This is a genomic window from Marinomonas sp. 63XJN7_7_ISO-PGPR-S23-202 (genome assembly GCF_056173505.1).
Genome location: NZ_CM149677.1, coordinates 807,402 through 922,744, shown reverse-complemented (window position 1 = coordinate 922,744; position 115,343 = coordinate 807,402). Strand labels below are relative to the sequence as shown.

At 43.4% G+C, this 115,343-nt stretch carries 98 protein-coding genes and 9 tRNA genes (2 of these 107 cut by a window edge); 28 read left to right on the top strand and 79 right to left on the bottom strand.

The genetic code is table 11. The annotated features are described in order from the left end of the window. Window positions 1-710 carry the 5' portion of a PDDEXK-like family protein gene (locus tag AC0VYG_RS04220; RefSeq protein ID WP_475431104.1) on the bottom strand. It extends 394 nt beyond the left edge of the window, so only the first 710 of its 1,104 coding nucleotides appear in the window; the start codon lies at window positions 708-710; its stop codon lies off the left edge, out of view. A gap of 243 nt (window positions 711-953) precedes the next feature. Here AC0VYG_RS04220 and AC0VYG_RS04215 point away from each other — a divergent pair, with 243 nt between their 5' ends. Then, entirely contained in the window at window positions 954-2,726 is a 1,773-nt protein-coding gene (locus AC0VYG_RS04215) for a hypothetical protein (protein WP_475431103.1), read from the top strand. Between the two features lie 209 nt (window positions 2,727-2,935). Here AC0VYG_RS04215 and AC0VYG_RS04210 read toward each other — a convergent pair whose 3' ends face one another. Beyond that, window positions 2,936-3,313, bottom strand: coding sequence for a helix-turn-helix domain-containing protein (locus AC0VYG_RS04210; RefSeq protein WP_475431102.1), 378 nt, complete (start codon window positions 3,311-3,313; stop codon window positions 2,936-2,938). Between the two features lie 100 nt (window positions 3,314-3,413). Between AC0VYG_RS04210 and AC0VYG_RS04205 the strand changes: the two genes are divergently transcribed. The 7 genes from AC0VYG_RS04205 (at window position 3,414) to AC0VYG_RS04175 (ending at window position 8,385) form a co-directional block, all read left to right on the top strand. Beyond that, window positions 3,414-3,941 (top strand): hypothetical protein, encoded by a 528-nt coding sequence (locus tag AC0VYG_RS04205; RefSeq protein WP_475431101.1) that lies wholly within the window; start codon window positions 3,414-3,416, stop codon window positions 3,939-3,941. Then, a complete protein-coding gene (locus tag AC0VYG_RS04200) occupies window positions 3,941-5,305 on the top strand; it encodes a DEAD/DEAH box helicase (protein WP_475431100.1) in 1,365 nt (454 codons plus the stop codon). Before AC0VYG_RS04205 ends, AC0VYG_RS04200 begins: the two co-directional genes overlap by 1 nt. Before the next feature lie 134 nt (window positions 5,306-5,439). Next, a complete protein-coding gene (gene umuD, locus AC0VYG_RS04195) occupies window positions 5,440-5,886 on the top strand; it encodes a translesion error-prone DNA polymerase V autoproteolytic subunit (RefSeq protein WP_475431099.1) in 447 nt (148 codons plus the stop codon). After that, window positions 5,887-7,158 carry a translesion error-prone DNA polymerase V subunit UmuC gene (gene umuC, locus AC0VYG_RS04190; protein WP_475431098.1) on the top strand — a complete coding sequence of 424 codons (1,272 nt, stop codon included), beginning with the start codon at window positions 5,887-5,889 and terminating at the stop codon, window positions 7,156-7,158. A gap of 69 nt (window positions 7,159-7,227) precedes the next feature. Next, the gene (locus tag AC0VYG_RS04185; protein ID WP_475431097.1) at window positions 7,228-7,650 is read left to right on the top strand and encodes a hypothetical protein; all 423 of its coding nucleotides are present in this window, start codon (window positions 7,228-7,230) and stop codon (window positions 7,648-7,650) included. A gap of 72 nt (window positions 7,651-7,722) precedes the next feature. Continuing rightward, complete coding sequence (locus AC0VYG_RS04180) at window positions 7,723-8,106, top strand: antitoxin Xre/MbcA/ParS toxin-binding domain-containing protein (protein ID WP_475431096.1); 384 nt, start codon at window positions 7,723-7,725, stop codon at window positions 8,104-8,106. Window positions 8,107-8,247: 141 nt separating this feature from the next. Continuing rightward, window positions 8,248-8,385, top strand: coding sequence for a hypothetical protein (locus AC0VYG_RS04175; protein ID WP_024025206.1), 138 nt, complete (start codon window positions 8,248-8,250; stop codon window positions 8,383-8,385). A gap of 105 nt (window positions 8,386-8,490) precedes the next feature. Here AC0VYG_RS04175 and AC0VYG_RS04170 read toward each other — a convergent pair whose 3' ends face one another. From AC0VYG_RS04170 to folA, 9 genes are all read right to left on the bottom strand, one after another. Continuing rightward, entirely contained in the window at window positions 8,491-9,612 is a 1,122-nt protein-coding gene (locus AC0VYG_RS04170; RefSeq protein WP_475431095.1) for a hypothetical protein, read from the bottom strand. A 114-nt stretch (window positions 9,613-9,726) separates the two neighbouring features. Next, complete coding sequence (locus AC0VYG_RS04165) at window positions 9,727-10,710, bottom strand: hypothetical protein (RefSeq protein ID WP_475431093.1); 984 nt, start codon at window positions 10,708-10,710, stop codon at window positions 9,727-9,729. A 1-nt stretch (window position 10,711) separates the two neighbouring features. Further along, a complete protein-coding gene (locus AC0VYG_RS04160) occupies window positions 10,712-13,027 on the bottom strand; it encodes a hypothetical protein (RefSeq protein ID WP_475431092.1) in 2,316 nt (771 codons plus the stop codon). Between the two features lie 228 nt (window positions 13,028-13,255). Continuing rightward, on the bottom strand, window positions 13,256-13,651 hold the full coding sequence (locus AC0VYG_RS04155) for a hypothetical protein (RefSeq protein WP_475431091.1): 396 nt from the start codon (window positions 13,649-13,651) through the stop codon (window positions 13,256-13,258). Further along, window positions 13,635-15,629 carry a hypothetical protein gene (locus AC0VYG_RS04150; RefSeq protein WP_475431090.1) on the bottom strand — a complete coding sequence of 665 codons (1,995 nt, stop codon included), beginning with the start codon at window positions 15,627-15,629 and terminating at the stop codon, window positions 13,635-13,637. Before AC0VYG_RS04150 ends, AC0VYG_RS04155 begins: the two co-directional genes overlap by 17 nt. Before the next feature lies 1 nt (window position 15,630). Continuing rightward, entirely contained in the window at window positions 15,631-17,370 is a 1,740-nt protein-coding gene (locus AC0VYG_RS04145) for a hypothetical protein (RefSeq protein ID WP_475431089.1), read from the bottom strand. Next, window positions 17,357-18,652 carry a tyrosine-type recombinase/integrase gene (locus AC0VYG_RS04140; RefSeq protein ID WP_475431088.1) on the bottom strand — a complete coding sequence of 432 codons (1,296 nt, stop codon included), beginning with the start codon at window positions 18,650-18,652 and terminating at the stop codon, window positions 17,357-17,359. Before AC0VYG_RS04140 ends, AC0VYG_RS04145 begins: the two co-directional genes overlap by 14 nt. 99 nt (window positions 18,653-18,751) lie before the next feature. Beyond that, entirely contained in the window at window positions 18,752-19,117 is a 366-nt protein-coding gene (locus AC0VYG_RS04135; RefSeq protein WP_475431087.1) for a secondary thiamine-phosphate synthase enzyme YjbQ, read from the bottom strand. Window positions 19,118-19,179: 62 nt separating this feature from the next. After that, window positions 19,180-19,689, bottom strand: a complete 510-nt coding sequence (folA, locus tag AC0VYG_RS04130) for a type 3 dihydrofolate reductase (protein ID WP_475431086.1) — start codon at window positions 19,687-19,689, stop codon at window positions 19,180-19,182. Between the two features lie 154 nt (window positions 19,690-19,843). On the opposite strand from folA, the gene AC0VYG_RS04125 reads away from it, so the two are divergent. Beyond that, window positions 19,844-20,695, top strand: a complete 852-nt coding sequence (locus AC0VYG_RS04125; protein WP_475431085.1) for a thymidylate synthase — start codon at window positions 19,844-19,846, stop codon at window positions 20,693-20,695. An 80-nt stretch (window positions 20,696-20,775) separates the two neighbouring features. Here the strand turns inward: AC0VYG_RS04125 and AC0VYG_RS04120 are convergent, their stop codons facing one another. From AC0VYG_RS04120 to AC0VYG_RS04100, 5 genes are all read right to left on the bottom strand, one after another. Beyond that, a complete protein-coding gene (locus AC0VYG_RS04120) occupies window positions 20,776-21,684 on the bottom strand; it encodes a hypothetical protein (protein WP_475431083.1) in 909 nt (302 codons plus the stop codon). A gap of 37 nt (window positions 21,685-21,721) precedes the next feature. Beyond that, window positions 21,722-22,162, bottom strand: a complete 441-nt coding sequence (locus tag AC0VYG_RS04115; RefSeq protein WP_067343111.1) for a GNAT family N-acetyltransferase — start codon at window positions 22,160-22,162, stop codon at window positions 21,722-21,724. Window positions 22,163-22,239: 77 nt separating this feature from the next. Further along, window positions 22,240-23,037, bottom strand: a complete 798-nt coding sequence (lgt, locus tag AC0VYG_RS04110; RefSeq protein WP_475431082.1) for a prolipoprotein diacylglyceryl transferase — start codon at window positions 23,035-23,037, stop codon at window positions 22,240-22,242. Window positions 23,038-23,071: 34 nt separating this feature from the next. After that, window positions 23,072-25,357 (bottom strand): phosphoenolpyruvate--protein phosphotransferase, encoded by a 2,286-nt coding sequence (gene ptsP / locus AC0VYG_RS04105; protein WP_475449897.1) that lies wholly within the window; start codon window positions 25,355-25,357, stop codon window positions 23,072-23,074. Window positions 25,358-25,371: 14 nt separating this feature from the next. Continuing rightward, entirely contained in the window at window positions 25,372-25,872 is a 501-nt protein-coding gene (locus AC0VYG_RS04100) for an RNA pyrophosphohydrolase (protein ID WP_475431080.1), read from the bottom strand. A gap of 134 nt (window positions 25,873-26,006) precedes the next feature. Here AC0VYG_RS04100 and AC0VYG_RS04095 point away from each other — a divergent pair, with 134 nt between their 5' ends. Further along, entirely contained in the window at window positions 26,007-26,663 is a 657-nt protein-coding gene (locus AC0VYG_RS04095) for a histidinol-phosphatase (protein ID WP_475431079.1), read from the top strand. An 83-nt stretch (window positions 26,664-26,746) separates the two neighbouring features. Here the strand turns inward: AC0VYG_RS04095 and AC0VYG_RS04090 are convergent, their stop codons facing one another. Beyond that, entirely contained in the window at window positions 26,747-27,943 is a 1,197-nt protein-coding gene (locus AC0VYG_RS04090; RefSeq protein ID WP_475431077.1) for a class I SAM-dependent rRNA methyltransferase, read from the bottom strand. A 107-nt stretch (window positions 27,944-28,050) separates the two neighbouring features. Here AC0VYG_RS04090 and AC0VYG_RS04085 point away from each other — a divergent pair, with 107 nt between their 5' ends. Next, window positions 28,051-28,917: an HDOD domain-containing protein gene (locus AC0VYG_RS04085; protein WP_475431076.1), complete on the top strand. Its 867-nt coding sequence runs from the start codon at window positions 28,051-28,053 to the stop codon at window positions 28,915-28,917. 184 nt (window positions 28,918-29,101) lie between these two features. On the opposite strand, the gene AC0VYG_RS04080 is transcribed toward AC0VYG_RS04085, so the two are convergent. From AC0VYG_RS04080 to recJ, 6 genes are all read right to left on the bottom strand, one after another. Further along, window positions 29,102-29,932, bottom strand: a complete 831-nt coding sequence (locus tag AC0VYG_RS04080; RefSeq protein ID WP_475431075.1) for an HDOD domain-containing protein — start codon at window positions 29,930-29,932, stop codon at window positions 29,102-29,104. 125 nt (window positions 29,933-30,057) lie between these two features. Further along, the gene (locus AC0VYG_RS04075) at window positions 30,058-31,263 is read right to left on the bottom strand and encodes a UbiH/UbiF/VisC/COQ6 family ubiquinone biosynthesis hydroxylase (RefSeq protein ID WP_475431074.1); all 1,206 of its coding nucleotides are present in this window, start codon (window positions 31,261-31,263) and stop codon (window positions 30,058-30,060) included. Between the two features lie 94 nt (window positions 31,264-31,357). Further along, window positions 31,358-32,680 carry an aminopeptidase P N-terminal domain-containing protein gene (locus AC0VYG_RS04070; RefSeq protein ID WP_475431073.1) on the bottom strand — a complete coding sequence of 441 codons (1,323 nt, stop codon included), beginning with the start codon at window positions 32,678-32,680 and terminating at the stop codon, window positions 31,358-31,360. A 59-nt stretch (window positions 32,681-32,739) separates the two neighbouring features. After that, a complete protein-coding gene (locus AC0VYG_RS04065) occupies window positions 32,740-33,330 on the bottom strand; it encodes a UPF0149 family protein (RefSeq protein ID WP_475431072.1) in 591 nt (196 codons plus the stop codon). Window positions 33,331-33,661: 331 nt separating this feature from the next. After that, window positions 33,662-34,504: a bifunctional methylenetetrahydrofolate dehydrogenase/methenyltetrahydrofolate cyclohydrolase FolD gene (folD, locus tag AC0VYG_RS04060; RefSeq protein ID WP_475431071.1), complete on the bottom strand. Its 843-nt coding sequence runs from the start codon at window positions 34,502-34,504 to the stop codon at window positions 33,662-33,664. Window positions 34,505-34,621: 117 nt separating this feature from the next. After that, window positions 34,622-36,346 carry a single-stranded-DNA-specific exonuclease RecJ gene (gene recJ, locus AC0VYG_RS04055; RefSeq protein ID WP_475431070.1) on the bottom strand — a complete coding sequence of 575 codons (1,725 nt, stop codon included), beginning with the start codon at window positions 36,344-36,346 and terminating at the stop codon, window positions 34,622-34,624. A 389-nt stretch (window positions 36,347-36,735) separates the two neighbouring features. Here recJ and AC0VYG_RS04050 point away from each other — a divergent pair, with 389 nt between their 5' ends. Then, window positions 36,736-37,968 carry a sugar MFS transporter gene (locus AC0VYG_RS04050; protein ID WP_475431069.1) on the top strand — a complete coding sequence of 411 codons (1,233 nt, stop codon included), beginning with the start codon at window positions 36,736-36,738 and terminating at the stop codon, window positions 37,966-37,968. Between the two features lie 125 nt (window positions 37,969-38,093). Here the strand turns inward: AC0VYG_RS04050 and AC0VYG_RS04045 are convergent, their stop codons facing one another. The 9 genes from AC0VYG_RS04045 to ffh all read right to left on the bottom strand — a co-directional run bounded on the left by AC0VYG_RS04045 (window position 38,094) and on the right by ffh (window position 46,195). Further along, entirely contained in the window at window positions 38,094-38,846 is a 753-nt protein-coding gene (locus tag AC0VYG_RS04045; RefSeq protein WP_475431068.1) for a 16S rRNA (uracil(1498)-N(3))-methyltransferase, read from the bottom strand. A gap of 67 nt (window positions 38,847-38,913) precedes the next feature. Then, window positions 38,914-40,299: a threonine synthase gene (thrC, locus tag AC0VYG_RS04040; RefSeq protein ID WP_475431067.1), complete on the bottom strand. Its 1,386-nt coding sequence runs from the start codon at window positions 40,297-40,299 to the stop codon at window positions 38,914-38,916. Window positions 40,300-40,312: 13 nt separating this feature from the next. Further along, window positions 40,313-41,614 (bottom strand): homoserine dehydrogenase, encoded by a 1,302-nt coding sequence (locus AC0VYG_RS04035; protein ID WP_475431066.1) that lies wholly within the window; start codon window positions 41,612-41,614, stop codon window positions 40,313-40,315. 145 nt (window positions 41,615-41,759) lie between these two features. Continuing rightward, window positions 41,760-42,494: a thioredoxin fold domain-containing protein gene (locus AC0VYG_RS04030; protein ID WP_475431064.1), complete on the bottom strand. Its 735-nt coding sequence runs from the start codon at window positions 42,492-42,494 to the stop codon at window positions 41,760-41,762. Between the two features lie 104 nt (window positions 42,495-42,598). After that, window positions 42,599-42,961: a 50S ribosomal protein L19 gene (gene rplS / locus AC0VYG_RS04025; protein WP_475431063.1), complete on the bottom strand. Its 363-nt coding sequence runs from the start codon at window positions 42,959-42,961 to the stop codon at window positions 42,599-42,601. Between the two features lie 70 nt (window positions 42,962-43,031). Beyond that, complete coding sequence (gene trmD / locus AC0VYG_RS04020; protein ID WP_067019405.1) at window positions 43,032-43,784, bottom strand: tRNA (guanosine(37)-N1)-methyltransferase TrmD; 753 nt, start codon at window positions 43,782-43,784, stop codon at window positions 43,032-43,034. A gap of 21 nt (window positions 43,785-43,805) precedes the next feature. Beyond that, window positions 43,806-44,351, bottom strand: a complete 546-nt coding sequence (rimM, locus tag AC0VYG_RS04015) for a ribosome maturation factor RimM (protein ID WP_067019402.1) — start codon at window positions 44,349-44,351, stop codon at window positions 43,806-43,808. Between the two features lie 15 nt (window positions 44,352-44,366). Next, entirely contained in the window at window positions 44,367-44,615 is a 249-nt protein-coding gene (gene rpsP / locus AC0VYG_RS04010) for a 30S ribosomal protein S16 (protein ID WP_475431062.1), read from the bottom strand. A gap of 197 nt (window positions 44,616-44,812) precedes the next feature. Further along, window positions 44,813-46,195 (bottom strand): signal recognition particle protein, encoded by a 1,383-nt coding sequence (gene ffh / locus AC0VYG_RS04005; RefSeq protein WP_475431061.1) that lies wholly within the window; start codon window positions 46,193-46,195, stop codon window positions 44,813-44,815. A 128-nt stretch (window positions 46,196-46,323) separates the two neighbouring features. On the opposite strand from ffh, the gene AC0VYG_RS04000 reads away from it, so the two are divergent. The 3 genes from AC0VYG_RS04000 to AC0VYG_RS03990 all read left to right on the top strand — a co-directional run bounded on the left by AC0VYG_RS04000 (window position 46,324) and on the right by AC0VYG_RS03990 (window position 49,006). After that, window positions 46,324-47,091, top strand: coding sequence for a cytochrome C assembly family protein (locus AC0VYG_RS04000; RefSeq protein ID WP_475431060.1), 768 nt, complete (start codon window positions 46,324-46,326; stop codon window positions 47,089-47,091). Window positions 47,092-47,174: 83 nt separating this feature from the next. Next, window positions 47,175-48,431 (top strand): HlyC/CorC family transporter, encoded by a 1,257-nt coding sequence (locus AC0VYG_RS03995; protein WP_475431059.1) that lies wholly within the window; start codon window positions 47,175-47,177, stop codon window positions 48,429-48,431. 29 nt (window positions 48,432-48,460) lie between these two features. Continuing rightward, window positions 48,461-49,006, top strand: coding sequence for an NUDIX hydrolase (locus AC0VYG_RS03990; protein ID WP_475431058.1), 546 nt, complete (start codon window positions 48,461-48,463; stop codon window positions 49,004-49,006). Here AC0VYG_RS03990 and AC0VYG_RS03985 read toward each other — a convergent pair. The 4 genes from AC0VYG_RS03985 to AC0VYG_RS03970 all read right to left on the bottom strand — a co-directional run bounded on the left by AC0VYG_RS03985 (window position 48,987) and on the right by AC0VYG_RS03970 (window position 55,526). Beyond that, complete coding sequence (locus AC0VYG_RS03985; RefSeq protein WP_475431057.1) at window positions 48,987-49,295, bottom strand: hypothetical protein; 309 nt, start codon at window positions 49,293-49,295, stop codon at window positions 48,987-48,989. The two genes, AC0VYG_RS03990 and AC0VYG_RS03985, sit on opposite strands and share 20 nt — an antisense overlap. Window positions 49,296-49,355: 60 nt before the next feature. Further along, window positions 49,356-50,219 (bottom strand): DUF72 domain-containing protein, encoded by an 864-nt coding sequence (locus tag AC0VYG_RS03980; protein ID WP_475431056.1) that lies wholly within the window; start codon window positions 50,217-50,219, stop codon window positions 49,356-49,358. Between the two features lie 453 nt (window positions 50,220-50,672). Next, window positions 50,673-53,900, bottom strand: a complete 3,228-nt coding sequence (locus AC0VYG_RS03975) for a hypothetical protein (protein WP_475431055.1) — start codon at window positions 53,898-53,900, stop codon at window positions 50,673-50,675. Between the two features lie 270 nt (window positions 53,901-54,170). Further along, window positions 54,171-55,526, bottom strand: a complete 1,356-nt coding sequence (locus AC0VYG_RS03970; RefSeq protein ID WP_475431054.1) for a sigma-54 interaction domain-containing protein — start codon at window positions 55,524-55,526, stop codon at window positions 54,171-54,173. 376 nt (window positions 55,527-55,902) lie between these two features. On the opposite strand from AC0VYG_RS03970, the gene AC0VYG_RS03965 reads away from it, so the two are divergent. From AC0VYG_RS03965 to AC0VYG_RS03955, 3 genes are all read left to right on the top strand, one after another. Further along, window positions 55,903-57,342 carry an NAD-dependent succinate-semialdehyde dehydrogenase gene (locus AC0VYG_RS03965; protein WP_475431053.1) on the top strand — a complete coding sequence of 480 codons (1,440 nt, stop codon included), beginning with the start codon at window positions 55,903-55,905 and terminating at the stop codon, window positions 57,340-57,342. 27 nt (window positions 57,343-57,369) lie between these two features. Next, the gene (locus tag AC0VYG_RS03960) at window positions 57,370-58,536 is read left to right on the top strand and encodes an iron-containing alcohol dehydrogenase (RefSeq protein WP_475431052.1); all 1,167 of its coding nucleotides are present in this window, start codon (window positions 57,370-57,372) and stop codon (window positions 58,534-58,536) included. A gap of 358 nt (window positions 58,537-58,894) precedes the next feature. Further along, entirely contained in the window at window positions 58,895-59,704 is an 810-nt protein-coding gene (locus AC0VYG_RS03955) for an N-acyl homoserine lactonase family protein (RefSeq protein WP_475431051.1), read from the top strand. A 454-nt stretch (window positions 59,705-60,158) separates the two neighbouring features. Here AC0VYG_RS03955 and AC0VYG_RS03950 read toward each other — a convergent pair whose 3' ends face one another. The 4 genes from AC0VYG_RS03950 to AC0VYG_RS03935 all read right to left on the bottom strand — a co-directional run bounded on the left by AC0VYG_RS03950 (window position 60,159) and on the right by AC0VYG_RS03935 (window position 69,393). Then, the gene (locus tag AC0VYG_RS03950; RefSeq protein WP_475431050.1) at window positions 60,159-60,449 is read right to left on the bottom strand and encodes a hypothetical protein; all 291 of its coding nucleotides are present in this window, start codon (window positions 60,447-60,449) and stop codon (window positions 60,159-60,161) included. A gap of 326 nt (window positions 60,450-60,775) precedes the next feature. Then, entirely contained in the window at window positions 60,776-61,531 is a 756-nt protein-coding gene (locus AC0VYG_RS03945; RefSeq protein WP_475431048.1) for an invasion associated locus B family protein, read from the bottom strand. Further along, window positions 61,467-63,209: a ShlB/FhaC/HecB family hemolysin secretion/activation protein gene (locus tag AC0VYG_RS03940; RefSeq protein WP_475431047.1), complete on the bottom strand. Its 1,743-nt coding sequence runs from the start codon at window positions 63,207-63,209 to the stop codon at window positions 61,467-61,469. The genes AC0VYG_RS03945 and AC0VYG_RS03940 overlap by 65 nt, the downstream gene beginning before the upstream one ends. A 16-nt stretch (window positions 63,210-63,225) precedes the next feature. Beyond that, on the bottom strand, window positions 63,226-69,393 hold the full coding sequence (locus AC0VYG_RS03935; protein WP_475431045.1) for a GLUG motif-containing protein: 6,168 nt from the start codon (window positions 69,391-69,393) through the stop codon (window positions 63,226-63,228). Window positions 69,394-69,981: 588 nt separating this feature from the next. Here AC0VYG_RS03935 and AC0VYG_RS03930 point away from each other — a divergent pair. The 3 genes from AC0VYG_RS03930 (at window position 69,982) to AC0VYG_RS03920 (ending at window position 74,394) form a co-directional block, all read left to right on the top strand. Beyond that, window positions 69,982-71,958 carry a sensor histidine kinase gene (locus tag AC0VYG_RS03930; RefSeq protein ID WP_475431044.1) on the top strand — a complete coding sequence of 659 codons (1,977 nt, stop codon included), beginning with the start codon at window positions 69,982-69,984 and terminating at the stop codon, window positions 71,956-71,958. Window positions 71,959-71,962: 4 nt separating this feature from the next. Further along, window positions 71,963-72,655, top strand: coding sequence for a response regulator transcription factor (locus AC0VYG_RS03925; protein WP_475431043.1), 693 nt, complete (start codon window positions 71,963-71,965; stop codon window positions 72,653-72,655). Between the two features lie 230 nt (window positions 72,656-72,885). Then, a complete protein-coding gene (locus AC0VYG_RS03920; protein ID WP_475431042.1) occupies window positions 72,886-74,394 on the top strand; it encodes an FAD-dependent oxidoreductase in 1,509 nt (502 codons plus the stop codon). A 38-nt stretch (window positions 74,395-74,432) separates the two neighbouring features. Here AC0VYG_RS03920 and AC0VYG_RS03915 read toward each other — a convergent pair whose 3' ends face one another. The 29 genes from AC0VYG_RS03915 to AC0VYG_RS03775 form a co-directional block, all read right to left on the bottom strand. Further along, window positions 74,433-74,732, bottom strand: a complete 300-nt coding sequence (locus AC0VYG_RS03915) for a GreA/GreB family elongation factor (protein ID WP_475449896.1) — start codon at window positions 74,730-74,732, stop codon at window positions 74,433-74,435. A gap of 149 nt (window positions 74,733-74,881) precedes the next feature. Next, window positions 74,882-75,373 (bottom strand): transcription elongation factor GreB, encoded by a 492-nt coding sequence (gene greB / locus AC0VYG_RS03910; RefSeq protein ID WP_475431039.1) that lies wholly within the window; start codon window positions 75,371-75,373, stop codon window positions 74,882-74,884. Between the two features lie 162 nt (window positions 75,374-75,535). Further along, window positions 75,536-76,507 (bottom strand): transposase, encoded by a 972-nt coding sequence (locus AC0VYG_RS03905; protein WP_475431038.1) that lies wholly within the window; start codon window positions 76,505-76,507, stop codon window positions 75,536-75,538. Between the two features lie 987 nt (window positions 76,508-77,494). Then, window positions 77,495-79,162, bottom strand: coding sequence for a hypothetical protein (locus AC0VYG_RS03900; RefSeq protein ID WP_475431037.1), 1,668 nt, complete (start codon window positions 79,160-79,162; stop codon window positions 77,495-77,497). Between the two features lie 181 nt (window positions 79,163-79,343). Next, window positions 79,344-79,502: a tyrosine-type recombinase/integrase gene (locus AC0VYG_RS03895; protein WP_475432519.1), complete on the bottom strand. Its 159-nt coding sequence runs from the start codon at window positions 79,500-79,502 to the stop codon at window positions 79,344-79,346. 38 nt (window positions 79,503-79,540) lie between these two features. Further along, entirely contained in the window at window positions 79,541-80,632 is a 1,092-nt protein-coding gene (locus AC0VYG_RS03890; protein WP_475431035.1) for a reverse transcriptase/maturase family protein, read from the bottom strand. Further along, window positions 80,619-81,077 (bottom strand): eCIS core domain-containing protein, encoded by a 459-nt coding sequence (locus tag AC0VYG_RS03885; RefSeq protein ID WP_475431034.1) that lies wholly within the window; start codon window positions 81,075-81,077, stop codon window positions 80,619-80,621. Before AC0VYG_RS03885 ends, AC0VYG_RS03890 begins: the two co-directional genes overlap by 14 nt. Window positions 81,078-81,201: 124 nt before the next feature. Then, window positions 81,202-82,614 (bottom strand): ATP-binding protein, encoded by a 1,413-nt coding sequence (locus tag AC0VYG_RS03880; protein ID WP_475431033.1) that lies wholly within the window; start codon window positions 82,612-82,614, stop codon window positions 81,202-81,204. Between the two features lie 66 nt (window positions 82,615-82,680). Beyond that, window positions 82,681-85,971 (bottom strand): contractile injection system tape measure protein, encoded by a 3,291-nt coding sequence (locus AC0VYG_RS03875; protein WP_475431032.1) that lies wholly within the window; start codon window positions 85,969-85,971, stop codon window positions 82,681-82,683. 2 nt (window positions 85,972-85,973) lie between these two features. Continuing rightward, the gene (locus tag AC0VYG_RS03870) at window positions 85,974-88,538 is read right to left on the bottom strand and encodes a hypothetical protein (protein ID WP_475431030.1); all 2,565 of its coding nucleotides are present in this window, start codon (window positions 88,536-88,538) and stop codon (window positions 85,974-85,976) included. Beyond that, window positions 88,538-92,842 carry a hypothetical protein gene (locus AC0VYG_RS03865; RefSeq protein WP_475431029.1) on the bottom strand — a complete coding sequence of 1,435 codons (4,305 nt, stop codon included), beginning with the start codon at window positions 92,840-92,842 and terminating at the stop codon, window positions 88,538-88,540. The genes AC0VYG_RS03870 and AC0VYG_RS03865 overlap by 1 nt, the downstream gene beginning before the upstream one ends. A 21-nt stretch (window positions 92,843-92,863) precedes the next feature. After that, window positions 92,864-93,289: a GPW/gp25 family protein gene (locus AC0VYG_RS03860; RefSeq protein ID WP_475431028.1), complete on the bottom strand. Its 426-nt coding sequence runs from the start codon at window positions 93,287-93,289 to the stop codon at window positions 92,864-92,866. A 3-nt stretch (window positions 93,290-93,292) separates the two neighbouring features. After that, window positions 93,293-93,595, bottom strand: coding sequence for a PAAR domain-containing protein (locus AC0VYG_RS03855; RefSeq protein WP_475431027.1), 303 nt, complete (start codon window positions 93,593-93,595; stop codon window positions 93,293-93,295). Between the two features lie 25 nt (window positions 93,596-93,620). Beyond that, window positions 93,621-95,417: a type VI secretion system tip protein VgrG gene (gene vgrG / locus AC0VYG_RS03850; protein ID WP_475431026.1), complete on the bottom strand. Its 1,797-nt coding sequence runs from the start codon at window positions 95,415-95,417 to the stop codon at window positions 93,621-93,623. 4 nt (window positions 95,418-95,421) lie between these two features. Continuing rightward, a complete protein-coding gene (locus AC0VYG_RS03845) occupies window positions 95,422-96,117 on the bottom strand; it encodes a CIS tube protein (RefSeq protein ID WP_475431025.1) in 696 nt (231 codons plus the stop codon). Window position 96,118: 1 nt separating this feature from the next. Further along, complete coding sequence (locus AC0VYG_RS03840) at window positions 96,119-96,298, bottom strand: DUF5908 family protein (protein ID WP_475431024.1); 180 nt, start codon at window positions 96,296-96,298, stop codon at window positions 96,119-96,121. Window positions 96,299-96,396: 98 nt separating this feature from the next. Then, entirely contained in the window at window positions 96,397-96,906 is a 510-nt protein-coding gene (locus AC0VYG_RS03835; protein ID WP_475431023.1) for a phage tail protein, read from the bottom strand. Beyond that, window positions 96,906-97,358, bottom strand: coding sequence for a phage tail protein (locus AC0VYG_RS03830; protein WP_475431022.1), 453 nt, complete (start codon window positions 97,356-97,358; stop codon window positions 96,906-96,908). The genes AC0VYG_RS03835 and AC0VYG_RS03830 overlap by 1 nt, the downstream gene beginning before the upstream one ends. A gap of 124 nt (window positions 97,359-97,482) precedes the next feature. Beyond that, on the bottom strand, window positions 97,483-99,540 hold the full coding sequence (locus tag AC0VYG_RS03825; protein ID WP_475431021.1) for a phage tail sheath family protein: 2,058 nt from the start codon (window positions 99,538-99,540) through the stop codon (window positions 97,483-97,485). Between the two features lie 79 nt (window positions 99,541-99,619). Further along, a complete protein-coding gene (locus AC0VYG_RS03820) occupies window positions 99,620-101,059 on the bottom strand; it encodes a hypothetical protein (RefSeq protein ID WP_475431020.1) in 1,440 nt (479 codons plus the stop codon). A gap of 16 nt (window positions 101,060-101,075) precedes the next feature. Then, entirely contained in the window at window positions 101,076-101,672 is a 597-nt protein-coding gene (locus tag AC0VYG_RS03815) for a Pvc16 family protein (protein WP_475431019.1), read from the bottom strand. A 920-nt stretch (window positions 101,673-102,592) separates the two neighbouring features. Further along, the gene (locus tag AC0VYG_RS03810) at window positions 102,593-103,423 is read right to left on the bottom strand and encodes a mechanosensitive ion channel family protein (RefSeq protein WP_475431018.1); all 831 of its coding nucleotides are present in this window, start codon (window positions 103,421-103,423) and stop codon (window positions 102,593-102,595) included. Window positions 103,424-103,515: 92 nt separating this feature from the next. Continuing rightward, window positions 103,516-103,887: a hypothetical protein gene (locus AC0VYG_RS03805; RefSeq protein WP_475431017.1), complete on the bottom strand. Its 372-nt coding sequence runs from the start codon at window positions 103,885-103,887 to the stop codon at window positions 103,516-103,518. A gap of 92 nt (window positions 103,888-103,979) precedes the next feature. After that, window positions 103,980-104,438, bottom strand: coding sequence for a DUF2489 domain-containing protein (locus AC0VYG_RS03800; protein WP_475431016.1), 459 nt, complete (start codon window positions 104,436-104,438; stop codon window positions 103,980-103,982). A gap of 50 nt (window positions 104,439-104,488) precedes the next feature. After that, complete coding sequence (locus tag AC0VYG_RS03795) at window positions 104,489-105,304, bottom strand: inositol monophosphatase family protein (RefSeq protein ID WP_475431015.1); 816 nt, start codon at window positions 105,302-105,304, stop codon at window positions 104,489-104,491. An 82-nt stretch (window positions 105,305-105,386) separates the two neighbouring features. Continuing rightward, window positions 105,387-106,055: an alpha/beta hydrolase gene (locus tag AC0VYG_RS03790; RefSeq protein WP_475431014.1), complete on the bottom strand. Its 669-nt coding sequence runs from the start codon at window positions 106,053-106,055 to the stop codon at window positions 105,387-105,389. 105 nt (window positions 106,056-106,160) lie between these two features. Then, window positions 106,161-107,141, bottom strand: coding sequence for a hypothetical protein (locus AC0VYG_RS03785; protein ID WP_475431013.1), 981 nt, complete (start codon window positions 107,139-107,141; stop codon window positions 106,161-106,163). A gap of 315 nt (window positions 107,142-107,456) precedes the next feature. Beyond that, entirely contained in the window at window positions 107,457-108,518 is a 1,062-nt protein-coding gene (gene dinB, locus AC0VYG_RS03780) for a DNA polymerase IV (RefSeq protein WP_475431011.1), read from the bottom strand. Between the two features lie 104 nt (window positions 108,519-108,622). After that, window positions 108,623-108,745, bottom strand: coding sequence for a hypothetical protein (locus AC0VYG_RS03775; RefSeq protein ID WP_475449895.1), 123 nt, complete (start codon window positions 108,743-108,745; stop codon window positions 108,623-108,625). Between the two features lie 99 nt (window positions 108,746-108,844). Here AC0VYG_RS03775 and AC0VYG_RS03770 point away from each other — a divergent pair, with 99 nt between their 5' ends. From AC0VYG_RS03770 to AC0VYG_RS03745, 6 genes are all read left to right on the top strand, one after another. Then, window positions 108,845-109,477: an LPP20 family lipoprotein gene (locus AC0VYG_RS03770; protein WP_475431010.1), complete on the top strand. Its 633-nt coding sequence runs from the start codon at window positions 108,845-108,847 to the stop codon at window positions 109,475-109,477. 5 nt (window positions 109,478-109,482) lie between these two features. Beyond that, complete coding sequence (locus AC0VYG_RS03765; RefSeq protein ID WP_475431009.1) at window positions 109,483-110,664, top strand: flagellar assembly protein T N-terminal domain-containing protein; 1,182 nt, start codon at window positions 109,483-109,485, stop codon at window positions 110,662-110,664. 58 nt (window positions 110,665-110,722) lie between these two features. After that, on the top strand, window positions 110,723-110,953 hold the full coding sequence (locus AC0VYG_RS03760; RefSeq protein WP_475431008.1) for a cell division protein ZapB: 231 nt from the start codon (window positions 110,723-110,725) through the stop codon (window positions 110,951-110,953). After that, window positions 110,950-111,429: a hypothetical protein gene (locus AC0VYG_RS03755; RefSeq protein ID WP_475431007.1), complete on the top strand. Its 480-nt coding sequence runs from the start codon at window positions 110,950-110,952 to the stop codon at window positions 111,427-111,429. Before AC0VYG_RS03760 ends, AC0VYG_RS03755 begins: the two co-directional genes overlap by 4 nt. Window positions 111,430-111,612: 183 nt before the next feature. Then, window positions 111,613-112,581: a ProQ/FINO family protein gene (locus tag AC0VYG_RS03750; protein WP_475431006.1), complete on the top strand. Its 969-nt coding sequence runs from the start codon at window positions 111,613-111,615 to the stop codon at window positions 112,579-112,581. Between the two features lie 53 nt (window positions 112,582-112,634). Further along, window positions 112,635-112,718, top strand: a tRNA-Tyr gene (locus AC0VYG_RS03745). A gap of 295 nt (window positions 112,719-113,013) precedes the next feature. Here AC0VYG_RS03745 and AC0VYG_RS03740 read toward each other — a convergent pair. The 10 genes from AC0VYG_RS03740 to AC0VYG_RS03695 form a co-directional block, all read right to left on the bottom strand. Continuing rightward, window positions 113,014-113,157, bottom strand: coding sequence for a hypothetical protein (locus tag AC0VYG_RS03740; protein ID WP_475431005.1), 144 nt, complete (start codon window positions 113,155-113,157; stop codon window positions 113,014-113,016). A gap of 152 nt (window positions 113,158-113,309) precedes the next feature. Continuing rightward, a tRNA-Lys gene (locus tag AC0VYG_RS03735) sits at window positions 113,310-113,385 on the bottom strand. Window positions 113,386-113,416: 31 nt separating this feature from the next. Next, window positions 113,417-113,493 (bottom strand) — tRNA-Pro (locus AC0VYG_RS03730). Between the two features lie 2 nt (window positions 113,494-113,495). Next, window positions 113,496-113,571, bottom strand: a tRNA-Asn gene (locus AC0VYG_RS03725). 38 nt (window positions 113,572-113,609) lie between these two features. Beyond that, window positions 113,610-113,685: transfer RNA gene (locus AC0VYG_RS03720), tRNA-Lys, on the bottom strand. Window positions 113,686-113,699: 14 nt separating this feature from the next. Next, window positions 113,700-113,775 (bottom strand) — tRNA-His (locus tag AC0VYG_RS03715). Between the two features lie 23 nt (window positions 113,776-113,798). Further along, window positions 113,799-113,875 (bottom strand) — tRNA-Pro (locus AC0VYG_RS03710). Between the two features lie 2 nt (window positions 113,876-113,877). After that, window positions 113,878-113,953: transfer RNA gene (locus AC0VYG_RS03705), tRNA-Asn, on the bottom strand. Between the two features lie 41 nt (window positions 113,954-113,994). Then, window positions 113,995-114,085, bottom strand: a tRNA-Ser gene (locus tag AC0VYG_RS03700). A gap of 63 nt (window positions 114,086-114,148) precedes the next feature. Then, the gene (locus AC0VYG_RS03695) at window positions 114,149-115,210 is read right to left on the bottom strand and encodes a polysaccharide deacetylase family protein (protein ID WP_475431004.1); all 1,062 of its coding nucleotides are present in this window, start codon (window positions 115,208-115,210) and stop codon (window positions 114,149-114,151) included. Window positions 115,211-115,284: 74 nt separating this feature from the next. Here AC0VYG_RS03695 and AC0VYG_RS03690 point away from each other — a divergent pair, with 74 nt between their 5' ends. Continuing rightward, window positions 115,285-115,343: the 5' end (the start) of a hypothetical protein gene (locus tag AC0VYG_RS03690; protein ID WP_475431003.1), read on the top strand. The gene runs 121 nt beyond the window's last position; the window shows 59 of its 180 coding nt (coding positions 1-59); its start codon is at window positions 115,285-115,287; the stop codon falls past the right edge of the window.

Genomic DNA, 115,343 nt, shown 5'->3' with positions numbered 1-115,343 from the left:
TGGTATTCATTGATAGCTTTCTGTTTAACATCTTGAATTTCTTTAATTTCAGCTAAATTATTTAGTATAAATTCATGTGTCTGCTGATTCACAGATGACTGAGACATTAGACTCTCCAGATGAACGATGAACTCTCGCAGTATTAAAGTCCATTTATCTATGGGCTGAGACAAAAACTTTTGCGCAAGCTGTTCTTTTAATGCGCCGGTAAGTTGCGGATAACTGATAGCAAACCAGCTATCGAGCAAAACTTCACCAGAAGGGGATAACACAACAAAAATAGCTTTTTTATCTTTAAAACGAATAAGGCTTCTCTCTTCTAGGACAAACTTCTCGTAGTCATGAAAAGGGTTATTCTGCTGATGATAGACTTTATTTTCTAGGATGATGACCCAGTCAGGCCCTTCCAACAATAAATCAATGCGCTTACCTGTATCCGTTTTGACTTCTCGCTCAGGTGTTTCACTGAGTGAACAATCAAAAACTTGATAATCTTCAGGCAAACATTGCATTAATGCCTTTAAGACAATGTTTCCTAATTTATGGGGGCCGTTGGGGTCACAAAAAAACGCCAATATGTCTGTGGTAGGATTCTCGTAGTAGCCTCGGCCACCAATGCTAAAAATGGTGGTTTCGGGAGTCTCTGATGGTTGCATTGTTTTAAACTGCGCCAGCAAGATCTCCATGCGTGATATAAGCTCTGTTTCCATACCTAACCTTATTATTCTTTAATTGATCGCCCTAGGTCGAGTGGTCTGCTCTACTTTATACTGCCTTTTCTTGATCGTCATATGCAAGCACATTAATGTTTAATGCTAAAAGTGACTATTTGCTCTCATATACCATTAAAGTATGGTATCAATCTCTGTGCGTATTGCTTCCACTACCTTGAAAATACACCGGGTTGGCCACTTTATACTAGGCTTCAATGTTGCCACACAATAGGCTATAAAATGAAATTTGATTACCTTGCTGCGTTTCCTATACCTGAAGAATACCTCCCCCCAAAGCTTCGTGAACTCCTAACTCCTGTTGGGCTATCAGCAAATATAAGAGTAGAAGTTGCTGCCATGCAAGAGAACGATCAATACGGTCCAAATGCTGAGCACCTTCACCTACAAATGGCAGTTGTGAGCGGAATAACAAATCAACCACTCGAGACTATGAGAGAAGCTGGTGATGGCGTTGTGGAGTGTTCAGTTCCAGCTGATGATGCCATCGGCTGTATAAGCAATTTTATACCATCTCTATCAAGTCACGATTACATTGTTGCTGCATGGGGGGGGAGCTCTTTTTATTCGTATAGTCTGTCTGAAAAAGTTTGGATGGCTCTTGGTTTATCACCACGCTGTGTTGGTAATGATGAACAACGCCTAGTTTACGATGACTTAGGTCTTCCTGAATTTGATGTAGCAGATGGTGAAATATCTACTAGCTACCATGGTTCACTTAAGAGAAATGTATGCTGGCGAATGTCTAATGAATATTTAAGGCGATATTTGTGGTTAAGAGGAGCTCGAGGTGTTCGAGTTTTTTTCTACGAAGTACAGTTACAAGATACCGTCCACATTCGAGAGGTCATGAAAGGTAAAACTCATATCCATTTAAAACCTATCCGTGGTGTAGAGTGGTTTGAATTAGACATTCGTGAACATAAACAGGGACTCCTTTTACAGCTTTGGGCATCGGTAGAAGCGGTTTATCCTGAATTATGTCCAGAACAAGATGCAGAAACACTGGTATGGCCTGGCGAGCAAATACCAATGACTCATGCCAGAGCAAATTCCATAATCCACCACCATAACCCAGTTTATCTGGATGACAAGTTTTTAGAAAAATACGAACAAAGTGTTTTTTATGATACTACCCCTTATCAAGCCTGGGGCCAATGGAACTGTGATCCCTCTTACGGAGGGCAATGGTGCTTCACAGAATGTCAGCGGGTTGGTAGGAATTTAATAAAAGTTCCTATGAGAGAGCTCTATAAGGCTAAACCAGATCGCGAAATTATTCATGCATACGAGTATGTTATCGCCCCAGAGAATTTGGAACATATCGATTTAGCTGAAGAACATATAGTCAATAAAGTACAACGATTATTAGAAGCATTACTAAATTTAGGCGATGGTCTATCTCAGCTTGGAGATACGATAGGTTTGGCTCAAACAACAGAAGAGTTAACAGGATTCAGTCGAAAAGAAATTGAGGATAACGGATGGCTCAAATACCCCTCGTTAAGTCGTCTGGCTCAAGTGGCTCCCATCGACATGACCCAACAAATGTTTTTAGCACGCTGTAAAAATATCCACGAGTTAATACAAAAAATCCCAAATGGATACCTCAAATCCCTGCTCATTAACGCTGGCTGCCCACGAAGTAAAATAGGAAGTCTTGGGAGCCTAAAACTTATTCAAGCCTTGTTAAACAGGCTAGAATACTTAAATGGTCAACTCGAATCAGTTCATGACTTCCCATCTCAAGTCGAACCCGAAGATTGGGGTGATTCAAACGTTAATTTAGCCTCACTATTTTTAAACAATGACCTAAGAATAGCGGATGCTCATGACGCGATAGAAAAATGCATTTCAACACTGCAAAAGCTAGGCTTTGATACAGCCAATCTTAGTAGTGGGTATGGGAGAGCACTTGATTTCGTGATGGATGGTGTTATCAACTCTTTAGACTACATAGCCAATCAGTTAAAAAAGCTGCTGCTTAGAGTATGAGTAAAATATGTTGCTCTCAACTAGGATATTCCTATGAATTATGGCCTGCTCTGTTAGAGTATTTTCGATTATTCAGGGTGAGCTAGTTGGAGCCAGTGCTCAATATATGGCTTCATAGTAAGCTCCCTTACTATCCATTAAGAAATACCATTACAGTGTCGTTGTTCCAGTTGGTGCTAAAGTTAAAACGGTTTCATAGGAGATTTAACCTACAAGTCTTTGATATCTATAGCAATCTCATGTGAGCCTTTACGCTGTTCTGTAATTTTTTCCGACTCTAAGTCTTCCAACTTCTCCAGCTCAGAGATTAATGCTTTCTTGGAAGTATCGTCCAAGCGGGAAATCAAGCACGCCAGTTCAGCACTTAGGTCATCCTCACACAAAAAGTAGTTCAGCGGGACATTGAGCTCTTGAGCAATTTTTCTCAAAGTCTCGATATCAGGAACATGCCGCCCCTTTTCATAGTGGTTCATACGGCCGCTGGCAGAGCTTTCGTCCATACCGATTTTTATCCCAAGCTCTTTCTGGGATATGCCGATTTTATTGCGAGCTTGCTTAAGTCGCCGTGGTATTGGGTTATCTGACAAAATAGTTTCATCTTTAAAGTCTCATGTACTTAGATTGTCTAAGTTTTACTTATTTCTGTATACTTAGCAATCCTAAGTATCTAGTTTTTGAGACACAAACATGACATCCAAACCATTTTCTTTGAATAAACAGTTCAAAGAACTCTTACGACGCATGGAAGGAACCAGCATCAGACGAAAAGAACTCATTCAATTAGCATCAAGTACAACAGACCTAGATATAGTCCAATCCACTAGACTAGTAGCAAGGAACGTTAGCAGGCTGACATCTAAAGGCCTCCTGAGTGCCAGTGGAGAGCGAAACGCTCGAACTTACCACCTTACTCCTGAATTAATCCTAATGCTAAGCAGCGGCTCTTGTGGCTCGTCAGACGAAGAAACTATAGATACAAGTCAAAGCTCAAATGAGGTACATCTTCTAGATGAAGAAAAGAAAGCCAATGCTGAATTAAAACTATTGTTGGGAGAGATTGATGCTTATCAGGAATATTTAGGACTATTCCCACATAAGCGACCAGCTATTTTGAAATTGCTAGATGAGTCTAGAGAAAAAGCGACAAGGTTCTACGGTCGATTAAACGCCATTAAAAAGATTATACAATCGACTCAACCTGAAGGGAATATGTAATGCTTAGGACATGGCAAGAACAGTGTCTCTCTCAAGCAGTAACATCATATAAGAAGCAATCTCAATTCTTGGTATTGGCTTCCCCTGGTGCGGGTAAAACCCTGCTTGCAGCGCATATAGCAAAAGCTCTTATCAACAGTGGCGATATCGACTATGTAGTATGCTTTTCCCCTTCTCGAATCGTTTCACAGAGCATTGAAGAAACATTTGAGAAAACATTGAAGCGAAAGTTTAATGGCAGACTTGGGGCAATCGGAGCATCGCGTACTTATCACTCTCTTAGTAACGCAGCTGAGCTAATCAATGATCTTGCGGCCACTAGAGTCTTGGTCATTTTTGATGAAATACACCACTGTGCCGGTAATGGTGAGTCTCCAGCAAATGCATGGGGATTACAGCTTCTCTCCACGATACAGCATTTAGCGACTTATGCTTTGTCACTTACCGGTACACCTTGGCGCACTGACACACTTCCTATTTCATTCGCTAAATACTCAGATCCAGAAGGCAACATTATCTGTGACTACTCGTATGATCTTGTTGATGCAATAAAAGACAAGGTCTGTCGGATGCCTCAAATTACCGCAATTGATATTGAAAAAGTAACAGTAAAAGGATTAGATAAATTTGAAACCTACACTAGTTTGCAGTCATTGCTAAGCGAAGGTGAAGTAAGCTATCAAACTGTGATCAGACATCCTGAAGTCATCAAGCACTTACTTTCATTAAGCGTTCATCGGCTGAATTTCCTTAGAAAGAGCTCACCTAATGCTGGCGGCTTAATAGTCGCATCTTCATACGAACATGCTTTACAGATTCAATCCATACTATTGGACCACTTCAATAAAGAGTCTACTTTAGTATCCTGTAGACATGATGACTCACCCGAGCTTATTAACCGTTTCCGTAAAGACAACAGCGAATGGATAATCAGTATTGCCATGATCAGCGAAGGGACAGACATACCAAGGCTGCAAGTTTGTTGTAGTCTTACTGATGTCACCACTGAACTTTACTTCCGTCAGATCCTTGGGCGCATCATACGAATGACCAAATATCAGTCACATGTTGCCAATATGTACATGTTAGCAGAACCAAATTTAGTGGAGTTTGCAGAGCGACTGAACAAAGCAATTCCAGGCACTTACAACTACCAAAAAACAGAAGAATTACTCAATAGTATCGACACACCGAGTCCAACAAATGATAGTAGTCGAGGCTCTTACAAAGACGACGTGTTGACACCAGAAGCCAACCTTGATGAATTTGTCTTGAGTAACGATCATGATCTATTGAAGCTAACCGTTCTAAACGAGCTTACGATGACCTCATTCAAATCGAAAATAATTTCTTATTATTTATAGGAATTCGCCACTCTTGAAATCCTGCCTCAATTCTAGTCGAAAAATCGGAAATCCTTCCTCTTACAAAAATTCACTTGGTCATTCGCGCTGCTTAAAACTATACTGTATATTTATACAGTATTCTGGTGTTGATCATGCGTGTGACTTATCTTGGTGTGTCTAAGTCGGCGGCGTTTATCGCGGCTGATAGTGTGCGAATCCCTTTGTATGTGGATTCGGTATCGGCGGGGTTTCCTTCGCCTGCACAGGACTTTGTTGAAAAATCCTTAGACTTAAATGAGTTCTGTGTAGCTCATCCGAACGCGACGTTTTACGTGCGTGCGCAGGGTGATTCGATGATTGATGTGGGCATTTATTCGGGTGATGTGTTGGTGGTAGACCGTTCGTTAACTGCGCGTCATGGAGATATTGTGATTGCCTGCATTCATGGGGAAATGACGGTGAAGACGTTGGAGCTGAAGCCCAATGTGTTGCTGCGTCCGAAGAACAAAGCCTATAAGGCCATTCAGATCACAGAGGAATCCCAGCTAGAGATCTTCGGTGTGGTTACGGGCGTGGTTCGTAAGTACGAGCGTCATTAAATGCAAACTGTCTTTGCCTTAGTCGATTGCAACAACTTTTACGCCAGTTGCGAGAAGTTGTTTCGACCAGATTTAAAACACACACCTGTTGCTGTGTTGTCGAATAATGATGGCTGTATTGTCGCGCGTTCCAAAGAGGTAAAGGTGCTGGGCATCAAGATGGGCGTGCCGATGTTTCAGGTTCAAAATGAGATAAGAAGGCACGGCATTGTGTGCTTTTCCTCGAATTATGCGCTGTATGCGGATCTGTCAAATCGGGTGATGACGATTTTAGAGGAGGAGGCGCCACGGCTTGAGGTGTATTCCATCGATGAGGCCTTTATGGATTTAACCGGTGTTGATCATGTGACGGATTTGCTAGCGTTTGGCAAACGAGTAAAGGCCAAGGTCGATCAGTGGACAGGCATTACGGTAGGCGTGGGCATCGCGCCAACTAAGACGCTGGCGAAGTTGGCCAACCACGCGGCGAAGAAATACCCAGCCACCGGTTCGGTCGTAGATTTGATGGACCCAGACAGACAAAAGCGTTTATTGGCAATTGTTGAAGTAAGTGATGTGTGGGGCGTTGGCCGTCGCACCACGGCAAAGCTAAAGGCGAGGGGAATTAATACCGCTTTGGATCTTGCGAACGCTAACCCTAAATCGATTCGAAGCGAGTTTTCTGTGGTGTTGGAGCGAACCATTCGAGAGTTGAACGGAGTATCGTGTTTGGATTTGGAATTGGTCAGGCCAACAAAGCAGCAAATCATTTGCAGTCGGTCATTTGGTCATAAGGTGACAGACAAGCGTGAACTACGGGAAGCCATCGCTAAATACACAAACAGAGCCGCCGAGAAATTACGCGGAGAAAAACGCCTTTGTCGTGTGGTGAGTGTGTTCGTTCGTACCAGCCCTTTTATTACAAACGAACCGCAGTACTCGAAAACCCTGTCTGCAGAACTGCCCAACCCAACCGACGACACGCGAGACTTATTAGAAGTGGCCGACGTACTGTTTCGTCGCATTTATCGTGCAGGTTATCGCTACGCCAAAGGTGGTGTGATGCTGGCGGATTTTTATGAGCATGGCGCTTTTCAACAAGATTTATTCCGAGCCGATAATACCAAAATCAACTCAAAAGCCTTAATGAGCGTCGTAGACAAAATCAACCACAGCGACCTCGGTAAGGTTTTTTTCGCCTCTCAAGGCGTGTCACCACAATGGTCAATGAAGCGAGAACACTTATCTCCAGCGTACACGACCAGGTGGGATGAGTTACCCAAAGTGTATTGATTCAAAATGTAGAAAATAGAAATCAGCGATGAATTAAAAATCCAAACGATAGTGATGGAGAGGTGTTCCATGAACGATGAAGGTGCCAAAGAAAATGCCAGTAAAGTGCCAGCAGGCAAGATAATAGCAACAGTTGTATTATGGCTAGATGAACAGTGTCCACAGGAGCGTTGGGACTTATCAAATGAACAGATATGTGTTCTTCTAGGTGGTATTACGGTTTCAACTTGGAGTCAATGGAAAGAGACAGCACGGATTAATGACAGTCTTCAAGTAGACCAAGACACTATTGATACACTAGCGATGCTGGTAAGTATATACAAGATGATTCACCTAAGTTCACCACCTGGTTTTAAGTATAATTTTTTCAAAAGGCCAATAGATCATCCGACATTTACTGGCAAATCAGCTAGAGAATTTATGTTAGAGAACCCTTCACTTGACGATTTCCTCAAGGTAAGAGATTTTTTTCGGAGTAAGGTGCTCATATAAAAATCACTTATTCTTAATTAAGCTTTTCATGTTAGTCATAATGCTACTTAACAGACATGTTGGGGGAGAGATATGAGTACTAAACGAAAAATTCATGCTGAAAAATACATTGATATTCATGATATAGAGAGAAATCTTGATCTCGTTATGAATGAATCTAAAGGTGCTCCTGTTGCCATATTGAAGAACGGCGATCCGGTATTTTACTGTGTTCCCGCTGACACCTATGCCGCAATCTTAGAAGTAGTTGAAGCATCTGAAATGAGAGAGTTAAATGAAAGGGTTCATCAATTGGGTCTAGAGCTGTTTGGTGACGAAGACAAATGGAAATTATGGATTAAAGCACCTGCATTAGCGTTAGGTGGTAAGTCACCAGAGTCGATTATGGTTACTAAAGAAGGAATAAATAGAGTAAGAGATCTTTTGGGGCAGATTAGCCACGGGGTTGTGGTTTAAATTGCGATTTGCGATCTTGGTTCTTACCTAATCAATATTTTTAACGTGCGCTCTTAACCCCCCTTATTTCACAAAGAGCCTCAATAGTAGTATTTCCTTACAGCAGCAATGGTGCTGCTCAGTTAATAAAGGAAACATACCATGTCTCAATTCGAAAGTGACTACGAGCAAACTCAAGATGATATTGATAATCGCGCAGACCAATTGAACCCAAACAATGATTCGTATTGGCAGTCTCGTGGTGAAGAAGAAAGACCTGAAGACTGGGAGGATCAATAATGACGACAAACAATCCGAACTGGCCGACTAAAAACGGTAGTGGCAAACCTTCAGGCAAAGGGCGAGGAAATAACCCTCCTAAAAAATAGACTGATATACGGCCGCTTAAGCGGCCGTCTCTTTTTCTCTCATATAGTAGGTCAAGTAGTTATCTGCGGAGTAAATTTCTTTAAGCATCCTCAGCGCATCAGTTTTATACTTGACGATCTGACGGTCTATTGCTTGGCAAATCAAGCAATAAATCAATAAAAGAAGCTGGTCTTCAAAAGCAAAGTTTGAGCAAAATTTCTCCAGCGTTGCAAAGCTAGGTTTCGTCTTTCCTTTACGCCATTCTTTTAGACGTTCAACTTGAACTTCTAACACAGTCCGACCTGTTTCCGTACTTTCTTGCTGAATGGGTACACACTGAGCTAACGTCTTAAAAGAAATATCAAGCTCAGTTTTGAGAAAAGATATCAGTTTGCCAAAATAACATTTACCTTCTGATGCCAGAATTTTAACCAAAAAACTGTCATGCTGTTTCGTACCTTCTTGATTAAGATGCTTCCAGTTGATGGCAACTAGGTCTAGGGCTGCAAATAAAGACAAATTGAAGTCTTGCGTAAAAAGCCCCATAGCTTCGATTTCGTCTTGGTCTGTTTCGATACTTTCTCCCAAAGCAAGCTTATCTAATCCTCTGATAACCAAATTTTGTTGTTCTGAGTTCAAAGCAGTTTTATTGATAACTGGACGGTAAAAATCAAGGATTAGAGTACGCACCTTTGACTCATCTATTCCTCTATGGCAAGCAGCAAATGTGCGTTGAGGCTCAAATTCTATGCACCGTCTCTCAATAAAAGCGATCAAAGGTTTTAAAAAATTCGGGGCTTGTTCTATAGATTGAAATCCAGCTAAAAATTGCTTGATTTGTGCATCCCAAAGCAACTTAATATCATCTACCATTGATCCCGTGGGAATTAAATCATCAATATTTAAGTTTAATCGATCCAATTGAGTGAAAAGAGGGGCAAGCGCCTCAACTGCTTTCTTTTCAGACATCCCCTTTCCCGATAAGTTATCAAGGCTGCGATCACTAACTTTCACCTCTTGCTCATGCAAAGCTGCAATAAATTTGATCTGTTTTCTAATAGAGGTAGGAAAACCAAATAGTTCTACGACCTCATGGGGTGTTTTTATAAATGGATTTTTATAAATGATTGGTCTGATAATTATTTTTTCATTACTCATTATTTAAATCACAATATGATATTTGAAAGAGTGGAAAGTCCGATAAGTTGTGAGTGTTTGTTTAAATCGATTTATCTATAACATACAGATTATCAGATCCATACTCAGTTATAATCAACGCTTATAACAATAGTCGATAACTTCGTTAAAACTTACTTCTTCACGCTCCAGCCTCTCCTCTAGTTCGTTTAGAAACGCGGTACTAGGCAATTCAATAGAGCTCGATACATTGATAGAAAATCCAGGCTTATAAACTTTACCGACCCTCGAAAGTTCATTGCTAAGTTGATTCAGAATTTGGTCTCTCAACATTAGTTGATTTCTTCGAAATCTTATCAAGCGGTGGCAATCGAAGAAGTCTGAGCGCTTTGATGAGTCATACCTCCTACAATTCCAACCAGTATCTTTTGTGGCACGATAAAGAGCCAAATCTTGTATGTCATTCCATTCACTGAAGTTAAAATAGTTGACCGAGCTAGGACTATCATCTTGAGCCTGAGTGAGGAATTTGATTTCACTAGATTGGTGCTGATCAAGAACAGCCAAAGTTCTATTTTGTGCTGATAACATGTGTTTGATTTGTATAGGCATGTCGAAACACATCACTTTCTTTGAATCTAAAATGCGTATTTCTCTAGGAAACAACTGGTCATTATGCCTTTTCCTTCGCCGAGGAACCCACTGAATATATTTACCAAAGAAACTTATGACACCTTCGGTGCTAAACGAAACTGTGTGAATTTTATTAGTATCAACATCCTGTTGTAGAAAGTAATAAGCTTTCCCATACCAAATTAACGATTGAACTATATCTGTTACTAATTCAAGTATTGTCACATCAATTTGATGGGCTGTGCGTCGAGTGTAAATATTACCAAAAAGCGTTTTCATAAATTCATCATCATTTGACGATATGTTAAATAGATTACTACTTCGGTTATTTGAGTGATGGAATAACCTAGAAAAATCTTCATCAAACATTCTTCGGTAGAAACCAACTCTCTTCTGCTGTTGTTTATAGAAAATCCTATCAACTAACTCAATTTCCGAGTCATAAAAGTTATGTGGGGGTAGAGGATTAACCCTAAATTTTATCATGCTAAACATCACCTTCGTCTTCAAGTAAGTATCGAGCAAGATCGGTTATGTTGTGATCAATATTAAAATCAATGACCTCGATTTGCGGCACAACTTGTAATGCAAAAAAGAGATGTGATGCATCAGAATGCGATTGAAGAAACACTCTCACTATTTTGTTTTTATGCTGCTTCGCATTACCAAACCTCATTTTATCTTCGAACCCATCATTTTTTGCTCGATTTTCAAACGATTGTTGCCAGTTAATCCTAATTAGACTTCGAGGAGATGCATCCCAGTTCAGATTCCGTGAATCGGATAAAAACAACATTCGTTTTAAATATTGTTGTTTATCACTAATACTTCCAACCCAAGACTCAAATTGAGTAAGAACATGCTCTGACAACTTCTCATTATCGAAGTATGCTCCATATAAAATGGAAAATCCTAAGATTGAAGCAAGGTCGTTTATCACAGTTGAAACAAGGTGAAAGCGATATTTATCGTTTACCTGAAAATCAGGATCAACAAACTTAAGATCTGCTGCAATAACTGTAAGCTTCATTAGCATCGGAAATATTTTATCCAATTTATTAACATCATTTTGTTCAAGCGCATTTATACATTCTTCAGCTAGTTCAAAATAGATTTGTCCAAAGTGATCTGGCGACTCATCGCTTAGATGTGGATGAAATATATGGCCGACTATAGCAAAATCACTAAGGTTATATATTGCATTATCTCTTGCAGAATCGAGTTGCTGAATCATCTCCAAAACGTTTATTTCAGGTAGCTTATAATGATCGTCCACATAACATTCATACTCCTTATACATCTCTATAAGTTCATTGATATCACCTAACCAGCTAGGTAATTTCCAATGGCTGTGCAAGCTTGCTAAAACAACCTGAGTTGCGGCCTCTGTCATTTTTATTTTTGTAAGAAATGTCACAAAATCCGGAATAAAGTTCTGATAGAAATCGCATATCACAGGCAGGATTCTTGCGTAGTGCTGCAACAATATTTGGACTGTAAGTTGTTGGAGGTATTTAGGTTTAGATTGACGCGCTCCCTCAATTTTATACTCAAACTCAATTCGCTTAACAATAAAGTCAAGTTCTATTTGTAGAAAAGGAGGTAAGCGACTAAGACTTCGTTTATTCCACTCGTCTATCTCAAAAAAGTTTTTTAGTTCTCCATCAAACGTCATTATTTGAAGTAGAGTTCCTAAGCAAAGATTACTCCCTAACGCTGCCCAAGTATCCGCTATAAGTATCCTCATTTTCGATGTTTCATTTTCTGTTACGGAATTCGATGAGGAGAAAGCTAGTTCAATAATTTCTCTGATTTTTTTTAGTTCCCGTATACCGACTTCGAATTGAAACTGTGTTGTATAAACAGAAACACGATCAGAGAAACGAATTATAAGCTTTAATGCAAGATCCAAGTCACCTATTTGAAATGCAAGATCAATATGGCTTGTCAATTTACTGATAATCTCATCCTCAACCCATTGGTGGTCAATTTTATCCTTAATCAATGGTTGTTGGCTTCTCGTATTGATTGCAATAGATGTTACTGTATCACCTGCAAGAAACCACTGTTGATGAGAGTTTTTCCTTGGAAACCAATAGCTCTCTTGATCTATTCCGTGCTTCACCTCAAGGTAGTGTAGAAGTAAATACGTATAACTGTCGGTCAATGCTGGCAGGTTGTTTTTTAAACCCTCGTGATTAGATATAACGCATTCATTGATATAGGAAAACTGCTCAAGGGAGCGTTGAGCTTGCTTTGAATGATGGTTAGCTAGCGATATTGAATTTTGGCTATTCACTACTCCTGCTATATCATTTTTGATTTTTAAAATTATCTCAGAACTAATTAGCTGATTGAGATCAAAAAAATTGAAAAGTCTTTGCCCTAGTGGAAACAAAGCCAAAGCACTAAGTAAAGTCAAAATCGTAGCAGTGACATAGACAAATAATCCAGGTTCATACTTAAAGATTGGTAAAGCTGAAGCAGTCAAACAGAACATCGCAGCAAATACCAAAACTCTAGAATATACGCTCCCGACCTGCTCATTGGTGAGCATTCTGATAATATCCCGCCGAAGCTTTGTGTAACCGGTGCTTATTATGATCCCAATAGTTGCAAAATAAATCGAAAATATAGCTGTTAACAATTGAGAATAGAGCCTAAGTTGTTCTACATTAAATTTTTTCTCGTCTGCACTAAGTACTGGGAGCCACAATGAAAAGTTACTTCTAATATAATCCTCAGCAGATATGAGAACCATTAAGCAAGAAATAACCCAAAGAAGACTTTTCACCCCAGTCAATGTAAAGGATCCTAGAATGTGGGCGCTTGCCTTTGATTTAGTAAATGAAACACGACTCTTGTAAGCGCTTTTTTCGTAGGCAAAACTAATACTACCTGCGAATTTTCGTAGTTTCCAAAACCATGATTTTGAGCCTCCCCAAATTTTAAAGCGATCTATAAATATGCTCTTTCTCCATTTTCGTATTTAGAAAATATATTCGAATTAAATTATAAAACGACTATAAATTTATTTTATATAAACTACTTTTTCCGATTTTAAGCGTTCGAGATCATCAAGTAGTTCTTCTATATAAATATTTTGTGCTTCAACTATTGAGGCTAATTTATCACGCTGCTTTCTATAATCAGATATTTTTTCCTTGTCAGACCGAACTCTACTCTCATTTCTTGTTTTGACTTTAACTGACTCATCTTCAATTGAACTAACAAATGCTTGAATCTCAAGAACAAGAAGTGGATACCTATTTTTTTTCAAAGCAGAAGGATCTCTACCAGCCTCTCTTGCAATATTGTTTTGAGTGATTTTCGATCCTTTTTCGATAACTAGTGGCTTATTATTTTTTAGGCGCTCAAAGGCGTCTCGAAACATTTTTTCGGCAGTTTCACTATTGTTTAATGACATTCAAGTAGACCTCAATAGCTTTAATTTCATACTGTAATGCTTTAAAACGAAGTTCTTCTTTATCAAAATTACTTATTTCTTCTTCATATCTAGATTTGAGTTTTAGAAGTTGAGACTCATTTTTTCGATCAAATATAGCGTCCTGACATATTCCAGTATCAAGAGTACCTGCACACTTCGAGATTGATTCAATACCACCATACTCACAGGCCCCGGATTTCATACAAAACCCCAACAATGTGCGTCGGCAATTTATACTTCCTTTTTTTATGAGCTGCATTAGCTTCTTTTCATCATTTTCTTCTACAAGATTAATAATTTTATTAGAGTTCCTGTCCTCACCATAAGGCCGCACAAACTCAACACTATTCTTAACTACTTGCATTAGCTGCTGACTTACCGAGCGATAAGACTCAACTATTAGAGCTGTCTCTACCTCTGAGTTCAGTCTTAAATTAGTATGATTTTTACCATAATATAGGGTCATGACCCGACTATGATGTTTCATATTCCATTGCAGACTATCAACAGAAACCTTTTGAGAAGAAAACATATTTACTCCTGAAGTTCGCCGTAACTGATGAGCACTAAAATGCCAAGGTTTGCCAACTCCAAACTCCTCACGATTACCTAAATTAGGAGTAAGAGATAAAGCTATCTCCCAATCACTTTCAGTAACCCTAGTCTCTTCTTGCTCAAATAAATGTGGGTAATTCCTTAAGAGAGAGGTATAGCAGATATTTTTTTTTACAGCCCTTGTGCTATTTCCTGCACCTAATGCCCAAGGTTCATGTCCAATAAGAGCAAGAGGAATTGAGTCTTTCTGTTCCATTTCTTTAAAATATCTAGAACGTAATTTAGAAATAAAAGAAGCTATATCAACTGCCTTCTTAACTGTTTTTGGAACCACCCATCGTGCATCATTATCCTGATCAGTTTTGGTTGTTTCTCCTACAATTAGAAAGATATCTCCGAATCGATCGTCTTTTTCAGTCAAAAAACAATCTGAATACAAAGAAATCACTTCAGATTGTCGTTGAATTGAAAAACTTGCGATAAAAAACAGTGCGACATCACGGATAAAACTAAGATACCCCGAAAAAACGCACATTGTAATTCTTGTAGGTTTTATCCACTTTTCAATTTGAGGCATTATATTATAGTCAATTAAAAAATCATTGGCAGTTCCATTGTATTTAATACGACCTTCAGCAATAGCTTTCTGCATTTTCAAAATATCATTTTTATCAATTTTAGCTACAGGGCTAACATAACGCGAAGGCACCGATTTTATTGAGGAATTGTGCTCATAGGCATTTGAAAGCCAATTAAATGCCTTCTCAACTGAACTTTGAATTTCAAGAAAGTCATCCAGGACTTGATTAAGACGACTTACAGAATAGCTCCAAATTCTTGGTGGAATATATGCATGCTGGACAATTTCTCTTTTTGTGGCCTTTGAGGATAAAAAGGCTAGTGTCTTTTTATCGGCAATTTCAAAACCAATGAGATCCGAATACAATCTTAATTTATGTAGTTGTTTTATATCTGCAATGTAATCCGCACGTTGAAGAGCATCAGCAACAGAAGTGTGAATGCGCGGAAACCTAGACAACTCAGATATCAACACTCCATGTTGATCACAAACTTTTGCAATTTTAATAAGCATCATAAAAGTAGCTTTACAACTTATTATTTTTCCTGGAAAAAGACTGGGATGATAAATTACAATAATTAAAACAAGCTTAACGAGGTCTAGATTTTTTTTTGATAAATTATGCATACCAAAATTAAAACCATGGTATCCGAAAGATGAATAATCCCAATAATCATCGCCATACTTAGAAATTTCCCTTCCACACTCATCATATGATAAAAACCAATCATAAGGAGGAGGAAGAGAGGGTAGGTTCCAAATTGATGATTTTGGGGTCACTAAAACTGATGGAAACATAAAATGTAGGTCAGAAATTTTCATATTATTTTTCCAAAAAATCTATTATATTTTTCCAATGAGGATGGTATTCACCTTCATCAATTCTATTCTCACTTTCTAATACCCATTCAGACCGTATTTCACTAGAATCTCTAAACCAATTTATTTTTTGAGTTATTCGCTGTATTACAAGATCAGCAGGAGGTGATAATGATTCATTTTTAATAAAAAGGCTCAGCTCCTCTATTTTTAATAGCCTAAAGCTTAAGAGTGACCAAACATAATCAAAACTATCAACATCTCGATGGTGTTGACACCAAAGACAACCTGAAGGTATCACGCAATTAGGTTTAACAACCGAAGAAGGGGTATCATCAAAAGCCATTGGTACACCACCACATTTACTATTAATAATTGACCCTTTTAAAGCTCCCGATGAAATAGGATCGTGTTTATTCCAAAACTGTGTTATTTCAACCATTGCTCTCTGCTGACTAGGAACTTTATAATTATCTAATAATACTTTGAGTGTATTTTGTGCCATTTCAGCTGTTAGGTTTTCATCACCAGACCGACGAAGTATCCAGTTGACTCTACTATTACGAAGTGTGCTAGGTGGAACCCAAGGAATATCACAATCCAAAGTTATTTTACGAAGGGTATGACCTGATAATCCTTTAGCATTACCTTCATATGGACCAGCACCAAATAACGGAAACAAATTATCAGAGTTAGGAAAGAAGAGATCTATAAAGGCTAGATGTTCCTTAAAGCGACTTTTATATGATTTAAAAATGCTAAATGTCACCTCTCCTCCTCTACGAGGTTTGTAACAAGTCACACTCCAATCATCACTTTGTGATCTATACTTAAAACTACCACGCTTTAAATTTTGGGCCTGAGATAAGTTCATCCCTGTCTGGGCGATAAATATCATCAATTCAGCACAAATCCGAACATTTATACAATATCTTCTTGCCGCTGAATTTATTGCTTCACTCGGATTACTTATAGGTTCTCTAGCTTTTTTATAAGCACTTGTTCCTGTTCTTTTTTGCCATTTAAGCCATTGATCACGTGTTAAGTTTATCCATTTGGAATCTTTTAACGATCCATACAATATCAATAAACCATCCTTAACGCCTCCATCACTTACCTTTAACTTTAAAGGCAATTCGCCCAATATCTTTTCTACCGTAATAGCTGAAGTAATATCTGAAAGAAAGCGTCCAAATCTAAAGGACTCCTCAAGATTTTGTTTTTCAGAGCACTTACTCTTTGATCTCCTTCTATTACCATTTTTCTTTAGCCTAGCCCGTATAATCAACCGTTCTTCATATGGAATTTCTAAAATTTCACCAAACAATTTAGAAAGTATAGCGAGGCTTCCATATGTGGTTGAAAACTTTATTAATTTAGCTTGAGCTTTGTAAAACAAGAACTCTGAATAGCCAATATAGTTACTTACAATTTCTGACAATCTAAAAGATAAATCATTGTCCTCTAAATAATTTATAAATGGTTTTATTTCTGATAAACAAGAAAGAACAGTCCGATAACTACCGCCACCAACTATAACAGCATCTAATTCGTCTTTAATAGCAGTCAATAAATCTAAACGATCAGTGCAAATTTCTCCTATTACACCTTCATCAACTGCCTTGTTAAAGTTTTTCGCATTAACTTTTGATCCCCCTTTATATAAAAATCGGGCTAGGTTTAAAATTTTATAATTTTCAGCCTCTTTATTAATAACCTTAACTTCCAGATTATTCTGAAACATTATATATAACCTTATCGATTAAATTTTTTTGATTAAGGCTAGTAGTATTACCTACAAATAGATCATAGAATTCATCAGAAAGTGCGGTTTTTATAGGTTCAGTCTCAATAAATCTGATATATTTCCAAGTTGTTGATTCATTTTTATGGAGCATTGCATCTCTCACAAAAACAATTGCATCAGATTTACTAGGAAGAGTATTTAAGGCGATCTGCATCAGCTCTGTACCAAAAGATGCTCGTGATTGGTGAAATTTCAAATTCTTAAACTGCAACAAATCATTGATAATAAGCTCTTTTCTTAAATCACTTATTAATTTTGTGAACGATGTATCTGAGTAAGTATTTCCTCTTTCCGTTAAAAAAAGAGTAGTTCTATCATTTTTTGATGATCGACTTTGCCTAGTTAACCGCCTAACTGAATGAGCATACTGTTTAAGGTGTTCAATTAGCTGAAAAGGAATTAAAATATCCCCTCTTACATCGAATTTAGTTTTAACTTTTGTACCATTACCAACACTAATACGCCCTATTCCAGTACCTAGAGGGTCTTTTTGTACATTATCAAGTGTTGATAGTTGTAATGTACGTATAGTCTCACTTCTTGCTCCTGAAAAAAAACCAACAAGAAACATGAGATACAGTTCATGTTTTTCATGATCTAGCAAAAATTTTAAGAGGGTGTCTCGATCTCTAACACTTAAGGGTAATAACCCCCCTTCTAATGATTCTCCAGGTCGCTTACGATTAGGGATAGACAATTCGGTATGATTAACAGCTATAGTGCGTTCAAACCCCTCTTTTGTAAAAAAATTAACTAAATTAACTTTGTTTTCCCACAACTCTTTCTTTTCGATGAAACCATTCACTTTTGCCCAACGATAAAAACGTACGATAGAGCTCATTCGAGCTGTAGCTGTACTTGGGGCTATTTCCCCTTGATCTCTCTGTCTTACCAAAAAACCACGATAACGTACTAAACATCGATCTTTCTTTTTCTTAGGAAAGTAACGCCAATCCACCTTTTCTAATTCTAACCAAGATGCATAGGCTTTAAGGTGACTCATGAAAGATGAAACAGTTTTATGATTTTTTTTCAAACCACTGTTTAATTGATCTATTGCATATCTATTAGCAGCACTCCAAGGCTCACCGTCAAAAAAGAAAATTTGCGGAACTCTTTGGAGGAAGTAACCATTGGTTTCTTTCCAAATGATTTTTTTATTGTTTCTAGATAAAACAGGCTCCATAGATTGAATATTTATCAACTCTAGTCTTGCCATACAAACCACCTTCTTAAAACCCTCAAATAAAAGATAGTCTGTTATTAAATTGGCGTCCATATTTTATGAGTATTTATTACACGGAATAGTGTAAGACTCTTATGTAAGATATATACCCTGCCAAGTGCCCAAATATAATTGGCCATTCTTGATAGGTATGGTGAGAGACGAACCCAACATACTGGCCTTAATGTGGGCGGGCATATCATCCGATCCTTCATAAATATGTTCATAATAGGGCTGATTTTCCGGCACCATAACGGAAAAATGCTGCTCCATATCGCGACGAACAGAAGGATCGGCGTTTTCATTAATGGTCAAAGACGCTGACGTGTGCAACAACTGCAAATGCAACAACCCCACTGATACAGGCGATAATTCTGCCAGTGCTCGCTCAATGTAATCGGTAATAAGATGAAAGCCTCGACGGTTTGCTGATAACGTTATTTCACGTTGCTGCCACATAGTTTGCCTCTATTCTATAACATCGATTAAACCAGCTAATGACTTGGCTCAAAAGAGTCCCATTAGCTTGCGCTACTTCTTTGATAAACGGAAAAGCGATAATCGTAGGGATTGGGGCCTTCTGCTGCAAAAGATTCCTCAGCCAATAGCGTAAACGAAGGCCAATCTACCTCTGGAAAAAAGGCATCACCCTCGACCTGCGCGTCCACATGAGTCACATAAAGACGCTCGGCACGCTCTAACGCCAATTGGTAAATTTGCGAGCCACCTATCACCATCACCTCTTCTTGCCCATTCACAAGACAAATGTCTTCGCCTAAAGCAATAGCATCATCTAAGGTGTGTACCACATCGACACCATCAGCCTGGAACCCCTCATCACGAGTAATCACAATATTGCGACGCCCCGGCAATGGTTTACCGATGGACTCAAATGTCTTACGCCCCATCACAATAGGTTTGCCCATGGTGGCTTGCTTGAAATACTTTAAATCGTTTGGTAGATGCCAAGGCAAGGCATTATTGATTCCAATGGTTCGATTCGTCGACATCGCAACAATGAGTGACAACATAAAAACACCCTTTAAAAATGACGCCGTATCACGGCATTGGGTTAAGACAAAGTGAAGTTCTGATATAATTGTTGGCAATCATTATACTCATGGCAAACAAGAATGCATTTCTCATGCGTTACTATCTTTGCCCGCAACCAGACAAGGCCACCCCATGAAACAATATTTAGACCTTTGCCAGCGCATCATAAACGACGGTGAGTGGGTCAATAACAAACGCACTGGTAAACGTTGTCTGACGGTCATCAATGCGGATTTGACCTATGATGTCAGCAAAGGAGAGTTCCCTCTTGTAACAACCCGTAAAAGTTACTGGAAATCTGCCATTGCGGAAATTTTGGGGTATCTACGGGGTTACGACAATGCAGCCGACTTTCGAGCCCTTGGCACCAAAACATGGGACGCTAACGCCAATCAAAATGACGCCTGGCTAAACAACCCTTATCGTAAAGGCGAAGACGATATGGGACTGTGCTATGGTGCCATTGGACGAGCCTTCCCCAAGCCTGATGGCGGTCATATTGATCTGCTGCAACAAATCATCGATGATTTAAGCTGCGGTGTGGATAACCGTGGTGAGATTTTGACCTTTTATCACCCGGGGGCATTTCATATGGCCTGTCTGCGCCCTTGTATGTACAGCCACCATTTTTCGTTACTGGGTGACACTCTCTATCTAAACAGCACACAGCGCAGCTGTGACGTCCCTCTAGGCCTAAACTTCAACATGGTTCAGGTCTATGTATTGCTTGCCATTGTCGCACAAATAACCGGACATAAAGCAGGACAAGCCTTCCATAAGATAGTGAATGCTCACATCTATGAAGACCAGCTAGAACTAATGCGTGACGTACAACTAAAACGCGAACCCTATCCACTGCCAACGCTGAAAATCAATCCAGAGATCAAATCCCTAAAAGACATTGAAACCTGGGTGACTTTGGATGATTTTACGGTGGAAGGCTACCAGTGCCACGAACCTATTGCTTATCCCTTTTCGGTTTAACCTCTCTCAAACTAAAAAAACGGTGAATCCGAAAGGGTTCACCGTTTTTTGTTAGACGATTTCGCATGGTACCGAGACCGCTACACAACATCCTCTCGGCTTAGAAAAACATAATCCAGAATACGTTCACGCCCGCCCAGCTCTGCGGTTTTAATCGATGGAATATTATCGCTATCAATGTGTCCCATTAACACTCTGTCTTCTGTGTTATGGGTAAGCTGTTGGCATAAGAGCATTTGTGCTTTAGACGATAAATGCTGCCCTTGATAGTCAGGCAAAATGGCTTTTTCGATCATCCAATAGGCATGAATAAAACCTCTAAGACTCTCTTCATAAGCCATTAGGCCTACCCTTGTCCGGCCTTGCATAATCACAAAAACATTGCCCTCAGCAATTAACTCTTGCAGATAGTCTTTATCCGTTGGTGACAGCCTGTCTTTTAATTGAGGCATACGGCGATAAGCTTCTTGATAAGATACGTCAAGCGCACTCAGGCACCAGTGAAGGTCAGACATGAGCGCCTTCTTGAGAACCAAATTATCTGAGCAAGATTCGAAAGAGTGATCACGTGTTGCTTTAGCAGGTAATGAACAGGCGTAAAAGCCCTGATCCTGAATGCCTTTGCCTTTTTCTTTGGCAGGTCGAAGCACGCGAATATGTTGGGCTTGCAACGGCTCCCATAGGTTAAATATTTGTTCTGCGGCTTTGGATGTCAATGGACCGGAACTGGCAGCAAGCTCAATATAAGGCGCTTCTATATTCATATTCAAAAAGCGCGGGCCAGTGAGATAATCCACTCCATCGCAATGAATAATTTTTTGCAAAAAGAAGTCTTGCGGCAACCCCAGCGCTTTAAACGGAAACAAAGCTGAAAAGTCCGCACTCTCACACCAGTCTCGTTGCTCAGACAAGTAGGTTTCTAACCCAGATTTTAAGACACTTGGATCAATGGGAAGAAAACGAAATGACTTGTACAGATAATCCAACATACAACAAAGCTCCTGCTTAAAACCTACTGTTAATTAGTCACACTACCGCCCACTTATAGCGCACTTTCTGACGCGCACCGTGGACATACCCTGGGTCTGTTTTTGGCACCACAACTTGATCTAAATACTCGGCACCTAACTTTTCAATAATGTTAATAGAAGGGGCATTATCAACTTCTGCGGTAATCAGTATGCTCGAATAGAAGTCTTGTATAAAAGGCTTAATCGCCAAACAAGCATACAGCGAATAATGCTTGCCTCGAAACGCTTCATTTATGGCATAACCAAGATGCCCTGCGCAGTTCTGAACATGGCTCGTATTGCCTATGCGAAAATTAATATGGCCGACTACTTCCCCTTTTTCATTCTCGATCAGAAAATGATGGAATGGCACTAATTCACTATCCGTTTTAGGAGGCTCTACATACTTTTCATGGTTTAGCGTCACTGGCCCAAAAACTAACAAGTCGCCGTTCATTTTTTTTCCTCACGATTATTGATCGCCAAGTTCTCTAAATAAAAAACCAGCACTTGGCTGGTTTTATCATCTTACATTTACGTGGTGGGGTATTGTTTCATTTTATAACCATAGATAAGTAAAATAATACCAATGATCACCATCGGCAAAGATAAGACCTGGCCTTCGGTGACCCATCCCCAAGCGAGGTAGCCGATTTGCGGGTCTGGCTCGCGCACGAATTCGGCCAATATACGGAAAATGCCATAACACAATAAGAATAAGCCCGAGACGCAGTAGCGTGGTTTACTCTTTTTCGAGAAAAACCACAAAATACAAAACAACAGCACACCTTCCATCGCAAACTGATACAACTGAGAAGGCTGACGAGGTAGGTGTAATGGGTCCTTAGGAAAAATCATTGCCCATGGCAGTGTACTCGGCTTACCCCATAACTCCCCATTAATAAAATTACCAATACGACCTGCTCCCAAACCAATCGGCACAAAAGGCGCCGCAAAATCGGTAACATCTACCCAGTGTTTATTGTAGCGACGAGCAAAGATCATCATCGCAATAATGACGCCAATTAACCCACCATGGAATGACATGCCGCCATCCCAAATTTGAAACATGACCAAAGGGTGCTTAATAAAAACGGGGAACTGATAAAAAAGAATATAGCCAATACGCCCCCCTAAAATGACCCCCAAGGCGCCATAGAATATCATGTCGCTGACCATTTCTTTCGTCCACAAGCCATTGGATTTCTTAGCGCGGTAATTTCCTAAAAGATACGCGCTAGCAAAGCCAACTAAGTACATAATACCGTACCAATGTACGGCAAGTGGGCCGATGGAAATGGCGATAGGATTAAAATCTGGATAAGCTATCATAGCGGTAGGAACAACCTTTTAATGGACAACTAAATTAATGCGTTGTGGTTTTCGCCGGACGCACCAAACGTTCGATATTTGCTTCGCGCATTAATCGTGTCATAGTTTGGGTCACAGCGTCAGCATGAGTAAGATGAATCACTTGATCCAACATATTTTGCGCTTGATCCATGGAGATATTGCGGATAACCGCTTTCACTTTCGGCAAGCTGGTGGAACTCATCGATAGCACATCATAGCCCATGGCCATTAATATGATGGCTCCCATAGGATCGCCTGCCATTTCACCACAAACACTTAAGTTTATCCCTTCGTTTTTCACTTGTTTTACAATCGAGAGCAAAGCGCGCAAAACCGAAGGATGAAAACAGTTATATAAATCCGCTACACGAGGATTATTACGATCCACCGCTAACAGATACTGAGTTAAATCGTTACTCCCTACAGACATAAAATCTACCAACGAGGCAAGCTCTTTGACTTGATAGACAGCCGCTGGGATTTCTATCATAACGCCCACTTGGGGCATTTTAACATCGTAGCCTTCTTCTTTAATTTCCGCATAGGCTCGGCGAATTAGGGCTAAAGCTTCTTCCACTTCGGCCACATGGGAAATCATGGGCAACATAATTTTTAAATTATGTAGCCCTGCACTGGCTTTGATCATGGCACGAATTTGCGCCATAAAAATCTCCAAGTGATCCAGTGTCACACGAATACCACGCCAACCAAGGAAGGGGTTTTCCTCGCTAATGGGGAAATAAGGTAGCGATTTATCGCCACCAATATCCAAAGTACGAACGGTAACCGGTGCAGGGGCAAAGCCTTCTAATTGTTGGCGATAAATGTGCTCTTGTTCCGCCTCGGTGGGAAAACGATCACGTACCATAAAAGGCACTTCCGTTCGATAAAGACCAATACCCTCGGCGCCACGATCTAAAGATCGAGCAATGTCAGCGGTTAAACCAGTATTCACATAAAGCGACAAACGATAGCCGTCTTGAGTAACACAAGGTAAATCTTTAAGGGTTTCGTACTCTTCTTCTAACTGGCGCTCTTCATCAACAATCTGTTGATAATTCTGTGTCAGATGCTCAGAGGGGTAAGTGAAAATTTGCCCAAGATAACCATCCACAATTAAATTGACTTTATCAAGCTGAGCGTAAGGTAAGTCCAGCGCGCCCATCACCGTCGGAATCCCCATAGCCCGCGCTAAAATCGCCACGTGAGAGTTACCCGACCCCATCACAGAGACAAGGCCTTTGATCTTATCAAGGGGGACTTCACCTAACATAGAAGCCGTCAGCTCTTCCCCAATAATAATAGAAGGCTCTTCAAAGCGCTCTGCTAAGTTAGGTGCCTTAGCCTGTAAATGCGAGAGAATCCGACGCCCCAAGTCTCGAATGTCCGACGCTCGCTCGCGTAAATACGGGTCATCCATGCGATCAAAATGCGCAATGTGCGTCTGAATCACCTGTCGAAGCGCCCCTTGTGCCCAATTTCCTGCGTTGATCTTGTTCTCAACGTCTTTAGACCAAGCATTGTCATCGAGAATTTTTAAATACACATCAAACAGCGCTTTTTCATCATTAGACAAATGCTGGCTAAGGCGATTACTGGCACGACGAATATCTTGGCGAACCGCATCAAGCGCTTGATTAAACTCTTCAATTTCAGTGGCACAATCGTCTACGGTACGATCGGGAATCACATCCAAATCCGCTGGCGGATATACCACCACCCCGCGACCAATGGCCACCCCCGAACTACCGGCAACCCCTTTATAGCGGAAATCCGACCCTGTTGGTGCGGCATGAACACTTAAGCTCGTCATCGCGCCCGTGGCTTCTGCATGGGCAATCACCCCTGCAAGCTGAGCCGATAAGGTAATCAAAAAGGCTTCTTCACCTTCATCAAAGCGACGCTTATCTTCATGCTGAACCACCAGCACACCAAGCACTTGACGATGGTGAATAATAGGCACACCAAGGAACGAGCGATAACGCTCTTCGCCAGTGCCTTTTAAATAGTGAAATGAGGGGTGAATGTGTGCATCTTCTAGGTTAACAGGCTCGGCACGGCGACCCACCAAGCTAACCAAGCCTTCATCGGCTTTCAAGCTGGCACTACCAGCGACATCCGCGTTCAAGCCGCGCGTTGCCATTAGAATGTATTCATTAGTATTGGGATCAACTAAGTAGATCGAACACACTTCTGCCCGCATTGCTCGGCGTACACGTCGAACAATAATGTCCAACGCAACAGGCAATGATTGTGCTGCGGTCACCTCTTGGGTGATACGTCTGAGCAGGCTGAGCATGTTTGTGTTTTCCCTTAGTTAGTCTTTACTATTTTTTCTAATTTGCGATGAGCATTGGGGATCAACTCCTTCAACGCTCGTCGATATACATCTTTTTTAAACGAGACAACCTGGCCTAATGGATACCAATAACTCACCCATCGCCAACCATCAAATTCAGGGCATTCAGTATCATCAACACACACGCAGGTATCAGCACATCGAATGGACAGCAAAAACCACTTTTGCTTTTGTCCAATACACAAAGGCTTACTATTATGCCGAAGCATGCGTTTGGGTAACCGATAACGCAACCATCCTCGGGTTTTCCCCACGATTTCTACTTGATGAGGCTCCAATCCGATTTCTTCTTTCAACTCTCGAAATAATGCATCTTCTGGTGTTTCATCATGCTTTATACCGCCTTGGGGAAACTGCCAAGCATTTTGACCTACTCGTCTCGCCCAAAGAAGTTGGCCACGCTCGTTCATCAATATGATGCCCACATTCGGTCTATATCCGTCTGCATCAATCACGAGCTATCACCTTTTAACTTAAAAACAAATTTGATTCATTGTTCCATAATTCGCCTTGCCGCACAATTAACAGACGTGTTATTTGTAATACTCAAGGTTATACTTTCTATCATTCTCAATCCCAAGGAAACCCAGTGACGCTCGCAATATTTGATTTAGATGGCACCCTGCTCAGTGGTGACAGTGATTATGCATGGGGACAATTCTTAGTAGAAAAAAAACTGGTCGACACTCAGGTTTATAAAGAAGCCAATGATCGTTTTTTTCAACAATACCAAGCAGGTACCTTAGATATTCACGAATATTTAGCCTTTAGCCTAGCCCCACTGACTCAATTCACCCCATCAGAGTTAACTCAATTACATCAAAAATTTATGACAGAAAAAGTGGTCCCCATGATGCAAGAAAGAGCCAATGCTCTAATTCAGGATCATAAAAAACAAGGTCATTTTTTATTAATGATCACGGCCACCAATCAGTTTGTCACCGGCCCGATTGCCACTGCTCTGGGCATGGATCATATTATTGCCCCTATTCCAGAAGTTATTAACGGACAATACACAGGCAATATTGTTGGTGTGCCAAGCTTTCAGGAAGGCAAAGTGACCCGCTTAAACGACTGGCTGAAAGAAACAGGTTATTCACTGGCAGGGAGCTACTTTTATAGCGACTCACGCAACGATCTGCCGTTATTAGAATTAGTCGACCACCCAGTCGCAGTTGACGCAGACGACGTTCTAAGCAAGATCGCTAAAGAGCGCGGTTGGCCGCATATTTCCCTTCGTCACTAAATAATAAACAACCAAAACAAAAAGTGCCTTTGCTCAGCGAAGCAAAGGCACTTGTTTACCGTCAATAGATGGCCATAGGGACATTACAACCCCATATTGTTATGTATGCGATAGAACAAGGCTTTTAGGTATTCCGTTTCTTCGATTGCCGGATGAACCGGATGATCTGGTGCCTGTGTACCACGATAAATTAACTGCGAAAAACGCTCAAGTTGCCGCGAGTTGCTACGCACTATATCATGTAAACGGTTGGTCTCTAGATGCATTGAACAAGAACCAGTCACTAAAACGCCCCCTTTCGCTACCAAGCGCATCGCGAGCTGATTGGCGCGATGATAAGCCCCTTCTCCCGCTTTGATGTCTTTACGGCGGGCAATAAACGCGGGGGGATCCATGACAACTACATCAAAACGGGCTTTATCGTCGATCAAAGATTGCATGGCATCAAACGCATCACCATGCATAAGATTGGCATCCCCTTCGTATTGATTAAGCTTTAAGTTTTCGTCCACGTGACTTAACGCACTTTCTGATGCATCAATAAAGGTGACGTCAGTTGCTCCAGCGGCGGCCGCTTGCACGCCCCAACCGCCCACATAAGAAAAAACATCCAGCACTCGCTTACCATCACAAAACCCTTGCATGGTTTTACGGTTTTCTCTGTGATCATAGAACCAACCGGTTTTTTGACCATCCCATACAGGCGCTTGAAATAAAACGTCGTTTTCTTGCAAAAAAACCAACTCAGGAACGGTTCCAAAAGCTTCTTCTACGTACGTCTCTAACCCTTCGATTTGACGCATTTTGCCATCGTTTTTTAGTAAAATTGCCGTCGGCTTGATGACTTCCTGTAGGGCTTCGACAATCTCATTTTTCAGACGTTCCATGCCCGCTGTCGAAATCTGTATCACTAGAATATCGGCGAAGCGGTCCACCACCAACCCCGACAACCCATCCGAATCCCCAAATACTAGGCGATAATAAGGGCCTGAGTAGACCATTTCACGCAACGACAAGGCAATTTTAATGCGATGAACCAAAGTCGATTTGTTCAATACGGTATCAACATTTCGACTCACTAATCGACCACAAATCAAGGTATTAGGGTTCACCGTCGCAATACCAAGGGGTTTTCCTTGTGCTGTTTCGACAACCACTTGATCACCCGGTGTAAATTGCTTTAATGGCGTCTTATTGGTATCTACTTCATTACTATAGATCCATTGATGGCCTGCTCTAAGACGACGATCTGCTTGCCCTTTTAGTCGAATAACGCTCAAAACTTTCCCCAGTACATTTAAAAAAGGCTATTATAAAGCGTACAGTCTCAATTGCCATGTATTACGCTATTGATACCCTAATTGTCTTTGTTTGAAACGGTCTTTTTATGTCCTCAGAATTAAATGAAAATCAACTTAAACGAGTCCTTCAAGGCATTAGCATCCCACCACAACCTCAAGTGATGGTGGATCTTCATATGGAACAGGCCATGCCTGAGCCAGATATGACACGGATTGCTGAGATCATTTCACAGGATGTGGGCTTATCCGCTGCGGTGTTAAAATTCGTCAACTCCGCATTTTTTGGCTTACCAAGAAAAATCACCTCGATACAACAGGCCGTCATGTTACTTGGCGTGACCACCATCACCAATATTGTAAATGGCTTAGCGGTTAAGAGTGAATTATCAGACGATGCCATTCAAGCCATGCATTCCTTTTGGGACAACGCAATGGATGTGGCCGCCGTTAGCGCCAGCCTTGCCAAACAATTGGGGTTCAAATATCAAGACGAAAGTTATGCCCTTGGCCTTTTCCACAACGCTGGCATCCCGTTAATGATGAAGCGCTTTGATGGCTATAAAGACGTTCTGATAAAAGGCTATCAGGATGAAAACTTTGAGCTTACCAATGTTGAGAACCAAACGTTTAAAACCAATCACTCCGTTGTTGGCTACTACCTCGCAAAATCTTGGGGACTGCCAAAGAGCTGTTGTGCCGTCATCGCCTACCACCACCGAATTGATCGTTTATTTACCAACCGAGTACCGGGTGATACCACTAACCTCACCTTTGCAGCCATTTTGAAAATGTCAGAGCACATCGCCGGCACTTATAAACACTTGGGTTGTGCTGAAGAAGATTACGAATGGGATAACAATAAACATTTTGTGCTTGAACATTTGGACCTTACGGAATACGACTTTGAAGGGCTAGTCGAAGTATGTAGAGAACAAGGCATCGGTACTGCATAAGTCTCCCGACGGTTAACCACTCAAATAACCGTTCTAAAGAATTCAGCTTAATCAATATGCCACGGAAGGTGTGTCTATATTTGCTTACCTTAATCTCTACACAGACGACCTCATCCTTCTAGCCATCTACATCCATGTAAAGATCAACAAATGGACAATGCCTATTACTTAACATCGTCACCCGTTAATACATAATATGACTAAGCTCATTATCCAAGTTAAGTGCTTGGTCTACATCGTCTAGAGTGAGTGGTGTTATGCCCGCCGCTTTAACAACCGCTAACGGCAAACCTTCTTGAACAATCTCTACCTCACGCTCGTTTCGAATACAAGCATTAAGATAACAAGCTAAGTTTAAGATACAGGCTAAGGGCTGAGGAGACTGCTGTTCCGCAAAAGGACGTTTATGATGTTTCACTGCCTCGCCTAATTCAGTGGGGAACTTCCATAGATCTAATAAGGCTTTACCCGCCTCTTGTGTCGTAAAACCAAGCGCTTCCGTTTCTATCCTAAATCGATTCCCTTTACCCTGCTTGACTTGCTCTTGAATTGAAATGGCTAATTCAGGTTCAGCAAGGTGCAGCAATAGCCGTCCAATATTATGAACAATTCCCGCCGTAAAAGCCTCATCATCATCCACTAAGCTAGTACGTTTGCCTAACCACTGCGCCAACTCCGCGACGGCAAAGGAATCATGCCAAAAGTCTCTTAAATCAAGCCCTTGAACACTCTCAACCGAGTTAACAAAACCAGAGGCAATCACCATGGTTTTTAATTTATTCGTACCGAGGATAGCGATGGCTTCATCAATCGAATAGACTTTTCTGGACAAGCCAAAATAGGCAGAGTTAACTGCGCGTAATACCTTCAAAGAAATGGTCTGATCGTGTACTACTTTTTCCGCTATAACAGAGAAATGAACATCAGGGTCTTTCAAGGCTTCGATCAACTCTAAAACGACATCTGGTACGTTGGGAAGCTTATCCGTTTGTTTTAATAATGTTGATATTTGCATAAAGCACTGCCTCTACTTCTTATCAATAAGACAACATCAGCCTATGCAACAGTATGGACTTTGCAATCTCAAAAAAGTAGCGTTTTGCAATCTGACTCAATAATATTTATTTCGCTCCCTCAAGACTAGGAGAAAGAAGATAAACCAGCAGCCCTCGCCACCAGCTTTTGTTTCAACCTTGGCATATTATGAAATCCCGTCATTCCCATATTGCGCAGTTGCACAACAAAGGGGTTTTGCGTTGCAAACAGACGTTTGAAACTTTCCATACCAGCGGCCATCGCAATATTATCCAACATACGCGCACGCTGAAAACGTCTTAATACCCGAGATTGTCCAAGGTATTCACCACGCTTTTTCGCTTTCGTCAGTACCGCGACCAACGCTTTCACATCACCAAAACCTAAGTTCGCGCCCTGCCCTGCTAACGGATGAATGGTGTGTGCAGCATCACCAATCAAGGCAAGACCTGACTTCACATACTGCTTCGCATGACGCTGACGCAGTGGAATCGCATAGCGTTTCGTGGTGAGCCCTAACACCTTAAAGCGCTTACCAATGGCGTAATGCAACCGGGTGGCAAACGCGTTGTCATCAAGCGCCATCAAGGCCTCACTTTCTTTAGGCGGCACCGACCAAACAATTGAGACGAAGTGTCGATCATCTACATCCGGCAAAGGCAGAAACGCCAAAATCCCTTCTTCACCAAAACACTGCCATGCTGTGTTCTCATGGGAACGGTCTATTTCTAAGGTTGCAACAATCGCATGATGACCGTAATCCCACTCTACCGTATCGAACGCATTTTGCGTTCTCAGTAAAGACAAGGCACCATCTGCGGCAATCAGGGTTTGCGCCTCTAACGGGAGACCAGAAGCCAACTCCACCTTAACGCCCGCGTCACTTAACTGATGAGATACCAAGGTTTCTTCAAAGTATAAATCAATGTTCGACTCTTGTTTGGCTTGCTCTATTAAGGCATCACATAAGACATTGTTTTCGACCAAGTGCCCTAATTCCGGCATGGCGGCTTTTTGCGCATTAAAGTCAATGTAGCCTTGTCCTAAGCCATCCCAGACAACCATGTTGTTGTAGGCCGCCAGACGATGTTGATCAATACGCTGCCACGCCCCAGACGACTCAAGGAGCGTCTTAGATTGACTAGAAAGAGCACTGACTCGCGCATCATAATGTGGTGGTGTGGACAGGGGATACTGCCCATTGTTTTTATCAATAATAGCAACACGTAACGATGACTGAGCAAGCAAAATTCCAGCGAGTGCGCCAACCATACCGGCTCCGACCACTATTACATCGTATTGCTTTGCCATCTTTACTGCTCCATTTGTTGTGATTCATCAGGTTACTGCAGCCTATCCGTTGACTAGCAACGTCATAGGCTGACTAGTTTTATCATATTGATTGTTATCGGTTTTCAGCCATAAAAGCTTCTATTTCCACAATCTCTTTTGGCAGGCCATGGGTGAGTACATAGGGCCCTTCTTTGCGGATCAAAATATCGTCTTCAATACGAATACCGATACCACGCCACTTTTTATCTACGGATTCATTATCGGGTGAAACATAGAGACCAGGCTCTATGGTCAAGGTCATGCCTTCTTCCAATAAACGGGACTCGCCATTGATTTTATAGGCGCCACAATCATGCACATCCAAGCCTAACCAATGTCCCGTATTGTGCATATAGAAATCACGGTAGGCTTTGCTTTCGATCAGGGAATCCACTTCCCCTTTTAGCAATCCATGTTCGACCAAGCCCTGCGTCAACACTCTGACTGCCGCATTATGATAAGCCTCATAAGGTGTCCCCACATTAAGCTCTTTCATACCTGCATGATAAGCGTCCAACACCACTTGATATAAGATGGCTTGAGGCTCAGTGAATTTCCCACTGGCCGGGAAGGTACGGGTAATATCCCCAGCGTAGCCGCCATACTCCGCCCCCGCATCAATCAGGACCAGATCATCTTGCTTAATGGTTTGGTCATTTTGGATGTAATGCAATACACAAGCATTATTGCCAGAGGCGACAATATTGTTATACGCAGGCTGACGCGCGCCAGACTTCATAAAGACATAATTTAATTCTGCTTCTAGCTCGTACTCTTTCATACCTGGACGAACGGTTCGCATGGCTTGTTTATGCGCTTCTACGCTGATTTGAGCCGCTTTTTCCAATAAGACAATTTCTTCTTCGTCTTTGTGCAAGCGCATCTCAGCAATATAAGGAGTCAAATCAATCAAACTAGTCGGCGCGACCGCCCCCGCACGGGCGCGGGCAGCCAATTGATCGCGCCAGCCCATCAGCTGTTGACGCAGATGGTCATCACCGAATAAAAACGCAACCTGTTCTGCACCGTCTAAAAATGCCAATGCAGTCTTATCCAGTTCATCAGTGGTAGTGGCGTCATTCACACCAAATTCCTTAATCGCGCCCTCTACACCATAACGAAAGCCATCCCATTGCTCTCTTTCCGGGTCTTTAGGTAACGTCACTAGAAGCGTATCACCATTGCCCTTGATCAAGGCATAAGCACTGGGCTCAGGAAATCCAGTTAAATAAAAGAAACTACTGTGAGGGCGAAACTCGTATTCACAGTCATTATTACGAGTAGCAAGTTCACCCGTACGAATAATAGCGACCGCGTTGTTTGGCAGTGACTCAATCAAACGCTGACGACGAGCTTGGTATGTTTGCTTCTCTACTATCAGACTTTCTGTATTCATCCTACTCTCTCTTATATTGATTGGTCGTCCATCACGCTAGCCGACACGATAATATGGAATTAGTGTATTGAAGATTGTTTGGTATGATCCACATCTGGATTCACTTCATGGTGCTCAGAATAGAGCATCATGGCCGACAAACGGGCGTATTCCACCAATTCGGTCAAATCCGCTTCATTGTCATTGTTTTCCTCTAAGGTTTCCATTTGCGCTTTCATACCAGAAATATTGGCTAAATCACGCAGTATTTGCTTGGTTTCTTCGGATAAATCTTTCTTTTGCCCCGACAAACCATAGCCCGCTAGGAAACCATGTGCCCATTGGGATAATGTTGTTCCACGCTCGCTTAGAGGCGAATCATCATCACTGATACAAGGTACAAGAGCGTATTCACCATTTTGGAACAGGGTCAGTGTCGCGGTATAAAACTCCACAATCGCGGCACGGCTCGCTTCTTCTTTCCAGCCTTCGATATCACAAAACTCTACCACCATAGTGAGCCAATCTTCTAATGGTAAGGCAACACCAGAGGCCAGATAGCCACATAATTGACCATGTAATTCGGCGGGGGACGCGGCAATGGATTCGGTGACAAACACGTCAGCAATGAGGTCAAAATCTAACGCGTCTTTTAACATTTCTGTGGACATGGAATGTCTACCTATTTCTGTTCACTTTAAGAAAAACCTATATTGCTCTTGAAACATATCACTTGTGAAACGTGGCGCTTTTGAAATCAGAGCAAAGGCTGCAAAGCAAGAAGCCGTACCCGACTTAGGCACGGCTCCCTATTTTATACTATCCATTTAGATAATAGAGGCTGTTGCAAAACTACTGTGCTTGATAATTCAGTGTTAAAAATCACCTCAAAATGCTCATTTATAGGTATAAACTCTGCTTTTTCAGCGATTTTTGCCTTGCCTTATCTTCGCTCGCTACCTTTTGCGACACCCTCTAATATGGGGAAGTATTATGAGAGTTTCAAGCCAGCTGTTTAAGACCTGACTCAAGTGTTTGCAAAATCAAGGTGTTGATTGTCATCGGCCCCACGCCACCAGGAACAGGCGTGTAAGCGGCCACACGGTCTACCAATGGTGCCAGCTCAATGTCTCCTACGCCACCTGGATGGTAACCGGCATCCACAACGATAGCGCCGTCTTTGATCCATTCGGCTTTAATAAATTCCGGCTTACCTACCGCACCAACGATCACATCGGCTTGTTTAATAAAGTCGGGGAGATTTTGCGTACGAGAATGGCAAATAGTGACTGTCGCATTGGCATTCAGCATCATCATCGCCATTGGCTTACCCAAAATAGGACTACGGCCCACAACTACAACGTGCTTACCTTCCAGATTTACATCGTAAGCCGCCAACAAACGCATAATGCCTGCGGGTGTCGCGGCACCATATGCAGGCTCTTGCATAGCCATACGGCCAAAACCAAGACAAGTCACACCATCAACATCTTTATGGGCGGCGATCGCATCAAAACACAGGCGCTCATTAATTTGCGCTGGTACAGGATGCTGAAGCAAAATACCATGCACATCCGAGTTGTTATTCAGTTCTTGAATTTTAGCAAGCAGTTGCTCAGTGGTGGTGGTCTCTGGCAATTCTATCGCCATTGAATCCATACCAACACGACGGCAAGCATTGCCTTTCATTTTTACATAGGTCGCGGAAGCTGGATCCGCTCCAACAAGAATGGTTGCCAAAATAGGGGTGCCGCCAGTGCGCTCTTTCAGCTGCGCAACTTGAGCTTGCAGACGGGTTTCGGTTTCTTTGGCGCAAAGCTTGCCGTCAAGAACCTGTGCAGTCATGGATGAACTCCTGCAAAATTAATAAGTGGTGAATTGAGGGAGAGGCATTATACCTCAACTTTTTGCTGGATAGGCAGCTTGGCGGTTTTTTCTTCTCTGACTAAACCTGAAACGACATTAGGCCGGTTCAATATGATCGACCAATAGCTGTAAATTGCGCTGGCCCCGAAACTCGTTGATATCCAGTTTATAGACCAAGTGTGCTTGCTTGCACTGCTCATTGGGCCACTGTTCCAAGTCCACAAAAAAGCGAATCGCATCCAGCAGTAAGCCACTATTGGGTTCACGCACCATCAACTTCAAATGCTTTTCCCCTACAAGGCGCTGCTGTAAAATATCAAAGACCCCATCAAAACTCGGCTCAGGAAACGCTTGCCCCCAAGGCCCAGATAAACGCACTTGCTCGGCAAAACTTAAACTGAAATCTTCAGGTGCTAGCGGGCCATCGGTCCAAGCAACAGCTTCCAGCTGTTCTGGCGTCACCCATTCACTGATAATGACATCAAACGCCAAACGAAACGCTTCATAATGGGATTCTTTGATCGACATGCCTGCGGCCATTGCATGACCACCAAATTTACTCAGCAGCTGTGGATAACGCTTTGCCAATAGATCCAACGCATCACGAATATGCACTCCGGGTATCGAACGAGCGGAGCCTTTAAGCTCATCCTCTGAAACTCGCGCAAAAGCAATCACCGGACGATGGCACTTCTCTTTCATCCGTGAGGCTAAAATCCCAATCACCCCTTGGTGCCAATCTGGGTCATAAAAACACATACCATTAGGCATGGCTTGCGCATCCTCTTTCAGAGAGGCCAATGCCAATTCAGCTTGCTCTTTCATGTCCGCTTCTATGGTTTTTCGCTCTCGGTTGAATTGATCTAACTGCTGAGCCAATTGACGTGCTTGATGAGAATGCACAGCAAGCAAACACTCAATTCCCACCGACATATCGTCAAGGCGTCCAGCCGCATTGAGCCTTGGGCCAACCACAAATCCCAGGTCAGACGCCTTTAATTGTGTATGGTCACGGCGCCCAACCTCTAATAGAGCCAAAATACCAGGACGAGCTTGGCCTGCTTGGATACGTTTAATACCTTGCTGCACCAAAATGCGGTTATTACTGTCTAGGGGCACCACATCCGCGACCGTCCCTAACGCCACCAAATCCAAATATTCTGCCAAATTCGGCATGGCAATATGTTGTTCTTCGAACCAATGGCGACGCTTGAGTTCGGCACGCAACGCACTCATGACATAAAAAATCACCCCAACACCCGCCAGGTTTTTGCTTTCGAAGCCACATTGTGGGTGGTTGGGGTTGACTATCGCATCAGCTTGCGGCAGCGCCGCACCCGGTAAATGGTGATCCGTTACCACCACCTTCATACCATAGGACTTTGCAGCGAATACCCCATCGATACTGGCAATGCCGTTATCCACCGTGATCAGGACAGCAGGCTGTTTGTCTTTTGCCACTTCAACAATTTCGGGCGTGAGACCATAACCAAACTCAAAACGGTTAGGAACCAAATATTCCGGCGCAATGGCTCCCATTGCCTCTAAAGCCAGTATGCCTAAGCTGGTGCTGGTGGCCCCATCTGCATCAAAATCCCCGACAATAAGAATTTTTTGACCTGCGACAATAGCATCCGCCAGAATATTCGCGGCATCGGTTAAGCCAAAAAGAGGTTCCGGGCGCATTAAGCGCGGCAGCCGATAATCCAGCTCATCAACAGAGCTGACTTCCCGAGACATCAATACACGCTGTAAGGTCGGAGACATGGTGCTGGGAAAATGATTGTTTTTCGTTAATAAAGGGCGACGTTCAATGCGCATAAAACTCTAGACAGTCCACAGATGAAAATTCATTCAGCGCTAGATAGTAACACAAAGCGTTAATCTAAGGCTGACAGAGTCATGACCTATTCATCACAATAACACTATTAATTAGTATCGTTTCGTTCTAAATCCACGCTCATTTCATTGCAAACGCGTAAGATTCCGCAAGACTTCTTTACACTAATGAAATAAAAAAGGAAGGATATAGGTTTATCTAATAATCCAAGCCCCTTTTACACACATTGTCGATATTCCAATGCTACGATTAGCCGCTTTTTTGATTTGGGCAAGAACTTATGTTCAATCCCCCTATGCCCAAAGATAAAGTGTTTAAAAATCTAAAGATAAAAATTGAGCTTTCTCTTTAACACTTATCGGAAAAAATTATGACAACACATTCCCAAGATGCGGCAAAAGGCCAGCCAAATTACCGATTTGCGCTTACTGCCTTAACATCATTATTTTTCATGTGGGGTTTTATTACCTCGCTCAATGATATATTGATCCCCCACTTAAAAGGAGTCTTTGACCTCTCCTATACCCAAGCAATGTTGATCCAATTTTGCTTCTTTGGGGCGTACTTCATTATCTCCGTTCCAGCTGGTAACCTAGTCAAAAAAGTAGGTTTTCAACGGGGTATTGGCATTGGCTTGATGATTGCCGCCGCTGGCTGCTTATTGTTTGTTGCCGCCGCCAAAGCACAACTTTACATAGTCTTTTTAGGGGCGCTGTTCGTGCTGGCAGCAGGCATTACCATTCTTCAGGTTGCCGCGAACCCACTTGTTACCGTAATGGGCCCATCAGAAACCGCTTCTAGCCGTTTGACACTTTCTCAAGCCTTTAACTCATTAGGCACCACTGTTGCTCCATTAGTGGGTGGCGCCTTGCTATTTACCGTCGTCGGTCAATACGCCAGTAAGGCACAAGAAGCGGAAAGTGTTATCGTTCCATACATTGGCTTAGCGGTCATTCTATTAGCACTGGCCTTTATCTTTACTCGTATCCATCTTCCTAAACCTGAAGAAGAGCAAGTAGACGACACTGCGGCTCCGACTATCAGCATTTTAAAACATCGCCATTTGGTGTTGGGCGCGGTTGGCATCTTTATGTATGTCGGCGCGGAAGTGTCTATTGGTAGCTTATTGGTTAACTTCTTTGGCTTAAAAAATATTGCCAACTTACCCGAAGCCACAGCAGCCCATTACGTAGCTTACTACTGGGGCGGTGCAATGGTTGGTCGCTTTATTGGCGCCGTATTAATGCAACGTATGTCGGCTGGCAAACTGCTTGCGATCAATGCCAGTGTCGCGATTTTGCTCTTGATCAGCACCATTATGAATGACGGTCACGTGGCTATGTGGTCTGTGTTAGTGATTGGTTTATTTAACTCCATCATGTTCCCAACCATCTTCAGTTTGGCACTAAAAGACTTAGGCCCTCAAACAAGCCAAGGCTCGGGGTTACTTTGTCTTGCCATCGTGGGTGGTGCAATTTTGCCTGTGATTCAAGGTTCGCTTGCTGATCACATTGGTCTACAAGCCTCTTTCATCATGCCAGTGGTTTGTTACTTGTACATTGCCTACTATGGTTTGATTGGCTCCAAGCCAGCTAAAAGCTAATTATGGAATAAGTGGTTTCAGCAAACCGCTTTAATAAAAAATCCCCCAACACCAAAAGTGTTGGGGGATTTTTTTATGGCTGAACCCATTAAAAGCTTACCAATGGGCTAACAATTTTCATTTTCCTATGACGATAACCCTGCTGGATATAAACGTGACAGCAAGACAGGTACCACGGTTTCGACACGCAAAATCCGCTCTCCAAGATGCACTGACTCCATTCCCGCTGCTAGCCATTTAGCCACTTCAAATTCGTTCCACCCGCCTTCTGGGCCAAGGGCTAATACACTCGGCTCATGAAGATTCACAGGACAAGCTTGAGCTTGATAAGGATGCGCTAACAACCCCCTCTTTCCTTCCAGAATCTTAGGCAATTGATCTTCAACAAAAGGACGGAAACGAGGCACCAACTGACACGTAGGCATCATGGTATCCTTTGCTTGCTCCAACCCTTCTAAGAGTACCGGGCCAATCACATCAGGCTGCACAACAGGGCTTTGCCAATAACTCTTTTCCACTTTCGCCGAGTGAATTAGGTAGATTTCTTTCACGCCCATCGCACTCATGTTTTGCAATGTCCGCTTTAACATATTCGGGCGAGGCAACGCCATCACAACCACTATAGGCAAGGGCGCTGGCGGCTCCAAGGTAAGCGAGAGAGAATGTATGGTCCCTGTACCATTAACACGATCGCCCTTTGGCTCTTTATCTGGCGCTTGATATACCCCTTCACCAATCTTGCCATTCAACACCCCCACACGGAGCATATCCCCCGACGAAGCTTTGATGACGCGACTAATGTGCAGCTGTTGGCGATCGGATAGCGCATACACGCCCTCCCCCAGAGATTGCTTAGGGTCTAAAACAATGAGGTTCATAGGTTGATTTACTTATTGGAAATGAAAAGAGCCCGCGTCAACCAACGGGCTCTCTAACGGTTAGATATTAGATATTGTTAGAAACAAACGCCTGAACGTCACTCAAGCTATTGTCGAGCACCGTATAAGACTCTTCACGCTCGAACAAATCTTTCATGTGCTCAGGCAACACAGGCGTTTGACAACCCGCTTTCTCTACCGCTTCTGGAAACTTCACAGGGTGAGCCGTTGCTAAGGTAATCATTGGGACCGATGCATCTTTGCGACACTGACGGGCTGCTTCAAGGCCAATCGCCGTATGAGGGTCAAGCAGATACTGTGTATCAGCAAAGACTTTCGCGATCACGTCACAAGTCTTCTCATCATCGACTTTGTAACTATCAAAGTGCTCTTTCACATAAGACCAAGCTTGATCATTCAGCGATACATCGCCTTTATTAAAGCGCGACATTAAATCATCAATCGCAGCACCATCACGGCCATGGGCATCAAATAACAAGCGCTCAAAATTACTGGACACCATAATGTCCATACTAGGCGATAGGGTCACGTTCAGTGACTGACGACTCATATCGTTTTGCGCGATAACACGGTGAAGAATATCGTTTTGGTTTGTCGCAACCACCAATTGATCAATCGGCAAGCCCATTTTCTTCGCCAAATAGCCCGCAAAAATATCCCCGAAATTTCCGGTTGGTACAGAGAAAGACACTTTGCGATGTGGGGTTCCAACGGACAAAGCGGACGAAAAGTAGTAAACGATCTGCGCCATAATGCGCGCCCAGTTGATCGAGTTAACCGCCCCTAATTTAGCGCCATTTAAAAAAGACTGATCCGCAAAGCTGGCTTTCACCATGCCTTGGCAGTCGTCAAAATTGCCTTTTACCGCGATATTAAAAACATTATCGTCAATGACTGTGGTCATCTGGCGACGTTGCACTTCTGATACTCGTTGGTATGGGTGCAAAATAAAAATATTTAAGTGATCAGAATGACGACAACCTTCAATGGCAGCAGACCCAGTATCACCCGAGGTCGCGCCCATAATGACTAATTTTTCATTACGTTCAGATAAAACGTAATCCATCAATCGGCCAAGTAATTGCAATGCAAAATCTTTAAAGGCAAGGGTTGGGCCACGGAATAATTCAAGAACCCATTCGTTGTTATCCGTTTGCACCATAGGGGCAATAGCTTGATGATTAAAGTTTGCATAGGCATCGTGGATCATGGACTTAAACGCATCCGCTGGGATATCCCCCTCCACAAATGGCCACATAACGTTAAACGCTAATTCTTGGTAGCTCAGGTCCGCCCAAGAAGCAATCTCTTCTTTACTATAATGAGGCAAGGTTTCTGGTACATATAAACCACCATCGTTTGCCAAGCCTGCCAACAGCACGTCACTAAAAGACAGGGCAGGCGCTTTACCACGAGTCGAAATGTATTTCATATCTTGTTCTCTCTTATGCCAAATTTTCAACACGAATGCGCTGTACGGTTCCTGCGACATCCGGTAAAGCTTCAATGGAAGCAATCGCGGCATTCATATTTCGTTCTTTTACATCATGCGTCATGATCACCAGAGGCACCAGCTCACTGCCTTCACGTTCACGCTGAATAATAGATTCGATACTAATCTCATTCGATGACAAAATTTGGGTAATGGTGGCCAATACACCCGCACGATCTTTAATGGTCATATTCAGGAAGAAACCACACTCAATTTCTTCTATTGACAAAACGTCTGTATCAGACAACGCATCGGCTTGGAAAGCCAAATGCGGCACACGGTTATGAGGATCCGCCGTTAACGTACGGGCAACATCAATAACATCAGCCACAACAGAGGATCCGGTAGGCAAACCACCCGCTCCCGCGCCGTAAGTCAGCGTTGGGCCAACCGCATCCCCTTTGACCATGACGGCATTCATCACACCATTCACATTGGCCAACAAATGCTTATGAGAAATCAGTGTAGGATGAACTCGCAATTCAATTCCCGTTTTGGAGCGACGCGCCATACCAAGGTGTTTTACGGCATACCCTAAATCATCAGCAAAGGCCACATCTTCCGCTGTGATACGGCTGATGCCTTCGGTGTAGGTCTTCTCAAACTGCAGAGGTATGCCAAAAGCAATGGAGGCCAAAATCGTCAATTTATGTGCAGCATCAATACCTTCAATGTCAAAAGTCGGATCAGCTTCGGCATAACCTAACGCTTGAGCTTCCGCTAACACGTCATCAAAATCACGACCTTTTTCACTCATTTCAGTCAGAATAAAGTTACCTGTACCATTAATGATACCCGCCAACCATTCAATTCGGTTCGCCGACAAACCTTCGCGCAAAGATTTGATAATGGGAATACCACCCGCCACAGCCGCTTCAAACGCAATCATGACGCCTTTTTCGCGAGCTCTCGCAAACAGCTCATTACCATGCTCGGCAATCAAGGCCTTGTTGGCCGTCACTACGTGCTTACCGTTCTCAATCGCCGTTAACACCAGCTCTTTCGCCACGGATGTACCACCAATCAATTCCAGCACGATATCAATATCTGGGTTGTTGGCGACATCAAAAATATCACGAGTCACTTTAATGCCTGTGGTGTCACAAGCATCATTATCACGTCGGGCACCCACTTGCTCGATCACAATACTGCGGCCAACACGTCTGGTAATCTCTTCCGCATTCTTGCGAAGAATATTAAAACTGCCAGAACCTACTGTTCCTAGCCCACAAATCCCGACTTTTACCGGTTCCAAAACTACACCCCACAGAGACAGTTTGATTTTTATAAAACTTATTCAAAAATTGCCATTTAAAGTCATTATACCGCCACACTCCAACAAACCCAACGCTGAAACGACTGAAGACACATCATGTTTAGTGGAATATTTCGCGATAACACTATAACCCAAGCTCTTTTGCTAACACGTTCGCAGGCAAATAACCTGGTACCAACTTACCATTACTCAAAATCATCGTCGGCGTACCACGAACCCCAATCTCATTACCTAAATTGTAATCAGAAGCGACAGGGTTAGCACAGGTATTTTCAGGGATATCGTCTCCTTCTATTGCTTTAGTAAACCACTCCTTAGGATTATCAGAACACCACACACTGACCATTTTTTTGTAGGCAGGAGAGCCGATCCCTGCTCGAGGATAAGCAAGATAGCGAACGGTAATACCCAACTTATTTAATTCCGGCACTTCTTTATGCAGCATTCGGCAGTATGCGCAATCCACATCGGTAAAAACCGTTATATGGGCTTTCTCATGTTTTGCTTTAAACACAATCATTTTGGAAACGGGTAACGACTCGACTTTAGCCAATTTCCCTAGCTGAGTTTCGTTCTCGATTTGCGAGCCATCAATTTTATACATATCCCCGACAATAAAATACTTGCCATCAGGACTCATATGCAGCGTTGGACCATCCTTTAGCTCAACGGTATAAAGATTTGTGCCCTTATGAAGCGAAATACTGTCGATTGAGTATTGAGGTAAGGCTCGCTTAATCGCAGCTTTGACTTCAGCCACCCCCGCCTGCGCTGTATTAGAAAACAATGTAAAAGAAAAGAGAGAAGCAAGAGCAACAAAAAACGACACGCGAGATCGAAGCGAACGAGGATTCATCATGAACACCTTAAATAATCAAAATACAGAGACTATTAGGCCACAATAGAGCAGATTGGTTCCATAAAAAAAGGCGACTTTCGTCGCCTTTTTTTAATGCAGAAAAATTAACGTTTCGCCAATTTTTCTTTAATACGTGCTGATTTACCAGAACGCTCGCGTAGGTAGTAGATCTTAGCCTGACGCACGTCACCGCGACGTTTCACTTCGATGCTTTCAACCAATGGGCTGTAAACTTGGAAAGCACGCTCTACACCGATACCGCTAGAGATTTTACGAACGGTAAATGCAGAGTTAAGGCCGCGGTTACGCTTAGCAATTACAACGCCTTCATAGGCCTGTAGACGCTCGCGTGAACCTTCCTTTACTTTAACTTGGACAACAACCGTGTCACCAGGGCCGAAGGCTGGGACATCTTTTGTCATCTGTTCAGCTTCAATCTGCTGAATCAGTTTAGTTTTATTACTCATGGATGTGACTCCTAATGATATTGGTTTCTTATCAGCATGAAGGTTCTTCTGTCTGATAAGCTCGCAATTCCTACTCTGCCGAGGTTGAATCTTCAGTTTCGCGAATAAACTCTTCTAACAACTTTTGCTGTTCCTTGTCCAACTCAAGGTCTTGCAAAAGGTCTGGCCGGCGTTGCCAAGTTCTTCCGAGCTTTTGCTTTAATCGCCAGCGTCTGATCTCCTCGTGGTTGCCACTAAGTAATACAGAAGGGACAGGTTCACCATCCAAAACTTCTGGGCGAGTGTAATGCGGGCAGTCCAACAACCCATCAGCAAACGAATCTTCGTCCGCCGAGGCCTGCTTTCCTAGCACCCCAGGTACCATACGAAATACAGCATCCATAAGCACCATGGCCGGCAATTCACCACCACTTAGGACAAAGTCGCCAATCGACCATTCTTCATCAATCTCAGATTGAATCAAACGCTCATCAACGCCTTCATAACGGCCTGCTACCAGAATAAATTCTGCTTGTTTAGCAAGCTGTTGCACGCCTTCTTGCGTCAGCGTACGCCCTTGAGGGGACAGATAAATAACTTTTGCGTTGGGCACCAATAATTTGGCACTCGCAATCGCATCTTTGAGAGGCTGAACTTTCATCAGCATCCCTGGACCACCACCATAAGGCCGATCATCTACTGTTTTATGTCGGTCATGAGTAAAGTCTCGGGGATTTATAAAATCCATCTCGACTAAACCAGACTTAATGGCTCTGCCCGTCACACCATACTGGGTAATGGCTTGAAACATTTCCGGAAAAAGCGATATCACGCTAACCTTCACGTTGTGACCTCAGTTTGTCAGTTAAAATTCCGGATCCCAATCGACCACCATTTCCTGCTGTTCAAGATTAATATCTAAAACATAAGTACCTGGTGCATAAGGAATCAGGCGTTCTTCACGATCAAAACTGCCTTCACACGCACGGATAACAAGAACATCATTCGCACCGGTTTCCATCAGTTGAGAAACCTTCCCTAAGAGGACACCCTCTTTGGTTGTAACCCTAAGACCTTCCAGCTGACTCCAGTAATAATCACCTTCCTCTAATGCTGGGAGTTCTTTGGCATCAATGTAGATATCTAACCCACAGAGTTCTTTTACTTGATCTCTGTCGCTATAACCTTTTACCGATGCCACCAAGCCACGGCCTTGCAGACGTCCCTGGTTTAGTTCAACGGTTTTCCACCCACTAGGAGTTTTCAACCACCAATGCTTGTAATCGAAGATTCCTCGCATCGGATCGGTGTGTGAATACAACTTCACCCACCCTTTAACACCATAAACTGATGTAATGCGTCCAACCACAAGGGCTTGCTCAGGAGCGGCCGCTTGCTTTAATTGAGACATAGCATTACCTCAGTATTAAGCGTTTTTGCCAGCTTCTTTAATAAGCTGAGCAGCACGGTCAGAAAGTTGAGCGCCTTGGCTAACCCAATGATTTACGCGATCTAGATCGATGCGTAGACGTTCTTCTTGACCACGAGCGATAGGGTTAAAGAAACCCAAACGTTCGATATAACGACCATCACGAGCACGACGGCTATCAGCCACGTTCAAATGATAGAATGGGCGCTTTTTAGAGCCACCACGAGAAAGACGAATAGTTACCATATGATTGGTTCCTTATTGCTTAACGAAACACCCCTTGCCGAGTCGATTTTTGACTCATACTACAAGAAGGCGGCATATTCTAGTCGATTAACTAGAAAAACAAAAGGGCGAATTACTCACCCAGACATTAAAAACGGCAGTTTTTTAACTGCCGCTAATAAAAACAAGAAGATACATTAAAAATTTAGAGAACGTTTCTAAAATTTAGGGAAATTTCCACCACCAGGCATGCCACCACCCGGCATCATTCCCCCTAAGCCTCGCATCATTTTCTTCATGCCACCTTTCGCAGACATTTTTTTCATCATCTTTTGCATTTGCTTATGCTGTTTTAAGAGACGATTTAAATCTTGGATCTGCAACCCCGCACCGCTTGAGATACGTTTTTTACGGGAACCATTAATGACATCTGGATTACGACGCTCTGCGGGTGTCATGGAGTTAATCAGGGCTTCCATTTGAACAAACATTTTATCGTTCACTTTGTCTTGAATATTACCTAGCTGCCCCATACCTGGAAGCTTGTCCAGCATGGAGCCCATACCGCCCATATTTTTCATCTGCTGAAGCTGTTCTTTAAAGTCTTCTAAATCGAAGCCTTTACCTTTTTTCAGCTTACCCGCAAGCTTTTCCGCTTTTTCTTTATCGATCTTTTGCTCTGCTTCCTCTATTAAAGAAAGCATATCGCCCATCCCCAAAATACGGGACGCCAAACGATCAGGGTGGAAAGGTTCTAACGCACTCGTTTTCTCCCCTACACCTAAGAACTTAATGGGTTTACCAGTAATATGGCGAACCGACAACGCCGCACCGCCACGGGCATCACCGTCGGTCTTGGTTAAAATCACCCCTGTCAGGGGTAACACATCACCAAATGCTTTCGCCGTATTCGCCGCATCTTGACCCGTCATGGCATCGACCACAAAAAGTGTCTCGATCGGGTTAATAGCACCGTGCAACGCTTTAATCTCAGCCATCATGTCGTCATCAATGGCCAAACGACCTGCCGTATCGACGATCAATACATCTTTATGAGCTTTCTTAGCGTAATCGATGGCATTGTTCGCGATATCAATCGGTTTTTGCGTTAAATCACTGGGAATAAAATCCGCCCCGACTTCACCCGCAAGCGTTTCAAGCTGTTTGATTGCCGCTGGGCGATAAATGTCGGCACTGACCACGGAGACCGATTTTTTATGGCGTTCTTTTAGGAACTTCGCCAACTTCGCAACCGAAGTGGTTTTACCCGCCCCTTGCAACCCCGCCATCAAGATCACCGCAGGACGGGCAGCCCGTAAATTCAGCTCGTCATTGGCTTGACCCATGACATTTTCCAGCTCTTGCTTAACAATCTTAAGAAAGACCTGGCCTGGACTTAAACTTTTTGTAACTTCGGTGCCCACGGCGCGTTCTTTAATCGCCGCAATAAAATCTTTAACAACAGGCAGAGCAACATCGGCTTCGAGAAGCGCCATACGCACTTCACGCAGTACGTCTTTGATATTGTCTTCTGTTAATTTGGCACGACCTCGAATACGATCAAGCGAGGAGGTTAAGCGATTCGATAAACTGTCGAACATGTTGCCCTCAAAATTTGCTCTATTATGGAAAAAACCTTCATTCACGGTTTAACCAAGGTGAAATTCACCCTATTATAACGGATAAATGATTGTCACCCTATACCTTTACTAATGGATCTATCAGTTTCATGACTCAATTATCGCTTTGGCTTGCTTGTATTGCATGTTTTACCTCGGGTATCACGTACTATTTTTGCCCAAAAGCGCGCCCTACACAGTTTATTGGTGCACTTGCCATCGCTTTGCATGCCTATGCATTAGGTCTCACGCTGCTAGATAGAAATGGCTTTACTTTTTTAACCATTGGATTGTTAATTGCCGTGATTGGCAATGCGTTGCTGTGGTTTAGCAGCCGCGATAAAGATTTATCTCTTCTTATGGCGGTTTCGTTTCCACTGACAGCCATTATTATTGCCCTGAATGCGATTCAGCCTTGGAACCTACATGAATTGCATAGTAACTCTTGGGGCACCAGCATCCATATATTAATTGCGTGCGTTGCCTACAGTTTATTTACTGCCGCCTGTGGAGTGGGAATTTTATTATCCATCCAAGAATACCAGCTAAAAAATCATAAGTTAAAACAACTTCTTAGAGTACCACCGCTGCAAGTATTAGAACGCCTGATGTTTGAATTCATCTGGGCCGCTTTTATTTTCTTAACCGCAGCCATTGCCACAGGCTTCTACTTCATTGACGATATTTTTGCCCAGCACATGGTTCACAAAACCTTCTTCACCATTGCTTCTTGGTTTGTTTTTGCAGGATTATTGATTGGTAGACGCTATGCAGGGTGGCGCGGCCAATTGGCGGTCAAGCTCACGCTCAGTGGCTTCTTCTTGCTTATGTTAGGCTATTTTGGCAGTCAAATTGCGTTACAAATTATTATGCATTAACGTCTAATACTATAAAGTCATTTGACAGCAACTTTTTAAGCACTAATAATCCCTTTTATCTTAACAATTGAGGCAGTCCCTTCTTGAACGATGTTCCCTTAAGTATTCTCGGTGGCATACTTTTTAGTCTAATCATAATCTCCGCCTTTTTCTCTAGCTCAGAAACAGGCATGCTGACCTTGAACAAGTATCGTCTTAAGCATCTGGTGAAAAACAAAAACCGCACGGCAATGCGAGTCAGCAAATTACTCGAGCGCCCAGATCGCCTGCTTGGCCTTATTCTGATTGGCAATAACTTTGTTAATATTTTAGCGTCTGCGATTGCAACCATCATTGCTGTGCGTATTTGGGGCGACGCAGGTGTCGCCATTGCCACAGCCGCACTTACATTGATTGTCCTTATCTTCGCCGAAGTGACCCCAAAAACCATGGCAGCACTTCACCCTGAAAAAGTGGCTTTTGCAGCGTCCTGGCTGCTATCGATCCTGCTGAAAGTGTTTTACCCTATTGTCGTTTTTGTTAACGGCCTATCCAACGGCTTATTACGGATTTTTGGTGTGCATACCATCCAAAATGACCAAAACAAGTTAGACTCTGAAGAGCTTCGTACCGTCGTTAATGAAGCAAGCGGCTTGATTCCAGCCGCTCACCAAGAAATGCTCTTGTCGATTTTGGACCTTGAAAAAGTCTCCGTAGAAGACATTATGATTCCTCGCAATGAAGTGGTGGGCATTGATATTGAAGACAGCATTGAAGAAATCATTGAACAAGTCTGTAGCAGCCGCCATACCCGCATGCCAGTTTATAATGGTGAGCTCAATAAAGTCATCGGCATTCTTCATTCCCGTCGTGCGGCCACTTTCTTACAAGATCCAAATCCCTCGAAAGCGGCGTTATTAAAAGCCACGGTTGAGCCCTACTTTATCCCAGAGAGTACTTCTCTCAATACCGTATTGCTGAACTTCCAAAAAGATCACCAACAAATGGGTATCGTGGTGGACGAATATGGCGATGTTCAAGGTATCGCCGCATTAGAAGACGTGTTAGAAGAAATCGTCGGGGAATTCACCCCCCCAACACAAGACGAAGAAGAAGAGATTCAGCCCCTAGAAGACGGCTCCTTTAGAATCGAAGGATCAACACACATTCGAGACATCAATAAAACCCTAGAATGGCATTTGCCGACCGATGGTCCAAAAACCCTAAACGGCCTGATTATTGAAACGCTAGAATTTATTCCTGAACACCCTATTAGTTTATGGGTAGGTCATTACCAGATTGAAATTCAAGAAATAGAAGATAAAGTTGTTAAATTCGCCAAGCTCAGGCTCAAACGCTAAGCTTAAGTGAAAACGCTAAGGATGTACCCATGAGATTTTGTCCAAACTGCGGCCACGCCGTGAACATGACGATACCAGAAGGCGACAACAGAGAACGAGCCGTATGTCCTCAATGTGACTTTATCGACTATGACAACCCAAGACTCATCACTGGCACCCTCCCCCTCTATAAGGGCAAAGTACTCTTATGTAGACGCAACATAGAGCCCCGTTTCGGCTACTGGACCTTACCCGCAGGCTTTATGGAAAATCAGGAAACCACAAGAGAAGGCGCTCTGCGCGAAACACTTGAAGAAAGCGGCTCAAATGCAACCTGCAAACAAGCGTTTAGCATGATTAGCATTCCGCACATTAACCAAATTCATTTGTTTTACCTTGCAGAGCTTGAGCAAGACGACTTTCATGCCACAGAAGAAAGCTCGGAAGTCGCCTTATTTGAACTGGATAACATCCCATGGGATGAATTAGCCTTTAGCAGCGTCAGCAAAACGCTAAACTTCTTTATTGAGGACCACAAAAAAGGCCATTATGGTTTCCATGAAGACACCATTATATTTAACGTTGTATCGGAATAATATGATAAGCCACTTCCTCATAAGGGTGTGAGGACAACAAGGCATTAATTGCGCCCTGCTTGACATCTTCTTGCAGCAGCATTTCAACACGATACTCGCAAATGTGTGAAATCTCATTCACCTTCCCAGAATGCGGGTCTGCCCCCTCAAGAGGTCGAAACTGCCCCTCTCCTTTAATCTGCCAGCAATAATGATCATAATTCCCTAATGACCCAGCCCCCACAGAAAACAACGCCTGTTTTACTTTATCTAAATCTGTTTCAGGCACATAAAATATGAGTGAATACATAAAACTCTCCTTAGTTATTAACTAATTATTATTATAGGTAAAGCCATTTTCAACACACCACTACCATAGACTAACTTGCTCTTGACTTTGAGGCAAAGACAATTTCGCTTGATACTCAGGGCGTAAATCTCGCACCTTTTCATCCAATTGAGCTGCCAATGTGGGCGCGGCAATATTATCCGAGGAATGCACAAATACGCTCGGCGTCAGCCTTTCAGACAACCATTGCGACAGTTTCATCGCCCATTGGTCCAGCCAAGCGTCATTAAGAGGTAAATCTGGATGACCAATAAAACGCACCACAGGATGCCCTGAAGTCGCAATAGGGTGACAAGGCACACGAGGCTTTTTCTTTTGTGCATCCACCAAGCTGTCACAATAGGCATCCGTAGAAAACACCGGACGTGAATCCATAACAACCCGATTCACGCCACGCTCAGACAATGCGGACAACAAACAACGCTCTGTATTACCTTTATCAAAATACGCCAAATGACGCACTTCCACCGATAACGGTGCCGACAGCGACCACAAATCACATAAAGCTAGAATCGTTTCCAGCGCACGCTCATCGCACACAGCAGGGAACTGCAGCATTGTTGGCCCAAGCTTACTCAACAAGGGCTCCAACGACCCCATAAATTCCAGCCAATCCCGTTGCACCCCTTGCCAAGGTCGCTCAATTAAACGATGAGTGACCGTCTGCGGCGCTTTAAAACTAAATTTAAACCCATCATTGACCGACTCATACCAACGCATCAACTGAGCATTATCCACCTTAGTGTAAAAAGTACTGCCCACCTCAACAGTAGAAAACACTTGGGAATAACGGCCTATTCGCTCTCCTGTTGCCAAAGAGCCCGGATACAACCAGTTCACCCAAGCAGGGTGTTGCCACTGAGCCATGCCGTAATAAATCTTCATTGAGGACATAAGTCTTATTATTCCACTCTACTTCTTTTCATCAGTATATGGCGAAACAAATCCTTAAAAAACCAAACTGGGTAATTTAGCGGAGATACAAACATCGAATCATGCTGCCGAGCTAAAGCCACTCTAGACACGGATAGGCAAATCAGTGAGGCGTGCTGTGGAATAGAATCCAACAAGGTGAATTGAAAACAGATATTAGTAGAAATAAACCAGTAGGAATGGATGGTACTACCAGATTACTCCGATTATTGCGTAAACGTAACGCTAATACGGCTCTGAAGTGCAGTATTAACGTTACTTAGGAAGGCGATAAATAAGCCGTCAAAACCTTAGGCTTTCAGAGAAATCATCAATTAAGACACGACTTTGAAGGAATATACTTTCGAAAGATCGCAACGATAAGTGACATTTTTCTTAAAAGCCTTAACAGCCGTCCTATATTGGTTATTTCGGGTTAGGAGGGGTAACCATTTGCTCAACCCAACCGGAGCCCACTTCCGTTCCATCTTTCATATATATGCGGCTTGCGCCTTCATAGATCGGAGCCCCTAAAGATGAAGATAGCATTGTGGTCCTCGTATAAGGCGTGACGGTCTTAATCGTAAACGTAAGATCTTGATCTACCCCACATGCTTCCTCTCGACCTGCACGCTTGGCATATGCCGAAAGTACGTAACGTGCTTGGGAAAAAGCCTTAACGGTTACCTCAATTTCACAAGCCCAACATTGTGGATATGGCGAGTCGCCTACTTTTTGAAATTGCTTGGTAAATTGAATGCGATAATTATTCCCCTGATCATTAACTTGTGGGTCTATTGCCTGATACGGATTTAACAAATCCGAAATTGCATAAGCGGAATAAGTATCTATTGCATTAGGTCCTAAAATACCTGTATACAAATTCATAAAGCTAGCCGGCTTTGCATCCCCCTTATCAGTATCATAATTGCCCACACTATGCGCTTTATTCCAAAAAGCAACAAACAACAGCGTTGATCCCGCATAGGCACCTTTAGTTAATACCACAGGCAGCCAACAGCCTAAGTATAATTGCTTGCTTGCAGGAGATTTGGATGAAAGTGAAGCAATATGGGATGCCAGTTTGCCTGTCAGGCTATCCGATGGTAGCGATTTACCCTCTTGTTTCACCTCGTTTAAAATGCTTCGTCCTTGTGGTTCTAGTATGCTTTGAGCCTTAGCTAGAATCTCCACTATCTGGTTGGCTTTACAAGCTCGATATGAGGTAGGAGCATCAAACAGAGCCTGTCGATCAAGCCAAAGATGACTTACATCGCCACTATGATCACTACTATCACCATGAAAATGATAGCTTTCCTCAAAACCTTCAAATTGCTCCCATTGAGACAACGGCCACCACTCTGCGTGACGAGTAATCGTAACCTCCCAACTTATAACACTAAGTCGAGGTTGAGCATATTCCACAGAACTGTTCTTGGTATCACCTGCTTGGTGAATTGGGTCAATCCCCACGTACGAACCGAGGCCTTCTGGAACCAATCCACGCTCATCAATCACATGGACTTTCAATGAGTATTGATAAGGAGCCGTTTCAGCTTTTTCATCCTTAGAATATTTCCACAACCACGTACTGCCTTGCCCCTCTAATATGTATGCACTTCCAGGCTGCCCTATTTGACCTGTATACATAGAAGCCGATGGTCTACTGCTTTCAGCATCATAGCTTACCCGAACAGTCGTACCTGACAATAAATCCACATTAATATGGTAGTCTTCAGCTTGGCTTTTAACGCTTCCAAAACCTAAGGCATTAATCACTGATTGCAATACATTCTCAGGCTCATCCCCACCATAAGAGGAAGTAACGTGAAAGTGATTTCCTTTTGAGCTAAAACTAAAATCAAAGTCAACGGCGGTTAAGCACAAACCATCTAATAAAACATTAGAATTTGGCTCGATAAACGTTAATTCAAACGAATGGTCATCGCCTTGATCGTCCTCAAGCAAGCCAACATAAAACCACCACTGACTTTTTACACTCTCTAGCCTAGATAAAGCAGTAGGAAAGCTTAAACCGTTAATATTACCAGTGGGATAAGCATATTTAATGACAGGGTCACTAGTAGAATAAGCAGGCTTAGCCGAAAGCAACTGGTTTTCAGCTGATCCAGGATAAACATTGTTTTTCGCTTGATTATGGACTTGCACTGTCACAGGTGGATTACATTCTGTACAAGGGGTTCCATATAAAGTGCGCACACCACCAGGTTCAACCAAAATGTTAATCGCACAATTATAATAAGTCAGATCTCGCCATGTGCCGTTAATGTGATTCCACGTGTCAAAACCAACCTGACAGTTGATCGCCTCACAGCTCTGATAAGTCACATTTTTCGCACCAATAGCGTAAAGTCTTGGGTCTGGCGCCCAACCAAATCCTGTTCCCATTCCAATTATAATATTTTGATCTTGCAGGTTATTAACATACACATTGGATGCCGAACAACGAGATAAAGCGATATTTTCTCCCCATACACTAAAACCTGTGCTTACTTTATCCTGTGGATTAATCGCGCGAATGTTATCCACACGACAGTCGGTGAGAGATACATCGATACCATAAACTTCCAGCCCCGTGGCTTTTGCCCCTGTATTAAACTGTGTTACGCCATCCTTGACATGCTCAGCATAAAAGTTTTTTACCGTGACATTCATATCAAGAAATACCGACATACCGTGACAGTCATCACAACTGCCGATAATATTTTTGGCTGAGCAATTTTCAAATTCAAAATCATCACAGAACACCGGGATAAAGCCTAATACGGTATGCCCTATTGTGCGGATATTACAACCAAAATGAGATTGTATTGACTCAGCATGGCAATTTTTAGTTTTGATACCTTGCGACATCGCATAACTAAAACCATTTATACCTCCAGCATAATTATAAAGATTACTGACGCTGCAGTTTTTTACTTCACCATAAAGAGTATTTAAAAATTGAATACCTGAACAAGCATCAGCGGTCACATAAAAATATTCCATTTTGCAATCAACAACTTTAACATTTCTAGCCATTTTTATCTGAACACCCGTCGGACAAGCGTTACGAATATTTGTATTTTTATATTCCAATCCACTAATATTGACACTATCAATGGTTAGATATTCAACCATTTCTGCTTGAATACCATAAAGACACATATTAGTCAGTGATCCATTCATAATGGTTACATTTGAAGCATAATATACCGCTATTCCAATGAGATGCTTAGAACTGTCTTGCACAACAGCATTTAAATCACTTTGCTGTAAATCTAGAGTTACATTATCGCATAGTATGATAATGCCGCAGGCCGTATCTGAATTAGGAGACCAAGATATTTTTTTTGACTTTGCGAATTTGTAAACACCTGGTTGGTCGATGATTATGCCTTCAGGGGGAATTTCCGTAATCAGCTTTTCGCTCTGGATACGTGGCATTGGTATGCTAAAAAGTACTTCACTGATATCACTCACTTTTACACTGATATCATACGCTTCCAATAAATCATATAAAAGAGAACCTAACTTGGAAAAAAATTCATGCGAAAGCAATTCCTCTTTGAACGCACTCACTTCATTAGAGATATCAGAATTGATAAGCTCACCACTTTCTTTATAGGATTTAAATTTTTCCAAAGTATCCATGAGTTAGCTCCTTATTACAGATTAGAAAATTGAAGCAATCGATATAAGATCGGCATTTACTTAGCAGTATAAGTAGATTATCTTTTCTGAGAAAAAAATGATCATTTACGATTAGGGACCAGCTTAATCTGTTTCATTCATTTTTGCGATTACACTCTATTACACTAAAAAAATCCCAGAGCTTACAATCCATGTTGTACATAAAAAGAGCTAACACGCTATCGTCCCTATGTGCATAGCCTTCCAAGTCGTCACACTATTGCGCGTATTCTACTGTTTATCTTGACGCCAACGCTTTTGTTTTTTCACCAACGTTGATTGGTCAATACCAAGCAGATTCGCAGCGGATCTCGTCGTGCCACATGCTTTTATCGCCTCATCAATTAATCTCTGCTCTAACGCCTCAACCTGTGATTTTAGGGAACGTTGCTCGCCGATAAAGGATGGTTTTAGTTTAAATTCAGGCGGTAGTTGCTCAATGGTAATCAATGGCTGCTTAGCCGTAACGACCAATCTCTCGGTTAAATTTATCAACTCACGAATATTACCAGGCCAGTCGTAGCCACATAGTTGCGCAATCACATCTTGATGCCAATGGCAATCCAGCTCATACATGTTATTAAAATATTGGACATAATGCTCAAGCAGTGGAGCAATCTCCTCATTCCTGTCCCGTAACGGGGGCAGAGTAATGGGAACGACGTTCAGTCTATACAGCAGGTCTTCTCTAAATAATTTAACCTTTACCAGCTTTTTTAAGTCGTGGTGTGTAGCAGAAATTAAACGAAAGTTTACCGCCTTAAATTCTGTACCTCCAACAGGAATAAAGCGATTTTCAGCAATCACCTTAAGTAACTTTACTTGCAGACTTAACGGTAAATCACCAATCTCATCCAAGAATAACGTGCCATTATTAGCGGCTTCAAGCAACCCGATTCGTCCTTTTGCTGAAGCCCCCGTAAATGCTCCTGGCATATACCCAAAAAGTTCCGCTTCTAATAAGGATTCTGGCATAGCCGCACAATTGAGCTCAATAAATGGACCATCACAAACCTTGCTATATTGATGAATGGTATTCGCTAATAGCGTTTTCCCTGTCCCTGTTTCCCCTTCAATCAGTACTTTGGCATTTGAGGCTGCCACTTTTTTGGCCAAATCGTAACAAGCCTTGGTATTACGACTAATGATAAAGGTTTCTTGATTGCCACCAACGACAGCAGACGTCCCGTAAAGTTCTTTTAATTTGAGCAATTGGTCTAGTTGCTCTTCTTTATGCTTTGCTTTTAGTAGCTCTGTAATATCTCTTGCTGTGGTGACAATATATTCAATGCGACCTTTCTCATCAAACATGGGGGTTCCTGAAACAAATATTTTGTGATCACCGCCAATGGTTTGAATAATAGTAACAACATCTAATTTTTTAATTACTTCAAGCGAAACTGAGCGTGAAATATACCCCGCCTTTACCACTTCAGACATATGCATGCCAATCAAGCGATTCCTTGATAAGCCTGTCATTTTTTCATAGGCTTTATTTACGGTAACGGTCACACCATTCCCATCAGTTATATAGACACCATCATTCAGCGCATCAATAACTCGCTGTAGATTTTTATCAAAGACCACTCGTTTACCCTCATGTTTTGCGTAAACGTAGCGCCTACGCCTACTGAAGCCCAACACACCTGCCTTCATTCATTAAAAAGCATTTCAGCTCAACCATCTATTTTTATTTTAAATTTCTATAGTTTTTGATGAAAAAATTCATCTTAAACTTGATTTTGATGATTATTTTCATCAAAAAATACATGCGTTTTTAACCAAAGAAAAACTTTATTCTTAAAAATCATACAGTTGAGAAATTGTCTTTTACTTGGTATGTCGCTTGCAAAAAGGCAGTTCAAGAAGCATTTAACTTGAAACCAGATGATCACTTTTTCTCCCTATTCAAGTTATGTGCTTCTTATATGAATCCAAGATAACTAATATAAAGGAGATTCTAATGTTACAAGATATGTCACTTTTAAAAACTCGCTGCTTAGTCAATGGCGAGTGGATTAAGGCCAAAGCGAAAACAACACACCCTGTTACTAACCCTGATACGGGTGAAGTCATTGCCCACATCCCTCATCTCTCCCCAGAAGAAATTCCAGCCGTTATCGAAGCCTCTCGTATTGCACAAAAGAAATGGGCAGCACTGGCAGCGAAAGAGCGTTCTGTAATCTTAAGACGCTGGTTTGAACTAATAATCGAGAATACCGATGACCTCGCACTATTAATGACCACAGAACAAGGCAAGCCCTTAGCAGAAGCAAGAGGTGAAATCGGCTACGCTGCCTCATTCATTGAGTGGTTTGCCGAAGAGGCAAAACGTATATATGGCGACACCATCCCCGCCCCCCGAGCCGACCAAAGGCTGACAGTCATCCGTCAACCGATCGGTGTAACCGCCGCAATTACACCATGGAATTTTCCTGCAGCAATGATTACCCGTAAAGCCGCGCCAGCACTGGCAGCTGGGTGTTCAATGATTGTTCGCCCTGCTGACCTAACGCCATTAACGGCATTAGCAATTGGCGAACTCGCACAACGCGCTGGCATTCCTGACGGTGTTTTTCAAGTCATCACAGGTTCGGCAAGCAAACTAGGCAAGGTCCTTACCGACAGCCAAGCCGTTACTAAGTTGTCCTTCACTGGCTCCACGGAAGTCGGTCGTTTATTGATGGCGCAATGCGCGCAAACCATCAAAAAAGTCTCTTTGGAACTGGGTGGCAACGCCCCCTTTATCGTTTTTGATGATGCGGATCTTGATAAAGCCGTCGAAGGTGCAATGGCCTCCAAATACCGTAACGCAGGACAAACTTGTGTTTGCGCAAACCGCATTTTAGTTCAGCGTAAGGTTTATGACGCATTTACCGCGAAATTGACCGAAAAAGTCAAAGCCTTGAAAGTTGGCAGCGGCGTTGAGGCTGGCACAGAAATTGGCCCAATGATCGAAGAAAAAGCCATCCTCAAAGTTGAAGATCATATCCAAGATGCCATCAGTAAAGGCGCCAAGTTGGTATTTGGTGGGGAACGTTTGGGAGGACTGTACTTACAGCCAGCCATTTTAACTGGCGTTACCGCAGACATGAAAGTGGCACAAGAAGAAACATTTGGCCCAATGGCGCCGTTGTTTATGTTTGATACCGAAGAAGAAGCCATTGCCATGGCAAACAATACCATTTTTGGACTCGCTGCGTATTTCTATACTCGCGATCATGGCCGCATGGTCCGCGTATCTGAAGGGCTGGAATACGGCATGGTCGGTCACAACACGGGATTAATTTCCAACGAAGTCGCCCCTTTTGGTGGCGTCAAACAATCTGGTCTTGGTCGAGAGGGCTCTAAGTATGGCATCGAAGAATACCTTGAAATGAAATACATATGCAGCGCTTTGTAGGCCAACAACCAGCAATTGGAGATCATTATGACAGCTAACATCAAACCCTTTTCCTTTAATACGCCAGGGTCCACACACCTTGAATGGGGCGGAGCTAAGCGTCTTGGGGAATTGCTTAGTGAATGGTTCAAAGAACGTCATTTACTCATCGTAACCGATAAATTTTTGAATGAAAGCGGACTTTTGGAACAAGCCAAACACTCTCTCAAAAAACACGGCTTCACAGTAACGGTATTTGACAGAGTGGTCGCGGATCCACCAGAGCACGTATTAATGGAATGCGTTGAACAAGGCCAAAGAAGCCATGCGGATATCGTTCTAGGCTTGGGCGGTGGTTCTTCTATGGATATCGCCAAACTCGCAGCAGTGATGCTGACCTCGGAACAGTCTCTTGCGGACCTCTATGGCATTGGCAAAGTCACAGGCACCAGAGCGCCACTGGTCCAAATACCCACAACGGCAGGCACCGGCTCAGAAGTAACCAACATTACGATCCTTACAACCGGTGAGACCACCAAGATGGGGGTTGTATCACAACAGCTTTACGCAGACCGCGTTTTGTTGGATGCGGAACTCACGGTTGGTCTGCCTGTGCTACCGACTGCGGCAACGGGTATTGATGCCATGGTTCATGCCATCGAAGCATACACTTCGGTACACCTTAAAAACCCGTTGTCGGATGCATTAGCAAAAGAAGCTTTGCGTTTGTTGAGCAAAAACCTCTTAACCGCTTGCCAAAACGGTAAAAACCGCGCCGCTCGCGAAGCCATGTTATTAGGAGCAAATCTAGCAGGCCAAGCCTTCTCAAATAGCCCAGTGGCTGCTGTTCATGCCCTTGCTTATCCACTAGGTGGTCATTATCACCTACCACACGGCCTAACCAACGCTCTCATGCTTGGGCCCGTTTTACGCTACAACATGACCGTGGCGGCACCGTTGTACGCGGAGCTTGCGGATGTGGTTCTAGGCGACTCAGATGAGGCAGTGGAAATACGCTCTGCAAACTTTGTCGACTTCATGCAAAACCTAATGAACGAATCGGGCGCGCCACAAAGCCTGAAAGAAGTCGGTGTGACAAAAGAAAGTTTACCGACTTTAGCCAAAGACGCCATGTTGCAAACCCGTTTACTTGGTAATAATCCAGTACCAGTTACAGAAGAAGATGCACTCGCGTTGTACCAAGCGGCTTTTTGATTCTTAAAAACAACGGAGTAGCGATATAAACATTCCCAGTGGAAAGGCTTCTTAAAATATAGACTCAGAGACATTGAGGGTGTTTATAAAATCCCCCAAACATTTTAACCAGGAGAAGATAAATATGAGCTAAGCCTCTAACCAATTAATTAAGTAAGATAAAACACTATTTATAGAGACCTTAGCACGATGTCACGAGCGACGCCAAGACGCGGAAAAAACAGACGATAAAGCGGAGTTTATAGTTATAAATGAGCATTTTGAGTCTTTTTTTAACAAAGTATTGGCAAGCGCAGTAGTCGTGCAAAAGTCTCTTATAATCTCACCATTAAAAATATAATTATAAAAGGGTTCTAAAATGGAAGAATTAAAGTTATACGCTATGACATGTGGCTGGATTACTATGCCTTACGGTTTTTTTATGGCAGGAGAAACCGGCAGTTTGGCTATTCCTATACCATGCTATTTAATTGAACACCCCAAAGGAACGGTATTATTTGATACGGGCTTGGAGCTACCTTTACAGTCCAAAGATGAAAATGTCGTTAAAGATGCACTAGGTGGCTTTGCAGAATTAACAACGGTGGATTTTGTTCCCGGTGAAGACGTAGCAAAGCGCTTAGAAGCTTTCGGCGTGGACCCATTAAAAATTAATTATGTGATTAACTCTCATCTACACTTCGATCATTGCGGCGGCAATGCGTGTGTCCCCAATGCACGTATCGTTATACAAAAGCGAGAATGGGAAGCGGCTAAAGATGATGAAAACATTGAAAAAGGCATCTACGTACCACGACATTATGATTTAGGCCATGATCGCCTAGAAATAGATGGCGAACACGATTTATTTGGTGACGGTTCAGTGGTATTAATCCCAAGCTACGGGCACACTCCTGGGCATCAATCTCTTAAAGTCAAACTTGATGGAAAAGAAGTGGTGATTGCAGCAGACGCTTGTTACTTAAAAGCGTCGCTTGACAAAATGACCCTACCAGATGCAATGGTTGTCAATGATGCTCAAGCCATGCTAAATAATTTTGATTTATTCAAAAAGCTCAAAGCAAAAGGAGCATTTATCTTATATGGACACGACCCTAAGCAATCAAAATCATTGACTGATGGCAGCATCCGCCGGATAACAGCCGAGACGCTGACAAGTCTGTCATAACAAGTTCTTAGCTAAGGAGTACATGAGTAGTTTTAACTGTCTTAAACTCCCAATAAGAGCGCATAACCTGCTGGACTAGACACTTATAAACCACTAAACGAGGTAATTTTCCCTATTTAGTGGTTTATAGGTAAATTCAATTGAAATATTAAGAGTCTAGAGGTAACACCGAAGAAATCGCACACCAGTGCTTCCTATTAGTCCTTTTTCTCTAACGCTTTCATGGCTTGAGAAAGTTTCTGATATATAATTGCCAGACCTTCGACGATCTTGCCGTTTTGATTGATGAATCAGTCAATATTTATAATCATTTAAGGCCGCATTTAAGTCTTAAAATGAAAACATCAAATCAAGTGCGGAAAGAGAAAGGCCAGCTACAGAAGCTGGCCTAACAACAGTCAACCTATTTTAGGACGAGACAATTCGTGGGAATGCCTCAGGCCTTGACCCACCATCAAAGATGATAAAATCGCCGATAGGAGTATATTTTCCTCAGCTTCAACGCCCCAAAAACAATAATCAAACCAACGGGGAAACACCCAAAGGCCCCTACTATTATAAAGTAAATACCCAGTGTTTTTTTTTTCGTATACTGCAAAATTGCACCAATAAATGCCACCCCAAATAACAAAGCCATGATCCATGCAACGACATCAGATACCATATTATATGGTGCCAATGAAGCTAAAAAAACAAACCCTGTAATCACAAAGTTTATAAATAAACCAATCCAAATGATCCACATAATTTACTCGCCAAAACAGCTGAACGATACAAAAAATTCATTTTACAATTTTAATCAAAATAACGTATCTCATTAGATTTTTGTATGGCAGTTGACCTATCGATCAGGGTAAAAGTGTGAATACCTTATTAGCATCCCTGCCGCTTAATTTTTAATCTAAATAGATACTTTATGATAAAAATTACAGCTCAATTCTTAATACACCTACGGTGTATCAGTTAAAAACACATTTTTCCGTCTATTTTATGAGCAATAACATCAAACTTGATTGTCTAAAAGCGCTTACTCTATCAACCTCTGGGGAAAGCTTCGCCCCGAGCTTCCTATTAGTCCTTTTTCTCTAACGCTTTCATGGCTTGAGAAAAGCCCATCCAAGAGACTGGAATGCCAATCTTTTGCCCATCGGCGCTAATAAAGCGAAGCTGTCCTGTCTTCCCTGCACTCATCTTCTTACGCATGTTGTTGTCCAATGTTGTCATAGCCACACACCCCCCAGGTAGACAGCGAGTAAGAGCAAGGTCGAACCCCGCCTTTTCTTTACCATTGGCTTTACCGTCTATCGATACATGAACACGACCAGGAATAGACACATTGGTCGGCAGCACCGTCGTCACCCGGTACGCTTTTTGACCAGGCAAACGCCCAATGGCCATTTGCATTAATGGACGTGGCTGCCCTTGTACTTGCGCTGATTGCACGATTTCACAGCTATCCTCACCAGCCTTATTGTTTTTACCCTGTACAGACGAAGGCAGTCGCACACAATGCAATACCCAATTTCCATAGGTGGCGGTCGTATCCGCTGGCTCAGTTGATACTGGGGTAGGGGTGGCAGATGTTGCCGCCAACACAAGCGGTGAAGCAACCACCAAGGTCGCGGCGCACAAAGCCAGCGCCGTATGAAACACACTAAAACGAACGTTTATCATCACTCTATTTTCACTCTCTAACGGGTTAAAAAATCTCGCCCTACTGCCATCACGGCAGTGGGCGATTGCTTTGCTTTGCATAAAGGCGTCAGAACTGGGCCAGCCAGCGTAGGTTGAAGCGATTTTCCGATGGGCCATGGTTTTGATGCCCATGGGCGTATTCCATCGTTAAGGTTGTGCCATTTGAAGAGCCTATTTGAGACACCCCAAAGCGCAGGCCTATCCCAAACGCGTTGGCATAGGTGGTAGAATGCTCCACGGCCGTCGCGTGTTCCAACGAGGTCACCCCCGTCGCGCCAAAAACATAAGGGGCCACAGCCGTGCCGAACCTTGAATGAGACAGAATGCTTGGCAGGACAAGCGGTAAGGACAATTCACTGCGTACCATGGCCCCCGAATCGCCCATTAATGCCCCCCCCTCAAAAGCGGATAGCCCATCAAAGCCCCCCAAGCCAAACTCCTCAGAGGAGGCCATCACATTACCAAAAGAGGTTTGCGCCTTGCCAAACACAGACCATTGTATTTGGTTATGGGCAAAGCTTTGCGAATAGTGGCTGTTGATTTCCAGCTTAGTGAAGTCCGGTGTCGCACCACTGCGAGACATGGGCAATGTCGTTGTTCCATGGCGCGCGCCTAAACCGTCTAATCCAAAAGACGCCGTGGCGCTACCCGAGAGAAAACCACCCCAGGGAGTGTACAGGTTGGCATTTTGGGTCACACTCAGCACACGAAGTTTGTCTTTGCTCAAATTCGTGTGACGCACGTCTGTGTCGAATATCTGTGTTTCGTTTTCGATACCCAAACCAATCTCTGAGCTGGTGTTCAGATTACGACTGCGGATCCAGCTATACCCCACCTTGGTGGAAAAACGTTGATAGTGATCAAGCACGGTATAACTGAGATCGGAGGTGGGATGAGTGTGACTGTCCACCCCTTCCACGTTCAGCCACAACCCATTGATGGACAGAGGCAAGGTAAATCCCGCCACCATCTGGCGGTTACGTGGGTCGCTGGTGAACACACTGTTTTTGCTCCCGGGATAGCCCCCTAATTGCAAATACTCTACGTCACCCAGCCCCAGAGTATTGTTAAAGTTGGCTCCGATACTGGCACTGTAATGCCCCAGTCCCTCACCAAGACTGTTATCAAAGGAGGCACTGAGTGCCACGGGCTGGTAACGTCCATCCACCACGATGACCGTGGAGCCTGGCGCCTTGCCCGCTTTCAGCGTGGATTTCAGCAGCACACCTGGGACATCGCCCGCCAGCAACAAACGCCGTTCCAGTTCGCCCTTGGTAAGAGCATGATTGCCCACCAGAGGCTGCAACACCGCTTCAATACGACGACGTGTGGCCCCCTGAAAGGCGGAAGCATCAATGCTTTCCACATAGCCCAGGGTCACAATCAATTTTAGCGGCATGCCGCTTTTAAGCGTCTGCGGTGGCAAGGTGACGCGAGCCAGTAGATAGCCCGCTCGCACGTAGGCGGTTTCCAAGGCCCGGGCCGCCGCAAACAGTTCCGCTCCGCTCACTCGTTTGTCTTTGATAGTCGCCGCTATTTTGGCCGTCGCCGCTTGCAGCGCCGGTAATTGCCCCTCGACCACCAACCCTGAGGGGGTGACGTACAGCTTATCCGCCCCCGCTGGGGCCGTGAGGCCAGACGTTGCGGGCAAATTCAGGCTACCTTGTGCCGGGCTGGTCACCGGCGGGGCATAGCTTGGCTGCGTTACTTGGCTGGCCGTCTCTGCAAAAACCGTCACAGGAATAACCAAGGCCAATCCCGCCATAACCAGTGCCGAAAGCGTGGGAGTCAGTTTGTTCGATACCATCATAAATCCATCTCAACCTTTAGTTAGCGCTGCAAGAAATTGCATTATCAGTGCCCGAAAAACACACCGCACCCGACAGGTGAACGTTTTGTGTGCTCATAACAACCCCTTGTCCATTGGTATTCGCACCTGTAGAGGAAGCCCCATTAGGATAATCAGTCACCGACTGACGCCCCACGCTGGGAAGCCAATAACCAACGGGAACAGAAATTGGCTGATTGACACTTAAACTGGCATTCGGCTGGACGCTAGGTACAACACCCACGGTCAACTGACCGGGCGCATAAGTGATGGCATAATTACTCGACGTCAGACCCGACACGTCGATGGTATAATTGCCCACATTGATAGCCCCTTGCGAGCTGCCACCATAGACCAGTTTCCCACTCAGTGCCGAACGAGTTTCATTGTTCACAAAGCCTTGGTAGGTCACGCCATTGCCACCGCTATACGCCAAACCATCGTAAATTTTGCTCGCATTATTAGCCGTGACCGTGAGGTCGGCTGGGGTCACTTCAAACTTCCCAGTCACATAGTGCAAGGTGTAATTGCCATGCGCGGCACCCGTCAAAGCGCCATCACTCGCACTCGCCGTGTAATCCGTGCCGACGTTCGATGTTGCGGTCGCCGTGGTGGTATAACTCAGGTCCGTCAGGTTACTGTCACTCTGGCCGTTCTTCCAACCCGATGCTTTAAACTCATAAGTCGGACTCGAACCATAGTTCTGATGCCCTGCGGCGGTCACCGTGAGGTCGGCTGGGGTCACCGCAAATGCCCCGTTCACATAGTGAAAGGTGTAATTGCCATTCGCAGCGCCACTCAAAGCCCCGTCGCTGGCCATGGTTGTGTAACCCGTGCCCACATTCGATGTGCCAGTTGCATTGGTCGCCACCGTCACATCCGACAACAGGCTATTGCCCTGACCGTTCTTCCAACCCGAAACCTTATAGCCTAACGTCGGCACCGTGTCGCCATACACCATATTGCCATTGTTAGCCGTGACCGTGAGGTCGGCCGGCGTGACTTCAAATTTCCCAGTCACATAGTGCACGTTGTAATTGCCTTTCGCAGCGCCACTCAAAGCCCCGTCGCTGGCCGTGGTCGTATAATCCGTGCCGACGTTCGATGTGTGAGTGGCATTGGTCGCCACCGTCACACCCGACAACAGACTATTGCCCTGACCGTTCTTCCAACCCGATACCTTATAGCCTAACGTCGGCACATTGTCGCCATACACCATGCTGACATTGTTAGCCGTGACCGTGAGGTCCGCTGGGGTCACATTTGTAAAGCTGACAAACCGGGTTGCACCGCCCCCCATGAAAGTTCCGCTCACCCCACCCACATTGCCCGTATAGGTGCCAACATTGCTGGTCGCGGAAGGGCTACCGGAGATAACAGGCGTGCCACTTATTGTGTTCCATACTCCCGCACCATAAGTGGTTATGGTTGGGGATGACGCGCCATAGACCATGCTTCCTACATATCCGACCACACCGGAGACGCCATAAAGTTCGGGTCGATGACTCGCATCAGCCGGAGCCCATATGGTCCAATCAAACCCCGTAAAATTACTGGAATCCTTCATTTCCGCCGTGGTCAGACCTGTCACCGTCGTTAACGATGAGTTGGTGTTGCTGCCAATACCCATGGATTGATCTGCGGTCTCGGTATTCCAATAGGAATGGTTGACCGTGCCGCCGTGGTAGTTACCTCCCAGAAGGCCGCCAACGCTATATCCTTTGCTACCTTTCTTTCCCGTCACCCCCCCAGTTGCATAGGCGTTGCTGATAGAACCACCATTCCCTCCCACAAGGCCACCGACGTAGCTACTTCCTGTCACTGCCCCTGTCGCATAGGCATTGTTGATGGTGCCAGCATTCACCCCCGCGAGGCCACCGACGTAGTCATTACTTCCCGTCACTGCACCAGCCGCATAGGCATTGCTGATGGTGCCTTGATTCCCCCCCACGAGACCACCAACGAAGTCATTAGTTCCCGTCACTGTCGCCGTCGAATAGGCATTGCTGAGGGTGCCTACATTTCCCCCCACGAGGCCGCCGACGTAGTAGTAATTAGTTCCCGTTCCCGTTCCCGTCACAGACCCAGTCACATAGGCATTGCTGACGGTGCCAGCATTCCCCCCCACGAGGCCACCGACATACTGTTGGCCTGATATGCTGCCGTCCTCAAGACCCACATTTCGGACTGTCCCATCTAATCCCACACCACCGAACAGACCAACACCACCCGTTGAAGGTCGATTAATAGTAAGGTTAGAAATAACATGGCTCTGACCATCAAAGGTGCCCATAAACATAATGGCAGAATTGTAATCCGAAGAAGCAGGAACTTCCCCCAACGGTACAAAACCGCCACTGCCCCAAATACCGGAAGAGTCAGTGCTGCTGGTTGCACTGGCGTCGATATTACCCGTCAGGGTATAGTTGCCTGAAAGATTGGTGTTGATTAACGCCAGTTGATGTAGGTTGGAAACCGCGATAACCCCCTCTGCATTGGGGCTGGCCGCTTCCGAACGCAAAATAGGTCGCATATCCGCCGTTTGATACCAGGTATTCGTAAAGTTCCAACCGGTATAATTGCTACTATTTCGGGCTTTGTCCGTGGTTAGACCTGTGGCGCCCACCACAGACGAAACGTTGCCAACAGCATTCGTTTTGCCAGTGGTACCCATATCCCAAAAGGATGAAGTGATGGTCGCATTGCTATAGTTCCCCCCCACAAGGCCACCGACGTTGCTATTTCCCGTCACTGCCCCGGTGGCATAGGCACTGATGATGGCACCGCTATTGTACCCGGCGAGCCCACCGACGATGCTATTTCCCGACACTGCCCCGGTGGCATAGGCATTGCTGATTTTGCCGTCATTGTACCCCGCGAGGCCACCGACGGAGGTACCATTTCCCTTCACCGCCCCGGTGGCATAGGCATTGCTGATGGTGCCAAAGTTCACCCCCACGAGGCCACCGACATAATCGCTCCCCGTCACAGCTCCCGTCGCATAGGCATTGATGATGGCGCCGTCATTGTCCCCCACGAGGCCACCGACGAAACCATTAGTTCCCGTTCCCGTCACTACCCCGGTCGCATAGGCATTGCTGATGGTGCCTGCACTCCACCCCACGAGGCCACCAACACTATTCCGACCTGATATGCTGCCGCCTTCAAGGCCCACATTGCGGATTGTCCCGCCGGTTCCCACAATACCGAATAGACCAACATCACTCGTTGAAGGTCGATAAATGGTAAGGTTAGATATCACATGGCTTTGGCCATCAAAGGTGCCAGTGAATTTGGTCGAACCGTTGCCCAACGGCACGAAGCCATCACTGCCCCAGATACCGGAAGAGCTAGCGGTGCTTTGGGTTGCACTGGCGTCAATATTACCTGTCAGGATATAGTTGCCGGAAAGATTGGCGTTGGTTAATGCCAGCTGGTGTAGGTTGGAGACCGTGATAACACCCTCTGCATTAGGGCTGGCCGCTTCCGAACGCAAAATAGGTCGCATATCCGCCGCTTGATACCAGGTAGTCGTAAAGTTCCAGTTGGAATAGTTTGAGCTATGATTGGCACTATCACGCATTTGCGCTGTAGTCAGGCCAGTACCGCCCGCCGAACTGGTTTTGCCAGTGGTATCGGTATCCCAATAGGATGAGGTGATGGTAGCAGAACTGTTATAGTTGTACCCCACAAGGCCACCGACATTGTCTCCGCTTGCCTTTATAAACCCCGTCGCATAGGCATTGCTGATGTTGGCAGAATTGTACCCCGCGAGGCCACCGACGTAGCCATTAGTTCCCGTTTCCGTCACTGCCCCGGTGGCATAGGCATTGCTGATGGTGCCAAAGTTCTCCCCCACGAGGCCACCGACGGAGCTATACTTTTCCCCGCTTCCCTTCACTGCCCCGGTGGCATAGGCATTGCTGATTTTGCCGTCGTTGTCCCCCACAAGGCCACCAACCTGACTATTAACTCCCGTTCCCGTCACCACCCCCGTCGCATAGGCATTGCTAATCGTGCCATCATTCCCCCCCACAAGGCCACCAACACCATAGCTGCTCCCCGTCACCGCCCCGGTGGCATAGGCATTTTTGATGGAACTGCCATCGTCGGCGTATCCTACGAGGCTACCAACACTAGATTGTCCTGATATACTCCCCCCCTCAAGGCCCACATTGCGGATTGCCCCACCTCGACCCATATCACCGAATAGGCCAACAGAATCTGTTGAAGGTCGATGAATGGTGAGGTTAGAAATCACATGGCTTTGGCCATCAAAGGTGCCAGTGAATGCGTTAAACTGTTTACCCAACGGCGCAAAACCTGCACCGCTGTTCCAACTCGATGTCGCACTGGCATCAATGTCTTTGCTCAGGGCATAAGTGCCTGCAAGGTTGGTGTTAATGGCCTGAAGATTCGCCAATGTATTAACCAACATATACGCAGTGGCCGTGGTATCCGAGCCCATATTGCCGGAATAATCTGTGGCAGAGGTGTAGCTGCTTGGGTTGTAATAAATGGCCACTCCACCCGGTGCCGTGGCTTTAGCGTTTGAGGCAAACGTCACCGTGCCGGTGCCAGTGCCCGAATTATCCGAACGCAGCACGATTTTAGACCCAGTCCCGCCAGTAAGGGCCGCATTGACATGAATATTGTGATAGGCCGACAATTCCAGGGTCGAGCCGCTGTTCCAAGTCACATTGTTGACCACCGTGATATCGCCAGCTTGTGAACCCGCAGAACCAGCTCTGCCAGTGGTGATCAACACATTGGCACTGCCCAGGGCGGTTTGTAAGGTGGTGACATTGATCACACTGTCATCGCCAGTGGCGCTGGTGCCGTTGGAATTTGACGCCGTGCCACTAGAAATGGTGATGTTATAAGGGTCCAGTAACAGGGTACCAAACCCACCCGGGCCGCTTAAATCAGTAAAGCCATTGTAGGCCAGGGTCGCCTTGCCCGAGACTTCTGCATTCCCCCCCTTGCCTGCACCTGCGCCGCGGGCGCTGATCAAGCCATCAAAGGTGGTCAAATCATTCGACCAAACCACCACCTTGCCGCCTTTACCGCTTTGGCTGGCGTCAGCACGGATCACACTGGTTGCATCCACGGCCGTGGTCTTCGCCCGTTGGGTGTTGCCTTTGCCTTGGTAATCACCGCCAATCTTAACCGAACCGCCACCAGTAGCACCGGACGCATCGATCGTCGCGCCGTTCAAGGCAATGTGTTGACCGGTGACGCTAATTTGGCCGCCTTTTCCAGTAGCAGACGTGGCTGTCACCTGACCCGAGACAGTGACGTTGCCGCCTTGCCCGCCACCGATGAGGATGCGACCATCGTGGCCTGAGACACTATTGGCTTCGACAACACCGGATAAGTTGACCACATGACGGGCCGCATTACGGGCGCTGGCCACTGAGATCAATACCGTCCCACCATTAGCAGAGAGGGTCCCCGAGTTATCGATCAGCGCGTCTTGGCCGTTAGCATCCGTTTTGCTCGGCAGTGCTACCTGCAAAAAACCATCGCCAGACAAGTTAAGCGTGGCTTCCTCACCGGCGCCTACGCCGATCCGACCCAAAGGGGCCGCTATCAACCCGCTGTTGGTCACCCGACCGCCAATCAGGGCGGCATAGCCCCCTCGACCCACGGTGATAATGCCCGCATTACTAACCCCCGCCGACGCGCCCGTGCCTTTGAAAAGAAAGTGCCCCTTCAAAAAGTCTTTATCAGCGATATTCAGTGTGGATGCCACAAAGCCGCCACCGACTTTGACTGACCCAGTTGAGGTAATGGCAATGCCATTGGGGTTGATCAGATAAACCTGACCATTGGCATGAATTGAACCGGCGATAGTCGATGTGGTGGCCCCTGTGACTCGGTTCAAAATCGCTGATCTGCTATCCGGCTGAATAAAGTGGACGGATGCGCCTTTGCCAACCGAAAAACTTTGCCAGTTTACAATGGCTTTATCCGAACGCTGGGTGACAGTGGTGGTATTCCCCGAGGTCCCCATGGAAACCTGGCCGGCGGCAACCGACCCGCCAGTCGGTAAGGTCGCTGCCGCCAACACGGGCTGCACGGTCATAAAATAAATCAGGACACCAACGACACATCGTCTGGTTTGACCAGACAGTGTGACCACCTCGTATTTTTGAATACCCATTCAACTCTCCGCTGTATTGAATTTTGTCTCTGGAATGCAGGCTTATTGACACGGTACTGAAGCCTATTAGCGCGCTAACCCAAGCGTTCCCCACCAGACGGCGGTTATGTAACTTGTTTACCTTTAGTCATTAGCAATGGCATCTTACTAAATAAAAAAAGGTTAAAGCTGACGAAAGCTGACAAAACGAAACTTTTTCTTACATGCTATTAACATACTCCTCTCCCCCTGTTACGATGTTCTGAGTCGGAGCCTAAAGCAGAGTAAGCAAGGAACAATGCAAGAAGAATAGAAATTAAGAGAGTAAGACTCTGTTCAACAAGATGTTACCCATTCCGTTGGGTATAGGGGGTTATGCCTTGATACTCATTTTATTCTGCTGATTAAGCTCTTCTTCAAAAGTTTAAACTTTATAGAACACAGCATTCCGACTTAGTCCCTAAGTATTAAGCAACGCTAATAGAAAAAATGGACTCATTGTGTGATACTTGAATTAAACTGACGGGCAGCATGGACAATCAGTAAAGGATGACTTTTTAGCTAGCTGAAACTAAATTGCTCAATCATTCAGAAGTCTTTAGTCAATTAATGTATACGTTTTATCGATTCATTACCGTTCTTTTCACTCTCATTATTTCTTGGAATGCCAATGCTCAGAGCATTCCCATTCAAGCGGGAATCAACACCCTGCATCTAACGCAAAATATCCAATACCTTACCGATAAAACAGGGCAACTAACCCTTAAAGATATACTGAAAAAAGAAGGCGACTTTACATCGGTTACCTTTCCCTTTGCGGCAGGTTTTTCTAATAATGCATACTGGTTTCGCGTTACTTTACAGCGCGGTCAAGGTGCCGCTAAAGATTGGTTATTAATCATTAATCCGACATATTTAGACAGTGTTAAATTATATACACCTTTGGGCCATCAAAATTACTCACAGAGCGAAGTGGGCGATTTACTGCCTACTGACCGACAAAATAATTCTGCAACGCTCTCATCATCAGAATCCAGATTTATGCAGTCCGTAAAGGTACCGTTTTCCCTTCCCATTACCCTAGCAAACACCCAGCCCCATACATTTTATATCCGTCTACAAACCAACAGCTCCACTACTTTGCGGCTTACTTTACAAACACCAGCTGAGGCCATATTTACAAGTACCAGGAAACAAATAATATCTGCTACGGCGATCGGTGGGTGGCTCATGCTTTGCTTCTATGCTTTGATCATGACTCGCCTGACCCAAAAAAAAGCCTATGCGTTAAGTTGTATTCCTCTCCTTGGCTGCATTACCCTTACGCTCGTTAAGAGCAGTATCGCGGCGCAATATATTTTCCCTGACCACCCCATGTTGGTTCATTTACTTGGGCCAACCAGTGTCTGTGTAATGCTCTCTGGGATTATTTTGTTTTTTATGTCCTTTTTCCAAACAAGCCAGAAATCCAAATACATACATTGGTTTTTGCAATTTAATTTGGTATTTAACCTAGTCTCTTTTATAAGTTTATTTATAGGAAAATCATATCTTTTATTTGCACCTTTCATGTATCAAATATCTTATATAACCTTCCCTGTATTATGTTTTATTATATGGAAGGGGGTAAAAAATGGTATTGCAGGAAGTCGCTCGCTTTTTGTAGGTTATGTTGTTTTCTTCATGCTCAATATCTGCGCCATTTTCGCTGCAACCTATCATTTATCAACCCCCGCGATATTTCTTGATATGCCAGAAATAACGTCTTTTATTTTTATTTTCATGATATATCAAGGCTTATATCAAAACAAAAGAGCAGAGAACGTTGCAAAGAGAAAACTAAAAGAACAAATACATTTCGCTGAAAAAGAAGCCGAGCTAGAAAAAACTAGACGAATCAATCAGTCACATTTTATGACACTCGTTACCCATGAGTTAAAAACGCCACTGGCTGTTATTGACAGTATCATACAAACGTTACCCATCGAAAAAATTGACATTAGCCCTAAACTTGCAGAGCGTCACACTCGAATCCAAACAGCAATTTCAGAACTCAATGCATTGATCAACAATACTCTTATTTCTGAGTATATGGATTTTGATAACCGGTTGTCTAACTGTAATGAAACCAATATTAATGACATCATTAAAAATATCATCAATCATTCACCTGCTAATGCCAAACAATACATAATCAACACAACCAGCAACATCACATTAAAGGTTGATGCTTTCTTGTTTCACTTGGTATTAAACAACCTAATAATCAATGCATTAAAATACAGAGCGGCGGACTCATCGATTTCAATAAGCAGTACTAAGACTTATGAAAACGGCAGAGAAGGTGTACTAATTTCAATAACTAACGATTATCAATGTTCACATAAACCAGACCCAGACGTATGGTTTGATAAATACTACCGTCAATTAGATAAGCCAAATATACAAGGTTTTGGTTTAGGATTATACTTGGTTAAGTCCATTGTTGAAGCTCACTCAGGATACATTCAATGTCGAGTGATAGAAGAAGCACCTATTTGGAAAGTCACATTTAACGTGTGGTTTCCTTTTACTGAAAAAGATTAAAAATATGGCACGAATTTATTTTGTTGAAGATAATCCCATTTTGCTAAATAACGGTTTATTGTGGTTAAAAAATGACGGGCACGATGCTCATGGTGCTAGCTCTTATGAAGAGCTGCTGACATTAATGAGCATTCAACGCCCCGACTTAGTGTTACTCGATTGGAATCTCCCTGGAGAGGATGGCTTATTCATTGCGAATAAGCTAAGAAATGACCCTGAAACAAAGAACCTATGTATTATCTTCGTCACCGCCCGCAATTCCATTAACGACAAAGTTTCTGGCCTAGAAAAAGCTGACGCTTACATTGCTAAACCCTTTGATTATCGTGAATTACTTGCCACTATTCGAGCCTTATTACGAAGAACCACTATTCATAGCATTTCACCTGACGAAAACACATGGTTGCATTTTCCCCAGCAACGAATCCTTCGAAGGCCGGATGGGCACGAGCTGGATATAACGGAAAAAGAAAATATTATTATTCAGCTTTTTGTCCAAAACGCTGGCAAAATTGTCTCACACGAGTTGATATCTCAGGCTCTCAATGAAAACCCTGTCACATATGATAAAAATCGTACAGAGGCACTATTATCTCGTTTAAGAAATAAATTAAAAACAGACAACAAAAACCCGATTCGCAGTTTTCGCAATAAGGGCTATCAACTTATGACTAACGTTAAAATCATTAACGAATGACATGAAACGCTTCTTGGTCATTGATACATTCTAAAAAGACCATACTAGGAAACCTGGATAAAGCCACTCAAGCTACTTTTTTGACATTTTGGTTTGTGCAATGAAATCATTAGGTCCCCCTTCATAAATCAGCTACTATTTGCTCCATAGCAACCACCCCACATCAACGGAAAAATTTGATATCACAGAAGGGCTCGCCCTCCGTATCCGAATGCTCTAGGTAACAAGACGTGAATACATTGGAAAACGAAGAAAGCAGCTGGACGGTTTGCCCCAAATGTCATGGCCAAGGCAAGCGAAGCAGAAGATTACGCAAAAAAGTGCGGCTACAATATTTAAAAGAACTGAATGAGTTTGAGCAGTTAAAAGGAGAAGGTCCTGCACCGATTCGCCCTAAAGGCCATTTGGAAATGTGCCTTCATTGTGCTGGCTCCGGTTTGGTACCATCCCCCAAGGCCCCACAGGCAGATACTGAAAACTACCCTCATGTGGCCATTATTGGTGGTGGCATAGGCGGTGTAGCCCTTGCTGTCGCCTGTTTGCATCGCGGTATTCCTTTTACCCTTTATGAGCGCGATAGCCGTTTTGACGAACGGTCTCAAGGTTATGGCCTTACCTTGCAACAGGCCAGTAAAGCCATCGAAGGCTTAGGCATTGTCTCATTAAAAGAAGGTGTCATTTCAACGAGACACCTTGTCCATACCACAGAAGGCAAAGTGGTCGGAGAATGGGGCATGAGAAAGTGGCAACACTCAGGCAACAAAAACGCCCCAAAGCGTACGAATATCCATATCGCTCGACAATCATTGCGCTTAGCGTTACTACAACAACTTGTGGGAGGAAACAACGTACGATGGGGCCATCAACTAATCGCCTACAGTGAACACAAGCATGCCGACGGCGACGGGGTTGATTTAACCTTTTTAGTAAAATATCAAGTAAATGGTCAAACACAAAGCGAGACACAATACGCCAAGGCTGACCTTGTTGTGGGAGCCGATGGCATTCGTAGCGTCGTTCGGCAACAATTGATCGGAGACAATATCACGCCGTTACGCTATCTAGGCTGCATTGTCATTTTAGGAATTTGTCCGCTAGCAGATCTAAAGGAAGTAAAAAGCGATTTGCTGGATTCCGCCACGGTCTTCCAAACAGCCAACGGTCATGAACGAATCTATATCATGCCGTATGACGCAAACACAGTGATGTGGCAACTTAGCTTTCCTATGCCTGAAAACGAGGCAAAAGCCTTAAGCGAGCAAGGTGCTCATGCCCTGAAAACAGAAGCCTGTCGTCGTACTCAATGGCATACGCCTGTGCCGCAAATTGTAGCGGCCACCAAGGAGAGCTTGATATCCGGCTACCCCGTTTACGATCGAGCACTCCTACAACCAGAATTATTAGCAAAAGGCGCACACATCACCCTTATCGGTGATGCGGCTCACCCAATGAGCCCTTTTAAAGGGCAAGGGGCAAACCAGGCCTTACTGGATGCCTTGGCGCTAGCCCGAGACATTTCTAAAGGATGTCGACCGCTGTTTCAATGGCGCGAAGCGGGTATAAGAGACAGCGTCTTAAACGAATTTGAAGCCCAAATGCTAGAGCGCAGTTCTGTCAAAGTGCAGGACTCTGCCGCGGCGGCTCAGTTTCTGCACTCAGAGGTTGTCCTTCATGAAGCCAATGAGCCCAGAGGACGCTCTCTCAAGAGAGATGTAGAACAGGGAGAGACGCCCGATTAAACCAAAGGTCGGCTTACCTTATCAATAGAAAATAACCACTATAAAGAGATGGGGCGATACTCTATCGCTTCGATGTAATAGGTTTTCTCGCCGGTTGCTAGACGAATCATCACCTCATCCCCTTCCTGTTTTTTCAGTAAAGCTTTTGCTACTGGGGAATCAATACTGATGTAGGCGGGGTTGTGATCCAGCTCATCAGGCCCGACAAGGCGATGCGTTCGTTGCTCACCACTCTCATCCTCCAGCGTGACCCACGCACCGAAGAAAACCCTTGATTGATCGGCTGGCAAACGATCCACAACGGTACAAATCTCCAAGCGTTTTTCCAAATAACGCACTCGACGGTCTATCTCTCGTAATTGCTTTTTACCGTATAGATCAACTATCTTTTGATTAGAGAAGACTTGTCATGGCCTTACCAGAAAAGGCACCTGTTCAAAAAATTGTGCACTCTACAGTTCACACTGCTCCTCTTAGCAATTCAATCTCATATTTCTTTTTCATCATTTAATTGATATTTAATATCGAGAATATACCAAGTTTTCTTCCCGATCGGAGTTCGCACTACCACGTCATCATCAACTTGTCTCCCTAGACACGCCCTTGCCATTGGAGAGTCTATAGAAATATAGTCATCTCTACCGTATATCTCTTCTGATCCCACAATTCTAAATTTAAGCGTCTTTTCATCGTCATCTTCAAGAGTCACCCAAGCACCAAAGAACACTTTTCCTTCCTGTTGTGGGTGATATTCAACGATCTCAATGCCGTCTAAAAACTTACGGAGAAACCGGACTCTACGATCAATTTCACGGAGTTTTCGCTTATTGTACTGATAATCCGCGTTCTCCGATCGATCACCTAAACCTGCCGCCCATGTCACAATTTTAGTAATTTCGGGACGTTCTTTACGCCATAAAAAATCAATCTCGTCTTTTAATTTTTGATGGCCTTCAGGGGTAATAAGCTTTCTTCGCATTCGGTTGCTCCAAGCATTTATACTGTTTGATAAATTATATTTGTTGCTAGGAAAACATAAAAGCCTGTATGACTCGCCCCGGCGTCTAAAGGTGGGTGGCCTAATAAATATTAAATATCGGTAAATTCCTTCCATTTAAAGTATTAACGGCGTTTTTTGGCGTTAGGCAAGCAGTTTGGCGCTTTGCAACGGTGGTTTACGGCGCCTGTGGCTTGACTTACAATAGCGATCAATCGACTGTTCATTGCCAACCACATTGCCTGTTCGACCGCCAAATTCCGTGGTAATGCAAAGCCAGTTATCTGACGAAATATTAAGCCGTTGCAGAATTGGCAACAGTGACGCGTCTATCGCGCCGCGCTTATCCTCACGGATAATACGCCCTGTCATGTCAACCAACTCAAGGTAGTCAGTCAATTTAAAAGGCAGTCCTTCGGGGATATTTTTTCTCGGATTACCGACAAAAGGATAAAGCGATTTCGGTTGTTTTTGATGTCTTGCCGCGACGACTCGTTTTTTAACACTGGTGAACTCGGAGGTCTCGGGTGTTCGGCTGATTTTGGCTCTTAACGGATTAAGGTCAACGTAGGCCATACAGGCCGCTAATGCCACTTCATCAAGCAACGCCTGAGATTTAAAGCGCCCTTCCCAGAATCGACCTGTACAACGATCCTCAAAGTTGGCTTGGCGAGCAATAGGTTCATTCAATTCCTTCATGAACCAACTAATATCCATCAAACGATTTCTGAAGGTTTCTACAGACTTTTCAACCAAGGCCAAAGCAAATTCTGGTTGCTCTTCGCCCCTGACATACTGTTGAGTAAAAAGTGTTCCCTTATGCAGTTTGTGCCACCTTTGTAACACCTCTAAAGTCGACCACTTAGCCACTTTTTCTAGGTTCACATGCAACACAACATGAAGGTGGTTGCTCATTATGGCATAAGCACAAACATCAACAGCAAAGATACTGGCCAGAAATAAAAGCCTTTCTTCAACCCAACCACGACGGTGCTCAAAGCTCTCACCGGAGATAGGATCTTCACCACACAAAAACGCCCTACGAACACACCTAGAGATGCAATGATAGTATGGTGTATCTTCTACACTAATTTGCTGATTTCTGGCTCTTGGCATGACAGACCTCTCTTCCATGAGAAACAATACTGGTTAAATATACAGTATATTTTTTAACCGTCAAGCTTTCACCTTCACCAATTTAATTATTGATAACTGGTTGTTCTCCGCGTTTCTGGCCTGAAGTAGAAAAGAAAAAAAGCCAAACCCCGCATGGGGACTGGCTTCTTAGTGTCGGTGTCCTGGTAATAGTTTCTGGCCTGAAGTAGAAAAGAAAAAAAAGCCAAACTCCGCATGAGGCCTGGCTTGTTAGTGTGGGTGTCATGCTACTATTGGTGTGGGTGTCCCGGTAAAGTCTCTGTTGATTCGGCTAAGTGCGGCCTTGACGGCACCGGAGCGTCCATATATGTCCTGGTAGTAATGCATGAAGCAGAAAAGAAAAAAAAGCCAAACCCCGCATGAGGTCTGCACTTTCTAGAGTGGGTGTCCTGGTAATAAAATTATTGATAACAGGTTGTTATCCGCGTTTCTGGCCTGAAGTAGAAAAGAAAAAAAGCCAAACCCCGCATGGGGACTGGCTTCTTAGTGTGGGTGTCCCCGTAATAGTACACTTAGTGTGGGTGTCCCCGTAATAGTACAATGATAGTATGGTGTATCTTCTACATTAATTTCCTGATTTCTGGCTCTTGGCATGACAGTCCTCTCTTCTATGAGAAACAATACTGGTTAAATACACAGTATATTTTTTAACCGTCAAGCTTTCACCTTGACCAATTAAATTATTTATAACTGGTTGTTATCCGCGTTTCTGGCCTGAAGTAGAAAAGAAAAAAAGCCAAACCCCGCATGGGGACTGGCTTCTTAGTGTGGGTGTCCCCGTAATATCTGTAACTGGTTGTTATCCGCGTTTCTGGCCTGAAGTAGAAAAGAAAAAAAGCCAAACCCCGCATGGGGACTGGCTTCTTAGTGTGGGTGTCCCCGTAATATTTGTTTCTTGTTATAGTTTTCATTTTACTTGTTAAAATTACACGTATTAATCTATCCATGCTACGGTAATGTTAATTTCACAACATGATAGATATCTTCCAGTGTTTGATGTCCTACCTGAAATAATTTTTGCGAGAGGCTTAAGTCTCTTAAGCCATAAGCGTATTTACCTGGGCTTTTGTTGGTCAGTTCAGAAGTATTCACAGGTTTCAATGTATTTTTTTTATGTTCTTTCTCATATGACTGGCCGGATGATTCAGCAGCTGATGGAAAGCCAAGAGTACGAACTAATCGCTGAACAAATGTTGAACAGTTATCAACATTATCTCTTCCAGGAACCGTCATATACTGTCCATTTTTAATTTCAGACAATTCATTAGAATTAAGAACTGCGGCTGTAATGTCTTTAACCATTTTCTCAGTTAACATGTAAGTTACGATTGGCTCGTATGCTCCGCTGTATCTCAGCGCACTTTTTTTATCACTTTCTTTGGCGCGTTCAGACTCATTCACTTTGTCACTCATAATGTTTTGGAAAGTCATATAATGTTCATTCATCCTTCCTGCCTTGTATATTTCTATTTTCATACCTGCATTCCCAGAAAGTTGTTCCAACCCTAAATCAACACCTCCGCCTTCAGGTCGATAGGCAATGTATTTCAAAGCCGATTCTTGATTTATACCTTCTTTGTTTAATCGTTCCTGTAATTCCTTGTCATGCATAATTGCATTTTTCGCATTTTCTCGATTGTCCAAGGTACTCTTTTCAATTGGTCCACTATGAAAAAACATCATCCATATGCCCTTTTTCTGTGCGGCATCCTGCCACCCACCTGTTGGATGATAGTCATTTTCTTTCTCGACACCTACCAACTGCAATGCTGCATGCCCTCCTATGTAATCATTTTTAGTACCAGAACTTACCAGTACCTGCAGCAATGCTACAGTTTCTTCTTTACCAAATTTCATTTGTTGTACTTGTTCTAAGTTAGCTTTATACATCGCAGCGTATTCATCTCTCATTTCATAAGCTACCTTTGTTTTTCCTGTTATTTCATTTTCATTAGTAAGTAACGATTTTTTTTGTTTGTACTCTTTTTTGTAAGATATTAGACGGTTATCGACAGTTTTGTCCAGGCCCACTCGCTCACTCATCATTACTGATCGAGCAATATTAATTCTATTGCTGAGTATTTCATAAATCTTTGTCACCCCATCCTTAAAGGGTTCTGCTTCCCAAGTTATAAACTCTCCTATTTTTCTTGGATAAGTTTGTTTAAATCTATTATCACTAATCCAATTTGTAACGCATCTCGCAATTTCCTCGTTGAATTTTTCGATTTCGGATTTTGTTGAAATCAAATACAACTCATCTTTTCCATATTCTATATTTACTTTTTCAATTGCCTCTATCAGTATTTTTATGCCATTAAGTCTATCAGGAATTTCCTTTATTTTCTGTTGATAAAATTTAACATCTTCATATTCCGAAATTTCTTCAAAAAAATTCTTGTAATTAAGACTCTTAAGTTTTGTTCCATTTGAATCATTTATCACCTTTCTTTGCAAAATATTGTGGTTCACAATGTTTTCATTAGAAAATCTTGCAAAACCTAAAGCCGAATCCGTGTCTCGATTATCTAAGAAAAAGTTTTTTTTTGAATGGCCAACTGCATTAGCAACCGCTCTACTCTTATTCTCTTTAAGCTTCTCTACTTGTGCATACATACCTCAATCCTTTTTAATTTTTTGGTGGATGTTATAGGCTTTTTCAGTTGCCTATAACATGCTCGGAAAGTACATAGTGGACTTTATTAACACTATCTTTTTATCAAAACTGGTCTTTTAACGCCCTCGTAGGTTGTTAAAGAGCCACTTCTTATAAATCCGCTTTTTTAATTCATTGATGCTATCCAAGGCAAATCGAATTCCTGCAAAGCATTTCGTAGTTTCTAGTATTGTTCAGGACTGTATGTGTATATATTTTTGTTGTCTTGGAGCTCGAATACCCCAACAATGTTCGTATATATTTAAGATCTTTCCCGCGCTCTAAAAGATGCGTAGCAATAGTAGGCTTAGGACAAATCAGAATAAAACGGGGCAGAGTTAAATTAACTCAACCTCACCCAGCGCCCGACCATAAATCTCAGCCAGCCACTTTGTCCCATTTATTCCCTTTGCCATGTCACTGGCCATGCCCTCTCGGATGACCTTAATCAAATCGATTTCCACCCCGCTGCGTACCCAGGTTAACCAACGCGTCACGTAGTCAGCAATGCGCGTTTTAGGTGCACCTTGCTCATAAAGCTGCTGAAGTTTAGTGAGATGCCTCGCCCACGTTTTCCACGCTAGGGTTAAATTCTTTTTCTGTTGGCCAATTCTATAGCCTAAAAAATCAAAACCAGTTTTCTTTATTTTGCCTATATAGGTTTTGAAGGGATGCTTGGTTTGTTTTGCATCATTCAAGGATTGGTTCATCAGCTTTACGGCGGTTCTTAGCTGATGTCTGGTTTTGCATAAAATAATCCAATCATCCATGTATCTATAATACTTAAGAGCGTGCTTTGCGCAGTAATCGCCAAGACGCTTGTCCATTTGCAGTAGATACACAGCACCGAGTAAGGGCGACAATGGGCTGCCTTTGTTGATGCCCGTGGTCACGCTATAAAGGTCGCCATTAACATCGTCCAGCCGCGCGAGTGGCTGTCTGATCAATTCAAGCAGCGCGGTATCGGGTATTAATTCTTTAAGCTGTGCCATGAGAATGTCGTGGTTGATGGTTGCATAGTAAGAGTTCACATCACTGCGGCACACATAATGATAATGGCCGGCCTCTTTTTTGATCTGTCTCACGCATGCTTTTAGCCCTTTCCCCGCTAAGTGATAACAATGTGGGCTAAGCTTAGGCGTGAGTTGCTCGGTTAACACCAGAGCGATGGCTTTGAGCACGAGTGCATCTTGCGCACACCATACGCCGACAGACCCCGCATTGGTCGACACAGCACGACAAGGCGAAAAACGATAAGTGCCATTGAGCAAGGCGCTTTGTACTTCCCTCTTGGTCTGTGGCCAATAAAAACGCGTATGCCATATATCATCATTCGCTTGCCGATCTCGACGACGATGCTTGAGCCAAGCGTAGGCTTGGTCAATAATAGCGTTGGATGCAATACTGCTAAGCCAATTAGTCAGTATCATGTTTCACTACCATCTGCATGGCCTTAGCACCTATCCTATCGGCTTCGCGCTCCAGTGCAGGATTGTCGTTTACTGCCATGCCGCCGACGCTGGTATTGGCTTTTACTCGTCCTTGCATTTGTTGCACTACGTGACCCAGTTCGTGGGGCAAATGTTTTTCTTTCCCCGCGGCTAGGTGGATATCGCTGCCTTGGGCATAGGCATGAGCTTGTACGGCGGCGGGTTTCGCCGAGTTATAGTGTACTTTTACATGGTCGAGACTCATGCCGCTGAGGTGTTCCATGCCACTTTTAAGGGGGTCTGGTAAACCATTTTTATTAGCACGACGTTGCACGGGCTTGGATTGGCGGTTATCCTGCAAAATCCGACCCAATGCACGATTGTGCTGACGTTGTATTGGCCCATACTGTATTTTTTGCCTCTGTGATAGCTGCTGCTCTGCCATGTTCCTACCGCCCTATTGTTTTGTTATCTGTTTTAAATTCTTAGTGAATACCGAGAATTAAATCCTCGCAATAGACTCACGTTCACTGCGACCTATACCACGTAAGACATACTGTGTATTACTGTTACGCCACCCGTACCATCTTATTATCTTTACGAAACTCCCGACGTATTCCATTAAGCAAATCGGCGTGGCTCACACGGGGCAAACCTTCCGAAGGTACTTTGCTGTCTCTTGCAACTGCCGCCAGCGCGCAATGGCGTAAGACATTAATGATGGCACCACCAGCTAACTCATATTGCTCAGCGATATAAACCAGATCAACATCCTCTTGCAGCTCACAACTACCAGCAAAAGCGGACTGCCATAATTGCAAACGTTGCTCAGCAGAAGGCATATCAAAATGTATCATTGACTGAAAACGCCGGGCAAACGCGCTATCCATATTGTTTTTTAAGTTACTGGCCAAGATCACCACCCCCGGGAAATCTTCAATACGCTGCAACAAATAACCGGTTTGCTGGTTAGCGCTGCGATCATTTGAACTGCTCGCCGTGGTACGCTTACCAAATAAAGCATCCGCTTCATCAAAAAATAATATCCAGTCTTTATGGCTGGCGGCATCAAATACTTTGGCTAGGTTTTTCTCGGTCTCACCAATATACTTTGACACTATCATGGATAAATCAACCCGGTAGACCTCACGACCCGTTGACTTAGCTAACAATGCGGCTGTTAAGGTTTTTCCCGTGCCTGGAGGGCCATAGAATAAGGTGCGATAGCCTGGTTTAATTTTTTTCGCAAGGCCATAATCATCCATCAGGGTAGCACCATAATTTAACCAGGTTTTTATTTCTTCGATCTGTGCCATTACCGAATAGTCCAGTACCAGGTCCGGCCAGTCTAATGCGGTATAAAGCGGCTGAGCTGGAAATGACGCACTTAGCTCCGGTTTTACTTGCTCACCGCTAATAAAAAAATGTAACCACTGATCAGATAACGTCAAAACCCCGCTCCAGTCTGGTAAGGTGTCATCGTTTTTGTGTAGAGCCAATACTTGTTCGACCATCAAGATATGCTTAGGATCCAATATACACATGGTCGATAAACGCCAGACCATGTCATTCGCACTGAGTATAAAATTCAGCGTTTGTCCTGTGGGCAAAAAACCACTAAATGATTTGTCAGACACACCACCAAACTCACTAAAAGCTCGATCAGTCTGTGCATTTAACCCAAAAAATATATCCAGTAGTTCTGGTCTAAGGTGCGGGGCCAGGGCTAGGGCTAGGGCAATACGATCATGAGAGTCCAGTGACCAGTGATTCACCATGGCCCCATAAACACTACCATCTGGTGCATGATCCGGTACCACAATATCCATCCAGTGGTTTTCATGGCCTTCCTGTTTCAAATATGAGCAGATCACCTGGGCGATCACGGCTTCAAGCCAGTCCAACTCTCGGTGTAATACCAGTAAATTTTGCCTTGCAAAACTCAGTTCGTCCTGCTGATATTGCGCTGCCTCACTCTTCATTCGTCACACCTTAGTTAATAAAAACCGCTTATTCGGTTATCTTGATAAAATAGCGCACGAGTCCTATTACCAAGTCACATGGATTCGTTTTGCCATCCAGGCTTCACTGATAATGGAGATTCGCCAAGAAACTTGGTCAACTAATACATCCAGCGTTTTACGCTGTACCGTTAATGCCCAGCCATCATCTGTCTGCCTGAGTCTTCCTTCTCTTTGTAAAAAAGTTTCTTGCAATCCCTCAATTGAGGTATTTTCGATACTCCCCCACTGTTGTTTCATGGCATTTAGCAACTGCTGACATATGGCTTCTTCCGGCCCAGTAATCTCAATACCTGACGCAACCGGCACATCCGGTTCAACACCACATAATATTTTATTTAATACTAATGCCGGCTCAGCGACCTGAGTTGAGCCAGTGGCTAGGTACTGCAATAAGTGTACGGCCCGCGATAAGGTCTCATCATCACGTAAACGTGTGACGCCTTCGCTGTCGGTGCTGAGCATATCCAATGTTCTGAACAGGTGGGGTAAAAAAACCGCAGTCAAGATCAAGCCAGCATTATCAATGTAGATCTCTTGTTCTAAATTGGCAGGCAAGAAAGAGCTGACAACAGCAGGATGAGTATGGCTCTTGTTTGTATCCTCCTGCTTGCCTGTTTTACTAGCCCTTGGCTGAGCTAATTTTTTTTCTGTGACTTCTTTATCATCACGATCAATGGCCGCTTTAAAACCTGAAATCGTTAAATGAGCCATCTTTCCATCATCAGACCAGGTTTCAATACTGTTAAATAAGTACTGCTTAAGTGGCGCCGATAAGCTGGGTGGAAACAACTCACCTAATACCCGGCGAAAAAAGGCTTCACCTATCGGATGGCTCAGACCCAGCGCTTCAATCAATAAGACACGACGAAGCTTATGTAAATTAGGCCGGTAGGCAACTGGCACATGACTGAGCACCAGCATAAAGGCCAGCAAAAAGTCGCTATCATCAGGCTGTAAAACCTGCAACATCTGGCTGAATACTGGTTCTGAACTTTGCTCACATAAAGATTCAAGCAGTTCAGGTGTATTAGCTAGTTGACTGATAAAAGGGCGTACTTCATCGCTATGCTGTTGCACTAAGAACATCATCGCACTGTTAACATTACACTGAGAAAGATCCACTTCCCTTGTCAATAACTCCGCCGCTTTGTCAGCGGCAGGCAGAGGATATAAACGGCTGATAATAAAGGACTGCCATAAGTGTGCAGGTCCATTCGTAGCAACACTGCTTTGAGTCGGCACCGTTTCGGTAACCTGATCCTGAACACGTTCAACCGCTGAGGCCATTTGACTGCCGATGATGGGGATGGCGGCTAATTTTTCTAGGTCAACTAGCTGATCATTCAATAAAGTGAGCAAAAGTTGTACATAGAAGCTTGATTTATGTTTGGCTTGATCGGCAAATGCCGTTACTGCGGTCAAAAAGTCCTGAGTCCCACTTTTCTGTCGCGTCAACAGCAAGCCTAATAGTGAAAGCAGACTTTGTTCCGATACATTCCTAACCACCCGCGACAAAAGGTCGATCTGCTGTACCTGCTCTCGGTGCTGTTGATTACTGGGCGAAGATCCCTCGGTTGTTTTCAACTTAAGTATGTCACGCAGCTGTGGTGGTGATAATTGTAATAAAAATGCTAGGGTACGAGCTGCAGATAAAGTCGGATCGAGTTGTATTGCCCGCCAAGGATGCACGCCATAACGTAGGTAATAACACAAAATATCGAGCTGTTGGTATTGATTAAAAGACGCAGGAGTCTGACTGTTAAACAACATATTAGCGCCCGTCATTTTCTCCAGTACATCGGTCAGTGCTTGTTTCACCGGACCATTAACCTCGTGGCCCAGCAACAGTAACAGTTGTGCAGCCAATATATGAGACTCACTTCCAGTGCGTTTAGCCACACTATGTAAGGTTTGCTGCACCATAGTGGATACCCGCCAGGGCGTTGCGCCTTGGCGCAGCAGAAACTGAAAAACGATTTGCCATACCAGACGTTTATTGGCCAACGCAGGTTTTGCACTCGCAGAGCGCTGACCGCTTAGTAACGCAACCCAAGTATCAAGCAGCTCTTGCTCTTCACCGGCCAGAATCGCCAGTAGATCAACTGGCGTAAAAATACTTAATAAACGCTCAATCAACTGAGATACACCGGGCCGGGCCCGTTTTGCCAGTCTTCGTACCCGTTTTAACGTTTCACTTACTGCGGCTCCGCGACTTAATCGCTTAAATTGTGCTAGCCCATCCCTATCATCGTAGGAAAAGCCCAAATGACTAGAGTCTCTAAACGTCACTGACAGGCCATTTATCAGTATAAATTCAAGCTGGGCTAAAACCTGACTAACAAGCTCTTGCTGACTTGCTTCGCTTTCTTCGTTAGGATCAACCTTTCTTCTCTGTTCACGAGTCAGCTGCGCTTCATTAACCAACCTTGCAATCACCGCGGGTAAAGACGATTGCAACGGACGTATTTTAACTAAACGCTGTAACCCCAAATCTAACAGCACCAGAACACTCAGATAGTCCAGCCCTTGACTTCGCGCCATTGCATTTAATAAGGATTTGACATAGCTCTGGCGGTTAAATTGTGAGCCTCGCTCATTAATGCTGTAGGTGAGTACCAGAGACCACAATAAACGCTCAAATATCTGGCTATTAATCGCCAACAATGGCTCTGTACTATGAGATAATTTGATATCCACCAGATAAGCGATCATCAAAGAGGCATGTTTCGGCTCAAGCAATTGTAATAACTGACTTAAGCTTTCTTCGTTGAGCTGTAACACTAAACGCTGGATCACCCCAGGACGAGCACCGACCTGTCGGATCAATTCAACCAAATTAGACGCCTGTTTATTGAATAAAACAGAAATTATGGCTGTACAGGAAAAGTTAGCTCGGTCGTGTACATACCAGGGTAAAGTGCCATATAACAGATAGTAAGCTAACAAGCGTAACTGAGTTTGATGCTCGGCCTCACAGCCTTGTGTTGCATCAGTAGCAGCTTGGCTATTAATAAGCTGAGTCGACGAATTTTCGAGTTTATTGATTGCTTCTTGTAGGGTCTGGCGCAGTATTTTTTCTAAGCGATCAGCGACATTTTGTTCAAAACTTTCAAGGGCAAACCAGCCTAAATCGACACTGAGTTTGTCTAACCTTATGTGCAACCCAGGCTGATTAAATTCATCTAATACACGTTCGAGCACAGGTAAAATATGCCGTCTGTTAATGTCTGTCAGGCGCGGCTGTAGCAGTAGTGACTGCTCTTCGTTGTCTAGCTGCAGGTGTAAGGATTGTTTACGAATACTGTATTGCGACATAGTCATTCCCCCCCCGACCCGTTTTTAAGTAAAAACATCTGCAATTTAGTACTTGCTGCTTTCAGAGTGTCACTGTTACCACTCTTTAATACTTGCCGCCAATTAAAATAATACAGCTGAAATTGACATAATTTATCCGGCGGAATAAAACAATACTGCAACTGAATATGAAGGGGCGTATTTTGCCGAACCACCTGTTTCACTTGCGCTTTATAGGTAGGATCATTTAACTGATATGAGTGAGTACAGATCACCGCAGTGACAGTAAAGCTATATTCAAATGTCGTATCATCTTGAGCCGAATTCAGTTTTTTTGTGGGGGCTGCCGAGCGTAGAAACAGGTGTTCAATCAAATAAATTTGCTGCCAACTCAAGAGTAATCTGTTGGCATGTCTGTATAAGGCATACGCCGTACTGAGCGCCGCCTCCTTGCTGTTAAAATAAGCAATAAAGTCGTAATGATTTTGTTCTTCTGCTGACTGACACAGCAGCGTGAAGCGTTTGTTATTGCTCTCAACTCCGATAGTGAAGTTTTCTAAAGCGGATACTGACAATAATAGTTGCTCTGTCACCTGTTGCCGATTTAACAATTCAGACAATACCATAGCGGTATCTGGTTCAGGTTCTGTGGGTGGCGGTACAAGATATCGCTCGGTAAAAAAGTCATCCTGTTGTTCAATCCCCGCAAGGAACGTTTGGTCAAAATCAGTCTGTCGCTGTTGGCTGACAATATTGATTTTATGCTCAGCACACAGGCGCAGTAGCAATAGACCTTCAAACACCGGCATCCCCAGCTGAATACGTATTTTTATGGCCATTCCCGCCATTTTGGCCATGGCGTTGCCAGCCGAGTCTTGATAATCAACACCGCGGCCACGATCATGTGTGCCGGGGACAAGATAACGTAACCAATCTTGTTTTGCTTGGAGCAACTTATCAGAGTTATTTAAACTATCAGGTAAACCCAGTCCCGGTGGCTGATAAACCAGATCGAGCGTCTGCCCATACAGGGCTAATACCAAATTTAAAAAGCGTTCCCGTCGCGATTTAAAATCATCCTGACTATGTACTATTTTGGCGAGTCCATCACGGTAATTATCAGCACCTGGCGTATGCTTTAGCAAAGGAGCGACATTGGGCACACTTGCTTCCAAGTATTGATAAAAATAACTGTGTTTCAGTGCAGGATCGATGGCGTATAGTGTTTTAGTTTCGGCTAACTGGGCAAAGAAATTAGCCAAGATCTGCTCAAAAGCCAGTAAATAACCTTTAAACTGTTTAGCCTGAGCATGACGGCTTGGGGGCGCGTTTTCAGCCACGCCAAATGAGTTGATTCCGTACACATTGGGAAACTGCTCTTGTATTGAGTAGTAACGTTTAACATCACGAAACTGACCTTTGGGCAAAGCAAATGCTTGCTGATAAGCCTCTTTGAGATCATAGGTTCGCCGATAGGCAAGCCAGAGTTTATCCAACTCATATTGCACCTGTACTCGGTTAACCTGTTGTGCGACCCCTTCAAATAATAAGACAATGCTACTGTCACCCTTTTCTCCCCAGGGAATGAGTTTCAGGTATTTGTCTTTTGGCACAAAAATATTGTTGGCACTGCTATCACCATCCATACCAGTATCTTCATTAACGGCCTCATCATTCGTGACATCAATAGCACCGACATTCACACTGGCAACCCCATCAATATTAACCAAACAATTCATGATCGCCAGTTCTGAGATACAGGTTAGTTTTTGCTGCAGTTGCTGATCATCAATCAGACCATGCAATAACAAGGGACCATTAAAAATAGTATCACTAGGTAACCCCAGATCCAGTGCCTGTTGCAGTGATCTGCGTTGGATTTCAGGAGCAAATAATAATTGTAAACGAAACAGGATCTGAGCAAATATGACGTCAGCTCCGTCAGGCTCAGTCAGATAAATCTCAGCCTTTACCTGACAAGCCATAGGTTTTAAGAAACTGACTTCAAGTAGATCTTCACATAATCCCCGGTGCTGGTTATATAACTTATAGAGCTGATTTTTAAGCACCTCTGTTGGAGGCTCTTCATCACAAACACAGATATCCTCAATACCAGGGACATATAAGGATATATGGTATAATCCATTAACACCCGCTTCGCTGACGGGTATCGTCTCCACCCATACATTAGCCACTTCAGCAAGGCGATCAACAATCAATTTTCGGTAATCATTCTGTGACACTGGATTGCAAGTCATTATGTCTTGAGGCAAGTACAGTGCCTGTTGGGAACTAATTTGGTTATTGCTGTTCACCAACAGATCTTTGATTGGCAGATCGGCACGATAACTAAGCTCGGTTAGTGCATAACAAAGCTGCTCCAACGTGGTGACACCAGGATCATGTTCGTTATAATCCGTCCAGATAGCCCCAGACAACGCCTGCACAATATCCATTCCTTGGGCTTTCAGCGCATAAAAATCCAAGCCTTTATTCTCTGCAGACAGCTCCTTTATGGTAATAGCGTCAGTTCGCTGAAACGCACTGTCAAGCTGGGCTTCTGGCGTTGTGGCTGTTTCCTTCATCATCACAAACCTATCCTTGTCAGTTCACCAGAGCAGTCAGAACAAGCATCAGCTATTGCCGAAGTGATATTATGTTGTGTCGCAGAGGTCCAATAATAGCACTGTCCATTAGCTACTGGTTTCTCCGGGCTTCGTTGAAGGCTGTTCAGACCGACGACATAATCACGGCTTTGAATAAACGCACTGATCCCACTTTCTGATACGTAAGCCGCCCCTCTGGCTGCCCGAGCTTCATCATAAAACCAGGGAGATAAATAACGGATCAAATCCTTATTTAAACGTTCAAGGTTTTTACCTGAGTTATCTTGTTGAGCAAAGACAACGTGTGCTGTAACCGTTATTGGCACGTATTCTGGATTACAAACTCGAACTCCTACAAATGGACTAACGCGTTTTTTTATAAAAGCGGTGATCCGATTTAGCAATTCATTCGATGCCCTAGGCATCGTTATACTCTGATGCTCTGTACTGTCCGAGCCGACGACCACGGTCAGTAAAATATCCCCTGGAGTCTCAGTCGAAGCCGCATTCACCTGCCATATTTCAGGAAAGTCAGCTAAAATCAGGCGTTCATAATCCCATTGCTGAATCGCCCTGTCTTTATGACGCAAACGCTCACCCGTCGAGATCTGAAATGCATTTTTATGCTGCGCAACACGACCACCAAATGATGCCATCGGCTGCTGTATCGTCGCGATATAGGGCAGGTCTTCCACCGCACTATTAATACTGCCAGCAGGCAATGGCTGATAGGTCTCCGACTGAGTATCTTTACTCAGGATCTGAGTTGCTAATACGGCGTGCGCTGCAATACCGAAAGTTTTGGGGTATTGCCCGGCCTTCTCGCTAACACTCACTCTTAACCAAGTTAACTTTTCATCAAAGAGTGAGCTTGTTGTCCTTTCATTGATTATTGCTTCTGTGTCAGGCAAAGCGAATGAGACAATCCCCGTATTGGTTAATCCGTTCGTGGTGTCAGACAAAATATCAAACTGAGAAAATGGTTTTGTATTGGGCTCTAACCAGCCCCTCTTGGTCCAAAGTGCCCATTTTGCTAACTCTTTATTCAGTGGTTCGCAAGCTGTTTCTGGAGGACTTCCCAGCTGAAATAATAAATTCAGCGTCTGTGCACTATTTAAGTTTTCAAAACCTAAATATACATTACCTTCATCGGTTATCTTCGGTAGTAAATCAACCGTCTCTTGTTGTAAATCTACCTGACTAAAGCTGGAAAAAGGTAATATATGATAAAGGGCACCTTTACCTGAATTTTCTGAGTTGTCACCCAAAAATGTGACACTGGCTTTATAGTTTATAGTGACAGCAGAAGCTTGTGGCAGATAAGGTTCATTTGGGTATGTCAGTTCCAATTTTGGCGCCATGCAATTATTTAAACAGTCTGTCAGACATATTTTATAGCAAGTTTTAAGTGATACGATTGTGTCTGCTATGTCCCGTGAGAAATTGTCTAAAAAGCTCCCATCTTCGGCATTTTCATCCCGCCTAAAAAGCCGGATAGGCGTTAGCAGGATTTTTATAATATATCTCAGGGCATTTTTTATACCCCGTACCATTTTATTTAACTCGTTGTTAAGGCATGCAAGCATATCCTCGATATTTTCTACTGCCGTCTCAAACTCTGCGGCCGCTTCTGGAACGGTCGATTGAAACTTTTCTTCAATCAGACTTAAAGCACTTTGAGCGGCAATAAGATTTAGTAAAATACTCTCACCAATATCTATTTTAAATGGTTTTTTTAGCAACTTAGAAATATGTTCCAAACACTCAATGGCAGTTTCCAAGGGCTGCCATTCGATCAAGCATGTTTTTGTGAATAGATCTGTATCAGGCAAATCATCAATCACTGCATTTAATACGTTTTTCGAGTATAGATCATTACCAAATGCATAAGGTGGATTATTTAATTCAAATGTGATCGTACTATCAAGTGGTTGATAATATTTTGATAAAGTACCTGAATAAGGTATAAGATTAAGAGTGAAACTACTATTTATAGAAAGTGTTTGATTTTCAACTGGCTTTTCATTATTAAGTGACTCATTATTTGTACGAAATAAATAATATTCATCAGTCTTTGGTGCCTTTACACCTCCTATTTTCCATTCCCCGGGGTTAACTACACTTAGCTTTGCTTTAAAACTGGCATTATTAAATAGATCCTCTTGTGGTTTACTATCAAGTCCTATCTGATAACTTTGATAATATCCCTTAAACCCTTCAGAATTTTTTGGCAGATTAAACCACTGGATATTGATCTCAAGACCGTCAAGTCTTTTGACAAAGAGCTCAGGCTGTGAAATGGAAAAATAAGAGCCGACGACAGGTACTGCACCAAAGACAGGAAACGGAGCACTGCTGTCTATTTCGCCGTCACTATTAGACATAATAAGATCACTTAAACAACGAACACATGTTGTAATCGCGAAGGCTTTCATGCTGAACATTTCTAATATTGATAACGGATAAACAAAGCTCTCATTATCAAGTTTCACCGCTTGTTGACGTAAATAAAACATGAGAACAGGCTGTTCAAGGGCCTGTTCTGGCAAAAATGACAAAGCGTCATTACTCATTTCATCAAGAGTTTCATTTTCGCTGTCCGCATCGTTATCAAGTAAATAAGGGGCTAAGGGTGGGGCTGATGCGGGTAATTTTATACAAATACGAAAACTATTTTTATCTGTAACAGGAGATTGTTCTCGTTTTTCTGTGCAGTCGATATCCGGTTTACAAATACTGTAACTTTCTATTTCAAACCATGAAGACGAAGAGGAGCCATAGATAATAAAGGACTGTTGGAGAATTTTTTTTAAAATGTCCAGTTCACTGAGGGAGCCGGATGTATTTCTTAACGCTTTTAACAAAGTATCCAGACATTCCTTCGCTTCATTACTCAACGTAATATCCAGATAAATGTCTCTAATCCCGCTGGTAAGCAATAAATAAGGAGAGGAAATAGCGAAACCAAGCTTAGCGGGATCACTCATAATGGTATCGGTAAGATCTTGTACTTGTGCCTCTCCGAATGTCGGCCAGCTTGTCTGGCTTGTCTGATCACTCAATAAAATATTGTCCGCCACGACTTCACTGGCGATGATCCGACGGGTCACTTCGGTCTTTTCTGCATCACCATGATTAAGTGCCGATTTAGCCTTACCCATCGGCTCAGAGACAATAAGCGGCCCTTTGTCTAGACGTAACATATGGGCTTTGGATAATGTTGCACTGCTGACCAGTAACGCCCTATCTGTGCCGTACACAATAGGCTGATCATTATCATTTTGCTCAGTCGTCATTAGTGTTGTTTCTGGTATCAAAGTACGGCTGACGCTTTCGTCTGATTCCAAGGTGAAACTCAGATACACATGATCGGGTTTATCTGCCAGAGGTCGAGCCTTGATCACCTCATCATAATAAAAATCAATATAACGTTCAGAAAAGGTATTTATGCTATCTTGGGCGTAACAATATAGTCTGGAAAATGCCATCATCAGGGCGATCTGAGGTTTATGTTTATCACTCTGACAACTCTCATTCAACGCTGCCTGGGCCGTTGCCTTTAACTCGGCTAATGCACTAACAAAAACAGAAAATTGAGTGCCAACAACCTTAATCGCTCGATCCACTTTTTGATTTAACGTCTGCCCACGATAAATAGAAATATCGGTTAGTGGTTCTGACACCGTCCACATTTTAGCTAAACCGGATATATTCAGATCAATTCGCTTATTCAATGTAGTGCTTAAATCAGCACCTTTCGCATACGCGAGCAATAAATTCAGTGCCGGACTGAGTTTTTCTTTGATCAAATAACTCAGATGACCAATCAATCGCTGAGTCAGGTGATGATCGTCTAAAGGGTCAAGTGATTGCAGCCAGTCATTAATAAGCTGCGCCAGCTGTACCGTATGATTAAAGCCGCGTTGTAAGTAAGAAAATTTAGCTGGAAAATTATCACTGTTTGTTGCTCGTCTGACAATATTGATAAAAACCGCTTCTATATCACTTAATTCCAATGCTTCTATTGTCGCCAGTACCATACTCGGCCCAGTCTGGAAAAATGCACGCCAGTCACCATCCGGTTTATTATCAAGATCAAAATAATTGACCAGTGAGCCAAATTGAACTGAAAAAGCCAGTAACTCAGAAAATGAACGTTCATCCACTTTTGCATAACCTGGAGTAAGTGCAACTAACCAGCGGTCATATTGGCTGGTAGTATTATTAATGCAGATCTGCGTTTGCTTTTCGCTACTCACTTGCTTTTCACTTCTGCTTACTTGCATATAAAAACTCACCGATCAGGTTTAACCATCTGCCGTAACTAATGTGCCTTCAACTTGATAAAAAGGGTAAACTAGATTACTTCGCGTATTGGTCTGACGAATGATATAGTCCACCACAATCATTACTTGACCGTCCATTTCATGCGCTTGTTTTATCTGAATATCAACAACATCAATTCGTGTTTCCCAGTTAATAATGGCGGTATTCACAACCTCAGCCAACTGAGTTTTAGCTGTTGTTGTTAAGTTCTGAAACACATCATCCCATAAATTACAGCCATATCCTGGTAACATTAGGCGAGCACCTAAGCTGGTCGAAAATAAAATAGTCAAACTCTCTTTTATATCTTGATCATCACTCACCATCTGAATGCTGTTATCGCTACGCGAAAACGTCGGCGGGAAACTCCAACCCGTACCTAAAAATGCGGTCTCCACGTTTTCCATAGGTTAACCGCCTATCATCACTAACGGGTTACCAGATACTATAGTGCCGCCATGGGCCGTTTTATCTCCCATACGTGCGGCAGGCATCCCCATAATTTTAACGGTTGCAGAACCTTTAACTATGGTATCTGGAGGACCGATACAAAATGCCATATCCCCTACTTTGGCGGCAGGTAAACCACCAATCAATACAGTCGACACGCCAGGACCTAAAATAGGACCGCCGACATGAGGAACCATGACAGGACCAATCGGCGTACTCAACGGGCATTGATGAATATCTGCTAACCTTGCTGCTGGTGGCATAGTATTTCTCCTTATTTTTTATGATTTAATTGATCTTAACCAAGGCTCCTTTCAGCGTCAGTAAGGTACTGCCTCTTACCGTGGCTGTGGCGCCTTTAGCAGAAAAACCAGAGCTTGCTTTATGCTCAACTGTCAGTCCGGCCATTGATGCAGAGGCGGCTGCTTTTACCTTAATATTCTTTTTAGCGTCCAAGGTGATATCGCCTTTGGCACTGAGTTTTAAATTGGAAGCACTGCTTAGGCTAATTCCGCCTTTTGATAAGGAGATTTGATTGTCATTGCAATCTTTGATGGAAATAGATTGGCTGTTATCGTTGATCTTGATCTGCTGTTTGGCTGGTGTATTCAATTCGATCGTTTTATCTTTATCATTAAACAGTATTTCCAGACCGCCCTTAGTCTTCATCACTTTATAAGTATTCTCTTTATCTGGTTTAACTGGGGGTTGCTTCTTTTTACTGTACAGACTGCCTAAGATCACCCCATAACGAGGGTCATCATTCATAAAACCGATCACCACCTCATCATGCACTTCAGGAAAGAAGACAGCACCGGCATGATTAGATGCGTAAAAATTCCCCAAACGTACCCAAATCCCTTTGCTGTCATCTTGCAAAATAGGCATGCTCACCTGCACCCGAAACTCTCCATCAGGGTCATCGCTTATTTTTTTGACTATACCGGTTTGCAATCCTTTTATAGGCGGTAACTGCCCGGCAGCATCAGGTGCAGCAATATCAGCCGTTTTTGATGCAAAACTTTGTGCCGATAAACCAACTTCGACCCGGGTCTGCCATTCGCCGTTGTAAATAGAATGATGTATTCCACTAACATAGGCTTTACCATTAAAACGTCGTCCTAATCCATTCAATTCAATCATCTTGCCAGTCTGTACTAACGCTGAGCCCTGAAACATGACCGTGCCACGAATTTTAGACAACTTAGAACGCATCAGCTCAGCTGAAGACCAGTTCTTTAACGATACTTTATTAAGGTTACCACCCGTTTGCTGAACAAACTTCTTCACTTTAAAAACTTTAGCCAGATCATTACTGGTCAGGTTACCCAGTTCACTCACGGCAACGTTTCCCGGACTGGCTTCTATTAATTTTTGCTCCGAATTATCCCAGCTATAACTCTTAATAGCCGATGCTGAATACTGGGTTGCAGCATCCATTTCCAACTGTAGATCCAAAATAGAATCGCCGTAAGTTAGCTGTAATACTGGGCTGCTAGCTGTGTCAGGTTGCTTTACTATCACTTTGCCAGCATCAACAATAACAACCAAACTGTTTAATTCCGCCCGCATCACCATCAAGTCCCAATCACTTGTATAGTACTGTACTATCTCAGGCTCTTTATTGTTTGTCGGGGTGACGTCCTTGCTTAGGCCATTAGCTGAAATCAGCTTGCTGATCAGTTCACTGTCTTTGATATTAATAAACTGGCTGTTTTTACGCTCTAAGGTCATCTTTATCGCTGGATCAGTCAGGTCAACAACTAACTTAGAGCCACTGTTACCGTTAATTTCTATTTTTTGTTTAACCACCAAACCGCTAAAAATGCGCGTTTCCTGTTGTTCGTATCCGGCAAAGATTTCCACTTTATTACCCGGTACAAAAGTATCGCCATTGCTGATCTCAAAATTGCTCAATGCAGGATCACCATCAAACAAAACTAACTGTGCTTTAGGGACTTTATTGACACTGTTCCAAGTATCAATTGAAATCACTTCAAATGTACTGTCAATCGTATGCCCTTCAACTTTAATGGTGAAAGAAACAAGTGACGTATTACGGCTTTCGGGAGTTGGAATGGTCATAGCGTTATTGTTCCAAAGGAGGAAAAACTAACTGAGTGCCCACTTTAAGTAGGCGGAAATCAACCAAGTTGTTCACTTCGGCGACTTGTAAATAGTAATTACTCTGACCGTAAATGTTGTAACACATCAGCGGTAAGGTATCGCCGGCTTTAACCGTTACGACATGAGATAAGTCGGGCGAACTCTTATTGGCTTTTTTAGCCAATTCCTGCCTTTCTGTATAACCGATAAATGCCACACTCGCTCTGGCTCGTAACGGTGTACCATCCGGTTTAAACAGACTGTAAGTCATGTCCATACTTTTCAGACGACATTTAAACAATAACGTCCCCCAGCACAGCGTAATAAAATTAGGACTATGGGTTTGACCGTTATATGTAAAAACTAGGGCTTTAAATTCGTTTATTTGCTCGCTGATGCCATTTTTAAGATAAGAAGCAACACGTGGTAATGCGTCCGGAACAACACCAGTACCATCAAATACCAGCTCAAATGACATGGTTTCGTCAGGAATTTTATTAAAGCGCGAAGAGCCCCCTGGACTCCCCTGGGCTTGAGTATCGCTATAACAAATTTCATAGTTATGTTTATAACTGTCTGGATTAATGCTCACAGAAAAAGATTTACCCACCTTGTTTTTAAAACTGCTATCACTGTAAGCGCTAATGAGCATTTTTTGTAAGCCGCCGGTCACCCCCATATTAGCGCGCCTGCAATTGAGCTAAACGTTGCAATACCAGACGAGTGCAATCAGCCACTATGGCTTCATGACCATGATCACAACAGGAATCGTCCTTCGCAACAGAGGCCTGAGACCGCGGTTGTTCAGCGTTATTCCCCACGCTCATTTTTAATTCAATTTCATTTATTTCCAGCGACATACCGATTCCTGTGTTTTGTTATCTACTCGCTAAAAAGCCGCTCAATAGCTAAAGCCAAATTTTGGTAGATGATCATTTGATTACGAATAACGCAACGCCTATTGCGCTATTTTTGCGGCAACAGAGGCGACACTACCTAGGTTAATCCGTTCAAAATAATTATATGTAAATTCTAGGCTTTCAGTCAGGATCTGACTTTCCTGTGAATTCATTGGTGACACCTCCCAACGCTTCGGATAAGCATTGACGAATAACCAGGCAATACTGGGCTTGCCATCCGCGGACAATAAGGTCAACAGTAGGTTTTGTGTCGATATCGGTAATGATAAACTCGCCCCCACCGTCTGCCCTACCCACTCCGCTAAAAAAGACTCTCCGGTCACTACTCCCCGTTTTAATATCAAATTGCTATATTTAGCCGCTTTCGGCAATTGATGAACGAAGCGGTTTTCACCGCCCTCATTCACTTCTTCCACATCAAACTCCGCCTGGATCCCGCTGACTTCCTGAAAACTCGCATCAATACTTGTCAGCAAGGCCAATGGGGTGGCTGAACCAAGCACCGCCAGGCTAAAATAAAATGCACCCGGCGGGTAATAGTCCGCCATTATGGTGCCGCAACCACAAGTGTTTCATAGGCGATTTCCACAGACTCCACGGCCACCTCATTGCCTTCAGATTTAAGATCGGTTCCTGTTATCTTAGTTGGCCAGGCATTATTTAGTGTCCAGGTGGTTTTTGGCGTACCGGATTCATCCAGCAAGCTGATCACAACCGTACGCCGCTCTATGGTGTTCATCGAGATCTCGTTGTACCAGTCCCAAAAATTTGAGTCGTTAATAAAAATGCCTTTACGCATAGTGACATTGCCTACCCGCGCCAGCCCCGGCATTTTGATCGGCGAAAATACTGGGCTATTACCATGACGATATTCCACTACCTGAGTTTCACTTTCTAAGCCGTCCACTTCCTGAAAACTCACTGCGTCGTTTTCACCCAGTGTGACCGAAAAATAAAACTTAGTTAACGGCCAAATATTATCTTGCACTTCACCTGCCATGAGTTAGTTTCCTTTATTTATATTGTTAAATAGATCACCCCAAAACAGTGACCCATAAGAATACATTCTAGGCTAGGGCTGACTTTACAATTCCAGCCGCCAGCAATAGAACAGTAAGAATGAATTAACCGCCTTCCATGGTTTGCTTGAATGTCAGCTCGATGAATTCCGCTGGACGAATCAAGCTTACTTGCACTTGTACCACCATATAACCTTCTAGAATATCCTGTTGCGTCATCGTGTTGCCCATGCCACATTGCACGGAAAAAGCCTCAGATGGGGTATTCCCCATTAGGCCACCTTGTGACCACAGAGTTTGTAGAAAAGACGACACCATAGAGGTGACTTTCACCCAAGTATTACCGTCATTAGCGGCAAAAATAAAAGGTTGCATAGCCTGTTTAACGGAGGTTTCAATATATGTTAAAGTGCGCCTTACCTGAATATAGCGCCAGTCGTTACTGTTACCATCCAAGGTACGTGCGCCCCATACCACTGTGCCACGACCGATAAATTCACGTAGTGCACAGACAGACTTACCATTAATAGGGACGTTAATATCACCCTGCTCTTCAGCGGTCAGTTTATAGGTAGGTTTAATCACTGAATTTAACGAGACATTAGCTGGGGCATTCCAGACCCCTTTATTATCATCATTGGCGCAAAAAACCCCGGCCATGGCGCCACTGGGCGGCAAAACATTATTTTGAGCAGTCATAATCTTAAACATTTCATCGAGTACTGGCAGTGAAGCACTGAGGTTCTGGTTCAAGGTGGTAATAGCTTTTCTTCCTGAAACGGTTGTGTTATCAGTTGTATCTCCCATCTTAGATATATAATCATTTATAATCGTTTGGGTTTTTGTTGAACTGTCTCCATAAAGGTTTTTAGCTTGTTGCGTCAAAATATTTTGAAGGGGCCCGTTACCATCACTATAATCTTTAATATTGGTGTAATTAAAGTCGCTGACAGACACCACAGATGTTTCCAAAAAAGGAAAGTACGCCATGCCGTAATTTAGGTATTCCGATCCGACATTTTCTTGAAATTTTTTGATAGTGCCACTTACATTTAGCTTTGTCACATTGCCACCGCCATAAACATCCAGGATAGCAACTCGGTCCTGTAACTTGCCGCACTGGGACAACATAGTCGTGCAAATGTCAGCGAATTGAGGTTGCCCTTGAACAAGCACGGCATCAGGTACAACTAATATAGTTGGGCCTACCTGATCAGCAATTGCGTTAAGACCTGCTAGAATATTCTCTTTAGAAGGCTGGCCGCTATAATTACCAACAGACACGATATAACAAGCACCGCCCCCATTGGCATAATACAACTTCAGACTTCTAAATAGGTTAAATTTAATGTCTGAGTCTGGATTTAGATTGTAGTATTGAAAGCCATTGTTATCTGCTATTTTAAAGTCATAATTATTATTATAACCCTCTAACACCGTAGTCAGAGTAGGTGTAATAGCATTTTGAATTTCGTTCTGATCAACTGGACTCTTCAGCAATTCATTCTGAACTGTAAGATTATCAACCCCAATCTCAACAGCGACATTGATCCATTGTGCACTTTCAACAGCAGTAGCCTTAGAGGCTAACACTATTCCTTCGTTGATAGCATTAACTGCTGCTTCCGCTACAGCACTAATATCTTCATTAGTAGAATTAGAAAAAAGTGGCTTTATATTCGCTATAACTTGATCCTTTGCATTTGAAATAAAACCACTATCCAATTCAAATGTTGAGTTAATTTCTTTTATAGAATCCCCTACATTTTTATTAAAATATTCAGATGCAGAAACTACAGCCATATTGATAATCTTTTTTTTATCACTGTTTTCTGTGACTGTCGTAGGTAATGCTACTTTCGTACTAAAAAAGGCAGAGGCGGCTGTTTCCGAATAATTATCAGCCTGATTTACGTCAACGCAAGAGAATTTTTTAATGTTATACTCCTGCCTAAAACCAGCACCAAAAATAGAGATATAATCAGCCAGTGAATTTATTTTAATCGGTTTATTTGGTACAGGCTTGCCATTGATCTCCGCTTTTTCGGTATAACCAATAAATGCTGGTAGCGCAGTTTGCACCCCCACAATAGATGGTGGAAATGCATCCAGCTCATTGACATAAACCCCCGGGGTGCTTCTATTTTTAAAATTTGCCATCATTCATCCTTTGCGTTAATTACAGTGTTATTGATCCGCTTGTTTGCTCTTTTTAGTACTTCTTTTAGAAACCCATCATCCATTAGATGTATATAAAAATTTGTGAAAAAATTTTTTCTTTCATACACATATCCTCTAATTTACATTTAATTTCGTCATTAAAAAAATTATGGTTTAATACCTGCTCAGCAGAAGCCAGAGGCAAATTTTTTATGCGTTCACGACTGGGTTTGCAATCGCAATCATCCAGACAATTGCAGTTAAAATACTCGCTTAAGCTCAAACGTACCAACGATCTTTGTTGTAAAGGTATTGGTGTTTCAGATACACACCACCATGCTGTTTTACCATTAGCAAGTTGACTTTTAATTGGTTTGGTAAATCTGTATTTATCTGTACCTATAGACTTAATGCGCATGTATTCCAAATTTCCCGCACTAAGAGATTGCGGTACTATCCAATAAAACCAATAAGTTGCACGATTCTCAAAATGGATATTAAAAAACTGAGGCTTAACAGCCTGAAACTGTGCTGACTTTAACTGCTCTGAATTGGCTAAAACAGTAAAGGGAAAAGGGGAAAGGGTTTCTTTCTTTTTCTCTTTACCTTTATCTTCTTCAAGATTATTGCTCAACCAGATATTAATAAAACCAGCGGGCGTAGGAGTACTTATGCTATAAAGAACAGTTTCTTCAGCGAGAGGAACAGGACAAGGCATATCAGCATACTCTTTGATCCATAACGACAGTTCCGCTTCTTGTAAATCAAACCATTTAATAAAATAAACACCTTCTGGCTCTGTAAAAAAGTCAATATACACATTATTTTTATCCACCTTCACAAAACCTGGAGGAAGACACTCTTCCTTAATGTCTTGATAGGCATCATCATTAACTAACCCTAATACAAATTCATGGTTAAAGTTCATCACAACAATTTGCTTTGCGTAACACATTTCTCCAGAGTGTGACGGATAAAGAAAGCTGATTTGATACTCAGGAGGTACCGTTTTTAACCAAGCCGCGTCCAGCTTTTTTGTATCCGAGTCCATTACTGGGTCAGATTGATTGCTATAAACGTAATTAGACTTTGAAAAATCACTATTTAAAGGCATTTTTGTAAAATTGACAAAATAGGGATTCTTAATAAACAGCACAAAAGATAAAGCCGTACAAATTTTATCTTCATTAGCAATCGATTTAAATTGTCGCTTTAGATATCTAATCAAATCACCAGTTACTGAGTTCTTCCTTTCGATTGCTAAATGTGCATTATACAAAATAGAAAAACCAAACACTTCTTGCCGGAACAATAGACCTAAATTTTTTATTAGCGAGATGGTCTCATTGGTTGGAACAACGCTAAAATCATTACAACTTTCATTTTGGTCATTATAATAAGCATGATAAAAGCTTATCCGCATTAGTGTTTTATAAAAATATTTCCGCGGCCCTTCCGAAAGCTGCGACGTGCCTGGCATTTCTTTTTTAAACAAAGAGTGCTCGTGACGACGGTTAATCATTCTATTCGTCATTAAGCTACCCATTACCGTCTAGTGAATCTGATCTGCCTTGCAAACCTTGAGCTGAGACATTCTCACCTGTTATTTGCTCACTAACAAAGGGCAGCATTCTCACCTTATATAATACAGATGGCAGATATTTAGTGCCTGCCAACCCCATCAGATAGCTGTGTTCGGACATATCCATATTCACTATTTCAAATGTCAGTTTGTCTATTCTTCTATTTAGTCCAGGCAAACTACTTTGAGTAAAATACTGATTTTGTTGAAAGAATGAAATTGTCCCTGAGATCATCTCCAAGCCTTCTTGATAATTTTCATCATAAAAATTGGCAAAAAAAAGCAAGTAAATATTAATATAAAGTGGGGGTGAAACAATTCCATATCGATTTTTTCCTAAAGGAACATTGCTGTTATAGGTACTCACTATCGTTTCACTTTGAATATTAGCCAAAAAAATCACTAATTTATTTATTGCATTCTCATAGAGGCTACCATCTTGGCCAACTATGTTAGAAACCATAACTCTTTCATAATTTTCACCATGAAGATTATTAAAGTATTGGTTAATATTTTCTGCAACTAAGGCTAGGGTTTCACCTATCAAATTCACTTAGATTTTTCCTCAAACAGTAAGTAAGGACAAACTCGTTTTGTTACTTCTTCCCCTTAACAAAAACAATCTTATAGTAAATTAGAAATTTATTTCTTTGCGAGAAACACTAAAAACTTTGATTCCTACATTTATTGTAATGACATATATCATGCTATTGATCATACTGAGGTTGCTTTAAGTAACCCCGCTCCTCAGTGCGACTTGATTTGGGAAGTGTGGCTAGTGGTTAGCCTAGCAAAAACAGTTGGAAAGACGCTCAGATACGCCGTCGAGGCAAGATGATAAAAAGAGGAATACTATTGATCGTTTCTTGATAGAGCAGTGAGCAAAGGGTATAGATTCTTCGCTATAGATAGGTAAATTCACTATGTTGAGCCCAAACGCATGGAATAATTTCTTTGATATTCACCTCACAACGAAGCTCGTTGATGCGAGTCAAATGGAGGTTATTCTATATGAGTGTCAGGTTTGGGTGGGCTGTTGATCAAATCCATGGCGAGTTGGGGATCAATAAATGTTGCCATTCCGCAAGAGTGGTTTCCGCTCTCGAACGCTCTCAGTCACTACTGGGCGCTTTTCTTTCCATAAGTATTTTAGGTTTGAGCCCCTTCGTGTGTGATGTAAGCGGATTTAGGTGGGGATGGAGGACGATATCGACTCATAGTAGTAGGCTTAGTTAGTCAACAATATGTTAGAAATCGAGACTTTTGCACGACTACTGCGCTTGCCAACACTTTGTTAAAAACAGACTCAAAATGCTCATTTATAGCGATAAACTCCGCTTTCTCGTCTGTTTTTGCCGTGTCTTGGCGTCGCTCGTGACATCGTGTAAAGGTCTCAAATCTTAATAAAACATGCCATCAAACCAACGTCTGACGGCATGTTTATACTTATATGATGTGTATAAAGCGAAGTGGTTATGCTTCTTTGTTATGTAGATGAACATCCATTTGAGGGTAAGGAATACCAACACCTTGTTCATCAAAGGCGTATTTAAATTTCTCTAGTAAATCCGCTCTGACGGTCCAATAGTCTCCGGCATTCACCCAAGGTCTCACAAAGAAATTCACCGAACTGTCAGCCAATTCAGACACGGCTACTAAATACTTCGGCTCTTTGAGAATGCGTTCATCCGCGTTAATAATGTCTTCCATGATGCTTTTAGCAAGACGAATGTCGGCGTCATAACTAATACCCACCACCAAATCCAAACGACGAGTTGCTTCGCGAGAGTAGTTGACAATGGAACCGTTCATCATCGAAGAGTTGGGAATGATGATCACACGGTTATCCGGTGTTTTTAGATAGGTATGGAATAACTCTATACGATCAACGGTTCCCATTTGCCCGCCACCATCAATAAAGTCGCCTGCACGAAAAGGACGTAAAAGAATAATTAACACACCAGAAGCGAAGTTAGATAAAGATCCTTGCAAGGCCAAGCCAACGGCTAAACCTGCCGCACCTAAAATGGCTATAAACGAGGTGGTTTGAACCCCAACCTGTCCTAATGCCATTAATACCACACCAGCAAACATTAAGGCATACAGAATACTGGATGTAAAACCTGCTACCGCACGATCCACAGAGGCTTTGAGCATTCTGTTTTCACACCAACGGGATATTTTAGAGGCGATATATTTACCGACCAATAAAATCACAAGGCCAATGACGATATTGATCGCCATATCGGTCAACCAAGGCAACATGGCAGACCCTTCACCCAGCCACTTTTCCAATTCACTCATATATACATCCCTCACACTACCTTATTAAATACGATGTTTGTACCAAGACAATTTGGGCAGAATGCCCAATAAGATTCTTTCGATTATTAAATTTAGACGATTAAATGTGTTTTATGCTGCCACTCATCCAATAAACAGGTTAACTGCTTAAGCCCTTCAGAATGAAAACGCACACATTGTCGACCATCAACGAGCTTAGTTTCTTTACGAAACGCGTCGTCAATGACATAACACTTGGTACGTAAATTCTCTATTTGTTCATTGTCACGAATCATCATGCCAATGAACATATCCCAGTCTTGCTCAGGTAAATTACCTTGTACGGCCTTGGCGAGCAAACCAACACAATCCGCCTCCGTCATACGATAATATGGAATTTTTGATTGGTAACGCATATAAAAAAGCATGATAGCAACTAATAAAATAAAAAATAGCGCTATGGATAAAACCAATTGAGCGATCATCTCTAAATAACCCGTTTATGCCTAGTAAATAGAACGAAATACCATTCAACGCCGAGTACCATTTAATACGAAGCACAAGCCTTCAACCATCTCTATTGGAAGGAATAGTTCAACAAGGCGTTTTTAGCACGTACTAAGTGCTCAGCATACTGCTGTTCATAGTTATCCATTTCGACGCGAAACTTTTTACGTGCTTCTTTTGGCAAGGCACTCCATTGCTCATGTGTTGGAATATGTTCCGTTTGCTCATGTAAATCATAAATCACACAAATATCCTTATGATCGGACAAATCCAACCCTAACTGATCCAGCAGATTTTTAATACGAATACTTGCCTCAACCCAACCTAACTCCTCGGAACCAACGGTTTTGAGCAAAATCTGAATACTATCAATCCGCGCTTGACGCTCTTGAACAACGCGCTTCTCACCTTCTTTGATCCGCTCTTCACGAGTTTTGGCAACCTTTAACTGGCGGACAATCACAATCAAGGCCACAACAATGACCACTGCAGACACCGCCAGTAAACTAAAAAACGCCGTCAACGACATAAAAACCTCATACAAATATCAACTTACGGCTAAAACCATAAAACAGTTCATTATGCCTGACTTAACAAAGACAATAATTCCTCATAAAGAGCGGGTACCGACACCAATAACGCCTCCCCATTAATCGCCTCAGGCCAAGGGGAGCTAATTGACTCATAACGCCCGATTGTCGCCCCGGCTTCTTGAGCGATTAACGCTCCAGCGGCCATATCCCAAGGCTTCAGGCTTTCAAAATACGCCTCTAAACGCCCAGCCGCGACCCAACACAAATCTAACGCAGCGGAGCCATTTCGACGAATATCCTGACATTTAGTCAAAATGACGCTGACACGTCGGATAATACTGGGGAGCGTACTTTTATCGTAGGGAAAACCCGTTGCCACCAAAGCATTGCGACACTGTGTTTGCTGGGAAACAAAAAGGCGTTCGCCATTTAAAAAGGCCCCTTTCCCTTTCACTGCCCAGAAACATTCCTCTAAAAATGGCGCATTCACTACCCCAAGTACGCGTTCTCCGGCTAGATACAGGCCAATCGACACAGCCACATGACGATGACCATGGGCAAAATTGACCGTACCATCAATCGGATCAATGACCCAAACCGGCTTATTAGCAAGCTCAGCAAGGGCAAGCTTAGGGGACGACTCCTCCGACAAAATCACATGATCTGGAAACGTTTGTGTGATTTGCTGGCAAATATAGGCATCGATTGCCAAATCGGCCGATGTCACCAGTTCATGATCTGCTTTGTAGTCTGTAGAAAAAGTCGCTTTGTTTCTGGCCTCGATCATCATCTGCCCAGCGTGTGTGGCGACATTTTTGGCAAAGTTAAGCCATTCATCCGTTTCTAATGACGCTGAAACCATGATTCATTTCCTTAGTAATCTCTTCAATATACGGTGCGTTAAACTGTCTTTTAGCAAAGGGCGAGTTGAATTTAACCCTTTATTACGCCAAACGCGCATTCAGCCAAGCGGAGATATCCTGAATTTGCTCAGGACAAACGGAATGGGGCATATCATAGGTTTTATAGTCAACCAGATATCCCTTATCACTTAAAAGCTGACTAGCCTCTTGCGATAGACTGATGGGCACTACAGGGTCTTGCTTGCCATGGTGAATCAAAAAAGGCGTCTTGCCATTCGCACACTCTGACGCTTCAGACACCATTGACTTATTCGCCAAATAAGTCGATAGCGCCATAACCCCAGACAATGAATAAGAGGTCGTCAGGGATAGCTGATAAGCAATCACACCACCTTGTGAAAATCCCGCTACGACAATACGGCTAGGATCAATACCTTGTGCGATTTGTGCTTCAATAAGGTCACTGACTTGCGCGCAAGACTCCGCAATATTGTCTATATCAACCTTACGTTCCAAAGTGATTTCGTAAATGTCATACCAGGCTCGCATTTCCATACCGCCATTGACCGTCACCGGACGAATGGGCGCATGGGGAAACACAAAACGCACTTTTAAGGATGGATCAAGTGTCAATGCCGGGACAATGCCTTCAAAATCATGACCATCCGACCCTAAACCATGCAACCAAATAACAGCAGAGTCAGGATTCTGCGCCGTCTCCACCACAACACTCGGTAATAATTCGGCCATTATTTACTCCAAAAAAAATAGGCTAATACGTTGTGCATTAGCCTATCATAATGACACCAAATTGTGGCCGTTTTCCTACCAAGCGTTTTCCTACCAAGAATACACTCAATGCTCTATTGGAAAACGCAGCTGCTTCACCTTCTGATGCCGATCTAACGAAAACAGCACATCCGATCGCTCAGGCATGACAGCTAAGAGATAGCGCGTTAAACGTTCATAATACTGCATAAAGCCTTTAAGCGCTTCCGGCGACATGATTTTGATGTCCAGAGTGTCCAATACTCCCCCATGAATATCATGCAGATGATCCTCAAGCATACGCTCTTGTTTGTTACGCCATTCATAGACCACATCATAACTGGGTGATTGCATCCACATTTGAATATCAATCAAATCAAACAGCGCCTTATAGTCCTCATGAAGATGCTCATTGACCGCTTTTCTCCAAACTCCCTCTGGGTCTTTATCGTGCTCCAAGCGATTAATCGGCTTATCAATTGTTTCTCCAAGAGAAAACGCCCCCACACACCAACCTTCAAATAAAACCACATCAATAGGCCCTTGCACTTCGGGCCATAGATTCACAGGCTTTCTATCATCAAGGGATTTATCAAAAGCGGGCACACGCATTACTTCGTCTTGTTTGAGGTTTTTTAAACGAGCGAAGACACTCTGTGCCAATGGTATATCATGCGTACCTGGCACCCCTCGCGTGGAAAATAAGGAGTGTGTGCTATTGGCGTATTTCAAGCGATCTTTATGCGTGCTATAGAGATCGTCCAAACTGACCACCACACTATTGAGTCCGAACCCTTTATTAAGAATACGGCTAATGACGCGGCAAAAGGTCGTTTTTCCACAGCCTTGAGGCCCACCTAACCCCACCACCAGAGGTCCTTGTTTAAACGAGACTTTACCACTTAACCAATTCGCAAAAGGGAGGTAGAGAGTATCTATTTCATTGACAAGAGCTTCATCTGCATAAACGCTTCTCAGTGTTTGAGCCACCTCAAAACGTAAACGTCCAGCTAAAGACTCTGGCATATCATGCTTCCAATCATAGAAGCCATTTGGATGCTTCATCATAAGACAACACCTACACATCAAAAAAATGACATACGAGGTAATTTACCTTGTCTTACTACAACCCCTAACTCCACTCAACACCTACCGTTTGAGAAGTGAGGGCTTGGTCTCATTACTGCATTGTGTCGTTGACTAGGTAATCCACTCGCCCGTTCCATTGATCCATTTCAACAACTGCTCCTATTCCAACAGCTATCCCCATTCAGATAACGATAATCGCTCTAGCAACTATTAATCGTTCTAATAACTATAGCAGCAAGAAAACAATCGTACATTTTTTGATCAGAAAAATCACAAAATCGATCAGGAAACAGGTTAATCAAACGCAATGCTTAGCTGTTCTGCCTGCTGTACAGATAAGCGATAACCTACCCCAATCAATCGAACAGGACGCATATGGCGTGAATAAGCCTGATGCAGTAAGGAGGCAAACACTTCACTGGAGAAACAGCTTTGAATCGGTTGTTCTACTGTTGTTTGTCTAAAGTCATTAAACTTTAATTTCAAATAGTATTTGCTAATCTGCGGATAAAAATCTCGCCCCGCTAAACGCGCCTCTAAACTCGCCAGCAGTTCTGGTAGCATGCTCAAACACTCTTCTAGTGAAGACAAATCATGGGGAAACGTATGTTCAACAGACACGCTCTTGCGCTCACGGGATACTTGCACAGGGCGATCATCAATCCCCTTGGCATATTGCTGCAGTCGAAACGCCATACTCCCAACGGTTTTCTGCAATAATGAGAAATCTATTGTCTGTAGATCCGCACAGTGATGTACACCAATGGCCGCCAATTTTTCTTGAGAGACCTTACCAATCCCCGAAATACATTTCACAGGCAACTGTGATACAAACTCAAATTGACTTTCTGGTGTAACCGTCTTCAAACCATTGGGTTTATTCCAATCACTGGCCACTTTAGCAATAAATTTATTTGTCGCGACACCAGCGGAGACTCGAATACCGACTTCGTTAAAGATTTGTTCTCGTATTGCTTGAGCAATCAATGTCGCACTGCCTTGACAGGAAGAAGCGTCCGTCACATCCAAATAAGCTTCATCGAGGGAAAGCGGCTCTATTATGTCAGTATACTGCCGGAAAATGGCATGCATTTGCCGCGAGGCAATACGATATTTTTCCATATTTCCGGGCATAATAATTAAATTTGGGCACAGGCGTTTGGCGATGGCACTCGGCATAGCAGAACGTACACCGAAAGTACGAGCATGGTAATTTGCCGTACATAACACACCACGAGATTGAGATGCCCCCCCAATAGCCAAGGGCACCTTTTCCAAAGAAGGGTCATCACGCATCTCAATGGCAGCATAGAAGCAATCTGCATCGATATGAATGATCTTCCTAAGCTTAGCCATATCGCTACCCAGAAACTGTATATAAAAACAGTATAATACCTTCTAAAAACAAAAACACGTCCTTCCCCCGAAAAGGCATACAACCAACCGGGAAAAAAGTCACATCATGCGGGTAAAATAAGCAGATTTACACGGGAAACCGTGGACGCCTCACTGACAAATGGTTTACATTTTGCCCCTAGCAAAGGAAAGAAGTCATTATCTGGTCTACTTTTTGCTACAGGCATACATTATTCCTATGGTTAAACATCGCCAACACAAGACGACTGCCGCGATCTTTCCATGCAAAAAACGAGATATAGGACTTCCATTTAGGGGACGCCACCATGAAAATGACGATTCAACTACTCTTATTGGCCGCGTTGGGGGCCACCTTAGCGGGATGCCAAAATTTAGGCCAAGGTACGGCGATGACCTGTACCACTGTTGGCCCCTGTAATGGCAATATCGTCGGCTCACCAACGGCAACGGCGCTTAATAACCCGAATAATAATGTGCAAAACGCGACCAATGTAATCGGTGTTATAAAACAAGAACCAATCATCATTCATGCTACAGGATATGCGGCCATCAACCCCAGTAAGCGCTACACTAAATCTCAAGCAAAATTAATGGCATTGCGCAGTTCCACACTGGATGCCTACCGAAATCTATCTGAGCGAGTATACGGTCTGAAAATTGACGGCACCAGTTCGTTAAGCAACATGGTTTTGCAACATGATGAATTACGTTCTTATGTTGATGCCTATTTAGTCGGCGCAAAAATCGTCTCCCAACGTGAGCATGAAGATGGAACGTTTGAAACCGTTGTTGAAATGGCATTGCAAGAAAACTTTCGCCAATGTGTCAGCAACCCTTCCAGCATTGACAAAGATCCGAAGTGCCAAATTCGCCCGGGTTATCGTGCCGTCAATGTAGAAACCCCGCAACCTAATGTTAACTTTTATACTATCCAGTAATGCCGATGTTTCGCTATCTGATTTACATCATTATGGTTCTTGCATCGGTCGGCAACAGTATTGCTCAAACCGTCGACGCAGTTGGTACTGCCATTATATATAATGGCGACATCAATGATGCTCGCTATCGAGCGACGCAACAAGCTATTAAACAGGCCGTCCTTCAGTCCAGCTCACGTGTCAGTGTTAAGGATATTCTTAACAACGGCGAGCTCAACTCTGACTTGAAAATACGCAGCGCTGGGCGAGTTCAACATGCCAAAATCATTTCCGAAACCCAAAAAGGCGACTTTTTAACGGTCGTCGCCCGCGTCAACGTGACAGCCGACAACATGTGTAGTAATGGTGCCACGAATTATTATAAAAAATCCGTGGCTATCACTGGTTTTCCTTTGGAACACAGACAACAAGCCAGCCTCGGAGCCTTAGGCAATATCTCCAGAGAGCTTCCCAAAGATTTTGCCGACGTTATCAATAAACAAGGCTTTTTAAGAGCTTTAGCGGCAACCAATATCTCCCTTTACCCAGACAAGATCAACGCGCCTTCACTTACAAACAACAATGACACCTTAACCGATGTGGTTCGAGTCGCTCAAAAACTTGGCACACAGTATGTTGTCAGTGGCGTTATACGTGATATTTCTCCTCTTTATATGAGACGTCCAAATGACCCTTATGCCAGCACAGACGACAAAAGTGAAAAGCAAAGAGACTTCGTTTTAGACATTTATATCTACGATGGTTTCAGTGGCGCATTGCTATTTCAAAAACGTTATAGTGAAATAGGCGACTGGGATATTTCTGATCATGCTAAAGTTGGTTTTGGTAGCGCCCAGTTTTGGACGACTCATTATGGCAAGGTGGTCAAAGAAACTCTTAGAGAAAGCGCAATCGATACCAGCGAAAAATTGCGCTGCCAACCTTTTATGGCCAATATTTTTCGCACTGAAGGGAAGCAAATTCACATTGCCGCCGGTTCCGTGTCCGGGGTCAAAGCAGGAGATAAATTTAAGGTCTATCGTCGTTATGAGATATTTGACCAAGACCAAAAACCAGAAACGCAACTGAATAATGCCAACATCAGTGTTACTATAACGCAAGTTCAGCCTAACTTTTCCATTGGGGAACTGTCGGTTGATGCGAAAATTCTGAACGTACAACCGCATGACGTTGTCATCGCATGGTAACTTTTACAATTACGCTCCTTATATTCTATAGAGCGGTTTTACATTTTAGGACATTACAATGAACAACGAATTACTTCATCACTTAGAACAACGCATCAATGAAGCAGTAGAAGAAATCAGCTCATTACGCCAACGCATCGCGGAATTAGAAATGCAAAACTACGAGCTTAGCGAAGAAAAAAGTGAACTAGAAAGCAGTTTGAATCAGAAAAGTGAGCAACAAGCTAACTGGGAATCTTCCCTCTCTCAAATGTTAAATCGCCTTAGCCAATTGGATAACAAACAATGAAACGAATTCTATTTGCTACTTTAGCTTTATTTTGTGGGAGTACCTTTGCAGCAGAAGGGCAAATTGCTAGCTTAGTCTCCTTTGAGTCCACTGCGGCTCGCCCAAAAATAAACAAAGAGCAAGACAGCAGCTTAACATCGATATTGAACACTCAAATTGAATACACCACGCCAGCAAACATCTCCGCTTATGCTGGCTTTTCTTTTGCTTTAGGTGACGATTTCGAAAGTGCCTTTAGCATGGGAGCCCGCTACTACAGCGCAACCCCCGCTTTCCAGCTTTTCCCAGGCATTCCTATGTGGTCGTTTATCGGTGGCGGTATTGACTTCTTAGATGACCCTGTCTATTACCCAGAAGCAGGCTTTCGCATCGCAACATCCGATACCTCCAGACTGGATGTCTTTGTCAGACTGCTAAATAGTAGCAACGACAAATATGACCGCCATGTTATGGTGGGCGCAGGACTTACCTTCTAATTCAATGAAGCTAATGTCTCTTTTCATCTTGTGCCTGCTCGCGACTTCTGCTTATATTTGGCTCACGAGTAAACCAACAATAAAAATCGTTGAGCCCAGCAAACAGCAGCGACAGGAGATGCTTGGCATTGTTAACACGCCAAGTGTTCCGTTGACGCCGCTATAAAATTTGAGCCTTGCTTTATGGAACAATTAATTGCCAAACTTGAAGCAGAGGTCAGCCGACTAATTGAAAAATTAGGTGCCGCTGAAGAGGAGATCGCCGCACTCAAAGAGAGCCAAACAGAGTCTCTTACCAGCAGCGCCTCAATGGACCTTTTGCAGAACATGGTTAACCGCTCCACTGAAGACCAATTGCAGTTATATATCGAAGACTCTCTTGATTTACTCAGTCCAGCGGAAACCATCAAAACGGCAGTAACACATCAAAGTGACACTGAAGACCAGTTAAGCTTTGATTTACTGCATCCTCTTGCTGATAACAGCATCACAATCACGACAACAGAACAGACTGACTACATGACAAAACAACAACCTGAGCTTAACGGCTTGCAAGACGTACAAGATGACAACCAAGTGGACACAAACACCACTGATGTACCATCAGCAAGTGACAGCACACCGGAAAAAGCGACTTTGACGCCGGAACAGAAAAAGCGCCAAAAAAACCAAAAAAATAATCGTCGCCTGATTAAGATGCTCGAAGACCGTTACCCTAAAGCGTTTGATTGGAACCAGCCTAAACCACTGAAAGTCGGTATAGACAAAGACATGGTCTTGGATGATGACTTTAATGCCAGCAAGCAAAAGCGCGCTCTAGCGGCTTATACTCGCTCTGACCGCTATAAGAAGTGCCTACTGTCTGGTCAGCCTCGCGTGGATCTGGAAGGCGTTGCCGTGAGCGATGAACCCGCCCTTCCTGAGTCCATGATCCCCAAAAAAGAGAAGAAGACATTCAACCGTCCAAAGACGACAGATCGTCCTAAAACGGACCGCCCTGCGCGTAACAAAAAACCGCAATCAGCTACGGCTTCCAAAGGCAAACCCGCTAAAAAGCCACAGTCAGCTAAAAGCCGTGAAGAGGATGGTTATGAAAACTTATCCCCAGAAGAGCGGATGAAAGCAAAACTGGAAAAACTTTTAAAAAAATAGAAATAAGTGTTTACATACAAGAGCGCGGCATATATTATTTGCCGCGCTCTTGTGGAGGGGTTCCCGAGTGGCCAAAGGGAGCAGATTGTAAATCTGCCACGAAAGTTTCGGTGGTTCGAATCCACCTCCCTCCACCATTATTTTTTTCTTTATAAATCAAATATTTATTCAGAAAAACTCTAAACATTCCCATCTTTTCTAGAAACTCTCTTTTCTAAAATCCCCAAAACCTTGAATATTCATCAAAAAATAAGCGGTTATTAACAGCCTAACGGCATTTCCATGCTTTATGGATAAAAAAGCCACTTAAACACAGACTTATCCACGTACTATCCACAAACTTCTTCTTCCAATCTCTTAAAGTTTCAACAGCACGCACCCACACACCCAGCAAGACAAAACACACATAACACATAAGAGCAATTGACGCGCCTAAACCGAGACAGACACATAAACTGCGATAGACGAATAAACCGCGATAGACGCATAAACCGCGATAGACGCATAAACTGCGATAGACGCATAAACTGCGATAGACGCATAAACCGCGATAGACACATAAACCGCGATAGACACATAAACCGCGATAGACGATAGACGATAGACGATAGACGATAGACGATAGACGATAGACGATAGACGATAGACGATAGACGATAAAAATCTAAAATGTAAACTAGAAAGCAGTCAGGGATGAAAAAGAGAGGTAAAAAGCATAATAAGAGAAATGGTGGGTCGTACTGGATTCGAACCAGTGACCAATTGATTAAAAGTCAACTGCTCTACCAACTGAGCTAACGACCCTTCTCATAAAATTTTATTAATAACGACGTGATGGTCGGAGTAGAGGGATTCGAACCCCCGACATCCTGCTCCCAAAGCAGGCGCGCTACCAGACTGCGCTATACTCCGATTGGCTCCTCGAACTGGACTCGAACCAGTGACCCAATGATTAACAGTCATTTGCTCTACCAACTGAGCTATCGAGGAATGAATCAGATTGTGCAGAATGTAATTCTGAATATAGCTGGTGGGTCGTACTGGATTCGAACCAGTGACCAATTGATTAAAAGTCAACTGCTCTACCAACTGAGCTAACGACCCAACTATCAGAGTAATGGGGTGGACGATGGGGCTCGAACCCACGACCGATGGAATCACAATCCATAGCTCTACCAACTGAGCTACGCCCACCATTACTAGATGATCAATAAAATTGGTCGGAGTAGAGGGATTCGAACCCCCGACATCCTGCTCCCAAAGCAGGCGCGCTACCAGACTGCGCTATACTCCGATTGGCTCCTCGAACTGGACTCGAACCAGTGACCCAATGATTAACAGTCATTTGCTCTACCAACTGAGCTATCGAGGAACTAATTTTATTTCTTGCCGCAACATACACCCTATACAAGATGGCGGAGGAGGAGAGATTCGAACTCTCGGTAGGCTACTAACCTACGCCGGTTTTCAAGACCGGTGCATTAAACCGCTCTGCCACCCCTCCGTTGCGAGCGAGGTGTATATTACGGATTTCAAATTTCAGTGCAACCTTTTTTTTAAAAAAAGATTAACTTTTTTCAATAATATAGTGTTGGTCCTTTCCTGGACGAATCCAAACATTGGAATACCAGTAATACTGCTTAGCTGAATTGTTCGGCATGGTACAATTAATACGTCCGCGGCCGACATTAAATGGCTTAGTAGCAGTTACCACGACCTCGTCTTTTGATACCCAATCCAAATTCGCCTTACCCTGACCGGATACATAACACGCCAAATCTTTTAAACGGTACTTGCCGGGCTTAAAGGTCAAACGAAGCGACACAGGGTGATCGTCTGCATAGTCGCCACTCTCCTCTTTTAACAAGGGCATTGGCATCGCGTTCAGCTTTAACTTTAATGTCGATAACGTAGCAAAACGTCCTGACGCAGGAAAACGAGGTAAATCTTCAAAGTCAGAATCCGCACTGACCACTCCAGACTGCTGCCCAAAGGCCATAAAGCCCTTCTCTTTCATCATGGCACGCAACAGATGATTTGATTCACCATAAGGATAAGCCAACATTTTTGGGGAGTGACCAAGATGCTTGATTAAGGCCGTTTCCACACCTGCCACTTCCTTCTCCATACGTGCATGCCAGGCGGCATCAGATTCCCCTTTTTCCTTACGGGCCATATAAGGATGGCTAACTGTATGATTAGCAAACACCGCCCCAGACTTCTCCATTTCCTTCATAATGCGCCATGTCAGAAAATGCGGATTCTTTTGCTTTAGCGGCTCAGAGTTAACAAATACCGTAAAGGGATAACCATATTGCTTCAAAATGGGAAAGCCATATTCGTAAATATCACGATAACCATCGTCAAAAGTAATCGCGACGGCTTTGCTCGGCAAACTCTCGTGCGCCTTAATCTTATCCAAAGCCGTTTTCAGATCGACCACTTGAAAGCCTGCACTTTTTAGATAAGCCATCTGTTTGGCAAACTGTTTAGGAGATAAAGACGTGGAGGCGGGTGTTGAATCAGACACATGATGGTATTGAAGAATAGGTAAGTAATCTTGCGCGCTTGCTGTAAGACTCATAACAACACCACCAATAAGAACACCGCACCGAATGCTAAACAACATGAACACCTCTTTGATTAAAATTTGCGCTTATTTTACGCGAGGAGTTCTTTAAAAAGCCAGCCAAGGAAACTGTTATGCTTACTTTGCACGGTCACTGCCTCTGTTTTACCCCAACTATCCCAACTACACTCAA

Excerpts from the sequence above, each read along its gene's own strand:
- AC0VYG_RS03825 (WP_475431021.1), bottom strand. The coding sequence starts at position 99,540 with ATGATGGCAAATTTTAAAAATAGAAGCACCCCGGGGGTTTATGTCAAT.
- AC0VYG_RS03820 (WP_475431020.1), bottom strand. The coding sequence starts at position 101,059 with ATGATTAACCGTCGTCACGAGCACTCTTTGTTTAAAAAAGAAATGCCA.
- AC0VYG_RS03775 (WP_475449895.1), bottom strand. The coding sequence starts at position 108,745 with ATGCCTGTAGCAAAAAGTAGACCAGATAATGACTTCTTTCCTTTGCTA.
- AC0VYG_RS04030 (WP_475431064.1), bottom strand. The coding sequence starts at position 42,494 with ATGATGAATCCTCGTTCGCTTCGATCTCGCGTGTCGTTTTTTGTTGCT.
- AC0VYG_RS04200 (WP_475431100.1), top strand. The coding sequence starts at position 3,941 with ATGCTTAGGACATGGCAAGAACAGTGTCTCTCTCAAGCAGTAACATCA.
- AC0VYG_RS03965 (WP_475431053.1), top strand. The coding sequence starts at position 55,903 with ATGTTACAAGATATGTCACTTTTAAAAACTCGCTGCTTAGTCAATGGC.
- rimM (WP_067019402.1), bottom strand. The coding sequence starts at position 44,351 with ATGTCTCAATTAAAGCAAGCGGCCGCTCCTGAGCAAGCCCTTGTGGTT.
- ptsP (WP_475449897.1), bottom strand. The coding sequence starts at position 25,357 with ATGCTCAGCCTGCTCAGACGTATCACCCAAGAGGTGACCGCAGCACAA.
- AC0VYG_RS04075 (WP_475431074.1), bottom strand. The coding sequence starts at position 31,263 with ATGGCAAAGCAATACGATGTAATAGTGGTCGGAGCCGGTATGGTTGGC.
- AC0VYG_RS03840 (WP_475431024.1), bottom strand. The coding sequence starts at position 96,298 with ATGTCGCTGGAAATAAATGAAATTGAATTAAAAATGAGCGTGGGGAAT.
- AC0VYG_RS03810 (WP_475431018.1), bottom strand. The coding sequence starts at position 103,423 with ATGAGTGAATTGGAAAAGTGGCTGGGTGAAGGGTCTGCCATGTTGCCT.
- rpsP (WP_475431062.1), bottom strand. The coding sequence starts at position 44,615 with ATGGTAACTATTCGTCTTTCTCGTGGTGGCTCTAAAAAGCGCCCATTC.
- folD (WP_475431071.1), bottom strand. The coding sequence starts at position 34,504 with ATGACTGCACAGGTTCTTGACGGCAAGCTTTGCGCCAAAGAAACCGAA.
- AC0VYG_RS03925 (WP_475431043.1), top strand. The coding sequence starts at position 71,963 with ATGGCACGAATTTATTTTGTTGAAGATAATCCCATTTTGCTAAATAAC.
- AC0VYG_RS03750 (WP_475431006.1), top strand. The coding sequence starts at position 111,613 with ATGGAACAATTAATTGCCAAACTTGAAGCAGAGGTCAGCCGACTAATT.
- AC0VYG_RS03880 (WP_475431033.1), bottom strand. The coding sequence starts at position 82,614 with ATGAAGAGTGAGGCAGCGCAATATCAGCAGGACGAACTGAGTTTTGCA.
- AC0VYG_RS04150 (WP_475431090.1), bottom strand. The coding sequence starts at position 15,629 with ATGAAAATTTCTGACCTACATTTTATGTTTCCATCAGTTTTAGTGACC.
- AC0VYG_RS03855 (WP_475431027.1), bottom strand. The coding sequence starts at position 93,595 with ATGCCACCAGCAGCAAGGTTAGCAGATATTCATCAATGCCCGTTGAGT.
- AC0VYG_RS03990 (WP_475431058.1), top strand. The coding sequence starts at position 48,461 with ATGAGATTTTGTCCAAACTGCGGCCACGCCGTGAACATGACGATACCA.
- AC0VYG_RS04125 (WP_475431085.1), top strand. The coding sequence starts at position 19,844 with ATGAAACAATATTTAGACCTTTGCCAGCGCATCATAAACGACGGTGAG.
- AC0VYG_RS04065 (WP_475431072.1), bottom strand. The coding sequence starts at position 33,330 with ATGTCCACAGAAATGTTAAAAGACGCGTTAGATTTTGACCTCATTGCT.
- AC0VYG_RS03770 (WP_475431010.1), top strand. The coding sequence starts at position 108,845 with ATGAAAATGACGATTCAACTACTCTTATTGGCCGCGTTGGGGGCCACC.
- AC0VYG_RS03930 (WP_475431044.1), top strand. The coding sequence starts at position 69,982 with ATGTATACGTTTTATCGATTCATTACCGTTCTTTTCACTCTCATTATT.
- AC0VYG_RS03885 (WP_475431034.1), bottom strand. The coding sequence starts at position 81,077 with ATGGCAGAGCAGCAGCTATCACAGAGGCAAAAAATACAGTATGGGCCA.
- AC0VYG_RS03945 (WP_475431048.1), bottom strand. The coding sequence starts at position 61,531 with ATGGGCATCAAAACCATGGCCCATCGGAAAATCGCTTCAACCTACGCT.
- AC0VYG_RS03960 (WP_475431052.1), top strand. The coding sequence starts at position 57,370 with ATGACAGCTAACATCAAACCCTTTTCCTTTAATACGCCAGGGTCCACA.
- AC0VYG_RS04175 (WP_024025206.1), top strand. The coding sequence starts at position 8,248 with ATGTCTCAATTCGAAAGTGACTACGAGCAAACTCAAGATGATATTGAT.
- AC0VYG_RS04080 (WP_475431075.1), bottom strand. The coding sequence starts at position 29,932 with ATGCAAATATCAACATTATTAAAACAAACGGATAAGCTTCCCAACGTA.
- AC0VYG_RS03935 (WP_475431045.1), bottom strand. The coding sequence starts at position 69,393 with ATGGGTATTCAAAAATACGAGGTGGTCACACTGTCTGGTCAAACCAGA.
- AC0VYG_RS03980 (WP_475431056.1), bottom strand. The coding sequence starts at position 50,219 with ATGAAGATTTATTACGGCATGGCTCAGTGGCAACACCCTGCTTGGGTG.
- AC0VYG_RS03785 (WP_475431013.1), bottom strand. The coding sequence starts at position 107,141 with ATGATGAAGCATCCAAATGGCTTCTATGATTGGAAGCATGATATGCCA.
- AC0VYG_RS03865 (WP_475431029.1), bottom strand. The coding sequence starts at position 92,842 with ATGCAAGTAAGCAGAAGTGAAAAGCAAGTGAGTAGCGAAAAGCAAACG.
- AC0VYG_RS03805 (WP_475431017.1), bottom strand. The coding sequence starts at position 103,887 with ATGATCGCTCAATTGGTTTTATCCATAGCGCTATTTTTTATTTTATTA.
- AC0VYG_RS03835 (WP_475431023.1), bottom strand. The coding sequence starts at position 96,906 with ATGGCGGACTATTACCCGCCGGGTGCATTTTATTTTAGCCTGGCGGTG.
- AC0VYG_RS04145 (WP_475431089.1), bottom strand. The coding sequence starts at position 17,370 with ATGTTTCAGAATAATCTGGAAGTTAAGGTTATTAATAAAGAGGCTGAA.
- AC0VYG_RS03790 (WP_475431014.1), bottom strand. The coding sequence starts at position 106,055 with ATGGCCGAATTATTACCGAGTGTTGTGGTGGAGACGGCGCAGAATCCT.
- AC0VYG_RS03890 (WP_475431035.1), bottom strand. The coding sequence starts at position 80,632 with ATGATACTGACTAATTGGCTTAGCAGTATTGCATCCAACGCTATTATT.
- AC0VYG_RS03950 (WP_475431050.1), bottom strand. The coding sequence starts at position 60,449 with ATGTGGATCATTTGGATTGGTTTATTTATAAACTTTGTGATTACAGGG.
- AC0VYG_RS03985 (WP_475431057.1), bottom strand. The coding sequence starts at position 49,295 with ATGTATTCACTCATATTTTATGTGCCTGAAACAGATTTAGATAAAGTA.
- umuD (WP_475431099.1), top strand. The coding sequence starts at position 5,440 with ATGCGTGTGACTTATCTTGGTGTGTCTAAGTCGGCGGCGTTTATCGCG.
- AC0VYG_RS03875 (WP_475431032.1), bottom strand. The coding sequence starts at position 85,971 with ATGTCGCAATACAGTATTCGTAAACAATCCTTACACCTGCAGCTAGAC.
- AC0VYG_RS04050 (WP_475431069.1), top strand. The coding sequence starts at position 36,736 with ATGACAACACATTCCCAAGATGCGGCAAAAGGCCAGCCAAATTACCGA.
- AC0VYG_RS03755 (WP_475431007.1), top strand. The coding sequence starts at position 110,950 with ATGAAACGAATTCTATTTGCTACTTTAGCTTTATTTTGTGGGAGTACC.
- dinB (WP_475431011.1), bottom strand. The coding sequence starts at position 108,518 with ATGGCTAAGCTTAGGAAGATCATTCATATCGATGCAGATTGCTTCTAT.
- AC0VYG_RS03845 (WP_475431025.1), bottom strand. The coding sequence starts at position 96,117 with ATGGGGGTGACCGGCGGCTTACAAAAAATGCTCATTAGCGCTTACAGT.
- vgrG (WP_475431026.1), bottom strand. The coding sequence starts at position 95,417 with ATGACCATTCCAACTCCCGAAAGCCGTAATACGTCACTTGTTTCTTTC.
- AC0VYG_RS03765 (WP_475431009.1), top strand. The coding sequence starts at position 109,483 with ATGTTTCGCTATCTGATTTACATCATTATGGTTCTTGCATCGGTCGGC.
- AC0VYG_RS03795 (WP_475431015.1), bottom strand. The coding sequence starts at position 105,304 with ATGGTTTCAGCGTCATTAGAAACGGATGAATGGCTTAACTTTGCCAAA.
- AC0VYG_RS04140 (WP_475431088.1), bottom strand. The coding sequence starts at position 18,652 with ATGGCAAGACTAGAGTTGATAAATATTCAATCTATGGAGCCTGTTTTA.
- AC0VYG_RS03830 (WP_475431022.1), bottom strand. The coding sequence starts at position 97,358 with ATGGCAGGTGAAGTGCAAGATAATATTTGGCCGTTAACTAAGTTTTAT.
- AC0VYG_RS04180 (WP_475431096.1), top strand. The coding sequence starts at position 7,723 with ATGAGTACTAAACGAAAAATTCATGCTGAAAAATACATTGATATTCAT.
- AC0VYG_RS03860 (WP_475431028.1), bottom strand. The coding sequence starts at position 93,289 with ATGGAAAACGTGGAGACCGCATTTTTAGGTACGGGTTGGAGTTTCCCG.
- AC0VYG_RS04120 (WP_475431083.1), bottom strand. The coding sequence starts at position 21,684 with ATGTTGGATTATCTGTACAAGTCATTTCGTTTTCTTCCCATTGATCCA.
- AC0VYG_RS03760 (WP_475431008.1), top strand. The coding sequence starts at position 110,723 with ATGAACAACGAATTACTTCATCACTTAGAACAACGCATCAATGAAGCA.
- AC0VYG_RS04000 (WP_475431060.1), top strand. The coding sequence starts at position 46,324 with ATGACTCAATTATCGCTTTGGCTTGCTTGTATTGCATGTTTTACCTCG.
- AC0VYG_RS04205 (WP_475431101.1), top strand. The coding sequence starts at position 3,414 with ATGACATCCAAACCATTTTCTTTGAATAAACAGTTCAAAGAACTCTTA.
- AC0VYG_RS04085 (WP_475431076.1), top strand. The coding sequence starts at position 28,051 with ATGTCCTCAGAATTAAATGAAAATCAACTTAAACGAGTCCTTCAAGGC.
- AC0VYG_RS03900 (WP_475431037.1), bottom strand. The coding sequence starts at position 79,162 with ATGTATGCACAAGTAGAGAAGCTTAAAGAGAATAAGAGTAGAGCGGTT.
- AC0VYG_RS04165 (WP_475431093.1), bottom strand. The coding sequence starts at position 10,710 with ATGATAAAATTTAGGGTTAATCCTCTACCCCCACATAACTTTTATGAC.
- AC0VYG_RS04155 (WP_475431091.1), bottom strand. The coding sequence starts at position 13,651 with ATGTCATTAAACAATAGTGAAACTGCCGAAAAAATGTTTCGAGACGCC.
- AC0VYG_RS04215 (WP_475431103.1), top strand. The coding sequence starts at position 954 with ATGAAATTTGATTACCTTGCTGCGTTTCCTATACCTGAAGAATACCTC.
- lgt (WP_475431082.1), bottom strand. The coding sequence starts at position 23,037 with ATGATAGCTTATCCAGATTTTAATCCTATCGCCATTTCCATCGGCCCA.
- AC0VYG_RS04185 (WP_475431097.1), top strand. The coding sequence starts at position 7,228 with ATGAACGATGAAGGTGCCAAAGAAAATGCCAGTAAAGTGCCAGCAGGC.
- AC0VYG_RS04170 (WP_475431095.1), bottom strand. The coding sequence starts at position 9,612 with ATGAGTAATGAAAAAATAATTATCAGACCAATCATTTATAAAAATCCA.
- AC0VYG_RS03695 (WP_475431004.1), bottom strand. The coding sequence starts at position 115,210 with ATGTTGTTTAGCATTCGGTGCGGTGTTCTTATTGGTGGTGTTGTTATG.
- AC0VYG_RS04070 (WP_475431073.1), bottom strand. The coding sequence starts at position 32,680 with ATGAATACAGAAAGTCTGATAGTAGAGAAGCAAACATACCAAGCTCGT.
- AC0VYG_RS03905 (WP_475431038.1), bottom strand. The coding sequence starts at position 76,507 with ATGCCAAGAGCCAGAAATCAGCAAATTAGTGTAGAAGATACACCATAC.
- AC0VYG_RS04115 (WP_067343111.1), bottom strand. The coding sequence starts at position 22,162 with ATGAACGGCGACTTGTTAGTTTTTGGGCCAGTGACGCTAAACCATGAA.
- AC0VYG_RS03800 (WP_475431016.1), bottom strand. The coding sequence starts at position 104,438 with ATGTCGTTGACGGCGTTTTTTAGTTTACTGGCGGTGTCTGCAGTGGTC.
- AC0VYG_RS03940 (WP_475431047.1), bottom strand. The coding sequence starts at position 63,209 with ATGATGGTATCGAACAAACTGACTCCCACGCTTTCGGCACTGGTTATG.
- recJ (WP_475431070.1), bottom strand. The coding sequence starts at position 36,346 with ATGCGCATTGAACGTCGCCCTTTATTAACGAAAAACAATCATTTTCCC.
- greB (WP_475431039.1), bottom strand. The coding sequence starts at position 75,373 with ATGCGAAGAAAGCTTATTACCCCTGAAGGCCATCAAAAATTAAAAGAC.
- thrC (WP_475431067.1), bottom strand. The coding sequence starts at position 40,299 with ATGAAATACATTTCGACTCGTGGTAAAGCGCCTGCCCTGTCTTTTAGT.
- ffh (WP_475431061.1), bottom strand. The coding sequence starts at position 46,195 with ATGTTCGACAGTTTATCGAATCGCTTAACCTCCTCGCTTGATCGTATT.
- rplS (WP_475431063.1), bottom strand. The coding sequence starts at position 42,961 with ATGAGTAATAAAACTAAACTGATTCAGCAGATTGAAGCTGAACAGATG.
- AC0VYG_RS03975 (WP_475431055.1), bottom strand. The coding sequence starts at position 53,900 with ATGGATACTTTGGAAAAATTTAAATCCTATAAAGAAAGTGGTGAGCTT.
- AC0VYG_RS03870 (WP_475431030.1), bottom strand. The coding sequence starts at position 88,538 with ATGATGAAGGAAACAGCCACAACGCCAGAAGCCCAGCTTGACAGTGCG.
- AC0VYG_RS03955 (WP_475431051.1), top strand. The coding sequence starts at position 58,895 with ATGGAAGAATTAAAGTTATACGCTATGACATGTGGCTGGATTACTATG.
- AC0VYG_RS04135 (WP_475431087.1), bottom strand. The coding sequence starts at position 19,117 with ATGTGGCAGCAACGTGAAATAACGTTATCAGCAAACCGTCGAGGCTTT.
- folA (WP_475431086.1), bottom strand. The coding sequence starts at position 19,689 with ATGTTGTCACTCATTGTTGCGATGTCGACGAATCGAACCATTGGAATC.
- AC0VYG_RS04045 (WP_475431068.1), bottom strand. The coding sequence starts at position 38,846 with ATGAACCTCATTGTTTTAGACCCTAAGCAATCTCTGGGGGAGGGCGTG.
- umuC (WP_475431098.1), top strand. The coding sequence starts at position 5,887 with ATGCAAACTGTCTTTGCCTTAGTCGATTGCAACAACTTTTACGCCAGT.